The organism is Parabacteroides sp. AM58-2XD (assembly GCF_003463685.1).
Classification (GTDB): Bacteria; Bacteroidota; Bacteroidia; order Bacteroidales; family Tannerellaceae; genus Parabacteroides; species Parabacteroides segnis.
Window position 1 is genome coordinate 1 of record NZ_QSDP01000002.1, and the last position, 115343, is coordinate 115343.

72 protein-coding genes and 8 pseudogenes (1 of these 80 running past the window's edge) are annotated in these 115343 nt (G+C 43.0%); 35 read left to right on the forward strand and 45 right to left on the reverse strand.

What is annotated here, in order from left to right:
• Nucleotides 1-343: 343 nt before the first annotated feature.
• Entirely contained in the window at nt 344-853 is a 510-nt protein-coding gene (locus DXA15_RS00725) for an RNA polymerase sigma factor (protein WP_128132796.1), read from the forward strand.
• Nucleotides 854-983: 130 nt separating this feature from the next.
• Here DXA15_RS00725 and DXA15_RS00730 read toward each other — a convergent pair whose 3' ends face one another.
• The 27 genes and pseudogenes from DXA15_RS00730 to DXA15_RS00860 form a co-directional block, all read right to left on the reverse strand.
• Complete coding sequence (locus DXA15_RS00730) at nt 984-4610, reverse strand: cell envelope integrity protein TolA (RefSeq protein WP_128132797.1); 3627 nt, start codon at nt 4608-4610, stop codon at nt 984-986.
• 47 nt (nt 4611-4657) lie between these two features.
• Nucleotides 4658-5464 (reverse strand): metal ABC transporter permease, encoded by an 807-nt coding sequence (locus DXA15_RS00735; RefSeq protein ID WP_128132798.1) that lies wholly within the window; start codon nt 5462-5464, stop codon nt 4658-4660.
• 77 nt (nt 5465-5541) lie between these two features.
• The gene (locus DXA15_RS00740; RefSeq protein ID WP_009860091.1) at nt 5542-5961 is read right to left on the reverse strand and encodes a hypothetical protein; all 420 of its coding nucleotides are present in this window, start codon (nt 5959-5961) and stop codon (nt 5542-5544) included.
• A gap of 1 nt (nt 5962) precedes the next feature.
• Nucleotides 5963-7191, reverse strand: a pseudogene (locus tag DXA15_RS00745) (3-phosphoshikimate 1-carboxyvinyltransferase).
• A 199-nt stretch (nt 7192-7390) separates the two neighbouring features.
• Nucleotides 7391-7846, reverse strand: coding sequence for an HU family DNA-binding protein (locus DXA15_RS00750; RefSeq protein WP_128132799.1), 456 nt, complete (start codon nt 7844-7846; stop codon nt 7391-7393).
• A gap of 222 nt (nt 7847-8068) precedes the next feature.
• Nucleotides 8069-9547, reverse strand: coding sequence for a hypothetical protein (locus tag DXA15_RS00755; RefSeq protein WP_233566618.1), 1479 nt, complete (start codon nt 9545-9547; stop codon nt 8069-8071).
• On the reverse strand, nt 9534-11267 hold the full coding sequence (locus DXA15_RS00760; protein ID WP_369683034.1) for a DUF6057 family protein: 1734 nt from the start codon (nt 11265-11267) through the stop codon (nt 9534-9536). Before DXA15_RS00760 ends, DXA15_RS00755 begins: the two co-directional genes overlap by 14 nt.
• A 93-nt stretch (nt 11268-11360) precedes the next feature.
• On the reverse strand, nt 11361-12041 hold the full coding sequence (locus DXA15_RS00765) for a DUF4998 domain-containing protein (RefSeq protein WP_128132802.1): 681 nt from the start codon (nt 12039-12041) through the stop codon (nt 11361-11363).
• Between the two features lie 24 nt (nt 12042-12065).
• Complete coding sequence (locus DXA15_RS00770; RefSeq protein WP_128132803.1) at nt 12066-13241, reverse strand: DUF5000 domain-containing lipoprotein; 1176 nt, start codon at nt 13239-13241, stop codon at nt 12066-12068.
• 25 nt (nt 13242-13266) lie between these two features.
• Nucleotides 13267-15210 (reverse strand): RagB/SusD family nutrient uptake outer membrane protein, encoded by a 1944-nt coding sequence (locus tag DXA15_RS00775; protein WP_128132804.1) that lies wholly within the window; start codon nt 15208-15210, stop codon nt 13267-13269.
• Nucleotides 15211-15222: 12 nt separating this feature from the next.
• Nucleotides 15223-18444: a TonB-dependent receptor gene (locus DXA15_RS00780; protein ID WP_128132805.1), complete on the reverse strand. Its 3222-nt coding sequence runs from the start codon at nt 18442-18444 to the stop codon at nt 15223-15225.
• A gap of 734 nt (nt 18445-19178) precedes the next feature.
• Entirely contained in the window at nt 19179-20978 is a 1800-nt protein-coding gene (locus tag DXA15_RS00785) for an alpha-L-fucosidase (RefSeq protein ID WP_128132806.1), read from the reverse strand.
• A gap of 26 nt (nt 20979-21004) precedes the next feature.
• The gene (locus tag DXA15_RS00790; RefSeq protein WP_186958673.1) at nt 21005-22789 is read right to left on the reverse strand and encodes an alpha-L-fucosidase; all 1785 of its coding nucleotides are present in this window, start codon (nt 22787-22789) and stop codon (nt 21005-21007) included.
• 42 nt (nt 22790-22831) lie between these two features.
• Nucleotides 22832-24319 (reverse strand): alpha-L-fucosidase, encoded by a 1488-nt coding sequence (locus DXA15_RS00795; protein ID WP_128132807.1) that lies wholly within the window; start codon nt 24317-24319, stop codon nt 22832-22834.
• Nucleotides 24320-24362: 43 nt separating this feature from the next.
• The gene (locus DXA15_RS00800) at nt 24363-25610 is read right to left on the reverse strand and encodes a uroporphyrinogen decarboxylase family protein (protein ID WP_128132808.1); all 1248 of its coding nucleotides are present in this window, start codon (nt 25608-25610) and stop codon (nt 24363-24365) included.
• Nucleotides 25611-25646: 36 nt separating this feature from the next.
• Entirely contained in the window at nt 25647-26675 is a 1029-nt protein-coding gene (locus DXA15_RS00805; RefSeq protein WP_128132809.1) for an L-rhamnose/proton symporter RhaT, read from the reverse strand.
• 6 nt (nt 26676-26681) lie between these two features.
• Nucleotides 26682-27383, reverse strand: coding sequence for a vitamin B12 dependent-methionine synthase activation domain-containing protein (locus tag DXA15_RS00810; RefSeq protein ID WP_233566619.1), 702 nt, complete (start codon nt 27381-27383; stop codon nt 26682-26684).
• Entirely contained in the window at nt 27380-28378 is a 999-nt protein-coding gene (locus DXA15_RS00815) for a uroporphyrinogen decarboxylase family protein (RefSeq protein WP_128132810.1), read from the reverse strand. The genes DXA15_RS00810 and DXA15_RS00815 overlap by 4 nt, the downstream gene beginning before the upstream one ends.
• 6 nt (nt 28379-28384) lie before the next feature.
• Nucleotides 28385-29053 carry a B12-binding domain-containing protein gene (locus DXA15_RS00820; protein ID WP_128132811.1) on the reverse strand — a complete coding sequence of 223 codons (669 nt, stop codon included), beginning with the start codon at nt 29051-29053 and terminating at the stop codon, nt 28385-28387.
• Nucleotides 29054-29096: 43 nt separating this feature from the next.
• Nucleotides 29097-29420: an L-rhamnose mutarotase gene (locus DXA15_RS00825; RefSeq protein WP_128132812.1), complete on the reverse strand. Its 324-nt coding sequence runs from the start codon at nt 29418-29420 to the stop codon at nt 29097-29099.
• Between the two features lie 207 nt (nt 29421-29627).
• Nucleotides 29628-31886: a GH92 family glycosyl hydrolase gene (locus DXA15_RS00830; RefSeq protein WP_128132813.1), complete on the reverse strand. Its 2259-nt coding sequence runs from the start codon at nt 31884-31886 to the stop codon at nt 29628-29630.
• Nucleotides 31887-31894: 8 nt separating this feature from the next.
• Nucleotides 31895-33886: a hypothetical protein gene (locus tag DXA15_RS00835; RefSeq protein WP_128132814.1), complete on the reverse strand. Its 1992-nt coding sequence runs from the start codon at nt 33884-33886 to the stop codon at nt 31895-31897.
• A gap of 85 nt (nt 33887-33971) precedes the next feature.
• Nucleotides 33972-34859 carry a RagB/SusD family nutrient uptake outer membrane protein gene (locus tag DXA15_RS00840; RefSeq protein WP_158579625.1) on the reverse strand — a complete coding sequence of 296 codons (888 nt, stop codon included), beginning with the start codon at nt 34857-34859 and terminating at the stop codon, nt 33972-33974.
• 2 nt (nt 34860-34861) lie between these two features.
• Nucleotides 34862-35728, reverse strand: coding sequence for a RagB/SusD family nutrient uptake outer membrane protein (locus tag DXA15_RS00845; protein ID WP_128132816.1), 867 nt, complete (start codon nt 35726-35728; stop codon nt 34862-34864).
• Between the two features lie 31 nt (nt 35729-35759).
• Entirely contained in the window at nt 35760-38969 is a 3210-nt protein-coding gene (locus DXA15_RS00850; protein WP_158579626.1) for a TonB-dependent receptor, read from the reverse strand.
• Between the two features lie 347 nt (nt 38970-39316).
• Nucleotides 39317-40318, reverse strand: a complete 1002-nt coding sequence (locus DXA15_RS00855) for a FecR family protein (RefSeq protein ID WP_128132818.1) — start codon at nt 40316-40318, stop codon at nt 39317-39319.
• 72 nt (nt 40319-40390) lie between these two features.
• Complete coding sequence (locus tag DXA15_RS00860; RefSeq protein WP_128132819.1) at nt 40391-40987, reverse strand: RNA polymerase sigma factor; 597 nt, start codon at nt 40985-40987, stop codon at nt 40391-40393.
• 87 nt (nt 40988-41074) lie between these two features.
• Between DXA15_RS00860 and DXA15_RS00865 the strand changes: the two genes are divergently transcribed.
• The 6 genes from DXA15_RS00865 to DXA15_RS00890 all read left to right on the forward strand — a co-directional run bounded on the left by DXA15_RS00865 (nt 41075) and on the right by DXA15_RS00890 (nt 52228).
• On the forward strand, nt 41075-42052 hold the full coding sequence (locus DXA15_RS00865; protein WP_128132820.1) for a FecR family protein: 978 nt from the start codon (nt 41075-41077) through the stop codon (nt 42050-42052).
• 155 nt (nt 42053-42207) lie between these two features.
• Nucleotides 42208-45681 (forward strand): TonB-dependent receptor, encoded by a 3474-nt coding sequence (locus DXA15_RS00870; protein ID WP_128132821.1) that lies wholly within the window; start codon nt 42208-42210, stop codon nt 45679-45681.
• 31 nt (nt 45682-45712) lie between these two features.
• A complete protein-coding gene (locus tag DXA15_RS00875; RefSeq protein ID WP_128132822.1) occupies nt 45713-47185 on the forward strand; it encodes a RagB/SusD family nutrient uptake outer membrane protein in 1473 nt (490 codons plus the stop codon).
• Nucleotides 47186-47274: 89 nt separating this feature from the next.
• Nucleotides 47275-48447 carry a family 16 glycosylhydrolase gene (locus DXA15_RS00880; protein WP_128132823.1) on the forward strand — a complete coding sequence of 391 codons (1173 nt, stop codon included), beginning with the start codon at nt 47275-47277 and terminating at the stop codon, nt 48445-48447.
• A 10-nt stretch (nt 48448-48457) separates the two neighbouring features.
• Nucleotides 48458-50614 (forward strand): alpha-N-acetylglucosaminidase, encoded by a 2157-nt coding sequence (locus DXA15_RS00885; protein WP_128132824.1) that lies wholly within the window; start codon nt 48458-48460, stop codon nt 50612-50614.
• A 15-nt stretch (nt 50615-50629) separates the two neighbouring features.
• Nucleotides 50630-52228, forward strand: a complete 1599-nt coding sequence (locus tag DXA15_RS00890) for a glycoside hydrolase family 31 protein (protein ID WP_128132825.1) — start codon at nt 50630-50632, stop codon at nt 52226-52228.
• Between the two features lie 141 nt (nt 52229-52369).
• On the opposite strand, the gene DXA15_RS00895 is transcribed toward DXA15_RS00890, so the two are convergent.
• From DXA15_RS00895 to DXA15_RS00925, 9 genes and pseudogenes are all read right to left on the reverse strand, one after another.
• On the reverse strand, nt 52370-53854 hold the full coding sequence (locus DXA15_RS00895) for an alpha-L-fucosidase (RefSeq protein WP_233566621.1): 1485 nt from the start codon (nt 53852-53854) through the stop codon (nt 52370-52372).
• 16 nt (nt 53855-53870) lie between these two features.
• Nucleotides 53871-54596 carry a DNA-binding domain-containing protein gene (locus tag DXA15_RS00900; RefSeq protein ID WP_128132827.1) on the reverse strand — a complete coding sequence of 242 codons (726 nt, stop codon included), beginning with the start codon at nt 54594-54596 and terminating at the stop codon, nt 53871-53873.
• 52 nt (nt 54597-54648) lie between these two features.
• Nucleotides 54649-55014, reverse strand: coding sequence for a discoidin domain-containing protein (locus DXA15_RS25705; protein WP_233566642.1), 366 nt, complete (start codon nt 55012-55014; stop codon nt 54649-54651).
• Between the two features lie 66 nt (nt 55015-55080).
• Nucleotides 55081-56028 (reverse strand): annotated as a pseudogene (locus DXA15_RS25710) (alpha-L-fucosidase); the annotation flags it as partial.
• A gap of 107 nt (nt 56029-56135) precedes the next feature.
• The gene (locus DXA15_RS00910; RefSeq protein ID WP_128132828.1) at nt 56136-57680 is read right to left on the reverse strand and encodes a RagB/SusD family nutrient uptake outer membrane protein; all 1545 of its coding nucleotides are present in this window, start codon (nt 57678-57680) and stop codon (nt 56136-56138) included.
• A 15-nt stretch (nt 57681-57695) separates the two neighbouring features.
• On the reverse strand, nt 57696-60776 hold the full coding sequence (locus tag DXA15_RS00915) for a TonB-dependent receptor (protein ID WP_369683035.1): 3081 nt from the start codon (nt 60774-60776) through the stop codon (nt 57696-57698).
• 26 nt (nt 60777-60802) lie between these two features.
• Nucleotides 60803-60973 (reverse strand): hypothetical protein, encoded by a 171-nt coding sequence (locus DXA15_RS25220; protein WP_158579627.1) that lies wholly within the window; start codon nt 60971-60973, stop codon nt 60803-60805.
• 150 nt (nt 60974-61123) lie between these two features.
• Entirely contained in the window at nt 61124-62104 is a 981-nt protein-coding gene (locus DXA15_RS00920; RefSeq protein ID WP_128132829.1) for a FecR family protein, read from the reverse strand.
• Nucleotides 62105-62224: 120 nt separating this feature from the next.
• Nucleotides 62225-62770, reverse strand: coding sequence for an RNA polymerase sigma-70 factor (locus tag DXA15_RS00925; RefSeq protein WP_128132830.1), 546 nt, complete (start codon nt 62768-62770; stop codon nt 62225-62227).
• Nucleotides 62771-63118: 348 nt separating this feature from the next.
• On the opposite strand from DXA15_RS00925, the gene DXA15_RS25715 reads away from it, so the two are divergent.
• Entirely contained in the window at nt 63119-63436 is a 318-nt protein-coding gene (locus tag DXA15_RS25715) for a hypothetical protein (protein WP_233566622.1), read from the forward strand.
• Nucleotides 63403-65088, forward strand: a complete 1686-nt coding sequence (locus tag DXA15_RS00930) for a TlpA disulfide reductase family protein (protein WP_233566625.1) — start codon at nt 63403-63405, stop codon at nt 65086-65088. Before DXA15_RS25715 ends, DXA15_RS00930 begins: the two co-directional genes overlap by 34 nt.
• Before the next feature lie 222 nt (nt 65089-65310).
• On the opposite strand, the gene DXA15_RS00935 is transcribed toward DXA15_RS00930, so the two are convergent.
• Nucleotides 65311-68460, reverse strand: a complete 3150-nt coding sequence (locus tag DXA15_RS00935) for a hypothetical protein (protein WP_128132831.1) — start codon at nt 68458-68460, stop codon at nt 65311-65313.
• 103 nt (nt 68461-68563) lie between these two features.
• Between DXA15_RS00935 and ribF the strand changes: the two are divergent.
• The 3 genes and pseudogenes from ribF to DXA15_RS00950 all read left to right on the forward strand — a co-directional run bounded on the left by ribF (nt 68564) and on the right by DXA15_RS00950 (nt 71903).
• Nucleotides 68564-69525: pseudogene (ribF, locus tag DXA15_RS00940) on the forward strand (riboflavin biosynthesis protein RibF).
• A gap of 36 nt (nt 69526-69561) precedes the next feature.
• A pseudogene (locus DXA15_RS00945) lies at nt 69562-70615 on the forward strand (M20 family metallo-hydrolase).
• A 4-nt stretch (nt 70616-70619) separates the two neighbouring features.
• Nucleotides 70620-71903: a lipopolysaccharide biosynthesis protein gene (locus DXA15_RS00950; RefSeq protein WP_128132832.1), complete on the forward strand. Its 1284-nt coding sequence runs from the start codon at nt 70620-70622 to the stop codon at nt 71901-71903.
• A gap of 65 nt (nt 71904-71968) precedes the next feature.
• Here DXA15_RS00950 and DXA15_RS00955 read toward each other — a convergent pair whose 3' ends face one another.
• Nucleotides 71969-73636: a nucleoside kinase gene (locus DXA15_RS00955; protein ID WP_128132833.1), complete on the reverse strand. Its 1668-nt coding sequence runs from the start codon at nt 73634-73636 to the stop codon at nt 71969-71971.
• Between the two features lie 83 nt (nt 73637-73719).
• On the opposite strand from DXA15_RS00955, the gene DXA15_RS00960 reads away from it, so the two are divergent.
• Both DXA15_RS00960 and DXA15_RS00965 read left to right on the forward strand, forming a co-directional pair.
• Nucleotides 73720-75411 (forward strand): Na/Pi cotransporter family protein, encoded by a 1692-nt coding sequence (locus tag DXA15_RS00960; protein ID WP_128132834.1) that lies wholly within the window; start codon nt 73720-73722, stop codon nt 75409-75411.
• A gap of 51 nt (nt 75412-75462) precedes the next feature.
• On the forward strand, nt 75463-77268 hold the full coding sequence (locus DXA15_RS00965) for a Na/Pi cotransporter family protein (protein ID WP_009860126.1): 1806 nt from the start codon (nt 75463-75465) through the stop codon (nt 77266-77268).
• 511 nt (nt 77269-77779) lie between these two features.
• On the opposite strand, the gene DXA15_RS00975 is transcribed toward DXA15_RS00965, so the two are convergent.
• Together DXA15_RS00975 and DXA15_RS00980 are read right to left on the reverse strand one after the other, a co-directional pair.
• Nucleotides 77780-78739, reverse strand: a complete 960-nt coding sequence (locus tag DXA15_RS00975) for a hypothetical protein (RefSeq protein ID WP_128132835.1) — start codon at nt 78737-78739, stop codon at nt 77780-77782.
• 128 nt (nt 78740-78867) lie between these two features.
• Nucleotides 78868-81045: an ATP-binding protein gene (locus DXA15_RS00980; RefSeq protein WP_128132836.1), complete on the reverse strand. Its 2178-nt coding sequence runs from the start codon at nt 81043-81045 to the stop codon at nt 78868-78870.
• Between the two features lie 202 nt (nt 81046-81247).
• Here DXA15_RS00980 and rpoN point away from each other — a divergent pair, with 202 nt between their 5' ends.
• From rpoN to DXA15_RS01035, 11 genes and pseudogenes are all read left to right on the forward strand, one after another.
• Complete coding sequence (gene rpoN / locus DXA15_RS00985; RefSeq protein WP_128132837.1) at nt 81248-82702, forward strand: RNA polymerase factor sigma-54; 1455 nt, start codon at nt 81248-81250, stop codon at nt 82700-82702.
• A 12-nt stretch (nt 82703-82714) separates the two neighbouring features.
• Nucleotides 82715-83335: a phosphatase PAP2 family protein gene (locus DXA15_RS00990; RefSeq protein ID WP_128132838.1), complete on the forward strand. Its 621-nt coding sequence runs from the start codon at nt 82715-82717 to the stop codon at nt 83333-83335.
• Between the two features lie 16 nt (nt 83336-83351).
• Complete coding sequence (gene gcvH / locus DXA15_RS00995; protein WP_128132839.1) at nt 83352-83732, forward strand: glycine cleavage system protein GcvH; 381 nt, start codon at nt 83352-83354, stop codon at nt 83730-83732.
• A complete protein-coding gene (gene purE, locus DXA15_RS01000) occupies nt 83733-84239 on the forward strand; it encodes a 5-(carboxyamino)imidazole ribonucleotide mutase (RefSeq protein ID WP_128132840.1) in 507 nt (168 codons plus the stop codon). It begins immediately after the preceding gene.
• 186 nt (nt 84240-84425) lie between these two features.
• Nucleotides 84426-86264, forward strand: a complete 1839-nt coding sequence (locus DXA15_RS01005) for a 4-hydroxy-3-methylbut-2-en-1-yl diphosphate synthase (protein WP_128132841.1) — start codon at nt 84426-84428, stop codon at nt 86262-86264.
• A 39-nt stretch (nt 86265-86303) separates the two neighbouring features.
• Entirely contained in the window at nt 86304-86738 is a 435-nt protein-coding gene (gene dut, locus DXA15_RS01010; RefSeq protein ID WP_128132842.1) for a dUTP diphosphatase, read from the forward strand.
• A gap of 63 nt (nt 86739-86801) precedes the next feature.
• Nucleotides 86802-88561, forward strand: a pseudogene (locus DXA15_RS27835) (tetratricopeptide repeat protein).
• Nucleotides 88558-89436, forward strand: a complete 879-nt coding sequence (locus DXA15_RS01020; protein WP_128132843.1) for a DUF4292 domain-containing protein — start codon at nt 88558-88560, stop codon at nt 89434-89436. Before DXA15_RS27835 ends, DXA15_RS01020 begins: the two are co-directional and overlap by 4 nt.
• Nucleotides 89437-89438: 2 nt before the next feature.
• Entirely contained in the window at nt 89439-90767 is a 1329-nt protein-coding gene (locus DXA15_RS01025) for a murein hydrolase activator EnvC (protein ID WP_128132844.1), read from the forward strand.
• 174 nt (nt 90768-90941) lie between these two features.
• The gene (locus DXA15_RS01030; RefSeq protein WP_122326983.1) at nt 90942-91472 is read left to right on the forward strand and encodes a chromate transporter; all 531 of its coding nucleotides are present in this window, start codon (nt 90942-90944) and stop codon (nt 91470-91472) included.
• A 1-nt stretch (nt 91473) separates the two neighbouring features.
• Complete coding sequence (locus tag DXA15_RS01035) at nt 91474-92025, forward strand: chromate transporter (protein ID WP_009860140.1); 552 nt, start codon at nt 91474-91476, stop codon at nt 92023-92025.
• 744 nt (nt 92026-92769) lie between these two features.
• Here the strand turns inward: DXA15_RS01035 and DXA15_RS25730 are convergent.
• From DXA15_RS25730 to DXA15_RS01055, 5 genes and pseudogenes are all read right to left on the reverse strand, one after another.
• Nucleotides 92770-92994, reverse strand: a pseudogene (locus tag DXA15_RS25730) (DUF6383 domain-containing protein); the annotation flags it as partial.
• 1499 nt (nt 92995-94493) lie between these two features.
• Nucleotides 94494-95339 carry a hypothetical protein gene (locus DXA15_RS25735; protein WP_233566630.1) on the reverse strand — a complete coding sequence of 282 codons (846 nt, stop codon included), beginning with the start codon at nt 95337-95339 and terminating at the stop codon, nt 94494-94496.
• Complete coding sequence (locus DXA15_RS25740; RefSeq protein ID WP_233566631.1) at nt 95306-97012, reverse strand: hypothetical protein; 1707 nt, start codon at nt 97010-97012, stop codon at nt 95306-95308. Before DXA15_RS25740 ends, DXA15_RS25735 begins: the two co-directional genes overlap by 34 nt.
• A 338-nt stretch (nt 97013-97350) precedes the next feature.
• The gene (locus DXA15_RS01050; RefSeq protein WP_128132846.1) at nt 97351-99726 is read right to left on the reverse strand and encodes a DUF3987 domain-containing protein; all 2376 of its coding nucleotides are present in this window, start codon (nt 99724-99726) and stop codon (nt 97351-97353) included.
• Between the two features lie 70 nt (nt 99727-99796).
• Nucleotides 99797-100033 carry a DUF4248 domain-containing protein gene (locus DXA15_RS01055; RefSeq protein ID WP_122326986.1) on the reverse strand — a complete coding sequence of 79 codons (237 nt, stop codon included), beginning with the start codon at nt 100031-100033 and terminating at the stop codon, nt 99797-99799.
• A 185-nt stretch (nt 100034-100218) separates the two neighbouring features.
• Here DXA15_RS01055 and DXA15_RS01060 point away from each other — a divergent pair, with 185 nt between their 5' ends.
• From DXA15_RS01060 to DXA15_RS01105, 10 genes and pseudogenes are all read left to right on the forward strand, one after another.
• Entirely contained in the window at nt 100219-101316 is a 1098-nt protein-coding gene (locus tag DXA15_RS01060) for an efflux RND transporter periplasmic adaptor subunit (protein ID WP_128132847.1), read from the forward strand.
• A gap of 8 nt (nt 101317-101324) precedes the next feature.
• A pseudogene (locus DXA15_RS01065) lies at nt 101325-104353 on the forward strand (efflux RND transporter permease subunit).
• Nucleotides 104350-105689, forward strand: a pseudogene (locus DXA15_RS01070) (TolC family protein). Before DXA15_RS01065 ends, DXA15_RS01070 begins: the two co-directional pseudogenes overlap by 4 nt.
• A 12-nt stretch (nt 105690-105701) precedes the next feature.
• A complete protein-coding gene (locus tag DXA15_RS01075; protein ID WP_046145999.1) occupies nt 105702-106865 on the forward strand; it encodes a DNA-binding transcriptional regulator in 1164 nt (387 codons plus the stop codon).
• A 122-nt stretch (nt 106866-106987) separates the two neighbouring features.
• The gene (gene nagA, locus DXA15_RS01080) at nt 106988-108205 is read left to right on the forward strand and encodes an N-acetylglucosamine-6-phosphate deacetylase (protein WP_128132848.1); all 1218 of its coding nucleotides are present in this window, start codon (nt 106988-106990) and stop codon (nt 108203-108205) included.
• 93 nt (nt 108206-108298) lie between these two features.
• Nucleotides 108299-109639: a Gfo/Idh/MocA family protein gene (locus DXA15_RS01085; RefSeq protein ID WP_046145997.1), complete on the forward strand. Its 1341-nt coding sequence runs from the start codon at nt 108299-108301 to the stop codon at nt 109637-109639.
• A gap of 11 nt (nt 109640-109650) precedes the next feature.
• The gene (locus tag DXA15_RS01090) at nt 109651-110967 is read left to right on the forward strand and encodes a sugar MFS transporter (RefSeq protein ID WP_128132849.1); all 1317 of its coding nucleotides are present in this window, start codon (nt 109651-109653) and stop codon (nt 110965-110967) included.
• A 17-nt stretch (nt 110968-110984) separates the two neighbouring features.
• Nucleotides 110985-111776 (forward strand): 6-phosphogluconolactonase, encoded by a 792-nt coding sequence (locus DXA15_RS01095; RefSeq protein ID WP_046145995.1) that lies wholly within the window; start codon nt 110985-110987, stop codon nt 111774-111776.
• An 11-nt stretch (nt 111777-111787) separates the two neighbouring features.
• Nucleotides 111788-112783 (forward strand): Gfo/Idh/MocA family protein, encoded by a 996-nt coding sequence (locus DXA15_RS01100; RefSeq protein ID WP_046145994.1) that lies wholly within the window; start codon nt 111788-111790, stop codon nt 112781-112783.
• A gap of 30 nt (nt 112784-112813) precedes the next feature.
• On the forward strand, nt 112814-115343 hold the 5' portion of the coding sequence (locus DXA15_RS01105) for a SusC/RagA family TonB-linked outer membrane protein (protein WP_233566632.1). 641 nt of this gene lie beyond the right edge of the window; only the first 2530 of its 3171 coding nucleotides appear in the window; it begins with the start codon at nt 112814-112816; its stop codon lies beyond the right edge, outside the window.

Sequence of the window (115343 nt, forward strand, 5' to 3'; positions counted from 1 at the left end):
ATATAATTTTGTTTTCACAATGTGATATAGTCTTTAAATGAAATAGTTCTCCAAGAACTAATATCCGGAAAAACATTCTTTACCTTACCAATATCCACTCCAATAATAACTAGATAAGAACAAAAGGTAATTATTTCTATCTGATATTATCAATAAATCTATTCAGCATTCACCAAGAGACCATCTACTGTCTATCAAAAGTACGAAATCATCCGATAAATATGCTCTAACGGGTATGTAAAACAATTTCTGAGTCTTTCCGTACGAAATCGAACATGTCATAATGAACATAAAAAATAGATTTGCAGCAGATAAAAACGTATATTAATAAACAACAAACATTATGAACAGAATACAATTTCAACAAAGATTACTCGGATTACAAGATCACATGATGAATTTTGCTATCAAGCTAACAGCAAACAGAGATGACGCTCTGGATCTGTTGCAAGATACTACACTAAAAGTTTTGGACAATCAGGAAAAATTTGTAGACAATGTTAATTTTACAGGTTGGGTTATGACCGTAATGCGTAACCTTTTCATTAATAACTACCATAAAATTGTGCGTGTACAGACTGTGGTCGATCAAAATACTGATTTGTACAACCTGGATATTACCAATGACTCCATTTCGGGTTCTCCAGACAAAGTCTATCAAATTCAGGAAATCACAAAGGCTATTTCAGAATTGAATGATGAGATAAAAATTCCGTTTTCCTTATTTTTAAATGGCTACAAATATCATGAAATAGCAGAAAAACTGGATCTCCCTTTGGGGACAGTAAAAAGCCGTATTTTTTTCGCACGCAAAGAATTACAGCAAAAACTGGAAGATTTCCAATATACATAATAAGAACCCTGTTTTGTCATGGCGGACTCGATCCGCCATGACAAAACATTGAATCTGTGTAGGATGTGATCCCGGATTAACTCTGGGATCACAGGACTGTAAATTTTGACCACCTCTACCACTTTTATCATCACCTCTTACGTGCTGCCGCCTCTTTCGCTTTTTGTGCTTCGCGGCGGGCTTTCTCTTTTGCTTTCAGTTTTTCCTGATACTCTTTTTCCTTCTGCTTACGCTCTTTTTCCTTTTGTTTGAGCCTTTCCTTGTATTCGCGCTCTTTTTGTTTGCGAAGTTCTTCACGGGCTTTCAGCTTCGCTTTACGGTCGGCTTCAGCCTGTTTCAACTTGTTCTTACGATCCTGCTCAAGCTGCTTTTCACGGTCGGCTTTCGCTTTCAGAAGGGCTTTTTCTTCTTCTTCCCGCTTTTTCAGCAAGTCAGCACGTTCTTTGGCTTTCTGCTCCTGCAATTCTTTCTCGGCTTTTTGTTGTGCTTCGAATGCCTTGCGGTCGGCTTCCTTACGGGCTTCTTCGGCTGCGGCTTCACGTTTGCGGATTGCTTCTATCTCTTTTAATGTAAGCTCTTTCCGTTCTTCCGGTGCCTGCACGGCAGAGACAGTATCCTGAGGAGAAGCAACCGCAACAGTATCGGAAACAGCCGGCTGTACGGAAACCGTATCGACAGGAGCTTCAATTGCCGGAACATTGACAACAGTATCCGGGACAGATATCTCCGGAATGACAGTATCTTTCGGAGCAACCTGTTCTACTGGTTTTTCAGCTTCTTCTTTCTTTTCAGCCTCAGCTTCTTTTCTCCGTACCGACTTGATTTCTTTTGCCGGGGCTTCATCTTCCGGTTGAACAGTTTCGCTCGGTTGATCTTCGCCCGGAAGTTCTGCTTCAGTTTCAGCTTCTGCTTCGGCTTCTTTCACTTTTTCTTCTTCCACCAGCATACGATTATTCCAACGTGTTGCCAGTTCCGGGGCTTTATCGCCAAAGTTTTCTTCGAAGAAGTTGATATATTCTTCCAGTGTCTTACCTCGCATCAATGTCTCGTAATTGTCCTCAGAGATCGGAAGGATAGCTACATTTTTATCCAAAGCCTGGGCATAACCGTCTTTACCATAAATCATTTTATAGTATTGCAGGATTTCTTCTATACCTGTAAAGCCGCTGATGTTCAGCATTGACATCGGGCCGGCTTCTTCAAAGGCCAAATCAAACTCCTTCACCATAAAGTTGGCAAAGTTGTAAGCTGCCACAGCAAACAGCAACTGGTTTTTATCCACACTTCCGGTCGGATACATCAGGATCATACGGTAAGGAGTATTCGGCTCGGCAGTAAATGTACGTGCTGAGTCGGCTGCGGACAAAGAACCGTCTTCACCCAGACCAAAACGCAGGTTCCAAGTCATACCGGTCACGCTGCCCTGCATCAGGGTACGGCCGCGGAGGATACCTTTCAGCATCTCACCTGCCAGTTCCGTCACATCGGCTGTCGGATATTTCTCTACCAACGCTTTCAAGGCCGTTTTGAAACCTTCGGCATCACCAGCCTGTACATAAGTCAACGCATCCAGAAACATAAATTTCGGCATCAGGGTTGCCAACGGATATTTGACACTGACATCGCGGAAATTCCGACGCACGGTAACGGTATCACTTGCCAGATAACTATTATACGTCTGTTGATAGATCGAATCCTGTACGGAATCCATCATACGTATATTATATTCATAATTCGGGTCAGAGATGGCGATCGTATAATCCTCATTCGGGAAGGCATTGATCATCTTCGTCTTGTACTCGGCGGCCAAAGAGGTATTCCCCGTACGGAGCGCCATCAGATAGACCTGGTAATAACTCTCCAAGCGATGCGAATTATCCGGAAAACGACGTTCCAACTCTTCAAAAGCCTCGATCGACAAAGGCAGATCCTCTAATTTATCTTTATAGATCATCGCCATATTATACAATCCGTCCTCAATAATTATATTCGAGGCATCCACATCTTCCTGCGTGAAAGGTAACTGCTGCAAATAATATTCACGTGATTTCGGGTCATCGGCAGCAACCTCCGGCAAACCGGCCTCCAGAGAGTCGGCCGGCAAAGGCTGACCGTCCGGTCCGATGGCTCCGGCTGCTGTCTCCGCCATTTCACCCTCTTCCTGAGCATCTTCGTTGAAGGTCGACATTTCTTTTTTACGCCGACGCCAGTTATCCTCAAGTGTACGACGTCCCCACTTACGCTGGAACTGTGCCTTACCCTGCGATACGGTCGAAGGATTATAGAAGTAAAATGAAGTACCGCCCGATGCAGTCGGGAGAACGATACCGCCGGTTTCTGTCCCAGGACGGTTAATACCCGTTCCTTTGGCAGCCTGGTCAGCCAGATAAGCCTCTTTCTCAGCCAAAGCCTTGGCCTCTTCTTCTTCTTTCTTTACCTGTTCTATAATTTTGTCGATGACAGCCAAACGTTCCGTCTCCGGCATTTTTGCCAGAGTCTGCAAGCTATCCTGCAAATGGACGGCTTCCACATGTACGACCAGTTCGTCCAGAACTGCCGAAAGTTTCGACACACGCTTAAAGTCTTTGTATTCTTTCTGAATGCCGGACAATGCGCCACTGAAACAGGGCTGAGCCTTTACATAATCACGCATGGTAAAATAGATATCGCCCAGTTTGATCTGGCAGATAGCTTTCTCCAGTCCGTTCTGTGTGCTCTTTTCGATACCCAATTCATAATTCTTTATGGCATTTGCCGTATCCTCCCGGTTCAGGTAAACATTTCCGAGGGCATAATAAACCTGATCCAGGTAATCCTTATTCTTATCGCTCTTCGCCATACGCTGAAGCATCTTGACTACCTTTTGATAGTTAGCGCCTGAGAACACTTCCGTCTGACGGATACGGGCCGCAAATTCAAGTTCATAGGGAGGACTGGCTTTGGCTACTTCGTTGAACATTTTATAGGCGAGCCCGTCCTGATCCTGCGCGGCATAAATCTGTCCCAGCAGGTATTTCATACGGGTACGCTGAAGTTTGCTTTTCTCCGATTTGATTGCCGTCTTAAAATAAGGGATAGCTTCTTCATACTGTTTGCTCTTGACCAGATAATCGGCATAAACGGCGGCATACTGGTTCAGGTTCTTGCGGGGTATTCCATTGGTATTCAGTTTACCCAAAATATCTTCGGACTCATAGAACCAATCCATTTCCGAATAACAACGGGCCTGCCACAAACGGGCTTCGGCCACTACTTCCTCGTCATGGGAATAATGGCGGGCAATATAAGAAAAAGTGGCAGAGGCTTGCAGGAAATCAGCATTATAGAACTGTCCCTGCCCGATCAGCAGCCAACATTTTTTCAGGAAAGGATTATATTCTTCCTGTTCCTGCAAAGCACGTTGTTTGGGATCGTTACGCCAACCCGGTTTCTTTGCCGGCTTGGCTTTGATGGAATGAAGTTTTATAGCTTTATTGCCTTTCTCGATGGCGCGGTCGAAGGGGCCGCCGGTTTCCTTTTTATCTTTCGGCTGTGCACTGATCGGATACATGTGGATCATTTCGGAATAACTTTCTTTGTAGCCAGTCTCCATAGATTTCAGGGCTTCATCAAAAGAAGTCTTTCCGTTATAATAGATATTGTATCTCGATGTAAAGGAATGGTAGAACCGGCTTGCTTTGGTGTTTTTCTTCGTACTGCACGACCAAAGCAAGAGAACCACGAATATCGAAATTATATAGTAAAAACCTTTCTTCACGTATTATGTGCACTCTTTATCATATAATAAACTGAGAAGAACCTGTTTTATTGCCTCTTAGTAAAGAATAATACTCCTTTCAGGACCAAAAAGACCAGCACCAGCACCAGGATGATAAAAGCTCCCGACGGTACATTCAGGAAATAAGACAGAACCAGCCCCACCACACAACTCAGAAAGCCAAGGACAATACTCCCCCAGATGATCTTCTTAAAGTCGGAAGTGAACAGATTCACTGTAATTTGCGGCAAAGTCAGCAAACTCATCAGCAACATAATACCGACCAGCCGGATGGAAAGGACGATAGTCAGGGCAATAAAGAACATCATCATATATTCGATCCACTTTACATGGATATGCTGCGTCTTGGCAAAGTCGCTATCGAAAGCGACATAGACTATCTCCCGCAGATAGAGGGAAAAGACTGCGATCAATACCACCGCCAAAGCTGCTATCCAGATAATATCAGACAGGGAGATCGTCAGGATATTACCGAACAAATAGGCAGACAGATTGGGAGAATAGCCGGGAGTAAGAAATATGAAAATCACTCCGAGCGCCATTCCAAGTGCCCAAACACCGGCAATTGCCGAATCTTCACGCACATCCTGTGTCTTGCTCGCCCATTCCACCCCGAAAGCGGAAAGTACGGAAAAGACCATTGCCATCAAGATCGGGTTTGTACCCAGATAAAAGCCAAGCCCCAAACCACCGAAAGAGGCATGAGTTATACCGCCACTGATAAACACCAGTCGACGTGCGACAACGTATGTCCCGACAATACCACAGGTGATGGCTGTTAGCAAGCTGCCCAGCAAAGCATGTTGAAAAAAAGTATATTGTAATAGATCCATATTCATTCCTTATGATGGTTCGTCTTATTTGTGCAATCTTATCTTTATGCCGAACACTTGTAGACGTTCTCTACCGTTTAATGTATTCTTCTCTCGCCGACAATAAGGAATGCTTCATCCTTCAGTGCATCCGGTAGGTTCACGCCACGAAGTTGCAGGCTACGGAGCCATCCGGCCACCTCTTCCGATTGCAGGGTATAAAGTACCTCGCGGAACTCATCGACGGCATCCTCTTCATACTCATCTCCCTCCAGCCCCCGGAAACGATCCAGTTCCTCGTCATCATAATATTCAATCTTTTTGCTGACGGCAGCCAACAGACTGTCACGCTCACAAGTCTCATGCTGGCCGCAGCATTCTTCGGGAATTTCACGCGCTTCAGGTATCTCGCTGATCTCCCCACGTTCCAGCATCTGCTGTAATTTTTTATTCCTGAAATAACCGGCTATGGCAGCAATAACGCCAAGCACGATAATACCAATGATAATGTACCACATGTTAATTTTCAATTAAAGTAAATCCTGCTCTGCGCAAGTCTTCCCAATAGGCAGGATAACTCTTTGTCACCACTTCCGGATCAGCCACTTTAAGACCTTGCGACAATACCAGCGAAGCCGGGGCAAATGCCATTGCCATCCGATGGTCTTCATATGTGGCGATAATCGGATCAGCCTCCGGTTCACAACGTTCCCCATTCCATTCCAAAATACTGTCGTTGCTGTCGGTCAGTAGATAGCCGAGTTTACGAAGTTCCGTTTTCAAAGCTTCGATACGGTCGGTTTCTTTTATCTTCAGCGATTGCAATCCGGTGAAGCGGAAGGGGATATTTAGTAACACGCAGGTGACAACAAATGTTTGCGCCAAATCGGGTTCGTTGACAAAATTGTAGATCAACTTTTTTGTCACGTTACCGTTATATTTCAGCATGACGCCCTGGTCGGTAAAGGCCGTACCAACACCCAGTTGGGCAAACAGTTTTGCTCCGGCGGCATCTCCTTGCAGGCTGTTCTTAAAAAGACCCAACAATTCTATTTCGGCATTTTTCGACAAAGCATGATTGCATACCAGTAAGAAGCGGCACTCCAATCCGATTCCACGGTAAAACGGATCGGTTTATACTCCTGGGGAAGAATCTTGATGGTTTGGCCGTTCCAGGTAGCTTTCACCCCAAACTGTTCCATCAATTGTAACGTCAGATTGATATAGGGACGCGAAATGATATTTCCTTCCAGATGTAATGTCAAGCCATTTTCCATCAAAGGGGCGATCATCAATAAGGCTGAAATATATTGTGAACTGACACCTCCGGCCAGAGAAATCTCGCCTCCTTGCAACGCACTTCCAAAGATACGCAAAGGGGGATAGCCTTCCTTCTCGATATATTCGATACGAGCGCCCAACGAGTTCAATGCATCGACCAGCAGTTTGATCGGGCGATTTTTCATCCGCTCCGTTCCCGTAATCGTCCATTCACCGATAATCTTGGAAAGGAATGCCGTCAGGAAGCGCATCGCCGTCCCAGCAGCTTTTATATCGAAATCACAGCTGTTAGAATTTAATGCCTTAACCATCACTTCCGTATCATCGCAATCGGAAAGGTTCTGTATATCATACGGACTATAACTTAGTGCATTCAATATCAAAGCACGGTTACTAATGCTCTTGGAAGCAGGAAGTTGTACGGAAGCCCGAAGTCTTTCTTCCGGGGCCTTTATCAGATATTTCATTGCTTTTGTCTGTTCGTTTTAAACTGATGACAAAAGTACGGAAATTTCCGGATAGTTAGGTGGTATTTCTGCGAATAGGATTACTCACTTATTATACATTTAACTCCGATCAAAAAAAGAAAGTGTTACAAGCACTTCTTCCGTTCCAACGGACAAAGCAATTACTTTGCAACACTTTCTTCATACATTCAGAGAAAGATCACTCAATCTCCGGACGATCTTCACCGCCTCCTTCTTCAGGAGTTGTCTCGGGTGCGCCATTCAATTCCATCCAAAAGATGTTGTCGCTTACGAGCGTACGGTTCATCGACTTACTACCGCTCTTCTTCGTGGCTTCAGGGATGAAACGGACACGTACACCGGTGATCTGCGATGCATTCACCTTATCTGCCGAGTCAGCTCCATTGCCATTAGAGGTGCAGGTGTAGTAGAAAGTACCCAGACCATCGATCTTCACGCTGCGTCCCTGTGCCATATAATCGGCCAAAACGCCTGCCAGATCCATCAAGACAGCATAGACGTCAGCACGACTCACGGTAGAAATCTGCGACAGGCGATCGGCTACCTCTTTCGTCGTTACGGGTTTGCCCACGGTAACTGCCTGCGGATGCCACTTGCCACCCATTTTTTTAAGAACCTTTTTAAAGAATGCCATAATTGAACATTTTTAAAAGCCTCCCCCTACTCTCTGCACATACAACAAGCCTGAGGATCGGTATAGCGACCTATAAGAAGTCACCATGTCACCTATAAGAAGTCACGATGCCACCTAAGATTAGTGGCATTACCGCCCTACAGAGCTGTTCCAATACATCAAGTAACGGGATAAATCTGATTACCGGAGTTCCCACGCCATCTCCGACTTAGCGTGTCGTGTTTAAATTCTGTCATTTTGTATTTTGTATTTACTTTTTATTACAGGAGCTTCCATGACTGTTTTCCTAAGGTTATAAGGATCAATACTTACCTTTCCTTTTACCAATTCGGGAACATTATAAGAAGTCAGACAATAAATATAAAAATCTGGGTCCTCCTGAGGCAAAAGAAACGGTTTGGAAGCCTTCCCGGCATCATTGATTTGTGTAAACCAAGGGTACGTATAATATCCGTCATTCCGACGACTGCTAAATACCACCCATCCACCCACAGACGACCAGGAATGAAAACTATCCACATCCTCCGAGTTTATCTCGTCTAGCGTCCTATGTGTCTTATTTTTTAAATCATATAAAGCCAAATCAGATGATTTATGATAATTGGAAAACGAACCGTATTCCACCTCCGTATAAAGCAAAAAACGTCCGCAGGGAGAGACTCTCGGATGTAACATACTTTTATTAATCCGAGAAGCTGACACTAATGTATCCACCGTTTCCCCAAATTCCATTTTATCCGCATCAAAACGAATCGCACAAAGAGATAATTTTAAATCACTCTTATATTCAGGAACCTGAACTGCTTTACCCCCGCAATAAATCAAGGTTTCACCATCGGGCGTAAACACAGGATAGTTATTATGTAATGAATCTGCAAATAGTTCCGGAATTGTATAACTTTTCTTGTCTTTCAAATCATATACTATCACATCCGACCCCAAGTCAAAGACCTCTATGGGAGTCTTCCCTTCATAAAAAATTTGTCGCGTCTGACTAACAGAAAAAGCAATGTAGTTGCCCGACGGATGCCAAAAAGGATATCCGGCGGCCTGTGACATTTCTCCCGCCTGAGTATCCACTTTCTCTATTTCTCCATGTCGGATAAAATAAGTCCCCGGATTTTTCTGACGTGAATGAAACAGCATCTGATCCGGATCATTCTGACAAAAAGAATGGCAGTTTATACAGCCGGTTTCCGATTTCATATTATCGATTAAAACTTCATCATTAAAGTTTGTCAAATTCCGCTGGTTAATCGACATAGTATTAGTAGTTGTATACCCTGGTTCTATTTTTCGATAAACCAGTACCGGATCGATTGGAGCAATCGACACCTCCCAGTCAAACGGAGCGTATTGATATGTCTTTCCATCCCATTCGGCTTTCAATGTCACCGATATACGACCTCCTTTAGCCTTTTCAAGCCATTGTTTCCACTTCTTTTCCGGGAAAATAATCTTTTCTTCTCCTGTAAGTACCCAACTCTCGTCAGAAAACCGCAACACAGCCTCAACGCGCTCAGGGCGGCCAACCACTTTAAAGTTCAACGGGGCAATATTGTAGGGTATGACAATATCGGTATAATCGGGAAACAACCGGGGTTTCTGCGACAGTTCCTCAGTTATATCCTTGGATACGGATTGACACGAAATGCATACCCATACCAATAAACAGAAATAACAATACCTATTTATGAACATCGACAGATTCATAATAATAAAAGTAACTGGATTTATAATCATTATTCATTACCAAATAACCGGATATCGTATTTAGCGGACGTTTTCCCTGAGTACAATACTCTTTGAAACGCGCCAATACGCCTTCATCATAGTTTATCTTTAATTTCCGGTCTTCACTGATTTTATTCTCTCGCTCATAGATTAAAATTCCTTCCTGACACAGGATCGGGATTTCCGAGTTCGGAGAAAAATCCAATTTATAGCGGACCATCCTAGCCACCCAATCAACCTTTTTCTCCAGTAATGCCAAATTCCAAGCATATTCCAAAGCCAATGTTTCAAATGGTAATTGGATAGCTAGGTTTGTTATATTTTCTAATGGTCTGTTCATACCTATTTGGAAACCATATGAAGGAAGCATCTTCCGGAAACGAATGATCCAATCGACCTGTTCCAGATCTGGATCATGTTTCATCCGGTTCAACAAATCGACAGCCCAGCGATTATACATCACCGTTTTTTTCAATATACGCAGAAGTTTTATTGCCAAATCATTTTCCCGATAAATCAAATGGATCATCGCCAAGCGTTTAAGATGATAAGGGTTCACCCCCGTATCCAACATCGACATGGCTTCAGTCGAGAACACCTGACTAGCCCGAAAACAACCTAAGTTCCAATAGATATCGCTCAAACGAGTTTTCGAAACATACGATTGCTCACCCGCTGAAACCAATGACTTCGAATAAGGGAATCCATCCCGAAACAAGGCATTGCTCAATTGTCCGGTTTGTGCCAATGCCATATAATAATAATTCAAGGTTCTAGAGTTCAGTTTTTTGACATCACCTATACTACCCAGTAATTTATTCCATTCACTTTGTTGCATTAGGTAAAACAATTTTATCTCAAACTCCCTAATACGGTCGGTATTCACATAACAAGCATATATAACCAGCAGAAAATAACCGGAGGCAACAAAAAAATACCTCCGTGTGCAACGCAATAAAAAGATACAACCGACAAAAGAAATCATATAAATCAGATACCAAGGATACCAATCCAATTCCCATTCAGCAACAAACACTTCTTCCATCGGGAAACAATATTGGAGCAAAAAAGTCGTGAACAATGCTGAAAAGGCAAAAAGAGAACAAAGAGAGATCAGGTAAGAATAATTTCTCATTCCTTTCAAATACTCATAAACAAATATATACAAACAAGCTACAAACGCTGCTTCTTTACAAATATACCAAAGAATACAAGCAAGGCAATAACTGAACAAAACACGTATACGCTTATCGGATAGTCCGATATAAAGACGGCAACAGATAAAAGAAATCAATAAAGTTAGATCTTTCGACAAGGGATAATCGGAGAAACTATGTAGAGACCAAACAAATGTCGTCGAATATAAAAAAGATAAAAGAATGCGGTAACGAGATTCTGTAAAAGGTTTTAACAACATATTTATCAGAAGTCCCAAGAGAAAAGCCATACTTATCAAGACTCCGATTCCGAAATACCTAATCACATAAAATTGTACAAAAAAAGAGGCTAGATAATCTACAATTCCTTGTATCCGAAGAAGAAAAGAGGTGAAAAAATCAGTTGTTGCTAAAAAATAACCAACCTGTCCAGATAAAATAATCCGGTAAGATTGGGTATAAAAGAGATATGTTACCATACCTACGAATAGAAACAGGACAAATAATATGTCCGCAACCTTCCTGTTCATAATGAATTCACTTTAGAAGAAAGGAGGGTATGTTGTAACCCAACACACCTCTCCTTACATTCAACATGTTTATCTACAAGTTATAAAGAATACTCATTCAGGAAAATCCCTTGAATCTTCTTTCGTTTTAAAGCTATCCGGTGAATTAGCCGCCGGCTTATATACTGTATAATACGTAAATGAAGATCCGCTTTGGACATTCTGCACGATATCTTCCGATACAGTAGCCAACACCTCACGAACCTGTTGTTGACCGGTTGCATCGGTATAAGTTATCACACTCTTCACCGCACCGTCATTTGCTGCGCCCCAAGTTATCACCATATCGCCTTCTTCCGTCTTTGAAATGTTTTCAATATGACGGTTAGGTAAAGTGTTCCGATAATCTTCACCGCAAGCTCTACCAGTTGCTTCAAACGGAAGTGAGCGATTCCCGTATTTATCAAAGCTGACGATTTGGAACAAATATTCACGCTCCGGCAGATTTTCTATCATAAGAGAGAACTCACCGACTTGCCCACCGACATTGAAGTCGACAGAATCCGTATAAGCATTCCAGTAAATACGGAGCTTCTCAATACGTTGGGCATTGATGAACAATTCCATCTTAACACGACCGTTACCCGGACCGACGGATGCACTATCCACTTTCGCCGCATAAATAGTTTCGCCTTCTTCCAGGAAACCAATATGTAAAGCGTCCATATCATCACAAGACGTAGAAAATACCCCGACACAAAAAATCAGCAGGGGAATAACATATTTTACTATCATACTTCTATACATTTAATAATTACCTTACTTATCCTCACCAACCTGTCCATAGACCTCTATTTCAGACATATGGAAAAAGTCACCATTAGACCAAGTTTGCAAAGCATGCAAACGGAGATAACGAACCTTAGGTTTACTTGGATCACAAACGAACTCTTCACCAGCTCCGGCCCATTGCCTGTCTTCATCGGATATCTGTCCTAATGGTAATCCGGAAGGTTTAGTACTCTTACAATCCATCATCAAAGTCCAAACCGAAGGATCATTCAAATTTTCAGCATCTGAGGTTCCCCAAATTTCAAAATGTTCCAAGTTTCCATGTTTATAAATCCAATCACCCAAACGTTGCCATACTTTGATACGGCTGATCTTCCCGGTCACACCTAAGTCGAATGTAATCCATTGCGGCCAAACACCAGACCCATTAGCAGTGTGAAATCCGTTACCGTCACTTTTCGTCCCATCAAACAAGTTTGCGAGAACCCATCCCCAAGCTGAAGGCGTATCTCCTTCGATAGACATTCCTGTGATTTTCGTTCGATCAAATTGTTCTTCAAACAAAGGTGATATGGTCGTTTCCAAAGCTTCACTTACATTTCCCCAACGATCCTGTATATAAATCTTAAAATCTTTCGGATCGGTATCCATTCCACGAGTCGCGGCACTACCTTCTACTACTGTGCTATAATAAGCATCGATCCGATTGAACTCATTGTTATTGTCTTTTTGTTCCAGAACGACAGAAATCTCAGCTCTCCCAGGATTATCCCAGTAGGCATGTACCCCTCCAAAATCGGCAATCAACTTTAAAGTGCGTCCGATAGTGACCACCGGAGCCTCCAGTGGCTTCACGGTCACTTTCACCGGTGACGATTCATTCAAACTACGGTCTATGGCTACCAGTTCCACGGTGCGTTCATCTTCCGTACCGAATCCCTCGATTTTAAGAGTATCCACAAATAAGGAAGCCTTCACTTCACTCGGAACTCCTGATTTCAATTCATAATTCGCTTTTACACAAAGCAGATCTTCATCATCCGGCAAAGTGTATTTCAAAATGGCACCGCCTGGAATATTGGTAACTTCCACATTGCTAACAGGCTGCGGAGCGACAGAATCCGTTTTAACAAACGTACGTTCCTCTTCCGAACATGCGATCAGAAGTAAAACGGAAAGTATATATAATAAATTCTTTTTCATTATTCCATTTATTATGATTACTAATTTACCAATCAAAATTCTGAACCAAATTCGGATTAATCGAGATCTCTTTCTCATTGATCGGCCAGAAATAATCTCGTACAGAAAATTCAACAGGAGTTTGGGCAACTGAAGTCACCGTATAGAACAAATCTTGAGTATCTCCCAGAATGACATTCCATCCTTTCGGTTGTTCATTAAAATCTTGAATTTTCTTCCAACGTCTAAGATCCCAAAAATGTTGTCCTTCAAAGACCAATTCGATTTCACGTTCACGCTGTATAATATCTCGTAAACCTTCTTTGGTAGAAACTTTAGAAGGAGAAATAGAATATTTAGCCCAAGAAGTTTGAACACCTTCCAATCCTGCACGTTCACGAATCATATCTACATATTTATATACTTCACCGCTCGGGCCGCTATATTCGTTCAAAGCTTCAGCATACAACAAATATAGATCTGCCATACGCATAATCGGGAACGGATAATACTCTACACTATAATCGTTTGCCGTCATAGCATCTTTAAAGCTATGCATCTTCTTGGCTCCATACCCTGTAATAGAGAATGACTCAGAAGCTGAAGCTACTCCGGAATATTCTTTCGCACAAAATTCGCAATGTTTTACATTATCAGGAAACTTGTTATAACCGTTTCCAAAATAGATACCACGGTCAAAACCAAGGTCTGCATAGAAACGTGGTTCTCGGTTATAATGCAGATAAACCGTTTTCTCTCCTTCTTTTACATAGTACTTTTCAGCACCGGAAGAGGGTTCCGGACGAATTTCATAACGTTTACTGTACCAGTTGTTCTGTACCCAGTCTTTATCTTCACTGATAGGTACACCATGTGAAGAATAGAACTTTTCTGCAGTATTCAATGTAGGAGCCCATTCGGTACGAACTATTGTTCCCATTTCCGGACCAACACGTAGAATACGAGACTGGCAACGTTGAGCCAATGTGTACTGGGCATTATTCGTACTACCCCAGATCAGTTCGCAATTCCAACGGTCGCAAATAGCCTGACGTATAGTCGTTTGTAGTTTAAAGGTATCGTTTTGCGTAGTCAACAATGGATCTACATCCGTATAAAGCCGTTTGTTTTGTGCATGAGCCATCTCAATTGCATCCAAACAAGCGTCTGCGGCCCTTTTCCATTTTTCCGGATCATACGTTTGAGGAAATAGCTGAACCCCGCGATTATCGACCAAAGAAGCATAATCCGTATTTCCGTTGAACAACGGGCTTGCTGCGTAAGCCAATACCCTGGCTTTCATCGCCTTTGCTACCAAATTGTATACACGTCCAGCCTCAGTACCTTCCACCAGGTCGTCGTTAGAAGGAAGACCTGCTGCGGCTTCGTCCAATAGGTTTACAATATAATCGACCACATTGTCTACAGGTTCACGATAGACCTTCACCTCTTCCGGAGTTGCTGATACCGGCATATTGACATCCATAATAGGTATAGGGCCATACATACGGAACAGATAAAAATGATAATATGCTTTCAAGAATTTTACTTCCGCTATCCAACGATCACGTTCATACGACGGTAAATCCGTCACTTTATCAACATTTTCCAAAAAAATGTTACAATCACGAATTCCATCCCACAAAGCCGGAATGACCGGATCAGAACCCGCTTTTGCCCCGCTCCAGAAGTTCATATAAGGATTATTCACTTTCTGCATACCACGAGCAATATAACGCCCGGCAGTATTAATATAGGAATGGCACCAAACTTCGTCTGTAGCAGCAATTGCCGGATCCCACTGGAAATCACCATGTCTCGGACGATAGCTATAACAAGTATATAAATACTTTTCACATGCTGTACGATTACGGAATGCATAATCAATTGTCGCCATATTATCCGGAACAATATCCAAATAATTACAAGAGATACATTCCAGTAATACGATACAGAACAGTAAACTTTTTAATAATATATTTTTCATCATCTTATTTACATTTTAGAATGACAACTGAACTCCGGCATTAAATACTCTCTGAATAGGATATCCCAAACCATTTCCACCCATTTCCGGATCCCACAATTTAAATTTAGAGAAAGTCAGCAAGTTGGTTCCGCTTAAATAGAAACGCAAATCACTTATATGAGCCTTAGAAATAATATGCTTCGGAATACGATAACCAAATTCTAACGACTTCAACCGTAAAAACCCGCCATTCTGCATAAACCAAGTAGACTTCTGATTATTATTCTCAATAACAGTTGTAGACAGACGCGGCCACAACGCTTGTGTATTACGATCTGCTTCCGACCAATGGTTATCAGCATACGCTTGCAACAATGCTCTTTGGTTATTAATAAATGGAGACGTTTTTTCTACATCTATCCAAAAAGATTCCCTTGCTAATCCTTGGAAGAAACAAGAAAGGTCAAAATCTTTATATCCCGTAGAAAAACCAAAACCATACACAATTTCAGGACTGGTAGGATAACCTATGGCTGCTTGGTCCAATTCCGTGATTTTCCCGTCACCGTTCAAATCTTTATATTTAATATCTCCAGCCATATAATTGCCAAACTGAACCGGAGAGTTCCGGATATCTTCTTCATCAATGAATAAGCGTTCAGCAATATAACCATATCCTTGAGCCAACGAATGACCGATACGTGATTTCCAAGGCGTACTACTATAATCCGGTTCTTCGTATACTAAAAACTCACTGGTTGCATATGTGAAATTGGCACGTCCCGTAATCCATAAATCTTTATTAATTGAATGATTGTAATCAAGCGACATATCGAAACCACGGCTTTTGGCTTCTCCAACATTTGCCCTCAAACTACTTTGAAGTCCCATCGTCTCCGGTATAGCAGCACGATCCATCAAAATATTCCAACGCTTTTCTGTGAAATAATCTGCCTGGATTTCAATTTTGTCAAATAAGCCTAATTCAATACCATAATTGGCCTTACGTGCAATTTCCCAAGTGATGTCTTCATTCGGATAACGGCTAATGGAAATTCCGCTCAACCCACGGCCGCCTCTATTACCTAACGTACCGAAAGAGGAACCCAGATATGAATTATTCATATTTACATTAGACAGATAGAAGAAACGGTCTGATTCACTACCGATCGCATCATTACCAACCAAACCGTAAGTTGCTTTCAATTTCAATTTGGTTATGCTCTTTTTCAAAGCATCAGGGAAAAATGCTTCATTGGAAATATACCAACCTAAACCTCCGGAAGGGAAGAAACCAAAACGTTCTTTTTTTGCAAAACGCTCAGAACCGTTATAACCAAAGTTAAATTCAGCGAAATAACGCCCATCGAAAGCATAAGTATAACGTCCTGCCAAACTGATGTTGCGTGATGGCAATGACTTTTGCAGATCACTTTCATTTCCATTCTTCGATTCCCTCATCGTGAAAACCAACAAACCACCTACATTATGTTTATCTTGGAAAATACGATTCCAGTTCAATGCACTTTCAAAATAAAGGGCAGAATTAACCTTTTTATCTCCCGGCACATAATCCAAATATTCCGTTCCGCTCTGTTCATTCAATACGTTCAGTTTGTAGGTATCCGAGACCTTGTCATACATACCCGCCGAATAATAAAAAGGCTTATAAGCACGTTTTACTTCAAAGTATGAATAACGACTCGTATTAAACAATCCCCTCAAAGAAAGACCCTCGGTTATGAAATCCAGCTTTTGCTCCAATTCAAACTGGGCAAACATATTGGAAGTCGAATATTCCTTGTACCCCTTTACCATCTCCGCATACGGATTCATATATTGTGCCTTATCGGCATTACCAAACAAGACATGTTGGGTGTATTTATTCGCTTCATCCGGCAGATAATAGGGCGGAAACAATGCCGGATTGGCATTTATCACTTTATTATACAAGTTGTCTCCACCATCTAGCGGACCGCTATAATCATCGAAAGTACCTTGCAAACGGACCTTGGCTGTCGTGGTAGGCGTTACTTTGATATTTACATTGGAACGCAAAATATAGCGGTTCAGATTGACATTATTATTAAAGTTGCTTACGCCATCTACTTTCTGATTTCCTTTATCAGAGTTGTAAGTACCTGTAATATAATAACTGGCAACCTTGCCGCCACCACTTAAGTTGAAATTCAAACGACGGCTATGAGCCTGTTTTTTAAACATAATATCATACCAATCGTTGGCCGGGTAAACATACGGGTTGCCGCCGGCAATCGTGTTATCTATTTTCTGCTGCGAATACATAGTCGCCCCCAGCGGGTCACGTGTTTTGATGGCTTCATTATGCAACTTCATGTATGTTACCGCGTCTGACAAATCAACCAAGCTGGTAGGGGTCGTAATAGATTCTTCATAGCGGACATTCAGCCGGGCTTTCCCTTCAACACCTTCTTTGGTTGTAACCAAAATAACACCATTTGCACCACGCGAACCATACAGGGCCGTTGCTGCCGCATCTTTCATGATATTAAAACTAGCAATGTCATCCGGCTGTATTTTAGACAAATCAGAAGAAGATATTTCATTATTATCCAACAATACCAACGGGTCTTTTTTGTACCCGAACGTAGTTACACCGCGAACGAAAAATTCCGCATTGTCTTGCCCGGGTTCTCCACTTCTTTGATAGGCAATCAAGCCGGAGATACGACCGGCCAAAGATGTTGTCAAGTTACTGCTTGGCACTTTCAATTCTGCCGGTTTAACGGATGTAATAGAAGAAATAACCGATTCTTTTTTCTGTTTGGCAAAAGCAACGACAGTAACCTCTTCCAATTCATCAACCTTAGGTTTCAGTGTAACATCCAGTTTCTTTTTTCCTATGACAGGTATTGTTTGCGTTTCCATGCCTAAATAAGTAAAGACCAATTTGTCTGATTCTTTTACTTCTATGGAATAGGTCCCGTCAACATCGGTTGTTACCCCCCTCGGCGTCCCTGCAACCTGAATAGCAACTCCAGGCAAAGGTTCTCCTAAATCATCTGTCACTACTCCACTGATTTTTTTCTGTTGTTGCATTGGAGCAGGAATAAGAGCCATTCCTGCTTTTTTGACTTTATTATCTGTAATAGTAGATTTTTCATCAGCTCCAGTGGCAAAAGCCGATTCTGCCAAAACAAATAAAAATGTCGTAAAAACGAATATAGGAAGGGATCTTTTAGCTACCATCCCTATTTCAATTCTTTTTTTATTCATAATAATTACTTAGTTTAAGAGTTTTAACCAGTCTTACATTTGGTTTAATCTTACGTGAACCGAATAATTGTGTAAACATTATCCGTTTTTAGCATACTGTCCTTTTCTTTATATCATAGGCATTAATATTTAAGTTTATAATTCTTTTATATTCATCAATACTAACACCATATCTCTTCCACCTTCAATTCGTATTGAGATTAGAGATAAGGTCAAACAAAAGTTAATACAAAATCAAACGACTATTCATAAGTCTAAATCATAAAAATCATCACCTTTGCAATCTATTATTGCATACTTATAAAAAAGTCTCTGAACCATAGTCTTTGTAGAACTATGGTCCAGAGACTTAAATTATGACTGGAACAATCAGTAAATTACATTAAAAGCCCCCGGGAAAGGCTTAATATTTCACATCAACCGTTGTATTAAAGATTAAAACTTCATCTTTTGTCCTTGTTTTAATAATACAATATCGGATTTTGCAAAAAAAAGAACGGATTTTTTAAATGATTTTATTGAATATTTTTTCTATTTTTGCAAAATATACGTAGTTCTACAAAAACTATGGTCAATACAGGACTAATTTTAAAAGCTTACACACATTCCTCAGCATATTAAACTATCGAATAAACATGACCTCTAAGTATTCTTGCCATTCCTATCATACATTCGACACAATATGATTATGGAAAATGGATTTATTATGTTAACATTCTCTTTTACAAAAAAAATCAATTACCATAAACATGACAAATAACATTAGATGCCATGCCCGAAGCAAATTGTAATTTGATTTTCTGAGTAGCTATACCTTCCACTAGAATACCTGCGACATAAGTTGTTATCGGTATTTCTGTATTAGTACCAGTTAAAGCTAATGTCTGATAGAGTTTCCAAGTATTTCCCCCTTCGGAAAGCCAAATGGATACATTCCCTTTTTCAGTCGGTTCTTCTGAAACCAACTGTACTCCCTTTAGATTTCTTTTTCCGCCCAAATCTATCACAATATCTTTAGAAGTTGCTACTACCTGTGAACAGATTCGTTTTCCATATGTTTTTTCATCACCAAATAAACCTCCGGACTGTGGCTGACGTAGAATATCATCCGACGTTAAATTCCTGGATGCAGTCAATTCTATGATTAAAGGTGCTTTCTCTGTTAAAGCCAATTTACAATCCAACTCATAATGGTCTCCTCCATCCTTAAACTCCACAGTTTGTCCGGTAAGAACTTTACATTGTTCGATAGAGATAACCGGCAGTTTAGGTAATGAAATAATACCGATTTGCGATTGAAATACATGTACATATATTTTGTTATTCCGAAAAGTTGTACCACCCCAACTTTCCGGGAGCCACGGACCACCGTGCGTTTTATAGATACTTTCCCCGTATGCCTCAAGAAATTCTCCGGCATCAATCAGTGAGTTTTTTTGTTTCTCATCCCATTCCCCATTCCATTTCATTCCCCAACTCAACAACACATTGCCATTTCCAATTGCTGTAGATTGTATGTTACGAAAAACCTCCAACGGACCTTTTACACGGGTCGGAGAATATGCCCAAGTATCACACAGACACATGCAAGTCTCCCACATACGACGATCTTGAAACATACCTATACGTTGTTCGGGAGAATCATAATCTCCCGGCAAACTGGCTCGGTTGTTAATTATGATTCCGGGTTGTAGTTCTCGTATCATCCGTGTTAATTGTTCCGCATCCCACATGTCAGCCGTAAACATACCGTTCCAATAAGAAGCATCGAAGTTGAACATGTCGATTTTCCCATAATTGGTACAAAGTTCCCGTACAGTATTGAACATATATTCGATATATTTACGATGCTTCTTTCCTGGCTTAACAATTTTACCCTCTTTCGCTCTGAAATAAGGAGCAGAAGATATACGTTCTATTGTGGTTGTATCTATCGGTTCATAATCTGGATGATACCAATCCCTTTGCGAAAAATAAAAACCGACTTTCACATTTGCCATACGACACGCATCGACTACCTCTTTCACAAAATCTTTCCCGTAAGGAGTATTTGTAACCTTAAAATCTGAATACTGAGTATCGTAAAAATGAAAACCATCATGATGTTTAGCCACGACAACCACATATTTCATACCAGACTTGCGAATAATATCAGCTAATTCCTCTTTTGAAAATTTCTCCAGTTTCAGCCGATCAGGCCAGGAAGTCCATTCGCTACGCGGATAAGCACCTTCACTCTTGTCGGGAGCCACACCGTCAGCCATTCCCCAACTCAAATCCCGATTTTTATAAGCACCTAAACCAAAGTGAATATACATTCCGTAACGGGCCTCTTTATACCACTTCATATCAGCCTCGGATGCGAAGTTGCTGTTGTTCCATTCCGCATCCGGCATGATATGAACTAAATAAGGACTAGCTTTATATATTTGTTCCAATGGACTCCCCTTGAAATCACTCTCTTTCACAGTCCATTGGGCATTTAATGTTCCTGCCAATACAGACAGGAACATTAAACAATAGAATCGTTTCATACACTTGTTCCTTAAAATTTATATTCTTATTCAAAATTGATTGGAGTCATTGAAATAGATGCCAAATCAGCCTGTCCGCCTTCAGGCATGCAAACAGTCACCGTATGTATACCAGGCTTATCGAAACGAATCCAACCAATCGGTCTTTTCTGAAAAGCAGACGATACACTTTGTTGGTTTTGTGCAATATGCCCTTCATCTGTTTCTACCTTCCATACCGGACGTTCTTTACCTCTTACTTTCAGATCTACTTGATATACGCCAGGAGTTTTAACTTCAATATTCCAGGCAACATTACCTTTACGGTTGAGGTCGCTTATGCAATATACATGTTTCCATTCGCCAAATTTTTCCATCCAACTAGATTTATAAACATGACAATTAGCAGCTTTTGCAAACTTAACCGATAAGTCGTTTATTCCTGTTTCAGGATCCAAAGCCAAAGTATTATTTACTATAATCTCACTATCCTTCATTTCCAATTCGATGACAGTTATCATCCTGTCCGGCTTTTGGAAAGGTACTTGAAATACTGTCCAGTTATCTTCCTTTTCAAATTTAATTCGTTGTTTTTTCTTTTCACCAAGAATTCCGGCTGAGACTATTTCCGTTTGTAATCCGGGTAAATAAAGTTTACCAGACGTTGGCCATTCATATACGTTCAAATATAGTTTGTTACCTTGCTTCACGACGTCTCCCCACGGAAGTGCATGTTTCCACGGAGAAGGTTCCGCTCCATAAATAACTTGAGGGTAACGGGCAATCCATTTCCCGGAAGCACGCAAAGTCTGTGAAACGAATTCCGGAACATTTCCCATTCCATCAGGACCTATATTCAACATATAAGTACCTCCACGGGCAATAGTAGAGATCAGATATTGCAAAATTTGTTTCGGAGATTTCCAGTTTTGATCATACCAAGCATACCCCCATGCGTCATTTGTCACGTCAACACTCTCCCATAAGCCATCGATATTTTCTAATGGGACTTCCATATCTCCTAATGTTTGGTAGTCTCCTAAATTATAACCAATACGCCCGGAGACAAGCGCCCGAGGCTGATTCCGATGTACAACTTCAACTAATTTCTCTGCATATTTTTGGGGTATATCTCCCGGTGTATCGAACCAAATTAGCTCCATATCACCATAATTTTTAGTGATTTCTTCCACTTGCGGTAAACATTTCTCATGGAAATAATCATCAAACGTCCGGGGATTCCCATCTTTATCCACTCGGGGAGCACCGGAAGCTCCGGGATGAGTCCAATCTTGATTATGCGAATAATAGAATCCAAAGCCCAGTCCCAACTTTTTACAAGCATCAGCCAGTTCTTTCATCGGATCGCGGGCAAAGGGGGTTGCATCCACTATATTAAATTTGTCACATAAGGAATGATACATGGCAAAACCATCATGATGCTTACTTGTAATAATGATGTATTTCATTCCTGCATCTTTAGCCAACTGTACAATTTTCATCGCATCGAAATCTTTGGGATTGAACGAACGACTGACAGCTTTATATTCATCCCGATTTGCATTGGCCATGTTAACATCAATCATCCATTCTCCAATGCCGTAATATGTTTTACCATTCCATACATTTCCCAAATGGGAGAATAAGCCCCAATGAATGAACATGGCGTAGTTTCCCCATTCAAACAAATGACCGCGTTTCTCTTTCAGTTCCTTGTTCTTTGCTTGCTGATCCCCCCACATTTGATCCATTCGCTGTTGAGCCAAAATGGTCGTGACTGTTACTATCAGCATGAAACCTCCCAATATAATTTCCCTTAAAATTTTATTCATCTAACGTCATTTACAAATTTATTATTCCTTCTTAAACCTACCTCAATATTGAATCACATTAAACTCTTTAATAGACGGAGGAGCCAGAGCCTTTGTTATTTCCAACCGGATTTTAGAAGCACGATACGACTGTGGGAAACGAATTACTTTACAATCTCCCATAGACTCGTTATCCAAATATATGGTTCTCCATTCATTTTGGTGGAAAATAGCGATATTATATTCTTGTATACGATTGGAACGGTAACAAGAAAAACCATCCTGTGAATAATCCTCATCTTGGTATTCAAAGATAGAGATTTTATTAAACGGCTTACTTTCATCCAATTCAATTGTCAAAGTCGCCAATGTGTCTGCTGAGGCCCAACGTGTTTGCATTCCTCCGTCGACCGCCATCCGGGCACCATATTTCTCCACATCTTTTCCGTAAACGGATGTGGCCCGGGCAGGTGCATGCATGGAAATGAATGTCCCGTTGGTCGGAAGAGGTTTGTTGGGTTTCAATCCGAGCCTGCGTCCCAAATCAATGATCGTATTGGCTTCATGTTCCCTAATCCGACCGGTTTGATCGGGAGGAATATTCATTACCAATGTATTTTGGTTGTCTGTACACCAATAAAACAACTCTTCCAATTCATCTAAGCTACGTGTCGGAATGGGGTCTTTTTTCCCGAACCATGACCAGTTTTTACTAATGCAAATCGTATGTTCAAAAGGAACATAATAAGATTTACCGTCATGCAGGTATTGCTTCTTATCCCCTTTATGTGCAATCTTCGGATCCCACAAACGGAAATCACTCGGGAAATATTGGAAAAAGTATTTATTATCCGTGATCATAGAGTCAGGTAAAGCCGATTTACGCTCGTTCTCTTTATAGACAATCGTATGATTCACACCAATGGCACAATGGGGTTGCAACTTTTTTACCAAGTCATAAACACGTGGCATGTTCCAATCTTCCGGTTTCCTGTCCCATCCCCCATCAAACCAAAGTTCACAGATCGGGCCATAATTAGTGAACAACTCTGTCAACTGGTTACACATGTAATCCACATATTTTTCAGGATCTTCATCTTTATAAGAAGGAGCATTCCTGTCCCATAAGGAATAATAGACCGCAAACTTCAAACCATATTTTTTACATGCTTTAGATACCTCAGCAACCACATCTGTCTTTACAGGTGAAGAAGCGACATCATACTCCGTATATTTACTGTCCCAAAGACAAAAGCCTTCATGATGCTTAGTCGTGAGCAGTACATAACGGAATCCGGCGTCATGAGCAACCCGTACCCATTGGTCACAGTCCAGTTTTGTCGGATTGTATTTTTCAACAGGAATAGAGCCATCGGACCATTCCGTCTCACCAAAAGTGTTTATTCCGAAATGGATAAACATTCCATAGCCTCGCTCTACCATCTTCTGTTGAGTAGGATTAGGACGCTCAGACGGAACGATTTTCTGTCCGAAAGTTCCTGATGATCCAATCAATATCAATAAAAATATCAAATAATATAATCGTTTCATATCTCAGTTTTTAGTTCCTGTCTAAAAACAGAAGGTTTAAAGCCTATCGGTCATTAAATTCTTCAACTGCATCAAACATCGCAATAATATTAGCCGGCGGAACATCCGGCAGGATATTATGTACAGTATTAAAAACAAAACCGCCACCGTCCGACATGATCTCCAAACGTTGCAAAACCTGTTCGCGAACCTGCTCCGGTGTACCGTTATTCAGAGTGCCGACAGTTTCCACACCACCTCCCCAGAAAGTACAATCCTGTCCGAATTCTCTTTTTAGAAACTCAGGCTCCATATCCACAGCATTGGTCTGTACCGGGTTGAAGATCTCAATACCAGCCTCTATCAAGTCAGGCATTAAGGGAGAGATGGAACCGCAAGAATGGATAAAAGTATGCATCTGGCTATGCGACTTTACATAATCACACAACTGTTTATGACGGGGTTTAAAGAGCATTTTGTATGTATCAGGGTCCATAAACGGACCGGTCGTCATCCCCAGGTCATCGCCAAAACGGATAATATCCACGATGTCGCCAACAGAATCACAGACTTTTTCCAAAGTAGCCAGATGGCGTTTCAACAATTCGTCCAGTACACGTTCTACCTGGTCGGGGTCGCAAAGCAAGTCCATCAGGAAATTATCCATCCGCCGCAGGAAAGTTCCCCACTCGAAAAGATTACAACCGCAAACGATCATCAGTGCCTTATCTGTTGTTTCACGCAGGTGAAGGGCATTCTTACGCAGTTGTTCCCAAAAACCGGGGTCGGCAGCATGATCCCAGGGACTATGCACATAACGAGACCAAAGGACACGTCCCATTTCCGCATCCAACCCTTCGTAACTATCCGGATAACCATCTACATAAGGGAAATAAGACTGGTCAAAAAAGGTGGCACCTTTCGGCATCATAGCCAGTAGGCGCTTGCCGTCGGTATCGTAACAGTGATACGACCCGTTAGGCTGGACTACAGGATTGAACCAAGCAGGATACAACGCTTTGTCACCATTTGCCAGAATCGTGTCATGCCAATCAGACGGCTGTACATTAAAAGTACGACCAATGTCAAGGACATCAATACCGAACTGATCGATAATCGACATATCCGGCTGTGCCAGTTGCTGCACGACATCGTAAATTTGAACCGGGAGATCTGTACGTCCTAGGTGTTTTAATAAATTGGAATAGGCGATCGCAGAGATGCCTGAACTGGGAGTTGCCCCCATATCGACCGGCACACGGTCGGGCTCTTTATGAGCTATTGCAGCTAAAACGCGTTCTCTTGAAGTCATAATTTTCAATTCTTAATTCTTAATTTTCAATTTCCATTACTCTCCCCCGCTCATTCCTATAATAAACGAAGCAGCGATCAGAACTATCAGGCCGGCATACATCCAAGCTTTTGTTTTTGTATCAGTAGCTTTCCATTCTCCTCGATACAATCCCCAAAGGGTTGCAAAGACAATGGTCAGCGACATCAGTATTCCCCAGGCGGTAAACGAAAATTCTCCCATCCGACTCTTTCCCATGCCATAAAATATAAAGTTGACGAACCACAGGAAACCGGCCAGGCCGCAATACAGATAGTTACGGGAGATAGCGATATCCTTCGTTTCAACAAAAGCCTTCAGGTTATTATTCTTTTTCGACAGGAAGAGACACCAGATCGCGGTGATCAGAAAAGAGCCGCCAAAGAGCACAAAAAAGACAGGTAACGTCTGAAACAACGGATCGATACCAGATGTGACCAAAGCAGACGAAATACCATTCCCCTGCTCTATCCCCAATGCCTGTGAAGCCCCTGTTATGCCGACAAAGAAGACAAGTACCAATCCTTTCCCGAAGTTCAACTCCGGATTAGCTTCCGATCCCGCCCCCTTATCTTTCCGGTAACCGGCATATCCGCTCAGTGCTATACCGACGGCAGCAATCAAAAGGCCGGCAATCAGCATTGTTCCGCCGGATTGCTGCAACAGTATAGTTAACCGCCCATCGATAGCCGGCGGAATGATCGTGCCCAATATCATCATCAATCCGAGGGAAAGAGAGAAACCGAGCGAAAGTCCCAGATAACGGAGTGACAAACCAAATGTGAGATTACAGATTCCATAAATAATTCCCAAAAGGAATATCCATCCCAATGTTCGTGACGGGACACCGGACAATACATCCATAAATCCCGGACAAAAAATAAGACAGGCTACTACTGGTACTATTACATAGGCGAACAAACTATATATCAGCCAATAGTTCTCCCACGACCAGTTACGGGTCTTACCAAAAGGGATGGAGAAACTCCCGGACGAAAAAGCGCCGATAGCGATCAGTCCGATTCCAAATAATAATTCAAATGTCATATATTCTTATTGGTTTTTTCTTCTAATATTTCTATACACACAAGAGGAACTGTTGCAAATATCACAGCCATAAGACCGTTTCTTCACCTCATCCCCTATTCCTATAATTCCGCTGACCGATTTAATCGGTTGCATCAAACAAGAGTCATTGATCGTTATTCCAGTCGGATGATCGCCAATATAAGAGAACAGATCACGCTGACCAGACAAAGCCCATTCACAATAACCGGGACTATACCGATTCGTGATCTTCTTGCCCCGAGCCGTTATTTCTTCTTCCAAACAACACTGAACTTTATCCATGGCATTCTCTACGGTAGCCGAACCAATCGACTCGACAACAAAGGCTTCCAGAAAATCGCCGTTCTGCTGATAGGCATGGGACAGATCTGTAAATGTTTTTCCCGCTGTACAAAGAAATAATGCAATCTCTGTGGCACCGGTCATATAACCGCTGATCTTACGTCCGGTATGCAACGGACCTGGTGAACAAAAAACTGTACCTTCCCTTATATCCAGTCCTTTACAATCCAGTATCCTGTATCCTCCGATGATCTCCTTTGAATTCGCCAGTCCGGAAAAAGTCTTCTCTACAATCTCCGAGACAAGCGAATAACTTTCTGCATCCGGGATTTGCAGATACTCCATCAGAACAGACTTTTCCGGCCTGACCTCTTCAAATGAAAATGTATATGAGCGAAACATCATTTCACTCCATTAAAATCAGCAACAGCCTTATAGAACGCTTTGATATTAGCCTCCGGAACCAAAGGCGGCATATCACAGCCGGAGGAGATAACAAAGTTTTTATACCCTGCCGTCTTTGCCAACAAGTCAGAAGTGATCCGATATACATCCTCAGAAGATGCTTGTTTCAGGATACCTACCGGATCAATATTTCCCATTACAATAAGATCTGACGGACATTGCTCCAATGTTGCCACCATATCAACTGCATTCCCGAAATGTAGTGCTGCAGCTCCGGAATCAATCATTGCTTGGGTACACTGTCCTTTGTTACCGCAATTATGCAGAATAACAGTGAAATTTTCATCTTGTACCGCCTCTACAATCTGTTTGACATAAACGGTTGAATATTCCTGACAATCATCATTAGATAATAACCCGGCAGCAGGTTCAGCCATAATTACACCTGTGGCTCCGAGAGATTTCAATTCTTTGCAATAAGCGGTGATATAGGCTGTACATTTATCCAGCAAAGTCTTAATTACATCCGGTTCGATATAAATTCCGACCATAATCTCAGACATATCATACAGCCTTCCAGCCAACGAAAACGGGCCGATACAACCGGATAACACAGGCTTATCCTTTATATTCTCTATCGCCAGCCGGTTAGCCTTCAGATATTCCGGCATCCGCCCTACTGACAGGGAAGGGACTTGCAGACGGTTCACTGACTCTTCATCATAAACCAGACGTCCCGTAACACTGGGTACTTCATGTTCCGGCATACTGATCGTACACCCGAAAGCTTCCGCCTCAACTGTCAGATCCATAATGACAGTACAGGCAGCCGTGTTATAGGTTTCCGTTACGTTACGGATTGCCTGATAATGGACTTCGCCATTTGTCACAGCATCAAATACCTTTTTCCCTATCGCTTCAATGCCGGGATGAGTCATGATAGGGATAGCGATCCGTTTGTCGCTATCCAGTAATTGTTTGATAAACTTATTCATACACTATCAGGCTACGATTGAATCCAACCAGTTGATATTATCCTGCGGATCACGGGCATAGGCATCCGCTCCGATCTCTTGCGCAAAAGTAGCATTCAGAGGTGCACCGCCAACAACCACTTTGGTATCGGGGTGTTTTTCACGGATCATTGCGATCATGGGTTGCATATTGCTCATTGTCGTAGTCAGCAAAGCAGACATGCCGCAAATTGCCCCCGGATGTTCATCCAGTGCTTGGATATATTTTTCAGCCGGCACGTCTGTCCCCAAATCAATGACCTCCCAACCGGAACCTTCAACCATCATTCCTGTCAGATTTTTCCCGATGTCATGTAAATCTCCCATTACCGTACCAATAACGAATACGCCTTTACGCTTGATCTCCCCACTCTGGAAGAAGGGCTTCAGATGCGCCATGGCACTATTCATCGCTTTTGCGGACAGTAACATCTGAGGGACAAATATCTTTCCCTCTGTGAATTTGTTGCCTACACGGTTCATTGCCGGAATCAGTGCATCATTCAGAATAGACTGAGGAGACAGGCCATTCTCCAAAGCCTCACGAGTCAGTTCGTCAGCCCCCGATTGTCCTTTCATTGCCGGTGGATAAGGCGATGCCTGATTGATCTTGCCGAATTCCACGCATTCGCCAAGTTTAATAATAATGTCATTCATGTTCAATAATATTTAAAGCTAATTTATTTCGTTTTACAGGACATCAGTCCATATGGAACACCTCTTCCATAGCTGCCCACCATTCCCCGGGAGCACGGTTTTCTACTGGCTGCTGGCAGGGGTCAGTCAGCTTCCACCACTCCTGGGTGGTTGGATCAGCCGCCATCTTCTGCATATCTTTTTCGTAATTATCACCAATATATTCATAGTAGCTATACAGCATTCCGTCTTTATAATAAATCGAGTAGTTACGAATATTACATTCCTTTATCTTTGCCAATACCTCCGGCCAGACAGCAACATGTAATTTCTTATATTCTTCCAATTTTTCAGGCTTCACGCCAATTATACTTCCATAACGTTTCATATTTCCCTGTTTATTAGATTAGGTATGAGCAAAAATAACGGATATACCAGAGGTGAAGTTTTCAATATACGTGGTTCTTTTGACTGTTTCCGAGATTCAGATAATTTATCTTTCACTAGTACATAAAAAGAGTAGGTGCAAACCAATTCGGATATACCTTCAAATTCGTTTACACCTACTTCTATAAAAAGAATAAGAAACTTTCTGCTATTCCAACTTATCAGTCATTTTAAAACAAAGTGTTCCTCCATTCAATAGTTCTTCAAAAGTTATATAAGTCCGATCCAACAAATGGTCATTCAACCAAACCTCTTTTACATATATATTCTTATCAGACAAATTATCTGCCGTTACAATAAACTGTTTCCCGGACGGCAAATTGATCGAAGCCCGGTCAAACAATGGAGCTCCCAGTTGATATTTACCTGAAACCGGATCCATCGGATAAAATCCCAAAGAACTGAAGACATACCAGGCACTCATTTGTCCTGTATCTTCATTTCCACATATACCCTCCGGAGTATTATCATATAAAGTTGTCAACACTTCATTTACATATTTCTGTGTTTTATAAGGCTGTCCGATCTCATTATACATATAAATCGTATGATGTCCGGGTTCGTTTCCATGTGCATATTGTCCGATCAGTCCACTTATATCTCCGGAAACCGTTTCTCCTTCCAATGTTGAACTCATCGTAAACAAAGAATCTAACCGGGAGGCCAGAACATCTTTTCCTCCCATCAACTCGGCAAGACCATTCACATCATGCGGAACAAAGAAAGTCCATTGCCAGGCATTTCCTTCACAATAATCGTCAGCCCGATGTTCCGAACGTAAAGGATAAAATGGTTCCCGCCAATGCCCGGCTTTTGTCTTTCCCCTGGCCAACAATGTGCTCGTATCTATTACATTCTTATAATTCAGCGAACGGGTATAAAACTTATCGTAAATCTGAGAATGATTTGTTAAAGAAGCAAATTGCGAGATCGCCCAGTCATCAAAAGCATATTCTAAAGTACGGGCAACAGATTCCATCTCCAGATCACAAGGAACATAGCCATATTTCTTGTAATTCTCCAATCCAACAAAGTACCCCATAGAATATCCACAGGTATCTTTCATGGCCGATTCAACCATTGCCTCCATTGCGAGTTCAGTATCAAAACCTGTAATACCATTCATATAAGCATTGGTTATTAGTGGCATAGAATGAATACCAACCATCTGATAGGTCTCTACGCCGGCCAAAGTCCAGATAGGAAGCTGCCCAGCATACCTGAAATGCTCCAATGCAGTATTGATGTAGTCTTTCATAATATCCGGATGTAAAACAGCAAGTAACGGACAGGCTGCACGAAATGTATCCCACAAACCGATAACAGCACCATAATAAGCAAAACCGTTTGTCTGATGTACCTGACTGTCTGGCCCACGAAAACGGTTATCAACATCCGAATAGAGCATCGGATACATCATTACATTATGCAGGGAGGTATAAAACAGTTCCCTCTTTTCAGGATCTTTTGTTTCTATTTCAATCTGCCCTAAAATAGAAGTCCATTCGGAAGCGGCTTCCTTCCGTAGCTGGTCAAAATCTTTATCACTCATTTCCGCCAGTAGGTTATTACGGGCACCATCCATACCTACAGCAGAAATACCCGTCTTAATATCCAACTCTTTTCCCCCGTTCTCAAATGAAAGAACTGCTTTCACATTACGACCTTCTAACGCAGAAACACCTTCAACGCGCTCATTATCCAGAAACAACAGACAATCTTTGACAGGGGAAGAAAAAGTGGTATAAAAATACACATGTTGTTCCGGAGCCCATCCGTTTGTTAATCGATATCCACGAATGGTATAATCATCTACCTTTTCAATTGCCGCATCAAAGACTGTATCCACATTATGTTCACTTTGAATCGTGCAAGCTCCCTGCGAACCATATTCCAGATCTATAACAACAGGAACAGTTCCCGGAGAATTATACTTATACCGTTGGATGCCACATCGTGCAGAAGCTGTTAACTCAACTTTCAGATCACCATTATATAAATCTACCGAATAATATCCTGGGGCTGCATATTCCTTTTCGTGAGTAAAAGCCGCCTGATAATATTGGGAATAGAGGTTTGTAATACTATCTGTATTATAATTTAAAGGTAAAGGCATAAATAACAGATCCAGAAAGTCGCCACAACCTCCTCCGCTTTTATGTACATGACTAAAACCGACCAAATTCGTATGATCATAATGGTATCCCGAACTATTTGCATGTGTGTCAGGTCCAATCTGTACCATTCCGAACGGGACGGAAGCTACAGGGGCAACACAGCCATTCGAGCCGGTACCAATAAACTTATTTACATACTGATTGTTTGATTGTCTCTGTTCATTCTTACACGAAACCAACAACATCACCAATAAAAATAACAGATATGTAATTTTTCCTGTCTTATTCATACTCTACTTTATTTCACTATTTCTACTATATCATGAATTTTCAATTCTGGAATGACAATTGAAACCTTGTTCCCGGTAAAATCAAATTTCAGTAATTTACCTTCCGGTTGCAACAATACTTTCCGAGGTTTCTCACTTATATTCACTGATACTTTCAAATTTGTCAATACAGGTATTTCATCTATACCTTTGACATAACGGTTAGCATGATCGCCGGATGTATTGATCAACTGGATAAGCATCCGTCCTTCCTTTTCTGCCGGAACAACATGAACCCGATGAGATCCCTGTACAGAGACTAATGGATCCGGAAATAATTCATTTACTATTCCCGACAGAAAATCCCTGAATACAGGAGATGTAGAGGAAAGATAAGATTCTCCCATATTCATATATACTCCTGCGACCTTTCCTTTCCCGTAATCACTAATAGTAGCAGCAACTCCTGAAGGGAAGCGGAAATCATTCGTTTGGTATAACCGACCTAATTCCTTTACCTCCGGATTCAAGCGGATTTCCCGGAATGGTCCTTGTATATCGACAAAACGACTATCAAAACCTAGACAGGAAACAGTACTTTCCTTTACTCCTTCTACTCCCAGTATATCATCAAAAAGAACTGTCGCATCCGAACCTATAACCAGCAAATGACCTCCCTTTTGAACATATTCTTTCAACCGGACAATCATTTCCGGTTCTATTTCTTTCCATTCAGGTACAACTATCAACGGGTATTTTTCCATACTATTTACCATATGGTGAGTCATTAAAACCTCAACAGCCTGTTGTCCGTCTAAAAGAGCATTCATAACGCCTCTGATACCATTCACACCAAATGGTCTGTAAATATCATTTACTTCCCGTTTCCAACCTGCAGTAGAATAAAATAATGCGATTTGTGGAATAGGCCGTATACCCTTACAATACTCTTTTCTTGGTAATACAAAGTCTGCAACCTCCCGCATTATACCAAATGACGCAGGTTGAAAAGATAAATCCTGATTTTGCCTGAAATACATTTGGCACCCACCACCCAGACTGATAACAGCCGCTGCTTCCTGACAAAGTTGTAAAGCTGTCTTAGGGACAGAATGGCGAACAAAACTCCATGCCATCAGATCATAAGGCAATCCTTGTCCTGCCAGGCAACGAGCATTCCAGTTTGCTGTATTCAAAGCATCATCCGGATCATAATCACCGGATAAAAAGTCTAATTTCATATCTGCTGGAACCGGTTCCGGCATCAAAGCACTAAATGCCCAGTTTGAACATAGCTGAAACTGTGGGGCTACTTTCTTTAACTCTGTTGTATAGTGATTTATATATGAGATAAATTTCTTCCTGTTAAACTCAAGCAAGACTTTATAATTGGGGTCTTCCGGGACAACAGGTACATAAGTCAACCCACTCTCCTGCTTGAATTCTTTTACAGCAGCCGGATGATAATCCGGATAAACCGCCCAACTTTCTCCATCAATCCAGACACCATCAACTTTATATTTTAGTGCCAGCTCTTTCAGTTGTGGGATCAATAGTTGGTCTGCGTAATTTCCCCAAAGGCTGGTATTCTGCCCATCCGGCTTACCATCAGCACCTCGTCGTCCTTCCTCCGGGTGTAAACGAACATAATTGATGTCCATTACTCCCGAATGATGAACATACAATGCTACGTTTCTCTTTCGTGTTACCTCCCTGATCAAAGCTAACGGATCTTTATCATATCCGGCAGCCTGCTGCCCGACTTCCGTTGGATAAGAAGAGACACCCGGATGTCCTTTACTATCCACCTGAATATAATCAGGGCGCACAGCCGTCAGCATAGAATCGACCATACCTTCAGTCAAGGTTTTTCCTAAGTGATCGTCAGTCAATTGAGTATGACGATCAAAATGAACACCCCAGAATGATTCAGCCCGTGTTTTTATCCTATTCTGAGCATTGAGTGGCACAGCTAACAGTCCTATAAGCAATACATATATTATTCTTCGTTGATTTTCCATGTTATTTCATTTGAAAGGTTATAAGTCATAAAAATGTAACCGGAAGCAAATTGCTTCCGGTACACCCTCATACATTCAGTTAATTTTAATATCCCGGATTTTCCGGTGCCAAATTCGGATTATTAGAAATTCTATCCGGAGTAATCGGAAAATAGTAGTGTTCTTCCTTGAATACAGAAGGTACCCCTCCCATTGCATTATCATTCATTTCAATTTTAAACTTTCCTGATTTCACATCATAGAAAGTATAAATGCCTGTAAAGTTTCGTGTTATAGCATCTACTGCAATGCGCCAACGTTTCAAATCCCACCAACGTTGGTCCTCAAAAGCAAGTTCTACTTTTCTTTCATGCCTGATCGCATCACGAGTTATATTTGTCAATAATGCAATCCCAGCTCTCTCCCTTATCTGGTTTACAGCATTCAGAGCCTCGGTATTCATTCCCAACTCAAAGGCTGCTTCTGCATAATTCAACAAGATTTCACCATAACGGAAAACAATAAAATCAACTTTAGTTTTTCCTGCATCTACCGGTACTAAATCATCATCCAGATATTTCTTGACATTGAATCCGGTAATTGCACCTCCGGCATATCCAGCCGCAGAATACGAACGTCCCTGAGCCGGTTTTCCCTGATAAAAACCAGAAGTGACTTTAGATCCGTTTTCAGTAATAATACCACCCCAATTTTCTACAGCTTCTCCTTTCCAGATAGTTCCTTCGTAATAGATAGAGGCAAAAAAACGAGGATCTTTATTCTTAAAAAACTCTGTCAGATCCCATGGCTGACTCAGAGCCAAAGTTTTATCAAAAGTACCCGGAGTCCCGTCTACATTCTCAAAAGACTCTACCATCTCCAGGTAAACAGCAGTATTACTTCCACCCCAGCCCGGACAAAACTGGAACGGAGACATGAACAAATCATAATTACTACCGACCTGCTCACCCGTCAATTGTTTAGAGAATATCACCTCTACATTGTTCTCATCCAGGAACAATTTCCTGAAATTCTCAGCTTTATCATTTGGATTCTGATTATATAATGCAAAAGATTTAGAATCGATAATTTCTTTAGAAGCATCATAAGATGCTTTCCAGAAACGTTCTGCTTCATTTGCCGGAATTCGACCAAACCGTTAATTTGAACTTTTCCCCAGGTAGCTATACTGGCCGCATACATTGCCGCTCGACTTTTCAAAGCTAATGCAGCATATTTTGTAGGATACCCCACTTCATCACTACCATAACTTTCTGGTAAATCTTTTGCGATCTCATCCATCTCATCAATAATGAAATCGTAAACATCAATCTCCTTATCCCTTGAAACCAACAGTTCTTCCATTGGAGCATCTATCGACTGAGCCTTAGTTATTATAGGTATTCCACCATATCTCTTCACCATAAAGAAGTATGTGATTGCCCTGGCATAACGAATTTTCCCAGCCAAGACCTTCTTTTCTGACTCAGATACAGCTGCTGACGTTTCTATTTTCTCAAGAAACTCATTTGTTTTACGAATGGTGGAGTAACGCCATTGTTCAAGCAAACCGCCATCCTTATTCAGAAAACCGCCTTTCCAGGTAGAATACAAAGGATGCCAGTCACGTCCTTGCCGTCCTTCGTCTGATAATCCGGAAGTTGGGTCTACTTCTTCATAACCATAACCATCACGGATCAAGAAATCCAATTCGCTGTAGACTCCGTTGATATATGAATTTATTAATGCTTTATCGTTCCATACAGCTTCCTCCGATATAATATCCAAAGGTGCCTTATCCATTATATCACAAGAGAAACTACCACAAAAAAGTAATAAGTATATAAAATATTTTGTTTTCATAACCGTACTATTTAAAAACTAACATTCAATCCTAAAGATACAGACTTGGTAACCGGATACGACCAACCTCTGGTTGCATCAGGGTTTCCGGATCTAATCCATATTTACGTAATGGATTTATTGCAAACAAATTCGTACCAACCACAAATAAACGCAAATTCTCCATTCTCAGCTTCTGAACCAGGCTTTTATTAAAAGTATATCCCAGAGTTACATTTTTCAAACGTAAATAGGATGCATTTTTATACCAATAGTCAGAATTCCAATTATTAGTTGTTTGACCGATTTTTTGTCTTGGAATAATAGCATCACGATCATTGTTCTCCGGAGTCCAACGTTCATTCCAAATAACCTTAAAAGGAGTTCTTACACCATCAATATTAATGTTTCCGGATTGTAGCTGCACATAATAATCCGCTGCTCCTTGTGCAAACACACTCAGATCAAATCCTTTATATTTCATATTGAGGTTTATACCATAAATAATATGAGGAGTTCCACCACTTCCAATATTACGTGCATCCCGCCAGTCAACTTCTCCATCATTATTTATATCGACAATCTTTATATCACCAGGACGAAGAGATGTATTTCCCATACCATCCATATCATACCCCAGATTATCAATTTCCTCCTGGCTGGTGAATAATCCGTCTGATTTATATGCATTATAAACATCAATCCATTGACCGGATTTTTTCTTTAAACGTATATCATCAGGGTCTGTATAATCGGGTTCATCATAATGAATCCATTTTGATCGCGACCAGGAAACATTACCACTGATATCATAAGAGAAATCGCTGAAATTACCTCTATGCCCAATAAGCACTTCAAAACCTCTTGTGCTTTGGCTGTTTATATTTTCACTAGGAAGAGTTGCTCCGAATGTATTGGGTAACGATACGACGCGGGTACCCAGCATATCATCCCGCTTTCTGTAAAAGACATCAATCTCCGAATACAGTTTACTGTTCAATACAGATAAATCTAATCCTACATTATATAATGTCATCGTTTCCCAGGAAATATTTGTATTGGCAATACCTGTAGTAGTTAATCCGGGAACTTCTTTTCCGCCAAGTACGTTATAACCCTCAAACTTATATCCGGTAAGATATTGAAATGCACCGACAGAGTCAAATCCAGTCTGGCTCACACCTGCACGCAGTTTCAGATTGTCGATCCAGGTTAAATTATTTTTTATAAATGTTTCCTCAGACATTCGCCAGCCAGCAGATATGCTTGGGAAAAATCCCCATCTTTTATTCTTTGGGAAATTCGGTGAACCATCATAACGGGCTGTGGCTTCCAATAAATATTTTCCTCGATAAGCATAATTTGCACGAGCAACCAAACTAGCTCTTCCGGAGACAGAAGCACTCCCATTGGCTTGCTGGTTTATAGTTCCACCAGCAAAAAGCTGATCAATGGCACTTGTTACATAATTCTCCCTATAAGCGGAGAAGTTTCCGTTATTATAATCTATTATTTCCACCAAAGCCAATCCGTTTATTGAATGATCTTTATTGAATACTCTATCATAATTCAAAGAAAATTGCCCTGTTATAGTTTGATTTTTATGAAACTCCTGTTTCAATGATGTAGGCATCGACTTACCATACAATGTATAGGTATCCGTCGCATAATCGTAATCCCAGATATCATTTTGTTTTGTCCAGTTCTTCCGGTCATAAGACACCTGTTGATAGTTCAGTTTCAATTTTGCACTTAATCCGGGAACAGGACGAACTTTATAATTAACAGAAAATGCACCATTCAATGTATTTTTGTATGTTTTATCATACCCTCCCAAATCCTCATGTGTATTTATGATTGCATTAAACGGACCCGGACCTATATGAGGAACCTTTGTCGGATCTGGAAACGAAGCATGTGATGTTGGCGTACTATCAAAGAAATCCATCCAGAACCATTCCTCAGATGCTGGTCGGTTAGATTGACGTACATCATCCTTTATCGCAGACAGGTCGAGAGAAAATGTTAAATCCGAAGTCAGATTTACATCCAGATTTGAACGGACATTAAATCTCCTATAACCTGTATTATCCCCCTTAAACATTCCATCCTGACTGAGATACCCCAGGAATGTATAATACTTAACAACATCCGTACCTCCTCTGATCGTCAGGTTATACTGTTGCTGTAGTGCAGATTTTTTCATTATCTCATCATACCAGTTCGTACTTGGATATTGAGGATCATTCCCTGCAAAATATTTCGCTATATCTTCTTCTGAGAATTTTGTTTGATTTTCAGGAACGCCCGAATTAATCTGAGCTTCTCTGAAAAGAGTTGCATATTGTCCGGCATCAACAGGCTCAGGGAAATTTGTATAACTCTGGCTGGTCAATGTTCCGTTAAATAAAATATTCGGTTTACCGGACTGTCCACGTTTTGTTGTAACCAATATAACCCCGTTTCCGGCTCTGGCACCATAAATAGCAGCAGATGCATCTTTCAATATAGAAACAGACTCAATTTCGTTCGCATCTATATTATTAAAAGATTGTTCCACGCCATCGACAATAACAAGAGCACTTCCAAAAGAACGGATATTAATATCTGCTGCATCAAAACCGGGTTGCCCGCTTTTTTGTTTGGCTATCAGTCCTGGTAACCGCCCAACTAAAGCATTTGTAGTACTAGCTACCGGAGTTTTTACTAACTCTTCATTTTTCAAAGTAGCTACAGCTCCTGTCAGATTTAATTTTTTCTGGGTTCCATAACCGACAACAACAACTTCATCCAATGATTGTGAATCTTCAGTCATCCTGATCGTAAATAATTTCTGCCCATTCACTTGAATTTCCTGTGTATTAAAACCTATATAAGAGACCTGTAGTATAGACTTTCCGGAAACTTCCAAATAGAACTTTCCATCCAGATCGGTGATAGTTCCATTTGTCGTTCCCTTTTCCATCACATTTGCACCAATAACTCCTTCCCCCTGTTCGTCAATAACTTTTCCTGCTATTTTTACGACATCCTTCTGTTGGTCTATTGAAGCTAATGATAACACAACCTGACGATTTGCCTTCAAAACATATGAAACCGCAGCCTGTTGGGTAATCTGTTTCATTATATCTTTTATATCGCCATTCTTTATCTCAATAGAGATAACTTTATTCAAATCCGATAAATCATCATTGTAGAAAAAGCGATAATCGCTCACCTTTTCTATCTCTTTAATCACCTCACGTACCGGTTTATTCTTCATGATGAGAGTGATTTGGCTCATTGCTGTGAAGCTTGAAAAGACAAGCATCATACTACACAAAAAAGCCTGTATTAAAAACTGCTTGATGTTACTCATTTTTAAGTGTTTTTTTAATAGTAAATGGATTATAAATAGTAACTTTACAAGCTAAAATCGGGTATAAAACATTTCTACGCGGTCAACCCGCCAGTCGACTGTGTTATAAATATGATTTGTAAACTCCGATTTAAGCTAAAAAACTGTGTACAAGGGGCGACTTCCACCAGAAGTTGTCCCTTTCTTTTTTTTCTACTTCTCTATCTCATATGCAAATTCATTTAAAGTTAACAATACTCTATTAATTCACTCTATTGCCTTTCACTCAGAACGATTGTGTCTCCAAGTGATTCATACATTATCGGCGACGTCAGACTGATAATTTCAAATACATTATCCAGACTATTATTCTTGATTACGCCTGAAAAACGAAACTGTTTGATTTTCTCAGACTTAAACTCTATATGTACATTATAAAGCCTGTTTAATCGTATAGCAATATCATTCAACGTTTCACCTTTAAATGCCAACTCATTATCTCTCCACATGGAAGCATAAACCACATTCTCCGGACTATCGACCTTTAAATCATCCTCTATCCGGTTGAAACAAACCTGCTGATCAGGAGATAATATCACAGAATGACTACCGGCTGTGGCCCGGATACTACCTGTAAATAATGTAGCAATCACATCCCTATCTTCCTTATATGCTTTTACATTAAAACTCGTACCTAATGCTTCAACTTCCATTTCACCTGTTTTTACGATAAAACGATGATCTTTATCTTTGGCAACCTCAAAATAAGCCTCACCAACCAAAGCCACAATGCGATCTTTCATTCCATAATTACTATTGTATGAAATCTGAGTGTGAGAATTCAACCAAACTTTCGTTCCATCCGGCAACATCACACTGGCACGCTGACCTTTCTCTGCCTCCACCTGGTATTCTTTCGCAACTGGTACAGATTGACGGGTATACAAATGAGAAGTAATACCAACTACCACACATAAAATTATAGCTGCTGCATACTGCCCCCAACGAATGAACCATCGTTTTTCGAATTTCCGCGTCTTCTTGATTGCAATAGATTCTGATCTTATCTTTGTTTTTAATTGATGAAACATACGAAGCTGCACGTCCTCCGATAATTCTTTATCAGAAGCTTCATGCCAATGCTGACGATAAAAAGTCAAAATATCCTCCTGCGCATCGACATCCCGAAACCACAACAACAATTGTTGTTCTTCTTCAGGTGAAGTTTCTCCCCGCATAAAACGGTCTAATAATAATATATTTGTGTTATCCATTGCCTCTCTTTTATTATTGTATATCCTAAAATTTGTCAGATCCCTTACAGGCAAAATAAAAAAAGGATGGTTTTAACATCCTTTAATCATCACTAGTATTAGTACCGCAAGATTACTTTCTTCTGAAAGTTTTTGTTTTATAAAGCGTAAAGCACGATAAATCTGGGTCTCAACCGTTTTTTCCGAAACTGATAAACGGTCTGCTATTTCCTTATTAGATAGATGTTGGCGCCGGCTCAGCAGAAAGATCTGTTTTCTGGACAGAGGTAACTGCTCAATCAAAGCATCAATATATTCCCGAAGAGATTCCGCGTCAATATTCTCTTCTGTCAATGAATCTGTTTCTCTTGCCCGTCCCTCAAATGTGAAAGTTAATTGTTCAGACTCCAAACGTTTTTCAGTTTCTTTGTATACCAAATTCCTGGCTATTGCAAAAAGATAAGCATCGAATCCCAGTTCTGGATCTATAGTTGCACGTTTTTCCCATATCTTCAAAAAAACGTTCTGAGTCAAGTCCTCAGCCAGAGATTTATCATATAGCAGGGAGTATATAAAATTAAATACCCAAGGGTTATATTTCCAATAAACAGCATCAAAGGCACTTTCATCCCCCTGCTTCAACCGAAATAAAACCTCTATATCTATAGCCGTTATTGCGTGTTTTTTCATTCCCCCTCCTATTGACTCTGACAAAGGTAATATTTTATCCGTAGTTCATAAAGGACTAAGTCACCTTTTGTCTAATTGAAAAATTATATGAAAGACGAACAATCAGAATTGATCATAAAATATCTGCAAGGACAGCTGGATACACAGGGCATGAATGATTTTTATGCCTGGGTGAATGAGAATGCCGAAAATAAAAAGGTATTCTTTGAAATCAAGGCTATCTATGATGCCTGTTACTTCAATGGGATGCAGAATGATCCGAAAGAAAGCTGGGATCGTCTTCAGAAAAAAAGAAAGGTACTTTATCCACGTAAGAAAAGCAGATGGCTGCAATTAGGTAACTATGCAGCAGTTTCTTTTATTACGGTATGCCTTACCTCTTTATTTCTGACTCTTAATAAGGACGAAGACAAAATAGCGACACGATATATCGGTGGAGACGGGTTAGATGCAGATGTTGTTGAATTACCGGACGGGACACATGTTTGTTTGGGATCGAAAACAGTCTTTCATTATGAAAATGATTACGGCAGAAAACAGAGAACCGTTTATCTGGAAGGGGAAGCTTATTTTGAAGTCGCAAAAGATAAAGACAAGCCTTTTATTGTAAAGACTAGAGAACAGGATATAGAAGCCCTTGGAACGAAATTTAATGTTACGGCCTACGCTTCCGATTCACTACTCATCACAACTTTACTGGATGGAGCAGTTCGTTTGAAGACAGAGAACATTCTGCATCAAACCATACTGAAACCCAATCAGCAGTTTATTTACAACCGGAATACACATGCTATCGATGTAAGAAATGTGGATGCCAAACAATTCACTTCCTGGACAACCGGCTATTATTATTTTCCGGAACAAAGCCTGGAAGCCATACTTTACCGGCTAAGTCATGTTTACGGAGTTCGATTTACCGTCAAGTCCGAAGCACTGAACAAACGAACTTTTACCGGAACTTTTTACCGGGGACAAAGTATAAAAGATATCATGGAAATTGTCAATCTTTCTATTCCAATCAAATACAAGATTGACGACCGTCATATAACCGTTTCTGAAATATAAATAATAGCTAATCTTAAAAATGTATTAATATGAGCGAGTAAAGAGGTAAAAAGAAAAGAAGAGAAAATCTTGCCGGATTCTCTCTTCTAAAACGTGTGATTCAATTAAACTCCCATTGCCGTGGGATTATGTTTAATCTTAAAACATTCAAAAGTATGAATAATCAACGTATAGTTGTTTCTGTAAATCTGAAAAGAACTATAAAAATTATGAAATTAACCGTCTTAATGCTAACCGTTTGCTTGTCGCAAATGGTCGCCGCAACTTATGCGCAAACAACAAAACTAAATGTTTCCGCCAAAGAGGAGACATTAGAAAATGTGTTGAAACAAATAGAAAAACAATCAGAGTTCTTGTTTTTCTATAATCTGGAAGAGGTCAATAAAAACGAAAAGATCTCGATCAGAAAAAAGAATGCCAATATCCAGGACGTTTTGGATGCCATTGCCACCAAAACAGGCTTGAGATATACGATCAAAGACCGTCACATTGTGCTGACTACAGAACATGTTTCAAATGCTGCCATTTCACAACAATCACAGAAGGTAACAGGTGTTGTCAGTGATCTTATGGGACCGGTTGCCGGAGCCAACGTGATTCAAAAAGGAACAACAAATGGTACGACTACCGATCTTGACGGTCAATTCTCTATCGAGGTGCCTGCCAATGCAACATTGCTGATTTCTTTTATTGGCTATATTCCACAGGATATTGCCGTAAAAGGACAGAGTGTTATTAATGTAACATTGAAAGAAGATTCACAGGCGCTGGAAGAAGTTGTCGTTGTCGGTTACGGTACGATGAAGAAAAAAGACCTGACAGGCGCTGTTGCTTCTGTTAAAATGGACGATGCCCCCGTCGGTACGGTTTCAACCATCAGTCATGCGCTGGCTGGTAAGGCTGCCGGTTTGCAGGTAAGTACGATCAGTGCACAGCCGGGAGGTCAGTCTACTTTCCGTATCCGCGGTGCTGCCTCTTCAGACAAGGCAGGGAATGATCCGCTGATCATTATCGATGGTTTTCCAGTGAGCGATCCGGGATCGTTGGACAGCGGAAACCAATATAAGGATGGAAATAAGGATAATATCCTGTCTTCAATTAACCCGAACGATATAGAATCTATCGAAGTACTGAAGGATGCAAGTTCTACTGCTATCTATGGTGCACGTGCCGGTAACGGTGTGATTATCGTAACGACGAAACGAGGTAAAAGCGGTGCGGCAAAAGTACAGTATTCCGGTTCTGCATCTGTTCAAGATATTTCAAAGTCTTATGAAATGTTGGATGCTCCAGGCTTTATGCAAGCGACAAACGATTACAGAAAAGAGCTTTGGCTGCGTACGAATGGTGTGGGCATTTATGGTGGTAAATCCGAATCAGAAGTGTCTTCACCTTTTGTTCCGGATTATACTGCTGAACAAATTGCCAATCCTGCACATAACACAAATTGGTTTGACGAAATCTCCCGATTGGGATTCCAAACTTCACATAATTTATCCATTACCGGCGGTAATGAGAATACGAAGTATCTGGTTTCCGGTAACTATTTCAAACAAGACGGTGTAATTAAAAATAATGCCATGGAGCGTTATTCTGCACGTGTAAATCTGGATCAGAAACTGAGTAAATATGTAAAGATGGGAGTAAACCTGAATGTATCCCGTAACCAATATGATAATATTCCTCTGGGAAATGGGCAGAATGAAAATGCAGGTATCCTGGTTTCGGCCGCTCAGTTTAATCCAACATTGCCTGTACGCGATGAAAACGGTGAATACTCAATGAATCAGGACGCCTCTTTCCTTCCCAACCCAGTTTCTTTATTGGATATTACAGATAAGACAACTAAAGAAAGATTACTAGGTACGGTCTTCTTTGAAGTTCGTCCGATTCAGGATTTATTGTTGAAAGCTAATTTCGGTATCGACCGTAACTATCAGAAACGTAAACAATACATGCCTACTACAACGTTGTACGGAGCAAGAGAAAATGGTTCAGGTTATATAGCACAGGCTGACAACTCAGACTATCTGATGGAATTAACAGCTAACTATACTAAACAATTTGGTGATCATAATTTAAATGCATTGGTTGGTCATTCTTATCAGTTGTTTGATTATGAATTTCTGTCAGGAAAGAGCAATGACTTCATTACAGATGGTTTCTTATATAATAACCTGGGAGCAGGCAATGCAAAACGTCCGACTGTAGGTTCAAGTGCAACAAAATCACGCATGGCCTCATTTTTTGGTCGCGTGAACTATTCATTCAAAGATCGTTATTTATTGACTGCCACTCTTCGTGCCGATGGTTCCTCTAACTTTGCAGACGGAAACCGCTGGGGGTATTTTCCTTCTGTTGCTGCCGGATGGAGATTCACGGAAGAAGAATTCCTGAAGCCTTTGACAAATATCTTATCAAACGGTAAATTACGTTTGAGCTATGGTGAAACAGGTAATGCCAATGTGGGTGACAAAGCATATAGCTACTATAAAGTGGGTAATAATAACTTCTTTGGCGGTAGTGCAGTCAATGGTGTTTACCTGGATCAGATGGGTAACAATGAACTTACCTGGGAAACGACACGTGAATGGAACCTTGGTCTGGATTTAGGTTTTCTGAACGGTCGTATTAATGTAACAGCTGAATATTTCCACAAAGTAATATCAGACCTGTTAAACGAACGGACTCTGTTATCTTACAACGAAGTGAATAAAATTATAGCTAACGTAGGTAAAACTCAAAGCCAGGGTTTTGAATTCACACTCAATACAACCAATATCAGGAACAAAAATTTTGAATGGACTTCCGATCTGACATTCTCTTTATACCGGGACAAATGGAAAGAACGCGATCCGAACTGGAAGCCGAGTGCATACAGCGAATACAACGGTTATATCCGTTCTTATGCCGGTTATCTGTCAGATGGTCTGGTACAACCGGGTGAAAAGATCGACCATATGCCAGGAGCTCTTCCCGGACAGGTAAAAATTAAAGATATCAACGGATATGTTTACAATGAAGACGGTTCGATTAAAGTTGATGAACACGGTATTCCAATGAAGACCGGTAAACCTGACGGCAAACTGGATGATGCTGATAAAGTGATTTATGGTTCTGCCGACCCTGGGTATCTGTTTGGTTTTAACAATACATTCCGTTATAAAAACTTTGACCTGAATGTCTATTTCTACGGACAATTTGATAAATTATCAGCCGGTAGCTATAAGAAAACCTGGATTAGTAATAACGTCAATGACTTACGCCGTGGTTACAACCAACCGGTTTCAGTAGGTGATATCTGGAGTTCAACGAATCCTAACGGCACATTGCCTGGTTATTTCCAAACTGAAAGCGCTTACGGAACGGGTGATTATTATTACGAAAAGACCTGGTTTATCCGTTGTCGCAATATTACGTTAGGCTATAATATACCGATCAAGACCAGCAAGCACATCTTGTCTAATGTTCGCGTATATTTTGATGTGAACAACCCGTTTGTTATCACACCGTATACAGGACTTGACCCGGAAACCGACATTTCAAGTTCAGAAAGTACTCCTTCAAGTCTGCAATGGGCTTATCCGAATGTCCGTACTTACAGCTTTGGTTTGGATATTACATTCTAATTTATTAATCAATAAAAGAAGATATAAGATCATGAAGAAATTATTATATACATTAATGTGCTGCTGTACATTAATCTCATGTACTGATCTGGAGCCGGAAAGATATGATGCCATCAACCCCGGATTTTTCCCGAAAACAGAGAATGATGCGGAAGCATTGATCACAGGCGGAGTTTACGCTCCTTTTCGTTGCGATAACTATAGTGGTATCTTTAACGTGGCAAACGGTGTACAGATTATCGGAGATATGTCCACCGATCTGGCCGTTTGCTGTTGGGTAAATGATTCATGGATTCCTTTGACTAGTCACAACTGGACACCCAATCACCAGTATTCGACAATAAACTACACCAATTATGCCAAATATCTGGGGACAATGACATTGACGCTTGAACGCATTTCCGGTGTGGAAATGGCAGACGATGTGAAAGCACGCATGAATGCTGAAATCCATATGGGACGTGGTTGGCTAGCCTTCCTCTTATACGATTTCTATGGTCCCATGCCAATACCTACACTTGAACAGCTGAATAACCCGTTGGCAGAAGAGATCATTCCCCGGGCAAGCCAGGAAGAAATGACAACATTTATCGAAACAGAATTAAAATCAGCACTGGAAGGCCTTCCTACCCGCGCTTCTGCATTCGGACGTTTTGATAAAGGTCTGGCATATACAGTCCTGATGAAATTCTACATGCACGAAAAGAACTGGGCAAAAGCTGTTGAATGTGGCCGTGAGTTGATGAAAGCCGACTACGGATACGGATTAATGGATTCCTACCTGTCTATTTTCACCCTGGAAAACGAACAGAATAAAGAAATCATCTTTGCCTGCACCGAAGAAAGAGGTACTCAACTGGAGTTATGGCACGACCATTGCCTGCCGGGTAACTATCCCTGTAAGAACAATTCTATCCAGCGTTGGGACGGCTTCAAAGTTCCCTGGCCCTTCTATCACACATTTGACAAGAACGATGATCGTCTTTCCGTATTGGTCGGCGAATATATAGGCAATGACGGCGTGTTGTTCAATGAAGAATCTGATATTATAAAACATGGTAATACCTATTCAGGCGCAGTTCCTGTGAAATATGGCGAAGATCCGGAATCAACAGGTGACGGCAGCCAGATCGATTGGATCGTTTATCGCTACGCAGATGTGCTGACTTTGCTTTCAGAAGCAATCGTCCGCCAGGGAAATTCGGTAACACAAGAAGCTGTCGATTTGTTAAATCAGATACGTGTACGTGCTAAATTGTCTCCATATGCTATGGGAGACATAAAAGGCGTCGACGATTTCCTGGATAAGATGCTTCAGGAACGCGGCCACGAATTTTGGTGGGAAGGGAATCGCCGTGCAGACCTGATTCGACATGGTAAATTCATCCAGAACGCGATCGACCGTGGTTCAACAACGACGAAACCCGAATTTGTTCTCTTCCCGTTGCCACAGGCTGTCATCAACGAAGGGAAAGGAATTATTATCCAGAACCCCGGATATTAATTCGTTCCCCCAAAGAAAGAAACTATATTTGCATTTTAAGAAAAGGCCGCTTTAAACTGCGGCCTTTTTCTCTGATAAAACTGAATATCATGAAACACTTGTTTTACACATTTATTTCCGGTTTACTTCTAATAGGTAATATACAGTCTTCCAATGCTCAGGATTATCCGCCTAACCCATTGGAAAAAGAAGGATACCGCTTAATTTTCCATGATGAATTTGATGGTGAAGAAATTAATACGGATAAATGGATTCCGGAGTATCTGCCGTCATGGCCCAAAGACAGATCTGTTTGTGCCCCGACTTATGAAATGAAAAATGGCATTATCAGACTTATCATTGACAAGAACTCAAAAAATGAATTTGATAAAGGGATGCATATATCAGGTTTCATGAGTGCCAGTCGTACTGGCCTGCATCACTATGACCCAAAGAAAAAAGCACTTCACCAGATAAAAACGGAAGCGACTCAAGTCAATCAGTACGGATATTACGAAATGCGTGCAAAGATGCAGGATGGCGGAGGTGTTCATTGTGCCTGGTGGCTAATCGGTTTCGAGGACGACCCGAATCAAAGTTGTGAGATTGATATATTTGAAATACTGGGAACAGATATCAATCGTATATGGTCTACCGTACATAGCTGGAAAGATTCTACCATCCAGTATCACACCGAACATCCGTGGTTTGCCAATAAAAAACTAGCCGAAGAGTTTCATATATATGGCTTCGACTGGACACCGGAAGGTGTCACCGTTTATGTCGACGGAATACAAGTAATGAAACACAAAGCAGCGATTACCTATCCGCTCATCCAAATCATTTCTTTCTATGATAACCGGAATGCCAAAGATGGCTGGACAGGCACTTATGATCCAACCATTCCCTATCCTAAAAGTTTTGATATCGACTACATTCGTATGTACAAAAAAATACCGGAAGGATACAAGAGCATTCCGGAGAATGATTTGCGCATTACCTCTATCGAACCAGCTTGTTTACAAGTTGCCGAAGGGAAAGCGACTTTACGGAATATTGACGGACACATTACCCGCGAATTGTTATATACACCTTCGTTTGTCAATGTACATTATAATGACGGTACTACAACTCAACAGTTTGTAGAATGGGAACCTTTAAATGAGGAAGCCTTTGAAAAAGTCCAAAAAGAAGGAACTGTTATTGTCGACGGCCAGATCAAAGGATTACCGGAGTCATTATTGAAAGGGCAAAAAGCTACGTTAATCATCACTATCAAATAAGATTAATTCTATGAAAATTATTCATCTCTTATGTTTACTATTCATCGCGGTGATAGCCAAAGCTGCATCACCCGTCGAAGCTTTGTTGGAACGCATTGACAAAGGAGCTTCCGATAAATTCATTATCGAACAGATCAAATCTCCGGTCAACTTTTTCGAACTGGATCAGAAAGGAAACAAAGTCGTCATCCGTGGAAATAACCCAGTAAATATAGCGGCAGGATTAAACTGGTATCTGAAATATCATGCCGGAATCCATCTTTCCTGGAATGGCATGCAGGCTAAGCTTCCGAAAGTATTACCGGCCGTCACCCAAAAAGTACGTCATGAAACAGACATGAAATATCGCTACGATTTCAATTATTGCACCTATTCGTATACTATGGCTTTCTGGGATTGGGAACGTTGGGAAAAGGAAATTGACTGGATGGCTCTGCATGGAATCAATCTGCCGCTTGCCATGGTCGGGACGGACGGCGTCTGGTATAATGTACTTAAAAAGTTAGGATACAATAAAGACGAGATCAACGAGTTTATTGCCGGTCCCGGTTTTCAAGCCTGGTGGCTGATGAATAATCTGGAAGGCTGGGGTGGGCCGAATCCCGACAGCTGGTACAAACAGCAGATAACCCTGCAACAGCGTATTGTAAAACGGATGCGCGAATACGGCATTGAACCCGTCTTCCCCGGTTATTCGGGAATGGTTCCTCACAATGCAAAAGAAAAACTGGGACTGAATGTTTCCGACCCCGGACTATGGTGTGGTTACCACCGCCCTGCATTCCTGCAACCGACAGATCCCCGCTTCCAGGAAATAGCCTCCCTGTATTACAAAGAACTGAACAAACTCTACGGCAAAGCTAACTTCTACAGCATGGATCCCTTCCATGAAGGCGGAAGCGTAGCCGGAGTAGACCTGAATGCCGCGGGAAAAGCGATTATGCAGGCCATGAAGAAAAATAATCCGAAAGCCGTATGGGTGGCACAAGCCTGGCAGGCAAATCCACGCTCTCAAATGATTGAGAATCTGAAATCCGGTGATATGATCGTCCTGGACCTGTTTTCCGAAAGCCGCCCGCAGTGGGGTGATCCCGAATCTACCTGGCATCGCAAAGACGGTTTCGGCCAGCACGACTGGATTTATTGCATGTTGCTGAACTACGGTGGCAATGTAGGTCTGCACGGTAAAATAGCGCACGTGATCGACGAATACTATAAAGCCAAAGAAAGCTCTTTCGGCAAAACATTGCGTGGCGTAGGAATGACAATGGAAGGAAGCGAGAATAATCCGGTCATGTTCGAATTGTTGACGGAACTCCCCTGGCGCCCGGTACATTTCGATAAAAATGAATGGCTTAAAAACTATACGATAGCCCGTTACGGAAAAGCGAATCCAACCGTGCAGGAGGCATGGATTCTCCTGAGCAATTCCATTTATAATTGTCCGCCGGAAAATACGCAACAGGGCACTCACGAATCTATTTTCTGTGCCCGCCCTTCCGATCACCCTTATCTGGTATCGAGTTGGTCTGAAATGAGTGACTATTACAATCCGAATGACGTTATTCGTGCCGCAGCCATGATGGTTTCCGTAGCTGACCAGTTTACAGGTAATAATAATTTCGAATACGATCTGGTAGACATCGTCCGCCAGGCCATTGCTGAAAAAGGTCGTTTGGTCGAAAAAGTAGTGGAAGCCTCCTTTGCCTCCGGTGATAAACAGCTTTACAATACAGCCACCAACCGTTTTCTGCAACTTCTTCTGTTACAGGATGAGTTACTGGGAACCCGTCCGGAATTTAAAGTCGGAAACTGGATCGCCCGGGCCCGTTCTCTCGGAAATACCCCGGAAGAAAAAGACCTGTATGAATGGAATGCCCGTGTACAGATCACGACCTGGGGGAACCGCAACGCTGCCGATAAAGGCGGTTTGCGTGATTATGCCCATAAAGAATGGAACGGTATCCTGAAAGACTTCTATTACATGAGATGGAAAACATGGTTCGACTATCAGAACGAATTACTGGATGGCAAAAAGCCAGCAGCAATCGATTTCTACACATTGGAAGAGCCCTGGACAAAATTGACGGATTCTTATTCATCCGAACCGGAAGGCGATTGTATTTCGACTGTAAAACGTATATTTGTAGAAGTATTTGAACAATAACTTGAAGATAACACTATGAATCTCAAAAAAATCTGTCTTTTCTTGCTTCTCCTGGTAATAACTTCCCCTTGTTGGGCCGGAAGTAAATATGAATCTAAAATCAGTTCTCTAGAAGGAGAGAAATGGTGGGGAGGTATGGTTGGATTAGGCTCTCAAATGCCGTTCAAGAACAATATGCGGTTGTTCGACCTGTCTGCCGAGAATCTGAACAATCAGAATGTACCTCTTCTTCTTTCTTCGGAAGGCCGCTACATCTGGAGTGACAAACCTTTCTCTTTCAAGATAGAGGGCGGAAACCTACATTTGTTCTCAGACTATGAAAGCCTGGAACCTGTGTTGGCAGGGAATACGTTGAAAGACGCTTATATGGCAGCCTCTACCAAATATTTTCCTCCTTCCGGGCAGTTACCGGATTCTTTGTTCTTTTCAATGCCGCAATATAATACTTGGATTGAACTGATGTACAATCAGAATCAGGATGATATATTGAAATATGCAGATAACATAATGAAGAATAACTTCCCGGTGGGTGTTTTCATGGTGGACGATAACTGGCAGAAGCATTACGGTAATTTTGATTTCAAACCGGAGCGTTTCCCCGATCCGAAAGGTATGATCGACCAATTGCATAAAGACGGATTCCGCATTATGTTATGGATTTGCCCGTTTGTCAGTCCGGATAGTCCTGAATTCCGTGAATTGCAACAGAAAGGCTATCTGATCAAAAAGAAAGGAACTAAACAGGCTGCAATCATCCCCTGGTGGAACGGGTATAGCGCTTGTTATGATTTAAGTAACCCTGCCGCAGCCGAACACTTGAAAAAACAATTGCGCAATATGCAGGAGCAATACGGAGTAGACGGTTTCAAATTTGACGCCGGTGATATCAGTCATTACAACGATCCGACTCTGGAGTTCTATGACAAAGCTGCCACCTCAGTGGATATGTGCGAATACTGGGCTAAGATCGGATTGGATTTCCCATTTAATGAATACCGTGCCGGTTGGAAAATGGGCGGTCAGGCTTTAGTACAACGTCTGGGAGATAAGGATTATTCCTGGAATGCAGTAGGACTCCTGATTCCTGATATGATTGCTGCCGGGTTATTAGGATATGCTTATGCCTGTCCCGACATGATCGGCGGAGGCCAGTTCGGTTCTTTCCTGGGAGTAGACCAGACAAAGCTGGACCAGGAGTTGATCGTTCGTTCCTGCCAGGTTCACACATTAATGCCTATGATGCAGTTTTCTGTAGCTCCCTGGCGTATTCTCGATGAAAAACATCTGGCTATTTGCCGTGAATATGCCCACTTACATGAGAAAATGGGTAGTTATATCCTGGAACAAGCCCGCAGGTCCGCACAAACAGGTGAGCCTATTCTCCGCCATATGGAATATGCGTTCCCCCATCAGGGATTCGTGGATTGTAAAGACCAGTTTATGCTGGGAGATAAATATTTGGTAGCTCCAATCCTGACCAAAGAACATACTCGTAAAGTAATGTTACCCAAAGGGCAATGGAGGGACGATACAGGCAAGAAATTTCGTGGACCGAAAACAATAGAGGTGGAGGCTCCGCTGGAGAGATTGCCTTGGTTTGAGAAGATCAAATAAAAGGTCTCGAAAACAATTACTATCCACAATGTCTCGCAGATCAAATTGATTAATAAAGTAAATAAGTTTGATCTGCGAGACATTGTATGTTGTATGTATATCATCCGTATTTCCTTATCCCGAATTTCAATCTTTCCAGAGTTATTTAAAATCTATTACATTAAACTCTTTAATAGATGGCGGAGCAATAGCTTTCGTAATTTCCAACCGGATTTTAGCAGCATGATACGATTGCGGGAAACGTATCACCTTACAATCTCCCATCGATTCATTATCTGTATATATCATTTTCCACTCGCCATCCTGCAAAATCGATATATTATACTCTTGTATCCGGTTCGTACGAATATTGGAGAAACCATCACTTGCATATTGTTCATCTTGATACTCAAAAATCGATATTTTATTAAACGACTTTTTCTCATCCAATTCTATAGTCAGAGTTGCTAACGTATCAGCAGCAGCCCAACGAGTTTGCATTCCTCCGTCAACAGCCATGGATGCTCCATATTTATCTTCGTCATTTTCATAAACGGAAGTTACATAAGCCGAGGCATTCATGGAAATGAATCGTCCATTGGTCGGAAGGGGTTTATTCAGACTCAAACCTAATCTGTGTCCCAAATTAATAATCGCATTGGCTTCATGTTCTCTTATACGTCCTGTTTGGTCAGGAGGTATATTCATTACTAACGTATTTCCATTATCCGTGCACCAATAAAATAACTCTTCCAACTCATCCAAGTCTCGTGTAGGTTGTGGAACCTTTTTCCCAAACCAAGACCAATACTTACTAATACAAATAGTATGTTCAAACGGAACATAATAAGATTTGCCTTTATGCAAATATTGTTTCTTGTCACTTTTATGTGCAACCTTCGGATCCCACAGACGGAAATCACTCGGAAAATATTGGAAGAAGTATTTATTATCAACAATCATGGAATCAGGTAATGCAAATTTCCGTTCATTCACTTTGAGAACAATAGTATGATTGACTCCAACAGCACAATGCGGCTGCAATTTTTTCACTAAGTCATAAACACGCGGTAGATTCCAGTCTTTTTCTTTCCGATCCCATCCTCCGTCAAACCACAGTTCGCAGACCGGACCGTAATTGGTAAGCAGTTCTGTCAGTTGATTACACATGTAATCAACATATTTTTCAGGGTCTTTCTCTTTATAAGAAGGATCCTTCCTGTCCCACAAAGAGTAATAGATGGCAAACTCCAAACCATATTTTTTACAAGCTTTGGAAACTTCAGCTACTACATCTGTTTTTACTGGTGAAGAAGCGACATCATAGTCCGTATATTTACTATCCCAAAGACAAAACCCTTCGTGATGTTTGGTTGTAAGCAGCACATACCGGAAACCGGCATCATGGGCGACACGCACCCATTGATCACAGTCCAGCTTTGTCGGATTGTATTTTTCGACAGGAATGGAACCATCCGACCACTCTGTTTCACCAAACGTATTTATTCCAAAATGGATAAACATACCGTATCCTCGTTCTACCATTTTTTGTTGAGTCTGATTGGGCTGATTAGAGGGCACGATTTTCTGACCATAGCCACATCGAGCGATGAACAAGAAAGTGATAAAAAGAAGTATTGATTTCATTGATTTCATTTACAATTTAAATTGAATGAAGAAATATTGTACTGGTAGGTGCATTCAACCGAACAGGCGTACGTCTGTCGATCGAACAGGAAGGCTCCTGCCGACCTGACAGGTCGGCGGGTACGCGGGCTATAACTGTTTTAGGGTCGTTTTGTGTCAAACGGCGAGTGACCGGAGCGGCAGCGCTTTTGCCATCCGTATTAACAAAAAAGATACCAACCCCATCTGCATCACCTACAACACGGATTTTCTCACCATTGATCAAGATATCATCGCCCGGAGTAATCGAGCCATCAGTCAGACCTGTAGCCGTATCCGTTACCAAACCGATACGTCCTGTCGACTCCTTCACACCCAATACTTCCACGCCTACCACCGAAAGCGCCTGGCGTAGTTCTGCCGAAGGGATTATGCTGACTGTAGTTTTATGTTTCTCCGGATCAAATTTTTCGGTCGAACTATTCCACACACCGGTCACGCTCGGCGTGTACTGGCAAACCCCGGTCAATACACTGCTGCCTTCCTGTAACATTTCACGGATAATACGGTCATGTTGGTTGAAAACTGACAACAATGTATCGTATTTGATTTCAGAGCCTTCCCCGATAATACGTTTCGCAATATCTTCGTTGTGGGATGTTTTTCCTACGATAGATACCTCTGCCGTGTAATCATTTTCTACGTCTTTGGTAAGCAGGTTCAAATTCAACCATACTTTCCAGAATTTTGTGAATGCACTCATGATATTTTAATTTAAGACACGACGACATACCGTGTCGGTTAGATTGTATTTTTTAGTATTTCACAAAAGTAATCTCCGATAACAATGGGCTATTGTCATACTCAATAACAGTCAGTCTATACTTCTGAGCCTTCACATCCGGAAAGGAGGCATGAAAATTTACGCCCATTTTTCCACCTTTGACTATTTCAGTCCACTTACCCTTTACAAAAGCTTCGATTTTGAACTTCCTTATATCTTGGTAAAATTCTCCACAAATAACTTTGTTAAAAGTTTCCGGTCTACTAAAGTCCAGTTCAATCCATTTCTCCGGATCATTTTTATCAAACTTCCATTGCGTATGCAAATTAGCATCAACCACGTTGGATGCACCATATTTCGAACTTTCTTCGCTTGATGCCACAACTGTCACATTCATTTGTACTTTCCGCAGTTCTGGCAATTCTTCGAGATCTTTATCCGGCAAATGAACCAACTTTCCTATTTCAGCCAATTGCTTGATTACATTTTCATCAAGCAATCCTTTGTCATTAGGCGCGACGTTCAATAAGTAATTCGAATAATGGCTATTAGCAAAATTCAGTTCCTTAATTACTACATCAACCGGTTTCAAAGGATCTTTTTCAAATCCAGGTTCCCAAAACCAAGCTTGTTGCAGAGTGGGACCCTGTTGAGAAGGTATCACATTGTCGTAAGGGCAATGCTGCCCATGCGTTGCTTCATAGTGTACGACTTCAGTTTGCGAAAGGGATGTATTACAACTATGATTAATAACCAAACATTTGGGTTGAATAGAATGAATATGGTCCGCCAAAGTATCGAACGGTAATTCTTCAAACGTCGGTCCTCCCCATTTTGAACCCCAGCCATCAATAACTATACAAATAATCTCGCCATAATTCGTTAATAGCTCGGTCAACTACTTTTTCATAAAAGCAATATTTTCAGTATTAATATTCCCTTTGTTAATATCCTGATGCCAATCCATTACTGAAAAATACAAACCTATCTTTATATTTTCAGCTCGGAATGCATCCACATATTGGCGAACAATATCTGTTTTATAGTCAGAGCTGGCGATATCATAAGCAGAAGTCGTCGTATTCCACAAGCAAAAGCCATCATGATGTTTAGCAGTTAATACAGCATATTTCATTCCTGCCGATTTTGCAGCTTTTGCCCATTGCTTACAATCAAGATGAGTCGGCTTGAATGACTTCGGATCATGAAACGGATATGCCCATTGCTCTTGATGATACGTTCCCATATTATAATGAATGAACATCCCATATCGCAAATTCAAAAAATCAATAATTGCTTGTTTATCAGACAGGGCATTATTTCCCCACGCATTTAAAGGGTTCATGCATCCCCATAAAAACAATGCACCTAATGTAATCCAAAACTTCACTTTGTCCATATTTATTGACATATTAAAAGATCAGGGAGATTAAACTCTGAAAACATCTCCATAGTTTATATCCCTGATCTCTATCATGAATTTAGTTATAATACTGTTTTACGTTATTAAAATTCCCATCAATTATATCCGGGATTCTGCTTCAATGAACCTTTCGATAAATCTATTTCTGTAAGAGGAATAGCCCATAAATAATTTTTGTTCGGATCAAAATCACGTGTATCAACCAGCACTTCTTCTCCACTGCTGGTCATTCCATAAACAGGCTTTTTGACGCACTGTTCAGTCGTTCTCCAACTACGTGTATCAAACATATGCAATCCTTCAAAAGCAAATTCTACTCTCTTCTCATGACGAATCGCTTCCCGCATTTGATCTTTACTTAGCCCAACAAGCAAAGGAGGCATATTCACTCGTTCACGTATACGGTTGACAGCCTCGTAAACGCTTGCGTCCGGACCATTAAGTTCATTTTGGGCATCGGCATAGATCGCCAATATTTCAGCATAACGGAACAAGATAAAATTCAATCTTCCCGGGAACGCATTCCCTTTGTTACTAGCATCAATATATTTACGTAACGAATATCCGGTTCTCGTAGCATTCCCATTACCCAAAACTCCTTCCGTACTGTAAATTTGCCCTCCTAATTCAGCTCCATGCCACAAAATCGAGTGAGCCAAACGCGGATCTCTGTTTTCAAACGGTTTTTCTGGATTGTATAGTTCCGACTCTTCTATGGGTTTACCATCGACACATTCATACTCGTCAACCAAATCTTGCGACGGAGACAGACCTTCCCATCCTCCCATCATTCCTGGAGAAAAATACAAATCAATATTACTACCAACAACATAGTCTTTAGCCTCGTCCATGAACTGAATGTCAAGAATAACCTCCGAATTATTTTCGTGCTCAGGAGCAAACAATCCTGCATAATCATCAAACAGGTCGTATACGCCAAGTTCCATCACCTCTTTTGATGCCGAAACAGCATTGTCATATTTTTTCATAAAGTAACTAAGGTGTGCTTTTAAAGCGATAGCTGCACCTTTATTCACTCGCCCGACTTCTGTATTTTTCGAACGAGTCAACGGTAATTTTTCACTCGCTTTATTACATTCATCCATCACAAAATTATATACTTCTTCTTCTGTGTTACGGGCAGGAATAGGTTCATTCAACTCTAGAGCATGAGTCAATATAGGTACCCCTCCATAATATTTTAACAATGTTGCATGGAAATAAGCTCTTAGAAATTCTACTTCACCAATCAAAACCTGCTTTTTGTCTTTATTCATTTCCACACCATCGATATTATCCAGAAAAATATTACAACGGCGTATACCCCGATAAAGCTGTTGCCACAACTGTTTAAAATGACCGGTTGAAGCTGTAGCCGTACCAGATGATATATTTCCCTGGTCTGCAAACACATGCACAGGGATAGCATTATCCGTATACCCGTCAGTCATAATAATAAAATTCGCTGGTTCCGGGAAATAACGGTAAATAGACGTCGTGTATTTTACAGCATCATCTTCTATTTTCCAAAAAGACTCATCCGACAATTGATCTTGAGGAATTCTTTCAAGAAAATCATCATTACAAGACATTAAGAATAACGACAATATAAGTGTTAATGATAAATATTTCAGTTTCATAATATACTCTTTTTATTAAAATGACAGATTAACTCCAAATGAATAATTACGTGTTAATGGATAATAATAATTATTTCCAGCTTCAGGGTCAATTCCGTCAAATCCGGTAATCGTGAATAAATTATCGGCACTAAAATAAACCCTCAACCGACTGATACCCGAACCAGAAATCAATTGTTTAGGAATCGAATAACCCAATTGCATGTTTCTCATTTTCAAATAAGAGGCATTTTGTACCCAAAATGTCGATGTTTCCCAGTTTTTCTTGGAGTCTTTCATCGATAAACGTGGGTAAGAAGCATCCAAATTATCCGGTGTCCAGCGATCCAAATGATATTCCGTAACCTTACCACCATTATAGAAAGCCTTATTGACTTCATTTGCCACCATATCTTTAACCATACCTGCCCCTTGCATCAAAGCTGAAAAGTCGAAGTTCTTATACTCAAAACCCAAACGAAGTCCAAAATTAATTTTAGGGAAATAAGTTCCTAAAGACTTACGGTCTTCTTCATTAACCACATTGTCATTATTCAAATCCCTATAAATCAAATCACCCGGTTTGGCATCCCAAATTTGTTTCGGATGAGCATCTATCTCTTCTTGGCTATTGAAAATACCGTCACAAACATATCCATATATATTATTGATCGGATCCCCTACTGAACGCCCAGGAGTATCGCCTCCACTCAAATCAGTAATCTCATTGTGTACGTAGCTGAAATTAAACGTCGCAAAATACCTGAAATCATTAACCTGGTTATTATGGCCTAGCTGCAATTCCAAACCGGTATTACGAACTTTTCCTGCATTCTGTGTCGGTGGAGTCACCCCAACAATATCAGGTATCGGTAACGCCAATAATATATCATGTGTGTTTTTAATGAAGAAATCCCCAGTAAAATTCAATTTTCCATTAAATGCATCCAAATCAACTCCTACATCCACCTGATTCGTCTTTTCCCAAGTGATAATCGAGTTGGCCATCTTTGAATTAATAGAAATACCAGGTGTCAACAGATTACCGAATGTGTAATTTTGTCCAAAAACGTACGTATTATAAAAAGCATAATCACCGATTTCCTGATTACCTAACTGCCCCCAAGAAGCTCTAAGCTTCAGGTTATCAATCCAAGGAACATTAAAAAAGCCCTCTTCAGAAATACGCCAACCGGCAGAAAAAGAAGGGAACGCCCCAAATCTGTTATCCTTCGGGAAACGTGAAGTTCCATCATAACGTAGATTGGCTTCAAGAAGGTATTTATTATCAAACGTATAGTTTATACGACCAAAAACAGATCTCAAAGCGTATTCTACTTGATTACCTTCTGTCTTTTGAGTATTTTCATCTCCTGCATTGATTTCCCCCAAACTATTGTTATTAGGCAAATCTTTTCGGGATGCACCCAGAATGCGATATTGATTATACAATTGAGAATAACCTAACAAACCCTTCAAATTATGTTTACCAAACGTTTTGTCGTAATCCAAATAGGCTTGTAAATTTATTTCAAGCATCTTATTGTCTTTATTACTCACTTCACTACGGAATGTTCTGAAAGGTTCCGTTTCATCTACCCGGTAAAAGTTCATACTTTTAGTAAAACTATGTTCATCTTTCAAATTGAATGTAGCTGCCCCGTTTCCTCTCAACGTCAACCCTTCTATAATTTTATACGCAAAAGATGCACTTCCCTGAAAGTTATTATTATATGTACGGGCAAGTCCACTATTTCTAGCAAATGCCACAGAATTATGTTCATTCAAAAACAAACCATAATTTCCATTTTGGAATTGAATCGGAGTGACCGGAGATTCACGATACGCATTAGCCATTATCCCCCCAATACCACGGGCGGGAGCTGCCATCCGATCCCGATAAGCAGAAAGATTTAATGTAAAATTCAAACGCTCATTCACTTTCATATCCAAATTCGAACGGACATTGAATTTATTATAATCTGTATTAGGAATCAAACCTTCTTTTTCGTGATACCCTAAAGAGACTGAATATTTTACAGCTTCACTTCCTCCATTAATACTCAAATGATGATTATGAAACAGTCCATTTTCAGAAAGCAGGGTACCCAACCAATCACTATTTGCATAATGATCCGGATCGGAACCATCTTTCATTTTTTGTAACTCCTCATCCGAATAAAATGCCTTTTGACCATCATTCGCATAAGCTTCATTTAACAATAGTCCATAATTATAAGAATCCAGATATTTAGGCATTCGAGTTGCTGACTGCCAGCCAACATATCCATCATAAGTAATAACGGGTTTACCGACTGTTCCTCTTTTTGTCGTAATCAATATAACCCCATTTGCCGCACGTACACCGTAAATAGAAGCAGCTGCTGCATCTTTTAATACAGAGATATTCTCTATATCATTAGGGCTTACATTGCTCATTGACGATTCAACTCCATCCACAATGACCATAGCTTCCGAATTTCCCAGTGTACCGATCCCACGAACACGCAAAGTTCCAGTATCTGCTCCTGGTTGTCCTGAATTTTGTGTAATAGTAACACCGGCAATGTTGCCAGTCAACATATTTACAGTATTAGACGTTGTACGGTTTTCCAACAAATCTGATTTTACATTACTAACAGCTCCCGTTAAATTTACTTTTTTCTGAGTACCGTAACCTACAACCACAACTTCTTCCAAGGCTTGAGTATCTTCCTTTAATAAAACCTTGATAACGTTTTTACCTTTTATCGCAATGTCCTGTTGGATATATCCGATAAAAGATACCTGAAGAATAGCACCATCCGAAACTTCAATAGAGAAATTACCCTCCATATCAGTCGTTGTCCCATTTGTAGTACCTTTCTCTACAATATTGGCTCCGGTAATAGGGCCGAATGCATCAGAAACGGTTCCTGTAATCTTCCGTACCTGTTGAGTGACCAAAGCGGGAGCAGGATTGTTTTGAACAGTCAATACAATATGCCGGTCTTTAATCGTATACTTAAGACCTGTTTTTTCAGTAATTACGTCCAATATTTCCTGAATACTGGAGTTTTTCTTTGTGATAGAGATTTTTTCATTCTTATTTACCTCTTCCAAATTATAGAAAAACAAGAACTCTGATTGCTTTTCTATTTGTTTTAATACATTTCCAGTGTTTCCTCTTTTACAGAAACACTTAGTTTGGTTGTTTGTGCATATGTCGCCGCAACAACCTGTGACAGGCAGACGACAAGCATCAACACGGTTAGTTTCATGATATTAATAGTTCTTTTTAGATTTGCAGAAACAACTATACGTTGATTATTCATACTTTAATTGTATTAAGATTAAACACTTCTTCCACGGCAATGGAAGTTTAATTGAATCACACATTTTTCAGAAGGCAACATCCGGCAAGATGTTATCTTCTTTTTTATTACTTTATCCGCTCATATACATTAAATTTAAGAGTTAGAATTTTATTTTTCAGAAATCGTCACATGGTGGTCATCGATCTTATACCTGATCGGGATAGACAGATTTATAATATCCATAATATCCTTTATACTTTGCCCACGGTAAAAAGTACCTGTAAATGTCCGTTTGTTCAATGCTTCGGAATTGACCGTAAACTGAATACCGTAAACATGGCTCAACCGGTCCAAAATTGCTTGTAAACTCTGTTGCGGGAAATAATAATAACCGCTCGTCCAAGAAGAATACTGTTGAGCATCTACATCTTGCAAATAGGACTTTTTCGTATTCCGGTTATAAATAAGCTGTTGGTCCGGTTTCAGAATCGTAGGGTGAGCCATATTTAAAGAAGTCAGACGAACAGAACCTTCGGATAAAGTAGTGACTACTAACGAATCCAACGGGTAAGCCATCACATTGAATTTTGTTCCCAATGCTTCTATATCCTGTTCTTTGGTCTTTACGATGAAAGGTTTGTCTTTTTGTTTGGCAACATCAAAATAGGCCTCTCCTTCCAGATATACGATACGTTTGTCTTTGCCATAATCTTTGTCATAATGGAAAGTTGTTTTAGAGCCCAAACTGATATGTGTTCCGTCCGGCAGTTCAACAACATCGGCTTCCAGTCCGTCTCCTCCGATATATTTGGAATATAAGCTATTATCTTCTTCATGAAAGAACAAGAAATACATAGAACTGATCGCCACAGCCAAAAGGGCTACGGCAGCATAAGTACTGATTTGATACCAAAGATTGAAGCGGCGGGATTGTGAATTTTTCTTTTTATTTAGTAAACGCTCCCAGCTTTCGCTTGTTTCCCAAGGGGTGCTTAAAGGCAAACCAGCATCATACATTGCCTTAATTTCGAAAAATAACTCCTTATTAGAAGCACTCTCGTTCACCCAATTGTAAAAACAGTCTGTTTCTTCCTGGGTAAGATTATTCTGCAAATAACCTATAATTAACTCTGTATGTTCGTTTTCCATGATATTTTCTTTGAATTGTTACCTTTCGGTGACTTAGTCCTTTATGAACTTATAACGAATGGGACATGAAAAGTACTCACACGAAAACAAACTTTTTTTAAAATAAACTAACTAGAAGTTCTAAATCAAGGTGAACAGATAAAAAAATAAATGAGAGCAGTGCTTACGGAGATAAAGCAAGGAACGATATAACTGATTTTCGACCGTACGTACAGACAACCCTAGTTGTTCCGCGATTTCCGCGGCTTTCATACCTTCCAGATAAGAAAGACGAAATATTTCCTGACCACGTTCAGGTAATTCCTCAATTTTTTTCATCAGAAGCTCCAGAAGATCCTTTCGCATGAATAGCTCGTCAGACGATTCAAAATAATCCAGTTCATCCAATTTTAGCTGTATAGCACGGCGGTCGAGTATCTCCTGTTCCATGTTTGAACGACGAAGATGGTCAATACATGCATTACGTACGGCTATATACAAAATTCGCTTCAAGTCATCATCAGGAAGAAGGAAAACCTGCTTATCCCATAATTTCAGGAAAACATCATGCACAATATCCTCTGCAAAGAATCCGGAGACAAACTTGCCCGCAAACCGAAGCAACATTGGCGCATATTCCATATATATGCGCTGATAACAATTTGTCGTCTGATCTTTTACTTCCATATTGCAAACTTATTAAAAATCTCGGAAAACGACCTGTCCCAACTCTATTTTAACGCTATGCTCTTTATAAAACACCTATATACACCTGCTGAAAAAATTATTAAATCCTCCAATCCATACACTAATTAGGGCAATAGCAACAATCCATCAATATATTCAACTACAAAAATTAAAACTCAAAGGCAGTAAGCCACTAAAAGATAAAATATCTGTTAAAGCACCCCATAGTAAACAATAAAATAGGATAAAAGCAGAATAATACCATACCCAAACAAGCTGTTTATAACTACTAAAACCTATCTTTAGCCTTATAAATTAACGAAAGGATAACATTTAAAACATTCTGATATGAAAAAACAAACAGTCATCCTATTCTTACTCCTGGGCCTCAGCCATACAGCATTCGCCCAGCGCGTCATTGAAAACCCTGCTTATGAATTTAAAAGCACAGGTATCAATACGATCACTCAGATAGAGCGAAACAAAGAAGACACACGGGTACAATACATTGCGAATTTATCCCCCACTGGTGGATTTCTTTCGACAGTACTTCTTACATCAAAGATGCGGATACCGGGAAGAAATATTTTCCGACCGGAATCGAAGGAACCGAGTTCGGTAAAAAAACATTTATGCCTGATTCAGGCGACTCGACATTTGTCCTGATCTTTCCTCCTTTCGATAAAAAGATGAAGAAATTCGATTATATCGAATCAGATACTGGAGAAGGTTCAATCTTCGGAATCTCACTGAAAAAAACAAAAGATCAGAAGAAGAAACCGGTGGAAGAAAGCATATACGGGACATGGGAAGATATGGAAAAGCAACTGGCAGCAGAAGCTGCTCCGTCAACCGATTACGGAACCGACTTCTTCCGAAAAGACACAGCCCACCTGCGTGGTTTCCTGAAAGGATACGATCCCAGAGCCGGTTTCAGTACCGGCATGATTTATACCGGTAACGAACTAACTCGCGAAGACTATCCGACTGTCATACAAATCTATCCTGACGGACGTTTCGAAGCTGACTTTCTTTTAAATCATCCCTGGGAAGGTTATATCTCTTTCAAAAGGACTTCCATTCCATTTTATATCGAACCGGGAGAAACCTTATTTATTTCTCTCGACTGGGAAGACTTCCTGATGGCAGACCGATATCGCGATCGCCGGTATGAGTTTAAAAACATAGATTTCAAAGGAGCCTCAGCCGGAATAAACAAAGAACTTAACAGATTTAAAGTAAATACTTTCAATTACCGAAATTTCGAAAAGCAACTAAAAACTCTTGCTCCAGCGGAATTTAAACAACAGCAATTGAACGCTTTGAAAGAGGCTGATAACTCACTGGCAGAAAAACTGAAACAAAATACTGTTTCAATCAAAGGTCAGCAATTACTGAAAAATAAAATACTTCTATCATTTTACGGAGCTTTGTTTGATTATGTTATGACACGGAGGTATTACACCTCTCAGGACTCTACCAATGAAATCCTGAAACAACCGATTCCGGATGATTATTATAACTTCCTTCCGAAGATAAATAGTAACGACAAAAGTTTACTTGTCTCGAATATGTTCAGTTCTTTCATCAACCGTTATGAATATATGGGACCTTTCAACAACGCAGATATGACATTCACCCCCGAGAATAAGCTTGAAATGTTTAGTAAGGGATGGTTACGCAAAGATTCTGTTTTGCGGAATGAATTGCAAGTCACGCCCGGTCTGCTGTTTGAGATTGCAAAGACCCGTTCGCTGAATTATTCACTAGAAATGCTTACACCCAAAGAAGGACATTTGCTGGCTGAAGAAATAAACAACAGCATCTCAGAGCCTTTCCTGAAAGAAGAAACGATGCGTATGTATGCCAAGAAATTTCCGGAAGGCGAAAAACAAGCCTATAAACTTCCGGAAGGGAAGGCTACGGATATTTTCCGTAAAATGACAGACCCACACAAAGGAAAATTTGTTTTAGTCGACTTTTGGGCTACTACCTGCGGACCTTGTATTCACGGCATTAAACAGATGCAGCCGCTAAGAGACAAATATAAAGGAAGTCCGGATCTCGCCTTTGTATATATTACAGATACAGGTGGTTCTCCTGAAGCCTCTTACAATAAATTTATTTCAGAAAATGATATGGGTGACAACCTGTTCCGTTTACCGGAAGATGAATACAACTATCTGCGTCAACTATTCAAATTCAATGGCATACCTCGTTATGTAATGCTGGATCGGGATGGGAATGTGGTCGACGATAATTTCCCCGGACACAATGCAGAGTATGAAATACAACAACTATTCCCAGATAAAAAGTAACCATCTCAAAAGAGTTCATCCTCTTTAAATATACCTGTTAAGAGGGCTTATCAGAGGTACTATTTATCTGATAAGATTTGCCCTTTCCCCACAAGCATGGGGAATATGCCCCACCAGTATGGGGGAAATTCCCCACGCTAATAAAAACGTGGGGAACTTCTTACAGGAAAAATAGAGGAGAATATTCTATTTTAAATCAACTTGACAGAAATGCCTTATTTTTCAATATCCAACCGTAATCACATGGACAGAAGGGTTATCCAGCACAACAGTGGTTGTCGTTCCTGTTTCTGCATTAAAACAACGGATTGTATCTTTCTCCGTATTCTGTACAGTTACTTTCCAACTGTTACCTTTTTTATTTATGCTTAAAATATCCGTCGTATTACTACCGGGATTAATCGCTAAACCATTAGTACAATGAACGGTTTCGATATGATAACGTCTGACATCAACAGGGAATTTCTTTCCGTTATAGACGAAGGTTGCCGTATGTTGCTGTTCATCACTTTGCCAGTCGGTGTTCAACAGATAAATTGTGCGATGGTCTTTGTTATCCCAAACAGTGAAACCTACAGACGGAGCAGATTCGATCCAACCGGAGGAAAGTTCCTTGTTCACGGTTTCCGTAGCTAACTCACACATTGTTTCTTCATACTGGCTTCTCAGAGACGATTCTGCCGGATAAGCAGCCTGCGGGAAGTAGATGATCTTTCCTGATCCGAACGGGATAACGGTCTTTCCATTTAAAGACTTATAATTATCGCCCAACATTTCACGGATAACCGCATCGTTAGTCGGGAACTTTGCCGGCTGGTCAGGTTGAAGTTCGGCATTCAGGTGGGCAGCCGTCAGGACAAGCGTTCCGCCCTCAAATACATAGTTGCGGATGCGGAGGAAGTCGCTTTCATCGAAACTGTTCCAGCCGAGGAATACCATTGCCTTATATTTATTCATCACGTCTTGCGGAGCCTCGATAGGCAGAATATCAATTGTCCCGTAAGGCGTAGAGGTAAACCAGCCGTTAGGGCCACAACCATCAACGATATTATTGGGATAGAAAACTTTCAGGAGATCAAAACTTTCTGTTGCCTTATTAAATTGCCACTTGTCGCCCTTCTGTGACCATAAGCTGCCGCGACCGAACGATTTCCAGGCGTCATTCCTTCCCTGGATAACAGCAACGTTACTTTTCAATTCGCCGCGACGGGTATGTGTTTCTATAAAGTCCAGCACACGATGCTGTGCATATAAATGCTCTTTGCCCGACTTGGAATAACGGTCGTTGGCATATTCGTCCAGCCACAAGGCTTCTTCCGTATTCATATGGGAAGAACCATGCATATAGGCTACGGCAAGCGACATATATAAACGTAAAGAATGTTTCGGGTCGGTAAAAGGCCCCGAACCCCATTGCATGGCATGCAACGTTCCGTAATCCCGTTTGCTGTAAGCACGTGAAGCACCGCGCAACGAAGACAGGATAATTTCTTCAGGACCGTACATCTGCTCGGCTCCCAGCCAGTTATAGCCTGCCTGATATAAATAACGGAACAACGTGGAAGGACCTGTATGGCGGCTGCTCTCTCCTTTTGAGTAACGGAAATTCTCAACCAGCTTGCGGGCACCGTCAGCCATATCCTTGACACCATACGGATCATAATGGATAAAGGTTCCGTGGTCAGTATAAATCGGACGATGTTTAGCAAAGATACCACCGTAGGGACGGTTACGGGCAGCCATATCCGAGAAGACTCCCTGATACAGGAAATGTTGCCAGTAATAATAACCGCCGTCATTTTCATGCGCCTGCTTTCCGCGGAACATCGGAGAAGCCAATGTTTCCAAATCCGGATTGATACGTTTACCGGCCAATGTACGGCCTTCTACCTGCCAGGCATAAGGAACCTGGAGCTTATTCAACAAACCGGTATAATGACGGATAACTTCGGGACGGGCAACGCGGAAACCGCTCCACTGATAGGAAGGACGGAACTGATACCAATTTCCGACCCGCTGGGAGATATACCATTTAAAGAAATAATCATAAGGCGCATACTCCTTATCTATATAAATCTCATCCCCGGAAGAAATGTAAACCTCATCCGGTTCCTTTTCTATTATCTGACGAATTGTTACTTCCGCTTTACGGCTTCCGTCGTCAAAAATCATCGGGACAGCGGAAGCATAATCGCCGGCACGAAACTCAATCACATGCAAACCGGTTTCTTTTAATACCACTTCCTGAGACGCCGGGATAACAGAAGACGGAGCCTGTACCTTCAAACGGACATCCGGCTTATTCGTTTCTACCAGTACACCGAAAGCCGTTCCGGCAGAAACATATTCAGGCACGGAAACAACTTCAAAATCACGGGCACTCTCTTCGATAATCTCCAGCGAACGGAGTTCATAAGAATACGCTGCACGGTTATCCTCTTTGAGCAAAGTCAGTTTCAAATCGCCGTTACCCTGCACAGATGCAGGCAGAAGGATATAAAAGTCCGCTATATCAGAGGCTCTGTCGAAAATATTTCCTTCGTAAACAGTCGTACCGTTAAAATCCAGCTTCCAACGCGGCCAACTGCGGGTAGAAAGGTTACAACCGGTCCAGTAGTTATAATCGTCTGTCTTATCGGCAAACTTTGCAAAAGGTATGGAGCAGACCTGTTTCTTGTTCTGCACCAATCTGGGTGCCTCCACCCAGCACTCACCGCTGAAATGAGTTCCCCCGATACGTAAAAAGGCACATGCGACGTTATCAGGAAGCACGAATGTTTGCGTTACTTGTTGATATTTGCCGGAGCCTGCGGGTACCGGGAAGTAAAGCAACGAATCCGGGCGGTCGTAAATATCGTCTTTATAGCGTCCGGGCTTTTTATAAAACAATTCTATCTGTACGCCAAAGTCACCACCCGCAGAAACGGACAGGTCCTGACGTTTCACTACCGGCAAGGTCACCGTCAGTTCACCGGATTTCAGCAAGTCACCCGAAATACGGTAATAGGCATGCCGCTCGAAGTTATTGTCTTCTCCTTTAAAATATAAGGAATACTTATCTTTCTTTACATGGACGGAATCCAGATTGTCGTCAATATAAAATTCCGACCGCCTGAACATCTCCTCTCCTCTTTTTTCAAAAGGAGCCGGCATTTTTACTCCGCCGACAACACGAAGGAATCTACGCACAGGATAGGCTTCCTGTTTAAACGAAACTGTTTCGGAAACACTGCTTCCGGGAGTTAACAAATGAACCTTTTCACCACCGGAAGGTGTGAAAATCACCGTTCTGTTCTCAGTCTGCACACCATCGGCAAAGAGATAGAAGACGGATAAAAACTGGCAAATCAGAAGATAAAAGATTTTTTTCATAACTAATACTCAGAGATGTCTGTTAATAAATCAGGTCAAATGTACGACTAATTTCCATTGGTTTTATGTACTTTTGCCTTTTCATTGAATGAATAGAAAGAAAATGATCGTTATCAGAGATACGGATTTATTAAAAGGGAAAAGACTGGTTGCTACCATCGGTTTCTTCGACGGAGTTCATCTGGGACATCGGTTCCTGATCAATGAACTGAAGGAAGTTGCGAAGACGAAAGGCCTGCCTTCGGCCGTTATTACCTTTCCGGAGCATCCGCGTGCCGTATTGCATTCGGATTATCAGCCAAATTACTTAATTCATTTGAGGAAAAACTGGAACAACTGGCTACCACCGGCATAGATTACTGCATCGTTCTCGACTTCACGGTGGAGCTATCCCGCCTGACGGCACAGGAATTTATCAGTTCCATACTGGCGGAGAAATTACATGTAGCCGCTCTACTGATCGGTTATGACCATCGTTTCGGCCATGACCGGAAAGACGGTTTTGAGCAATATGTTGTTTATGGTGCAGCCTGTGGGATGGAGGTAATCAAAGCATCGCCTTACGATGAAGGACGTACGACTGTAAGTTCTTCCGAGATCAGGAAATTATTGACAGACGGTAATGTGGAAGATGCCGGCCGGTTACTCACCTACCCTTATCAGCTACGGGGAACGATTGTAAACGGCTACAAAGTCGGACGCAAACTGGGATTCCCTACAGCCAATATACAGGTGGACGAACCTTTTAAAATTGTACCGGGGATCGGGGTTTATGCAGTCTGGGTCTATCTGAAAGGAGAGAAATATAAAGGAATGCTCTACATCGGCGACCGTCCTACACTTCAGAATGGCGACAATATTACACTGGAAGTGAATATACTGGACTTCTCCGGAGATATCTATAATAATGAAATAACTGTTGCGTTTATATATTATGTACGGGGGGATGTCAAATTTAATTCCCTGGAAGAACTGATAGAACAGCTCGGACATGACAGGAAGACGGTGGACAGGCTATTGACGGAATGTAACACACCCCCTGCCCCCTCTCAAGAGGGGAATTGAGATACAACCGGTAACTAAATTCAATAATCTGAATAGATGGAACTTTACTACGAAGCAATAGATACTTTGAAAGGGATGATCAGCCGTCCCTCTTTCAGCCGGGATGAAGCGGCTGTAGCCGACTTTTTACAACAGACATGGCAAGCTGCAGGGCATACGGTACACCGTAAAGGGAATAATCTGTGGATCGTTTCTCCCGGTTTCGACCTGAATAAACCGACGCTGTTGCTGAACTCACATATCGACACCGTAAAACCGGCCTCCGGCTGGACGAAAGACCCTTTCAATCCCGAAGAGGGCGAAGAGGAAAAGTTATACGGTCTGGGCAGCAATGACGCCGGGGCAAGCGTAGTCTCCCTGTATTCGGCTTTCACACTACTGACCGGTAAAGAACAGGCTTATAATCTGATTTTCCTGGCATCCTGCGAGGAGGAAGTATCAGGAAAGAACGGATTGGAAAGTGCACTGGCAGACCTTCCGCCCATTGCTTTTGCCATCGTCGGAGAACCGACCGGCATGCAGCCAGCCGTTGCCGAAAAAGGTTGATGGTCCTTGATTGCGTAGCAACCGGAAAAGCTGGTCATGCTGCCCGTAATGAAGGAATCAATGCTATCACATTGGCTATAAAAGATATTGAATGGTTCAACACCTACCAGTTTCCGGAGAAGAGTGATTTCCTCGGACCGGTAAAAATGAGCGTTACAATTATCCATGCCGGCACACAACACAACGTTGTTCCTGACCGCTGCGAATTCACGGTCGATATACGTACAAATGAATTTTACCCCAATGAAAAACTGTTCGAGCTGATCAAAGAGCAAGTGAATTGTGAAGTAAAAGCACGCAGTTTCCGTTTGAACTCAACCCGTACGGAACTGGATCACCCATTTGTACAAAGAGCCATCATGATGGGAAAAGAACCGTTCGGTTCGCCTACGCTCAGCGACCAGGCACTCATGCCGTTCCCTTCCGTCAAGATAGGCCCGGGAAACTCCGCCCGTTCGCATGCGGCAGACGAGTATATCGGCTGATGGAGATCAGGGAGGCGATAGATACGTATGTCCGTTTACTGGATGGATTGAAATTATAATCGTATGCTGAAAAAAATACTGGGGACAATTGGAACACGCTATCTGATTGCCTTTCTTAATCTAATGCTCATTTTCATTAATGCCAAAGCATTGGGTGTGGAAGGGGTTGGCTTGGTGGGTATCATCCTGGCCTCAGTAAATATAGCCGTTGTATTCAATGGGGTACTTTCAGGCAATACGATCGTATATTTTATGAACCGTTATTCCATACATACTATTTTGTTCCCGGCTTATGCATGGCCTCTGATAGGATCCGGATTAGCGTGTGCCTCCATGTTACTATTCGGACTATTTCCAAAAGAGTACCTGACAGATATATATGTGCTGTCATTGATCTCCTCTTTTATTACAACCAACGCCCGCTTTCTGCTGGGCAAAGACAGGATTACAGGATTTAATCTGACTTACATGCTGCAAGGCGGATTATTGTTCTTCATCCTTTTATACTTTTATTATATAGCAGGAAAACAAGAAGTTTCATCCTATATTTACGGATTATACATCACTTACGGCATTGCTTTCATCGGCAGTCTGATATTACTTTTTCCCTTTCTGACCAAAAGAGAAAATAAGCCTACAAACAAACCGTTTATCGCAATCCTAAAAGAAATGTTTACCTATGGACTTTGGGGTAGTGCCGACAATATAGCCGAAGTACTGACCACCCGGCTAAACTATTTCTTGATCCAGCGGTTTGCCGGACTGGGTAGTGTCGGATTACTCGATGCCGGGACAAAAATATCGGAAAGCGTCTGGCATATCAGTCGGAGTGTCAGTTTCATCGAATACAGCAGCGTAGCACAAACGACCAATGCAGGAGAACAAAAAAGGACTACATTAAAACTATTCAAACTTACCTTCTGTGCAATTACATCTGCAACCATCTGTATTCTGTTTATACCGGAATGGGTTTACACCGATTACCTGTTCAGCCCCGAATTTACCGGCATGCGAAAAATTATATTCGGCTTGTCCATCGGAATTATTGCATTAGGGTGCAACAGCATACTCAGCCATTACTTCATTGGAAGCGGGAAAATACGTTATAGTGCAGTCAGTTCATGCGTCGGACTTACAACTTTATTCATAGCAGGTCACATACTGATACCTGTTTACGGTGTCGTCGGCTCAGCCATCAGTACCAGTATTGCGTTCTGTGCCATGTTGATATTCTCAGTTACAGTATTCTGCCGCCAAAACCAAACCAGGCTAAGCGAATTCATTCCCGATAAAGAAGATTTTCGGGAACTGATAAAACGGATACGGGAAAAACTCGAAACAAAATAAAAAGGGCGGCATACAGATACTCTCTGCATACCACCCGCATTTCTATTATAATTCAATCTGTTTTCTTAATACCGGAAACTTCCTCCCCCCAGGAACTCGCGTAAAAGCGAAGTGCCGGGCAGGCCGACGTCCGGAATATAATTAAAGTAACGGAGGAAACGCAACAGGCGGTAGGCTTCTGCGTTTTCTTCATCACTCTCACGTACTTCGGCCAGGATCGGTTCGGCAAACTTGCGCAAAGCCGCCAACTCATACAGCATGGCGCTGTTGAACATGGCGTCCGCATTTTCCTGGTAAGGGAAAATCCATTTATCCTCTCCCCGCCGCACACTCGGCCAGCGGGCAATCGTATCTTTGGCCGAATAACCGCGGAAACGGTAATCACGGATGATACGACGCAACAGACGGTTATCGGTAGTCGGTATCCAGTTATGGTTATCCAAAGAGATGGATGTCAGGACGGAAACATACACCCGGTATTTATATTTATCCTCTATCATAGATGTCAGTTCCGGATTCAACGCATGGATACCTTCAATCACCAGGACTGAATTTTCACGCATCTTCAGTTTCTTACCTTTATAGATACGTTTACCCGAACCAAAATCAAAAGTAGGCACTTCTATTTCTTTCCCCGCCAACAAATCCTTCATCTCGCTGTTAAAATAAGGCAGATCGAGGGCATAAAGCGATTCGAAATCATAATCGCCCGTCTCGTCTTTCGGCGTATCTTCCCGGTTGAGGAAATAATCATCGAGCGAAATAGCCACAGGATGGATCAGATTCGTTATCAACTGGACTTCCAAACGCTTGCAGAAAGTTGTCTTTCCGGAAGACGAAGGTCCCGAGATCAGAACAATACGGACACCATCTTCATATCTCTTCGCAATCTCTTCCGCTATCTTAGCAACCTGTTTTTCCTGCATTGCTTCCGAAACCATTATAATTTCGGAAGTATGCCCCTTCTCGATAGCCCGGTTCAGGTCGCCCACATTATTCAAATCCAGTGTGCGCTGCAAAGTCAGATGCTCTTTATAAGCCTCGAACATCTTATCCTGCGTGATAGCCGGCTCCAGTTCCAGCGGATTACTTCTCTTCGGTATCTGAAGCAACACCCCGTCGAAATACGGAACGATATCGAACAACTGGATATAACCGGTGGAAGGCGTCAGACAGCCATAAAAGAAATTGATATAGCCATCCAGTTCATAATACGAAGTGTAAGGCATCCCGGCAGTCTCGATCAGACGCGCCTTGTCATTCATTCCCCGTTCACGGAAAAGGACAGCCGCATCCACCATCCGGACTGTTTTATGCAGGAAAGGCATATCGGCATCGATAATTTCACGCATACGCTTCTTGATCTTGTCGATTGTTTCAAGATCGATCTTTTTGCCATTATGGATTACACAGTAGTAACCTTTCGATATCGGATGTTCCAAATTTAATGTTGCGGAAGGCAACACATCATTGACCGCCTTTGAGAAAATATGACAAAGGGAACGGACATACGTACGCAACCCGGAAAGCTGAGTATAATCCACAAACTCAACATCTTTCGGATGCCAGCAATGGAAATTCAGGCCTTCCACCTTGTTATTCACTTTTGCATTCATCGGGCGGTAACGCAGAGGCGCCCCCATCATCGTATAAATATCCAATAAAGAGGAACCGATTGGTACCTCTTTATAAGTATTGTTATTTTTGCAATAAATTGTGATTGTTTCAGACATATTATATCAGTTATTATTTGTAGTTTTGCTGCCTAAAGTTAGGAATATTAATCGGATATACTTCCAGGTATAACTATTTTTTGATGGATAATACAATTTTTACCGTACTTAAACTGCTCGGCTCTTTGGCCCTCTTGATGTACGGAATGAAAGTTATGAGTGAAGGTCTCCAGAAGTTAACAGGAGACCGTCTGCGTAATATCCTTGGCGCCATGACTACAAACCGGTTTACCGGATTGCTCACGGGAGCATTCGTTACAGCCGCTGTCCAGTCATCCACCGCTACCACCGTTATGACCGTTAGTTTCGTAAACGCCGGTCTCCTTACCTTGACACAAGCTATATCCGTTATTATGGGAGCCAACATAGGGACGACAGTCACTGCGTGGATTATGTCTGTCTTCGGTTTCCAGTTTAATATGTCCAATGTCATTTATCCCCTGTTTGCATTATCTCTCCCCTTAATATTCTCTAAAAAAAGCGGACGCAAGTCATTCGGTGAATTCGTGTTCGGGTTCGCTTTTATGTTTTTAGGACTAACGACTTTGAGGGAGAATGCGATGCACATGGACCTGGAACACAACCAGGTACTCCTGTCTTTTATCGCATCCTGCAAAGAATGGGGAATGTTCTCCGTACTGTTGTTCCTGCTGATCGGAGGCATTATAACAATGGCAGTACAGTCATCGGCGGCCGTTATGGCTATTACATTAATATTATGTTCAAGCGGCGTATTAGACCTGTATCTGGGTATTGCGCTGGTGATGGGAGAGAACATCGGAACGACGGTAACCTCCAATATCGCAGCTCTCACCGGTAATGCACAGGCACGAAGGGCGGCATTTGCCCATTTCATATTCAATTTTTTCGGAGTTATTTGGGTGCTTTGTGTCTTCCATCCGTTTATTGACGCCGTAACACGTATCGTCGATGACCTTGCACCCAATACACCCAAAGACATTGCGATCACCTATATGTTGTCGGCATTCCATACTGCGTTTAACATTTGCAATGTATTGATATTAATATGGTTCATTAAACCGATTGAACGATTGGTTTGTTTAGTGATCAAATCAAAGCCGGAAGACGAAGAGTATCGCCTGCGTTACATCACAGGCGGTTTGCTTTCGACAGGCGAATTGTCTATTCTGCAAGCGAATAAGGAGATATCCCTTTTTGCCGAACGAACAACACGCATGTTCAGCATGGTAAAAGATGTGTTTTACGAAAAGGACGAGGACACCTTCATGAAAACGTATAACCGGATTGAAAAATACGAGAACATCAGCGACCACATGGAGATAGAGATAGCCAACTATCTTACCCTCGTTGCAGAAGGCCGCCTGAGTTCGGAAAGTAAGGAAGAAATCCGTATCATGCTACGTGCCGTATCGGAAATAGAAAGTATTGCCGACTCCTGTAATAACCTGGCACGTACCATCAAACACAGGAATGAAGGGAAGTCTGTCTTTACCGACAAACAGAACCATAACATAGACAAGATTTTCGAACTGGTGACGAAATCGTTGTATCAAATGAACTCGATACTGAAAAAGCCGGAGTTGACGCACGACGACATCAACCCGTCTTACAATATCGAAAACGAAATAAACAATTATCGCAACCTGTTGAAACAACATAATGTAGAAGATATCAATAATAAGGAATACCAGTATCAGGACGGGGTATATTATATGGATATCGTCAGCGAAGCTGAAAAGCTGGGAGATTATGTCCTGAATGTTGTACAGGCTGTTATAGAGAAGAAAATATAAGTATGCATACATTCATTTTAATCGGATATTTATCCACTTAAATTTATATAAATGGACTATTCTTTTTTTGATTTTCTTACGCTTGTAGGAGCATTAGGTATGTTCCTATACGGAATGAAAGTAATGAGTGAAGGTCTGCAAAAAGTCGCAGGAGACAAGTTACGCAGCATTCTCTCGGTAATGACGACTAACCGGTTTACAGGTGTTCTGACCGGGATTCTGATTACAGCACTCATCCAGTCATCCAGTGCCACTACCGTGATGGTTGTCAGTTTCGTTAATGCGGGACTTCTGACGCTAACCCAATCAATCAGTGTCATCATGGGAGCCAACGTCGGTACGACGGTTACGGCATGGATCATCTCTCTCTTCGGATTTAAAGTCGACATCAGTGTCTTCTCGCTGCCGCTCATCGGATTATGTATTCCGCTGATATTTTCCGGCAAGAGTAAACGAAAATCATGGGGTGAATTTTTAATGGGTTTTGCCTTCCTCTTCATGGGGCTATCCTATCTGAAATCTTCAGTACCCGACCTGCAAAGCAATCCTCAAATCCTTTCTTTCTTACAAGATTATACCTCTTTGGGATATCCTTCCCTCCTTATATTTCTCCTTTTAGGAACCATTCTTACAGTTATCGTTCAATCATCCAGTGCTACCGTTGCCATCACATTGATTATGTGTACGCAGGGATGGATTCCTTTCGAGATGGCGGCAGCAATGGTACTGGGAGAAAATATCGGAACAACCATTACAGCGAATATTGCGGCTATTTCGGCGAACGTTTCGGCCCGGCGTGCTGCAATCGCCCACCTGATGTTTAACGTATTCGGGGTATGTTGGGTTATGGCACTGTTCTATCCGTTCACCAGCATGATCACCTGGATCGTTACAAACTATGGCCCGGGCGACCCGAATGAGATGACGCAGTTCCTGAGTACACTCGATCCGAAGACGATCTCCCTGATCACTTCCAGCGCGCAGATCACAGATCCGCACCTGCTCGCTTTGCAAAAGCAATTACTCACATTACAGGTATCCGTTTCCTACGGTCTTTCCCTGTTCCATACCGTATTCAATATAACAAACGTTTGTATCATGATCTGGTTCGTGAAGTTCTACGTATATGTTTGTTCAGCCCTGATCAAACCGAAGAACGTAAGCGACGAAGAAGAGTTCCAGTTGAAATACATTCCTTCCGGTATGCTCTCTACTTCCGAGTTATCATTGATGCAGGCTAAGAAAGAGATTGCCGTATTCGGAGAACGTACACAACGTATGTTCGGTATGGTTAAAGACCTGTTCTATGAGAAGAACGAAGACAACTTCCTGAAGATATACAGTCGCATCGAAAAGTACGAGAACATCAGTGACCGTATGGAAATCGAGATTGCCAACTATCTGACATTCGTTGCTGAAGGACGCCTGAGTTCTGAAGGTAAGGAAGAAATCCGTATCATGTTGCGTACCGTGACGGAAATAGAAAGTATCGCCGACTCCTGCAACAATCTGGCACGTGGCATCAGACGCCGCAACGAAGGCAAATCCGAGTTTACCGATGAGCAGAACCACAACATCGACCAGATGTTCGCCCTGCTTGAAAAGGCCCTGACCCGGATGAATGAAATCCTCCACATGCAGGAAGTCGTTCACGACGATATCAACCAGTCTTACAACATTGAAAACGAGATCAACAATTATCGCAACCAGTTGAAGATACACAATATGGAAGATGTCAACAATAAGAAATACCAGTATCAGGACGGTGTTTATTATATGGACCTTGTCGGTGAATCCGAAAAACTGGGTGACTATGTATTAAATGTAGTACAGGCCGTTATCGAAAAGAAAATATAACCATAAACTTTTATGGTTACCAAGTAAAAGCTCTTTCCGTTTATCCGGGAAGGGCTTTTTCATTATCCGATAGTCCCGGAGAGAAAACTACCTTATTCATCATAGTATCATATATTATGATACAACATTCTCATAATATATGCGATTATAATATCATAATATATGATACTTCAATTTCCTTATAGAGTAATCCCATACAAGTCAGGAGAGAAATAAACAGGGAGAGTGGCAAAGAGAAGGAAAGGTCTATAAACAATTAAAGCCTGTCTCACGACAAGCCCTAACCAATTTTGTTAACCTTAAATCTAATACTATTATGAAAAAACCACAATGCAAAGATAAGGCTGTAGCAAGCCTTTGTCAAGTCTTTTACAGACAATATATGTTAAGCTATCCGAGCATTGTAGCTAAAAATTGTTTTAGAACACAAAACTTTATACAATACAGACAAAAACTGCTAATTTTAACAGTTGAAAGGAGCGTTCTCCACCCTTTTAGCCCCTTGCAAAACTTATAGCATATCTACTATCCGCCGCTGCTCTTCAAAAAAGACGATACGGTCTTTCTCTCCGCTTCGGGAGATCAGGGTAGAAGTACGGATCAGGGATTGCATCCACTGCTTCATCCGTTGGAATATAGCTTCGTCAGGAGATGTCGCGTCGTTCAGTGTGAAAGATTTAAGCATCGTCAGATGGCAATGTTGCGTTTCCACATAACTGTAACTGGTTTCAAAATTAACACAGCTGACAAAAAAGTGGATATTCTTACCTTCCTTCCAGAAACCTCTGGCAGCCAAAGTCTCCAGATCATCAATAAAAATCATCAGTTCCTTCTTCAGGACATTTATTTCCTCCCGGGTAATCAAGTAAATGCTGGCAAAATATTTAATATCATTCACCAGGTACAGGAATGTCATGCTATCCATTATATGGTACGCATTGGCTGCCTGGCAAACCTCCGTTACAATCTCGCTGTTTATCAGTTGCAGCCGGTCCGGCGGTTCAATCTGGCTGTACCGGGCAGGCATAACACTTCCACATTGATAAATCCATTTGAACAGGTAAAACTGATAAATATGCCTGTAACCTAACACCAACGACTGAGGAAGAATATTCAACGCCCCGCCCACTTCTGAATTCGGATCATCCTTGAGACACCTCAACTCATTCACAAAGTTTTCGAGCATCTCATAATCCTCTTCGCTCGGATTCAGGAAGTTTACCATTTTCATCTGGAACGGCCTGCTCTTACCCGAAAAACAGCCAATGATATGATCCAACGAAATATCCAGCTTGGCAGCAATGGTAGCAATTTCGAAGATGGTAAAAGGGACATCGCCTCTCAACCGACGATAAACGGCTTCCTTTTCCAGCATTAGAAGATCGGCCAACTTATTTGTCAGCACACCTCGGCCCGGAAACTTGTCTTTAATAGCCGTTACAAGATTTTCATATAACAGGTCATTTTTCATACATAATCGTTTTTCAAATTTGGTCTTCAGTTCCCGGCGTCTGTCCTAAAAAATACGTTCTGTTTCCGACAAATATATTAAAAAACTTTTGATTATGTAGCTCTTATTCCTGTTTCCTTTCTCTATTTTTATTCACAAGGCAATGTAAACCAGAACCTTGAACCCACACCAGGCGTTGAATCCACACCGATCTCACCGCGTAAGGCATAGACGATCGTTTTACAAATAGACAAGCCTAAGCCTGTTCCCTGCTTAAAGGAGTCGACTTTGGTAAACCGTTCGAAAATCGTTTCGATATTCCTGGCTGAAATACCGATACCGGTGTCGCTGACTTCAAACAAGACATGATCCTCTTCCACACGATAGGAAAGAGTGATAGCTCCTTGTTCGGTAAACTTGATTGCATTCGACAGTAAGTTGGAGACCACTTGCGTAACTCGCTTGGGGTCGGTATGGAGTATTTTGTCCGGCAAAGCATTCAGATCGCACAGCATGGAGACGCCTTCCTGAACTTTCAGGGAGTGTACCTTATATTGTTCCGCACATATTTCCTTTATATTGACATCCGTCAGTGAATAATCCATCATTCCCGATTCGATCTTTGAGAAATCGAGGATATCGGTGACCAGACGAAGAAGCAGATCGCAATTTGTATTGATAATCTTCACATATTCATCCTTTTCCTCTTCGTCTTCCATTTCAGCAATGATACCGGAGAAACCGACAATGGCATTCAAAGGCGTGCGGATCTCATGGCTCATATTGGCAAGAAACGTAGATTTCAGCATATCTGCCTCACGGGCCTTTTGCATTTCCAGTTCATTCTTACGCGATTCGTCGCGGGCCTGCTGCAAACTCTCTTCCAGCTGTTTCTCTCCCGTTATGTCTGTTATATAGCAAACGACTTTGCTGGGATGCCCGTCTTTATTGATTTTGTGCGCCTGGGCATTTATACGAATCCATGTGGGAACCGTCCGGACAAACATTTTACATACAAAACTACAATTATCAGTCTCCCCGCGGATAACCTGCAAAAGAGGTCTCATATCATTCCCGGGGATAGAACTGAATTGCCCCAAATCCCACAATTCCTGAATAGACAGATAATTATGTGTCTTCAGATAATTGAACAAAGGATTTGAACTGGAATGGTCATTCAACACAGGGTCTATATACAGTTCATCCTCCTCCACGCTATACTCACCGACTATTGAACGACCGGACAACAAAACGGCTTTCAAAATAGCCAGGTTGTTACGGGTCTGTTCCGCTTTAAGTTGCACATCCGTGTTATCGGAGATGATAAGCAGGTATCCGACCCGCCCGAACTCCGGATCATTCAGTCCTATCCCCTTTATCTGAAGATATTTGATCTGGTCTACGAAAGCCGACGGATAATAACTGGTATTTTGTATGATACTAAAATCATAGACGAATGGAAAACTAAACGCCCGCCCACTCTTTATCCCCTTCAGTATTTTCTCCGGAATAGCCGGGTTCCTGAAAAGATTAATGCCTAAAAGATCTTTGCGAGCAGAGCCGAAAATACGAGCATCAGCCTCATTGAGATCGATCAGGTAACCTTCGGAGTCATACAGTTCCACCCCGATAGGCAAATTATTGAAGAACTGTTTAAATTTGATGCTGAGCTCCGCCAAATGTTTCCGCGATTCTTCCAGGCTGGCTTGTGTCTCCCGGCGTTCGATGATCAGGGAAAAGATGCTTGCTATAATATGTAAGTCTTCGATTTCCGTAGCAGTCCAGGCTCGTTGTACCCGAACAGAATCAAAACCGATAAATCCCTGTATTTTATTATGGAAGGAAAGCGGAATAATAAGCATGGATTCCAGGTGCTGCAACTCAAACAGCTTTTTATCCGTTTCCGCTTCCGGAGGCAAGTCGCTCATGCTGCACATGACGATATCGCGTCCGTCCTTCACTGTTTCCATGATCCAGGGGATAGTCTCGTCCGTCAGTTCCGAATGGTTCTCTTTGGGGACTTCCACCCATTCGCTCATCACTTCGTAAGGGAAATAGGCTGTCCGCCCGTCTTTTTCAAAAATAGCTACATATCCCCAGTCTGCATTGAAAAAGTTCAGGAGCAAACTCATGGCCTTCTCTATCGGCTGACGTTCTTCATTAAACAGCAATACAAGTACCTCGGAAATAATACGCTTGATATTTGAAGCTTCAGCAAAAGAACTGCCGGTATCGGCCTTCTGTTCATTATCGCGTGCTTCTAATAATAGTATCAGCTCCTCTTTGGATAATCGGTTATATTTGTTCTTTGTTAGCGTTGACATCATATGATGATTCTTTATAAACGCAAAAATATTGAATAGTTTTGATTTTTAAGGTATTTCAAGGAACTAATTCACGTCGAGACATGTTAATATTCACCGGAAATCGCCCGGCAAGCCGTTTCTTTAGAACAATTATGCTTTTAATCATAAGCGTGTTCAGCGTAAAAAGTTATATTTGCATGTTCTAATGTAGACGATTTTAAATATGTTGAAGCAACAGTTACAACAAAAGTTACAGCAAAAGCTATCTCCGCAGCAGATCCAGTTAATACGGCTTCTGGAACTTCCCGCTATCGAGCTGGAAGAACGAATCAAGCACGAACTGGAGGATAATCCTGCCCTGGAGGAAGGAAAAGATATTGCGGACGACTTTGAACGGACTGACGACGAGGGTGTTGATGATATAACTACAAACGAAACAGATACAGACCTCTCACTCGGAGACTATATGAGTGAAGACGATATCCCGGACTACAAACTCCGCGAGATAAGCGAGAAAACCGACCGTAAGGAAGATATTCCTTTTTCCGTAAGCCAGTCATTGAACGAATATCTGCTGCAACAGCTCGGATTGCGTGACCTGCCGGAAAAGGAAATGAAGATTGCCGAATATATTATCGGAAATATAGATGACGACGGTTACCTGCGCCGCGAACTCTCCGCCATTGCCGACGACCTGGTTTTCCAGGCCGGACAAGACGTTAACGAGAAGGAAATAGAAGAGGTTCTCACCATCATACAGGATTTCGACCCCGCCGGAGTCGGAGCCCGCAACCTACAGGAATGTTTATTGCTCCAACTCGACCGTAAAGAGTTGACGCCCGGAGTAAAGATGGCGATCCATATCCTCACGGAATATTTCGAGGAATTTACCCGCAAGCACTACGACAAGATCATGCGCGGCCTCAACATCAGCGAAGGCACGCTGAAAAAGGCTATTCACGAAATAATTGCCCTCGATCCTAAACCTTGCAGCAGTTGGGGTGGTTCTATGGAAGCAGCCATGAGCCAGGTCATTCCGGATTTCCTGGTCGAGGCGGTGAACGGCGAATTGATCCTGAGCATGAATAACCGGGATATTCCGGATCTGAAGATCAGCCGTGAATATGCGGAAATGTTTCAAGACTATGCCGGCAATAAAGCCAACCAGACTTCCAAAATGCGTGAAGCAGTGCAGTTCGTAAAACAAAAGCTGGATTCCGCACAATGGTTTATCGACGCTATCAAACAGCGTCAGGAAACATTACAGCGTACGATGGAAGCCATCATCCTCCTGCAACGGGACTTTTTCCTGACGGGAGACGATGCGACCCTGCGCCCGATGATACTGAAAGACGTGGCCGAACGTGCGGGATACGACATATCGACCATTTCGAGGGTTAGCAACAGTAAATACGTGCAAACCAATTTTGGCATCTACCCTCTGAAGTTCTTCTTCTCCGAATCGATGCAAACCGACAGCGGCGAGGAAATATCCACCCGTGAGGTGAAGAAGATAATGAAAGAACACATAGACAGCGAGGATAAACGCAAACCGCTCACAGACGAGGAACTCACCACGATCCTGAAAGAGAAAGGTTATGTGATCGCCCGCCGCACAGTAGCCAAATACCGGGAACAATTGGATATTCCGGTTGCAAGGCTCAGAAAAGAAATATAAATTTGAAGCGTTATGAGATTGTTTTCAAATATAATATCCGGCATGTTCCACCCGTTACTGATGGTAACGTATGGAGTCATTCTGGCATTGTCATTCACATACCTGGCGATCTACCCGCCCACCATGAAGATGTTCCTGGTTGGCGGAGCCTTCCTGTCGACAGCCGTCGTTCCGGGAATTTTCATCTTTCTGATGGTTAAGAACGGGGCCGCCGGCGACCTGGAACTGACAGACCGCAAAGAACGGGTAGTTCCCTACCTGATCATCATCACCTCCATCATGGTCTGTATATTTTATATGTACAAGATGATGATCCCGTTCTGGTTCCTCTCGTTGCTGATGGGGGCCTGCGTAGCATTGCTCTTTTCCCTGTGCATTAACTTCTTCTGGAAGATCAGTGCCCATGCGCTGGGCATCGGAGGACTTCTCGGAGGAATCATGGGTGTTGCGCGCATCCACCTGATAAATCCTTACTGGGGATTCATTATCATACTGCTGGCAGCCGGGCTGGTCGGTACTTCACGTATCTTTTTAAAACGGCATACTCCTATGCAGGTATATGCCGGCTTTTGTCTCGGTTTTATATGTACCTTTGTAGCCTCATTATTGAGTTATATCTATTTATTCATCTAATAAAAACACTAAAGTTATGAACTTTCCTGCTGATTTAAAGTACACAAAAGATCACGAATGGATTCGTGTAGACGGCGAAGTTGCCTATATCGGTATCACTGACTATGCTCAGAGCGAATTAGGCGAAATCGTTTTTGTAGACATCACCACTGAAGGCGAAGTCGTTGCCAAAGAAGAAGTTTTCGGTACAATCGAAGCTGTAAAAACTGTTTCCGACCTGTTCATGCCGGTTAGCGGAGAAGTGATCCAGGCAAACTCCGACCTGGAAGACAAACCTGAACTGGTAAACGAAGATGTTTACGGAAACGGATGGTTGATCAAGATTTCCATGTCTGACCCTTCTGAACTGGACGACCTGCTGTCGGCTGCCGAATACGAACAACTGATCGCAAAATAAATGACACCGGTAGTAAGTATTATCATGGGCAGCACTTCCGACCTGCCCGTAATGGAAAAAGCAGCCAAGTTGCTGGACGAAATGGAGATTCCTTTCGAAATGCACGCCTTGTCTGCCCACCGTACTCCGGCTGAAGTGGAAGCCTTTGCCAAAGGAGCCAAAGACCGTGGTATTAAAGTTATTATCGCCGCAGCCGGTATGGCTGCACACCTGTGTGGCGTGATTGCATCCATGACTACCGTTCCGGTAATCGGTGTGCCTATCAACTCTACACTCGACGGTATGGACGCCCTGCTGGCTATCGTACAGATGCCTCCGGGAATTCCTGTTGCCACTGTCGGTATCAACGGAGCATTAAACGCCGGAATCCTGGCAGTCCAGATGCTTGCCGTAGGAGACGAACAACTCCAGGGCAAGCTGGTCGATTACAAGGAAAATCTGAAGAAAAAGATCGTAAAAGCCAACGAAGAGTTAGCTCAGGTATCTTTTAAATACAAAACTAATTAATCAGATTGTTGGAACATAGCCTGTTTTTAGCGACTGAAAGGTAACTTTTCCCCTCTTGAGAGCGGGCAGGGGGTGTGTTAAAGCCAGTAAATAAGGCGAAAAGATAACACACCCCTTATCTCCTCTCAAGAGGGGAAACAGATACCACCGGACGCTCCGGCCATGTTCCCCAAAACAAACTAGTAAATGGATTATTTTAATTACAGTCGCCGTAAATCATCTGTTGTCAATATAGGAAACACCCCGTTGGGGGGCGAGAACCCGATACGTATCCAATCCATGGCCAATGTATCCACCATGGACACCGAAGCCTCTGTCCGCCAGGCCATCCGCATGATCGAAGCCGGAGCCGAATATGTGCGTTTCACCGCACAGGGAGAACGCGAAGCCCGCAACCTGGGAGAGATCCGGAAAGAACTGAATGCCCAGGGATATACCACCCCGCTCGTTGCCGACATACATTTCAACCCCAGAGCTGCCGATGCCGCCGCCGAAGTGGTGGAGAAAGTACGTATCAACCCCGGTAACTATGTTGACAAAGTAAAAACATTTGACCTTCTGGAATACACCGACGAAGAATATGCAGCCGAATTACAGAAGATACGCGACCGTTTTGTCCCTTTCCTCGACATTTGTAAAAAACACGGAACCGCCATCCGCATTGGCGTAAATCATGGTTCACTGTCCGACCGTATCATGAGCCGGTATGGTGATACCCCCGAAGGAATGGTTGCCTCTTGCATGGAATTTCTGCGCATCTGCCGGGACGAGAATTTCCCGGACGTGGTAATCTCCATCAAAGCATCCAACACGGTTGTCATGGTCCGCACCGTACGTCTGCTCGTCCGCACCATGGAAGCAGAAGACATGCACTACCCGCTCCACCTGGGAGTGACCGAAGCCGGTGACGGTGAAGACGGCCGCATCAAAAGTGCTGTCGGTATCGGTGCCCTGCTGACCGACGGAATAGGCGATACCATCCGCGTATCCCTCAGCGAAGACCCGGAAGCAGAAATACCGGTTGCCCGCAAACTGGTTGACTACATACTGGAACGCCGGGAACACAGGCCGATTGTCGCCCAGGCAGTTCCCGGATACGACCCGGTAACAGCCACACGCCGCATCAGCCGGGTAACGGAAGGCATCGGAGGCAACTTCCCTCCCGTCGTCATCTCCGACCGCAGCACCGGCGACTTCGAATTCGATTATTCTTCCCTGCCCGATTACATATACATCGGCAAAGAAGACCCGGACAATCTTCCCGACAACTTCCGCATGCTGGTAGATGCCCATTTCTGGAAAGAACGTCCGAATGCCTACCCTTACTTCATCGCTTCCGAAATAGAGGAGATGAAAGAATACAACTCTCCGCTGAAGTTCATCCGCCTGACATACAATGACCTGACGGATAAGACGCTGGAGATACTGAAACAGGATAAAACAGCCGTGGCAGTCCTGAGCACCCACCACCGCAACGGTGTCGGATCGCAACGTGCAGCCATGCACAAACTACTGGCAGCCGGCTGCGATATCCCCGTCATCCTTCACCGCGACTATCACGAGCCCGACAAAGAAGCCCTGCAACTCAAAGCAGCAGCCGACTTCGGAACCTTGCTGCTCGATGGTTTCGGCGACGGCATCATGCTGCACAATAATGATGAATGCGAAGCCCTGGTCACCGACAGTTACATGTTCGGCATCCTCCAGGCAACCCGTTCGCGCATCAGCAAAACAGAATATATCTCCTGCCCGAGTTGCGGGCGTACGCTCTATGACCTGCAAACGACGATTGCCCGTATCAAAGAGGCGACTTCACACCTGAAAGGACTGAAGATCGGCATCATGGGCTGTATCGTAAACGGTCCCGGCGAAATGGCCGACGCCGACTACGGTTATGTAGGTGCGGGACGCGGGCAGATCAGCCTCTACAAAGGCAAAGAATGCGTGCTGAAAAACATCCCCGAAGAAGATGCAGTAGAACGTTTAGTTCAGTTAATAAAAGAGAACGGAGACTGGCAGAACTGATATTTGTACTATCTTCGTCCCTCAAAATCAAGATATAATATGGAAGTAAAGATAATTAATAAATCACATCACCCACTGCCTGCCTATGCAACAGAATTGTCGGCAGGTATGGATATCCGTGCAAACCTGACAGAGCCCGTAGTGCTGAAACCATTGGAACGCAAGCTGATCCCGACCGGATTATACATTGCCCTGCCCGAAGGTTACGAAGCACAGATGCGCCCCCGCAGCGGCCTGGCATTGAAACACGGCATCACCCTGCTGAACACGCCGGGAACGATCGATGCGGATTACCGGGGTGAGATCGGAATCATTCTGGTCAACCTTTCTTCCGAGCCGTTCACCGTGAACGACGGAGAGCGTATCTGCCAGATGGTTATCGCCACCCACAGCCAAATAAGCTGGAAACCGGTAGAAGTCCTCGACGATACGGAACGGGGTGCCGGAGGTTTCGGACACACGGGAAAAAAATAACGACAGTCCGACACCCGGACCTTACCGGAACAACACTGATTAATAAAGCATAGATACAAACATATGTTGAAACAACTAATATACGGAATACTCTTTTCACTTCTCCTGCTGACAGGAACCAACCCCTTGCATGCAGAAGAGACCCGGAAAGACACTCCCACCAAGGCAAAAGAATTAAGTGAAGCCGAACAACGGAAATTCGACTATTTCTTCTTCGAAGGGCTGAACCTGAAAACAGCCGGGAAGTTCGATGCCGCTTTCGACGCTTTCAACCATTGCATGGCCATCGACTCGACGGCATCTCCTGTACTGTACGAACTTTCATCGTTCTATGTGCAGATGAACCGGCCGGAAAAGGCGGTCGAGATGTTACAGCGCGCCGTAGCCAACAGCACGGACAACTTCACCTACCGGATGGCACTGGCTACTATCAGCCGCAACCTGGGCATGTACGGAGAAGCAGCCGAGGAATATGAGAAACTGGTAAAAGCCTTTCCCGGAAAACCGGAACTGAACTATTACCTGGCAGAAGCACTGACACAGGAAGGCGAAACCGGCAAGGCTATCGACGCCTACAACGCCCTCGAATCGTCCATCGGCATGAACGAGGCGCTCTCCATGCAGAAATACAAGCTCTACAACCAGCTGGAACAATCGGATGCCGCTTTCAACGAAATAGAAAAGCTGGCTATCAAATATCCGATGGAAGCCCGCTACCAAATCATCCTGGGTGACCTTCACCTGGAAAAGAACGACACGATAAAGGCTCGCGCCTACTACCAGAAAGCCCATGAGATCGACCCGGGTAACCCTTACTACATCGTCTCTATGGCCAACTACTACGAAGCGACCGGCAACAAGGATGCTGCCGAAACGCAGATACGCAATGCCTGATCAATGAAAAACTGGACGTAGACACCAAAGTCGCCATCCTCTCCCGTTATATCCTGAAGTTGCAACAGACGAAGAAAGGGACGGACAGCGCCAACGCCTTATTCCAGACATTGCTTGAACAACATCCGGAAGACACCGACCTGAAACAGATGTACGGTAGCCTGCTGATCGCCCAGGGGAAAACAGACGAAGCCCGTTTCCAGTTCCAACTTATCACAGAGATGGAGCCCGAAAACGCCGCCGCCTGGCAACAACTGCTGAATATGTCGCTGAAAGCCGAAGATATTCCCGAAGTGATCCGTATCTGTACTAAATGCCAGGAACTATTCCCGGATGCACCCGAATATTATTTCTATCTGGGTATCGCTTATTATCAGCAGGAAAAATACCAGGAAGCCCTGAACACCTACTATGCAGGTATCAACATCATCCCGACGGATAATCCCCGGCTTAAATCCGATTTCTACGGACAGATCGGCGACATCTACTATCAGATGAAACAAATGGACCAGACATACAAGGCTTACGACGAAGCACTGAAATACAACGACAACAACATCGTTGTCCTCAACAACTACGCGTATTTCCTTTCGCTGGATAAAAAAGACCTGAAAAAGGCGGAACGCATGAGCGCCCAGTGCATCAAGCTCGAACCGGACAATGCGACCTATCTGGATACATACGCATGGATATTCTTCGTACAGGGCAACTACACCCTGGCCAAGATTTACATCGAAAGCGCCCTGGAGAAAGACACGACGAAAAGTTCGGAACTGGTAGACCATTACGGTGACATCCTGTATATGATAGGAGACAAGGACAAAGCCATAGAACAATGGAAAAAAGCCCGCGAAATGGGTAAAGAAAGCGAAATACTCGACCGCAAGATCATTGAAGGCAAATATATCGAAGAGGAGGAAGCAAAATGAGCAGGATAACAACTCTTGTCCCCGCGATCCCGCGTCAGGCACGGGAACGGGTAAGTTTAGCTTTTATCTTATTGATCATCCTGTTCTTGTCCGGCTGTAAAACATCAAAGAAAGTCGGGACGGTAGCCTCCGGCAGTGCCAAGGCACACGACGAGTTTTTTGAAGCCATGGAAGAACATTCTTTTCAGTTCAATACGATGACGGCACGCCTGAATGCAGAACTGAAAACGGCCAAGAACAACATGAGTTCGCGTGTCGACCTGAAGATGGTCAGGGACAGCGCCTTCCAGCTATCCGTACAGCCATTCCTGGGGATCGAAGTTTTCCGCGCCGAATTTACCGTCGACAGCATAAAGGTAGTAGACCGCATGAACAAACGGTATGTCGCCGAACGTTATGCCGACCTGAAAGGCCAGACACCGATCGAATTTAACTTTTATAACCTCCAGGCACTGTTCACCAACCATATCTTCCTGCCCGGCAAACAGGAGATAGACTCCAAACAGTACAAACGTTTCAAACTGAACCAGGAAGGCTCGACTGCCGAGATCAAGGTCAAAGACACGATGGGACTGCTTTACACCTTCTTTGCCGACGGCGAAGAGAAGTTGCTTTCCACCTACATCACCGACCCGTCCGAGCAATATGCCCTGCAATGGGACTATTCCGATTTCCGCGTGGCGGAAGGACAGCCTTTCCCGATGCTGATGGACGTACAGGTCCTGGCAAACGGTTCGTCGCAGGGAGGCATCGCTTTCCGTTTCTCCCGCATCCAGACAAATGTTCCGGTTAATCTGGACTTCTCCATTCCGGCTAAGTATAAACGTATTACCTTTGCACAAATCATAAAATCAATCAGTAACAGCCAGCAATAAAAATGAAGTACATTTGGTTTGTCATATTCATGTTATCTGCCCTGACCGCCTTCGGACAGAAGTCCGCCCGGGTGAGACAGCTTGAAGAACAGCGAAAGAAAGCGCTGGCCGAAGTCGAAATGACAAACCAGTTACTGCAAGAGACGACGCAAACAGCCCAGAACACCCTCAACCGGCTAAATCTGCTCTCACAACAGATCCTTTCCCGTAAAAAGGTGATCAGCCTGCTCAACCAGGAACTAGGCGAACTGGATAACCAGATAGCCGCTTCCCGCCGTGAGATCAGCAAGCTGGAAAAAGAACTAGGCAGTAAACGTGAGAACTACGGCAAGTCCGCACAAAGCCTGTACAAACGCCGCAGTTCGCAGGATAAACTGCTCTTTATCCTCTCCGCCGATAATTTCGCACAATCCATGCGCCGTATGCGTTACCTGCGTGAATATGCCGACTGGCAGAAGCACCAGGCCACCGAGATCATCGACAAACAAACCGAGATCACCCTCAAACAGAAAGAACTGGAAAAGACACGTTCCGAAAAGAACGCATTGCTGGGAACCCGCGAACAGGAGAGCCAAAAGCTCCAGACCGAGGAAAGCAGCCAGAAAGCCGAAGTACAGCAACTCAACAAAAAACAAAAGCAGCTGAAAGAAGAACTCCGGAAGAAGCAACAGCAAGCCAATGCCCTGAACCGTCAGATCGAAAAGCAGATTGCCGAAGAGATAGCCCGTGCCGAAGCCGAAGCTAAGGCCACCCGCGAACGTGAACGCCGTGCCCGCGAAAAGGCCAAAGCAGAAGGAAAAGAGCCGGTCAAAGAACCCGTACAGGAAGAACGCGTAGCCGATACCAAAGGCGGTTATGCCATGACACGCGCCGAAAAGAAACTGTCCGACGACTTCGCCGGCAACCGTGGCCGCCTGCCCTTCCCCGTAGCCGGACGTTATACGATCGTCGGAACCTTCGGCGAACAACAGCATCAGGAACTGAAATACGTACGCACCAACAACAGCGGTATCGACATTCAGACAAATCCCGGAGCCGAAGCCCGTGCCGTCTTCAATGGCGAGGTAACCCGTGTATTCGTAGTGCCCGGCTACAATAACTCCGTCATCATACGTCATGGTAATTACCTGACCGTCTACAGCAACCTGAGCCAGGTATATGTAAAGGCAGGCGATAAAGTCAGCACCCGTCAGACTATCGGAAAGATATTCACCGATACGGAGAGTGGCAATGCCACCATCCTTCATTTCCAGCTTTGGAAAGAAAAGACCAAGCTGAACCCGGCACCGTGCTGGATTGATCCGTTAACATATTTTAGGCGCACCGACTAACCAACGGCAGCTAGCTAGTCTAACTCTCTCCAGATAGACAGCCTAACTGCCGTTGGTTAGTCGATCTAACTCCCTAAGGTTAGCCGATCTCATCCTCCTGGGCAAAGAGTAGCTCTGTATTTTCCTTTTTTCAATCCAATTAAGTACCTTTGCCTCCTACTTAAAAGTTTTATTATGTATTTGACACTCTTTCTTACTTTCCTGAAAATTGGTGTGGGGACGATAGGCGGTGGCTATGCAATGCTGCCATTGATACAACGGGAGGTAGTAGACCGCGGCTGGCTGTCGAAAGAAGATTTCATCGACCTTTTCTCCGTTGCCCAGTCGTTACCGGGTATCTTCGCTGTAAACATCTCCATCTTTGTCGGTTACAAGTTGAAAAAAAGTATGGGGAGTGTAGTTTGCGCACTCGGAACAATCCTACCGTCTTTCCTGATTATCCTGCTGATCGCCACGTTTTTCACCCGCGTGCAGGATAATGAATGGGTTGAAAAGATATTCAAAGGCTTACGTCCCGCCGTCGTGGCGCTGATCGCCGTGCCTTGTATCACTACGGCACGTTCCATCAAACTGAGTTATCTCACGATGCTTATCCCTGTTGCAGCCGCGTTGCTGATCTGGATAGGAGGCGTTTCGCCGGTATGGATCATCCTGGTTGCCATTGCAGGCGGGTTGGTATATGGTTTAAAGATAAAGAAGAATTGATATGATCTGGTTACAGTTACTTTACGTTTACCTGAAGATCGGGATCTTCGGTTTCGGTGGCGGATATGCCATGCTCTCACTGATACAGGCAGATGTAGTAGACCGCTATAAATGGATATCTCTGCAAGAGTTCACGGACATTGTCGCAATCTCTCAGATGACACCCGGTCCGATCGGGATCAATAGTGCGACTTATATCGGCTATACGGCCATACATAATGCCGGATATTCTCCTTTTATGGCAGTCCTCGGTTCCTGTCTGACCACATTTGCCGTATGTTTGCCGTCGTTCATACTGGTACTGGTCATCTCCTACTTTTTTGCCAAGTTCAAGAACAACAAATATGTCGTTGCCGCCTTTACGGGCTTACGTCCGGCCACAGTCGGACTGATCGCCGCCGCTGCACTCATGTTGATGAACAAAGAGAACTTCATCGACTACAAAAGTTTCCTGATCTTCGGTGCCGCCTTCATCCTTACCTGGAAGTTCAAGGTCCATCCGATACTGATGATTGCATTGGCTGGGGTTGCGGGGTTGATATTGTATTGGTAATTATAAATAGCTTTCAGATATCTCAGACCAGGGCAACCACACCCAAATAACTTGTTTCAGATCTTGTCAAATATGAGTGTTTGTTTATAGCAACTGGTTGTACCTGGCTCCCCTCTGGAGAGGGGGAAGGGGGTGTGTCATATCCCCGCCATACAACCATCCTAATCAGAGTCACTAGACTATTACAGGTTCATTTGCCGTCTGCTTCAGCTGACGGTTTACAAGTTGTTTCTCTCTTTTGGCTTCAGCCACATGTCTCTTAGATAGAAACCTGTAAGAAATGGGACTAAAGTCCAATGAGATAGACCCCTGACTAATCCGTCAGCTGAAGCAGACGGCAAATAAACCTGTAACAAGGCTTGTTTTATTGACTGGCTTTAACACACCCCCTACCCCCTCTCAAGAGGGGAGACAGGTACAACCAGTCACTTAAATAGATAGCTCAAATATTTCTACCTTGGAACATCCTTTTGGTACGGTTGCCCTGATTACAATTGTATATCACGAGTACTTTAGAACTTTTCTTCAGTGATCCGGTTTTGTTTCCTATTTCATACGAAAGCCCCGACAGGAAATTCTGCCGGGGCTTTGTTTTTGTCTGTTTTCACTCTTCACAGAGGTAGAACAGAAGAACTTTATTTCATTACTTTAGTATTAATATGACACTTGTTCGCCTGTCGCAGGTTAATTAATTCCATACGGAATCACGCAGTCAACTCTAATTTATTGATTATAAATAATTTCTTATTTTACGATAGCTTTAACTGTTGTTTCTCCTTCAACAGCTACTACAACTATACCTGCAGGAGCTTTGATAACAGCGTCATCAGAAGTGATAACAGTATTAGCAATTGTCTGACCCAGCAGATTGTTGATAGCTACTCTCTTGCCTGCTGCACCAACAATTGTGATCTGACCTTCGCCAGCAACAACCTTCACAGCAGAAGCATTGATTTCATCGTTAGCTGTAACAGTACCTTCCTTGCCAACTTCGATTTCGATTTCACCTACATTGTCTCCAACGAACTGAGAAGTAGGAATGAATTCTTGTGCTAACAAAGTTTTACCATCAGCAAACAGACAAGGATGATAAGCTGTAACTGTTACATCATACAAGCTATTCGGCTTCATGTTCTTAACATTTACAGTTAAGTATTTGCCATCCTTCGTATAGTTAGCTTCGTTACCAGCATGAATTTTTACAGATTCCGCACCATCAACCAAGTTGAACTCTACGTTTTCAGGACCTTCCCACCAATAAGAAGCAATACCGTTGCCATCAACTAAAGAAGTATTGATAGTTTCCCAGTCAGTGATGTTGAATTCACCCTGGTTTTCAGGCATACCGTTATAAGCCTTACGTGCTAAGTGAGCACCAGCTTCACCGAATGTGAAGACGTCGATCTGATTTTCACCTTCCATCAGATATACATTATAACGATACTGATCGCTAATTGTGATGTTTACAAGGTTACCTGCGTTTTCATCTGTACCCTTCTTATCGCGGAATTCACTGATGATCACAGCACTGTTTGTCCAACCGCCTTGCAGATTGAATGTATTGATAGTTGTATTCTTGAAGTGACCATAATATACTTCTTCGTCACCAGCTTTATCTGTACGAACTACTTTCAGATAATAGTTAACAATCATTTTAGGATTGATTACTTTACCTGTACCGTTGAACAACTCTACAGACAAAATATCGCTATTCTGGTTAGAACCTTTACTCTTAGCCAATACTTCAGACATGAAGACATTCTTAGATGTATTCTTCGGAGCCAAGTGACCTACCTGTACTACATAATAGTCAGCACCCGGAATACCTTCCCATTTCAAGACAGCTGTTGCACCGTCGATATCACCGTGTACCATCGGTTGCAATACAGGAAGTTCATCTCCAACAGTCGGTTCTCCAGCAATTGCCAAATCATTCGTTAAGCAGTTAGCCTCTACGATCACTACATTTTCTTTTGCACATGCTGTAGCAGCAGTCGGAGCATAGTGAACAGTAGCAGTAGTAGTGAAAGAACCGTTCACATCAACCTTTACATTTGCCGGAGCTGTCAAAGTAAATGGATTATCATAATTTACTGTACCCAAAGAAACCTTAATAGCTTCTGTTGCAGTCAGCGGGTTGAATTCTTTACCTTCGATAACAACCTTCACATCAGCTTTTGAATCTACATTAGCTGTGATATCTGTAGCAGGAGTAATTGTAATTTCCGGTTTGTAAATGAAACCATATACTTCACCTTCGTTTACATAATGCATATAATTAAACTGTTCTAACGGATTCAATTCACCGTCTGTCCAAGTCATTACATTTTCGTTAGACTTAACAGTGAACAAATCTTCAGCTCTATGCATAGCTCCGTTTTTAGTAGCTTGATTGAATGTTACAACCACTAAACCTAACACTTCACCATATTGGTTCGGAGTCAGTTTATCAACAGCTGCACCACCATTCAACATATCCTTGATACATAAGTAAATGCATTCGGATATGCGCTTACATTCGCTTTACGAGTTACATTAACTACTTTTTCCAAGTTGTAACCAGCTACGTAGAATGAGTCTACTGCCAATGGGTTTACGTAATCACATTCATCCTGATATACCTTACCAAAATATTTCTGGAATTCAGGATATACTAAGTTCGGTAAATTTGTACCAAATGAAGGACGATAAGAATTGTGCATTTCGTCGATAAGGTTCAAGTTATTGATATTACTCCACAGATTAGCACGAGTATCACCATATAAACCTGCAACTACACCAACACCACATAACGGGCAATTGCTTTCAGACTCAACACCTACAGCCCAAACTTGCAATTCATATGTATCAGGATTCCATTCTTTTACATTTGCTTTTTCAGGATCCAAGAAGCCATCCTTATTCGGAACGAACTGTACGTAAATAGGAAGACCTTCTTCACGGAACTGCTTCATCTTAGCATCGTCCAATGTATTGATGCTGATTTCCAATGTATCCGTATTGTTATTTACCCAAGCACCATCTTCACTCAATTTGAAACGGAATTCCTGGTTATCTGTATCATTCTGGTTTGCATTTGCAATATTCTGTAAAGTTACACGAACTTTAGCGATACCGTCATTTCCTGTAGGTTTCAATTCGCTACCATGCAACACCAATTTCTTAACACGTGAAGCATAACGAGAGTTATCCAATGCATCTTTCTTATTATAAGGAGCGAAGAATACATTGTCGGCTGTATAACGACCTACTGTACCGTCAAAGTTTTCGCCTTCATAAGTCAACCACAATGCACCAACTCTAGCTGCAGCCAATGTCCAGCCGATTTTCCATAAGCATCAAAACCTAACGGTTTGTAGTCTGCATTCACTGCGATTTTCCATGCTTCTTCACGAGTGATGTCGTTAGTCCATTCTCTCAACGCTAAAGTCAATTTAGAACCTTCTTCTATTACACCACATGAAGAATATTTAATACCGTCAGTTATTTTCACTTTACCATATGAAGTCCACTGATCAGAAGTCATCTTTTCATATGCCAAGAAATCCATCGGATATGTTTTCTGATCAGGAATATTCTTACCCACAACTTCTACTTCTTGTGTCTGGCAATTTTCATTAAAAAAGATATGATCTTTAGCGAAAGCTAATTCAGGAACAGAGTTTGCAGAAATTAATCCTGTTTCAGCAGACAAACGGATAGGATTCAATACATCTGTTTCTGGTAACTTAGCAGCATATTTTCCAGAGAAAGTAGCGATTGATTTCGGTTGGAAATCATATGTTACTTCATCTTCCAACTTAGCGTCAACTGATTCTTTTTCAAATTCAGCACGAACAACATCGTTGTTATTTGTTACGTTTGTCCATACAAAAGCATCTTCAGCAGTTGTTTTAGCAGGCAACTTAACATTTTCTGCGCTCAACGCCAAAGTACCAGATGTACAGCTCTTTAAACCTAAACCTGCTTCAAAAGATGTTACATCGGCAGTCAAAGCCAAAGTCGGTTCGTCGAAATTCATCTGGAAACCGCTAACAACCAATGCCGGAGCGAAATGGCTCTTAGAACCAGTTTCTTCTACATCCTTAATGGCAACAAAATCAGACCACAAGGTCACCTGGATCAACTTATTATCCAAAGAACCTTCAATAAACATTCTTGCATCAGTAATCGGATCTGTTACAACATCGAACAAATTGATTACTTTATCTTCTACATCAGCTGCACCTGTTTTAAAGATTGCACCGTCAGATTTAAATTCAGCATTAGCAGAAGCAGAACCATTTTTCAATATTTCACTTCTCTTTACTGGATTACCTTCCAAATCAAATACAGCAATTTTAATATGCCAATCAGCAGAAGAAGTTGCAGCCAAACCGAAGTTCTCAGCACTTAACTTAACTTTCAGTTCACGTACATTTGTCATATATTTAGTTGACAAATCGAACATCAACTCACCACTCTGACTGTCACCCAAGAAGATTCCTAAAGAGTCAGTACCACTTTGCCATACCGTAGTAGTGGTATAATTGTTTGTCGGCTTTTCGGTAATATTGGGATAATATACATTAGCTGTAGTAGCAGTTCCATTAAAAGCACGGAAATAAACACCATTACCCCAAACTTTCTTGCCATCTACATTTACAGCCTTACCAGGGAAACCCGGCAGTACGTCATTACCTTCAGCTTCATACAAAATAGGTTTTTGAGCAGCAGTCAAACCTGCGTATTTGGCAGCATCCCATGCAGGAGCATTTTCAACCTGTCCAAATACCGATGCTGAGCCCAAAACCAACATAGCGCTAAGAGTTAGCACTTTTGTTTTAGTAAAGTTTCGCATACGAAAAAATTTAAAATTAATACTATATTTATATGTCTCAAATTTGATTGATTCTATAACAATGACTAGAGAAAACGTTCCTTTTTTCTCGCCATTGTTTTTCGCTTCTTTTATCTTTGTGTTCAAAAGAGCGATTTTCGTACTCACTTTGCTATTCTGTTGATAAGAAAGGATATAGGAAAGAAAAAAATATTTTGAAAATGATTGGAGGATTAAAAGAATGTGGTACCTTTGCTGACGAGAAAAAAGGAACGTTTTTTTTAGTCATTCAATTTTCCACCTATACTTTATATTTCAAATCATATACAAATTTCATCTTTCAGGAATATCCTATCCGGTGCCTACCCGTCAAAAATGGCTGCCTACCCGTCAGAACCCCGATGCCTACTCGTTTTCAGGCCAGTTACTACCCATTGGGGGAAAAGGTGGTTTTGGGAAAGCGATTGTTAACTACAGTTAATTGCGTCAAAAGCCTCAAAAATTTCCTAGGGTATTATCGGCACGGAAATCTCCCTGCCTATGGTTGTTTTATGAAAATAACCAGCTCCTAATGAAACGATTAAGCCGTTTTTCTCAGCCGAAGTCAATAAACGGTCGACCGAAGATTTGCTTAGAAGGAGGACATGTCCCGCGTCACGAATCTCCGCACGCTTGAATTTTACCGGCATCTCGGCGAAGATTTTCTGCGAAATGAAAGGCATTTTATAACGCAACTCCTTTTTATTCCTCTTTAGGGAAGTGCTCACCACATAGGTGTGTTGCAAACAGATCGTACCGATATGGAAAGCCACTTCGAAATCATCGTCACGGATCACCCAATCTTTTTCCTCACTCAGTGTCTCCCCTTTGCGAATCGCCGTGAGCACCATCCCAATACGAAAGATAGCCAACCGGTAACGCAACACAGCGGAAGCCACATCTTCATGCCCGAACACACGTACATTATTATATTCTTGTTTGAAATAACGGTTCAGCCGTTTACGCTGCGTATCACTGAAATGCACCCAGGTAGGATGTTTGTCCAGGTGTACGCCGATATCCAGCACCCGCTCCGCCAGGCTATCGAAATAATGGGCCGCCGCCGGAGTGTCATCTTCCGAAGTAAGCGGACGGTATTCACCATGCCCGGCAATCTTATAGACCATCAAACGGCTGAACAAACCACTTTCCGCCGAAGGGACCAGGCGACGGAACATCTCCGGCGTACCCGTCAGCAACATACTCAGCAACGGATAAGAAGCCAGCAGGGAACCGTTCGTCTTGGTGGAATTGCCGATCCGTTCGTGATGAGCCGCCTGGTTCAGCAGATAACCATAGTTGCCATAATCCTGAAACAGTGTGTTGGTCACCGCCTCCATCTCGGTTTCAAACAGGCAGGAAGCATAATGGCTGTTCGTTTCCAGTTGCTCGATCATCCGCGCCAACGAGGTATAACCGGAGATATTCAGATTCATCTGTTTTACCGGTTCCGGATTTTCGGGAGCCAGTCCGGTTGGTTTCTTTCCTCCCGAACGCAGCAGTAATTTCTGATACAATTCATACTCTTCCTTTTTCTTCAGATATTCTTTCACCTCGCAACGTGAATTGTCGTACACATAGCGTTGCCACGAAGCGATCAGCTTAAAAAGGGAGGCGACACAACCCTTCCCGCTTCCGGATTCGCCGATCACTACTCCGTAAAAAGGTGCCTGATACTCTTTCCTCGCAAAGGAACCCTGCACATGGGGCGTTACGCTGCTCAACATGGCCAGCGACGACAACAAAAGGACGCTCCGCTCGGTATCATCGCGGGCATACGCCAGAATGTCTCGGATAAGGGATGGCAACGACTGGAAAAACTCTTCCCGAAAAGGAGGAAGAAGGGTTTCATCCGGTTCTATATCAACGCCTTCCTCTTCAAATTCGTCCGCTTCTTCGCTATCGGGACGATCAGGTAAACTTTTGAGGCTTTTGAGTTTTTGATGCGGTTTCCGGTGCTCGGGAGGGCAATAAGGGTTGCTTCCGTGGGACGAACGATAACGGGTATAGATATCCGAAACGATACCGGCAATCTCTTTTTCCGTAAAACCCGGTTCGGCGTAGCGGCTCAGGCATTCTCTTTTCACTTCGGTCTCTTCGAATCCGGCAGCGTTCAAGGCCCCCGAAAGTTTCATGACAAACGTATGGCGATTGCCGGAAGAAAAAGAATTGTCGGTCTCAAACTTATTCATGTAATTACCCAGCGCTCCGTCGGAAGACGGGATGGCTGAAGCCGGAGCATGTTTCTGTGGTGCCGGCGGAGCTTCCACCTTGACAGGAACGACTTCGGACTTTTCCTTATAAAAAGCAGTAGGGTCATAGCTGACAAAGCATCCCCTGTTAGGATCTTTCCCGCAGTAATCGATCACGATACCGGGCAGGTCGTTTTCCAACTTGCGGCAGACGGTTTCGAAAGCCGGCAGATGAAGGTCGAGGTCGCTGTCCACCAGTATGAAAAGTTTATCGCCTTTGCCCGAAGCACTGATATGCCCGGCTTTGACATAAGGCAACCCCTCTGCCCGGCGGAGAACATCTTCCGCCGAAGTCGGCACACCGTCGATATCGACAATGATGCAACGGCTGTAACGCACCAGGTGTTCGCGTTTTCGTCCCCCTTTCATGATTCCTCCGGCAACAAGCAGCGGAAGTTTCTTTTTACGCTTATCCCCTTCTTCCGTATGTCCGGCAAGATATTCGGCACGGAGGCGGGTGATAGCGGAGGCATACTTTTTACTTCTGATCTGGTCGATGTACTGGTCTAAAGTTATTGTTTGCAGATCGTTGACGTTGAACGCAGAAGCAAAGAAAGTACATTCAACGGTTTGGTTTAATTCCATGTTCATGGTACTAAGTGTTTAGGGCGGACAGGATGCCGCGATGATTATTGGCAACAGATCGTAAAAGGTCTGTGCATTAAGGTTCTCCCAGATGGTCGATCAATACCGCCACCTGCTTAGGTGTGTAAAGTTTCTGGAATTTCACCCATCCGGCAGCTTCCAGTTTCGCTTTCAGCCCGCGCGAAGTGCGTATCCATTCCCACATACGTTGATAGGCAACCATCGGTGTACGACCCGGGAAATACAATTGGGCGAATTCGGTCACTCCATACGCTCTTTTGTAATTTGTTTTTTCGTATTTCATTTCTTCCATAAGTCTTAAATTTTAAGCGTTATTCAATGGTATAAATATAGTGAATAATACAATAAGATGCAAGAAAAAAGAGATATTTATCGCCACCGATTAAACCTTTTTTTATTCCGTTTGTCTATATCTCGATTGAGTTGTGTATATTTACATGCCTATTGATAAGTTTTAAAGTAGATACCATTGAAAATATGACGAAGAGAGTGAAGTGGGGCGTTACCGCCGCAATCTTCCTGATGATTGCAGGAATGATTATTTATCCACAGATAAAGAACCAGTTGACAGCATCAGGCAAGGATTCCGTTGTAGCTCCCGCACCGGGAGCAGGCGCACGGAAGCAAGTGCTGAACATTAACGCCGAAGTGTTGAAATTCCAATCGCTGACCGACAAAGTAATCAGTACAGGCAGTATCATTCCCGACGAAGAAGTAGACTTATCCTTCGAATCGTCCGGGAAAGTGGTGAATATCTATTTCAGTGAAGGAACGCATGTGAAAGCCGGCGACCTGCTGGCCAAGATCAACGAAAAACCTTTACAGGCACAGCTCAGGAAGCTGGAAGCCCAGATCCCGTTGGCAAAAGACAGGGTATACCGCCAGCGCACCTTGCTGGAAAAAGATGCGGTCAGCCAGGAGGCCTACGAACAGGTAACGACTGAGTATGAAAAGCTGATGGCCGACATCGACCTGGTAAAAGCCAATATCCTGCAAACCGAACTGCGCGCTCCCTTCGACGGGATCATCGGTCTGCGCTCGGTCAGCGAAGGGGCCTATGTCTCTCCGACAACCGTCATTACCAAGCTGACTAAAATATCTCCGTTAAAAATCGAATTTTCCATTCCCGAAAGATATGCAAACGATGTGAAGAACGGAACGATGATCGTCTTCCGCCTGGAAGATTCGAACGGTATCATGCGCGATTATAATGCGAAAGTATATGCCGTCGAAAGTAAAATGGATATGACGACCCGTACCCTGAAGGTGCGTGCCACGTATCCCAATACGAATGAAAGCATTTTCCCCGGCCGTTACACTTCCGTAGAGATCACCAAGCGTGAGATCAAGGATGCGCTGGCTATCCCGAGCGAAGCGCTGATTCCGGAAATGGGCAAGAACGTTGTTTACCTGTATAAAAACGGAGTAGCTGAACCCGCTGAAATAGAGATCGGCCTGCGTACGGAAAGCCATGTACAGGTACTTAATGGCGTACAACCCGGTGATACACTAATCACTACCGGTGTGATGCAGCTGCGTACCGGCATGCAAGTAACAATTGATAATCTGTATTAAATTCCCCTATGGCAAATATATCGGAAACCAGTATAAACAGGCCGGTACTTTCGACGGTAATGATGCTTGTCATCCTGCTGTTCGGTATGATCGGCTACAAGTTCCTGGGGGTTCGCGAGTTCCCCAGTGTGGACCAGCCTATTATCTCGGTCAACGTATCCTATCCGGGAGCGAATGCCGAGGTTATCATGAACCAGATCACGGAGCCGTTGGAGCAGAATATCAACGGTATACCGGGTATCCGTTCGTTGAGCAGTGTCAGTAGCCAGGGCAGCAGCCGTATCACCGTCGAATTCGAACTGTCGGTGGATATGGAAACGGCTGCCAACGACGTGCGCGACAAGGTGTCGCGTGCACAACGCTATCTGCCGCGCGACTGCGACCCTCCCACCGTATCGAGGCCGACGCCGATGCTACCCCTATCATGCAGATCGGCGTACAGAGCAACAGGCGTTCGCTGATGGAACTGAGTGAAATCGCCGAACTGACGGTGAAAGAACGTTTGCAGACGATCTCCAATGTGAGCGGTGTGGATATCTGGGGACAAAAACGTTACTCCATGCGCCTGTGGCTCGACCCGATCAAGATGGCGGGTTACGGGGTTACTCCTTTGGACGTGAAAAACGCGGTTGATGCGGAAAACGTGGAGTTGCCTTCCGGCAGTATCGAGGGGAATACGATCGACCTGTCTATCCGTACACTGGGACTGATGCATACGGCAAAAGAGTTTGACGACCTGATTGTCAAAGAAGACGGAAACAATATCGTCCGCTTTAAAGATGTCGGGCGGGCGGAACTGGCCCCGGAAGACTTGCGCAGTATCCTGCGTAAAAACGGTGAGCCGATGGTTATCTGCGTAATCGTTCCCCAGCCGGGAGCGAATCATATCGAGATTGCCGACGAGGCCTACAACCGTATCGAACAGTTAAAGAAAGACCTTCCCGAAGATGTGTCGATAGAAATGATCTACGACAATACTCGTTTTATCCGTGCCTCCATCTACGAGGTGGAAGAGACGATTTATGTGGCGCTGGCGCTGGTTGTGTTGATCATCTTCCTGTTCCTGCGCGACTGGCGTGTTACGCTGGTGCCTTGCGTGGTGATCCCGGTATCCTTGGTCGGCGCCTTCTTCGTGATGTATATCTCCGGTTTCTCCATCAACGTATTGACCATGTTGGCAGTCGTGCTCTCGGTCGGCCTGGTGGTAGACGACGCTATCGTGGTGGCCGAAAATATATATGTCCGCATCGAACAAGGGATGAATCCGAAAGAGGCGGGTATCGAAGGTTCGAAGGAAATCTTTTTTGCGGTAATCTCAACGACCGTTACGCTGGTATCCGTATTCCTTCCGATCGTATTTATGGAGGGGATGACCGGACGGTTGTTCAAGGAGTTCAGTATTGTGATCGCCGGTTCTGTGACGATCTCTTCGTTTGTCGCCCTGACCTTCACGCCGATGCTTGCCACCAAATTACTGCGCAAGCGGGAAAAGAAGAACTGGCTGTATGTAAAGACCGAACCTTTCTTTGAAGGATTGAATACTATTTACTCCCGGTCGCTCAATTATTTCCTGAGCCATAAATGGTGGGCTATTCCGATCGTGGTTGTCATGTTCGGTTCGATCGGATATTTCTGGAAAACGATCCGTTCCGAATTGTCACCGCTGGAAGACCGCTCTTCCATCTCCATCAATATGCGTGCCCAGGAGGGTGCCACCTTCGAATTCATCCGCGATTATTCCGACCGGATAGCCGAACTGGCCGATTCCATTGCCCCCGAACGCAAATTCCTGACGAACCGTGCTTCCAGCAGCAATGCCAACATCAGTGTGATTCTGCCGGACATAAAAGAACGCGAACGCTCACAGATGGAAATAGCCGAAAAACTATCGGCTGCCATGAGAAAAGAGACTCAGGCACGTGCATTCGTTCAGCAGCAGTCCACCTTCGGGGGACGCCGCGGAGGTATGCCGGTACAGTATGTACTACAAGCTCCCAGCCTGGAAAAACTGGCGGAACACTTGCCTACCTTCATGCAAAAGGTCAACGAAAGCCCTATATTCCAGATGGCGGACGTGAACCTGAAATTCACCAAGCCGGAAACGCGCATCGAGATCGACCGCGACAAGGCTTCTTCGCTGGGCGTCAGTACCCGCAACATCGCCCAAACATTGCAATATGCACTGAGCGGGCAGCGTATGGGGTATTTCTATATGAACGGTAAACAATATCAGATATTAGGCGAAATCAACCGCCAGCAGCGTAACACGCCGCTCGACCTGAAGTCGATTTACGTACGCAGCGACAACGGTTCGATGATCCAGCTGGACAATATGGTGTCATTGCTTGAAGACGTGGCACCGCCCCAGCTATACCGTTATAATCGTTTCGTTTCGGCGACGGTATCCAGCGGACTGAACAAAGGCTATACCATCGGCGACGGCCTGGACGAAATGGACCGTATTGCGGCTGAGACGCTCGACGGCAGTTTCCGTACCGCCCTTTCCGGCGAATCGAAGGAATTCCGTGAGAGTTCTTCCAGTCTGATGTTCGCCATGATCCTGGCGCTGCTGATGATCTATCTGGTACTCGCCGCCCAGTTCGAGAGTTTCAAAGACCCGCTGGTGGTGATGTTCACCGTGCCGCTGGCTATTGCAGGGGCCTTGATGTTTATGAGTTATTCGGGTATCACGATGAATATATTCAGCCAGATCGGTATCATCATGCTGATCGGTCTGGTGGCGAAGAACGGTATCCTGATCGTGGAGTTTGCCAACCAGCGCCAGGAGGCGGGGTTGAGTATGGCCGAAGCGATCCGTTCGGCATCCACACAACGTCTGCGTCCGATCCTGATGACCAGTGTGTCTACGATCCTCGGATTGGTTCCACTGGTATATGCCAGTGGCGAAGGGGCACAGGGACGTATTGCGATGGGTGTTGCCGTTGTCGGCGGTATGTTGGTTTCGACCTTCCTGACCTTGTTCATCGTCCCCGCCATGTATAGTTTTATATCAACAGACAGAGCAAAAAAGATATGAGAAGAATCCTGATAACGATACTGGCTGTTTCTACGGCTTTAGGTGCAAAAGCGCAGGAGGTATACAGCCTGAAACAATGCATCGAAACCGGATTGGAACGGAATTATTCCATCCGCATCATACGTAACGAGCAACTGATCAGCAATAATAACGCAACACCCGGCAACGCCGGTTATCTGCCGACAGTGGACATGAGCGGCGGATTCAGTGGTACGGTTAACAATAACCGTAACAAACTATCTGACGGTACGACCGAAAAGGAAAACGGAGTGAACAGTGAAACGGGGAATATCGGATTGAACGTAAACTGGACGGTATTCGACGGTTTCGGCATCCAGGCCGAATACGCCCGCCTGAAAGAACTGAAAAAAATGGGTGAACTGGATACCCGCCTGACGATAGAAGATTTTGTCGCTACGCTTTCCGGCGAATATTATAATATGATCCGCCAGTATATCCGTCTGCGCAACCTGCGTTCTTCCCTGGACCTTTCCCGTGAACGTGTCCGTATCGCAGAAGAGCGCTATCATATCGGTTCAGGTTCGCGAATGGACCTGCAACAGGCGCAGGTCGACTTCAATGCCGACAGTTCAAACGTGCTGAACCAGTTGGAGGTCGTCCACACTTCCCGTATCCGGCTGAACGAGCTGATGGCATTGGATAATATCGACGAACAGATCGCTTTAAAAGATTCGGTGATACGCCCGAACATATTCCTGGACGAAATAGATCTCTGGCAAAGCACGCTGCTTCGAACGCCTCCCTGCTGATCGCCCAGAAGAATCAGACACTCTCCGAGCTGGATTACAAGAAAGTAAAAAGCCGCGATTACCCGTATGTGAAGCTGAATGCCGGCTATGGCTACACAGCCAACTGGTACGAAGTGGGAGCAACCGACCTGCAACAGCGTTTAGGATTAAATTACGGATTGACTGTCGGATTAAACCTGTTCGACGGACTGAACCGCCGCCGCGAACGCCGCAACGCCCGCATCCAGATAGAAAACAGCCAGCTGAAAAAGCAGGAACTGGAACTGGGCCTCCGTGCCGACATGAGTAATCTGTGGATGGCTTACCGGAACAACCTCGACCTATGGAGTCTGGAAAAGGAAAACGTAATTGTCGCCCTCGAAAACCATCGCATCGCAATAGACCGTTACAAACTGGGTGAATTATCCGGCATCGAATTGCGTGAAGCCCAGATCAGCTTGCTGGAAGCCGAAGAACGGCAATCCATCGCCGAATATTCAACCAAACTCTGCGAAATCTCCCTCCTCCAACTGAGCGGCCAGATATTAACGTATGTGGCACCGGAGCCGGAGAAAGCTAGTTTTTAAAAACACCACAATATGATAAAAATACTTCTGTTAACCGATTTTTCCAGTGGCTACAGCCGGTCGCTTCTGGAAAATGTCGTTAGATATGCAAGGGAAGTCGGTCCATGGGCCTTTTACCGAATGCCCTTGTATTTCCGGGAACTTTATGGCGACGAAGGAGTTGTGGAATGGGCGAAAAAATGGGGAGCGGACGCAATCATCGCCCAGTTCTCGGATATAGACCTATCTGTTTTAAACCAGTTAAATATACCGATCATCGTTCAAAATTACAAAGAACGAAGCTCCGGTATTTCCAATCTGACGGGTGACTATTTCGGGACAGGTGTCATCGCTGCTAATTTTTTCCTGCATAAAGGCTATAAATCATTTGCTTACTATGGTCTGACAGATACAGTGTGGGGACGTGAACGTGGCGAAGGCTTCAAAAAGATCGTCAGCAACAAGGGGTATGAGGTTTATGAATTTAATAACCGGAAACGGGTACCCAGTGAAAAATGGTGTTTTGATGTCGAACAAGTAAGCAGATGGTTACTAAGCCTACCTAAGCCGATAGCCCTTTTTGCCTGTGACGACTATTATGCCTTACAAATCACCGAAGTCTGCAAGATGTATGATATCAGCATTCCCGAAGAAATCGCAGTGTTGGGTGTAGACAATGATAAATTATTATGTAATATCTCCGATCCTCAACTATCGTCCATTGAACTGGATATAGAAAATGGCGGTTATGAAGCAGGAAAACTACTTCATCAGTTTATAGAAAAGAAGATCATTGCACCAGTCGATATTATAATAAAACCTGTACGGATCGTCCCCCGTGCCTCTACGGAACGTTTTGCCGTATCCGACAGACATATAGAACAACTACTGCAATACATCGACAATAATTATCAAAATCCTTTATCAGTCGATGAACTGACTCAAATAGTACCTTTCTCAAGACGAGTGTTGGAAAAGAAATTTAAACGAGAAACCGGAACGTCCGTATACCAATACCTTCTGGATCTCCGCATAGAGAAATTCGCCGACCTGCTGATCACTACCGACCTGCCGCTGATCGAGGCTGCAACCCGGTCAGGCTTCACTGACTACAAAAATATTTCCCGTATCTTTACCAAAGCAAAAGAAATGACTCCTCTCCAATATCGGAAACGATTCACCCCTAAAAACAAATAAAACAAAGTCGACCCTTTATGAAGAGGTGTTCGTTTTTTGAGGTTTTTATTTCGCAACCGGTACCATGTGAGCTTATTTTTTATGCTTACTTTGTGTTGTTTGAACATTAAAACAGCACTATTATGAATGCAATATCATCATCAAACAGTAGAAAAGAGGTTAAGACAATCATCACTAACGGGAAATTGATCCTTTCGAGCGGAATCCTCGATAATGGTTATATCATTATCGGAAACGGTAAAATAACCGATATAGGGCAAGGTCAACCTCCATATAACGAGGCTAGTGAAGTCATCGATGCCAAACAACAGTATGTTTCCCCCGGTTTTATCGATCTGCACACCCACGGAGCCGGAGGCGCTGACTTTATGGACGGAACAGTAGAAGCTTATCTGACTGTGGCTAACACACATGCACGTTACGGTACAACCGCTTTATTACCCACTACACTGACTTGCCCCGATGAAGAACTTTTTCATACATTTGAAGTCTTCCGTAAAGCAAAGAAACAGAATAAAACCGGAGCAAAGTTCCTGGGTCTCCATCTGGAAGGACCTTATTTTTCTTATAACCAGCGGGGAGCACAAGATCCGGCAAACCTAAAAACTCCAACACCGGAACATTATACCAAGATATTGAATGCCACAGACGACATTGTACGCTGGAGCATAGCTCCGGAACTGGACGGTGCTATGGAATTAGGTCAATTACTCTGTGAAAAACAAATAATTCCTTCCATCGGGCATACAGACGCAATCTGTGAGGAAGTGATGGAAGCTCATAAATCCGGGTATTCCCTGATGACCCATCTTTATTCAGGAATGCAAACCGTTACTCGTCGTAACGCCCTCCGCTATGCAGGAGCCGTAGAAGCCGCATTCCTGATAGACGACATGGATGTCGAGATCATTGCAGACGGTATCCACCTTCCTAAAAGCCTGCTTCAACTCATTTACAAATTCAAAGGAACCGACAGGATCGCCCTGATAACTGATTCCATGCGCGGAGCAGGAATGCCAGAAGGTCAATACAAGCTGGGAAGCCTGAAAGAAGGACAAACCGTAATAGTAGAAGACGGCGTTGCCAAACTGCTTGACAGAAGTGCTTTTGCGGGTAGTGTAGCAACAGCCGACCGCCTTATCCGGACGATGGTGCAGCTTGCCGGAATCCCCTTAACGGATGCTGTAAAAATGATGACAGCCACACCCGCCCGTATCCTGCATATGGATGACAGAATGGGTTCCCTTGAGACAGGAAAAGAGGCAGATATCCTGTTGTTCGACGATCAGATAAAGATAACACGCACTCTCATAAACGGAAATACAGTTTATCAAATTTGACGTATTTTGAGGATTCTGTTTCGACAAGTGGGTAAAAATGAATAATTCATCTCCCTAAATTTGTCATATTGAGATTTACTAAAATTAAGTAATATGATAACAAGACGCAATTTCATAAAAAGAGCAGTAGCCGGAACAGCTATGCTATCATTCGGTGGCGTGTTACCGGAATTCAGTGCGAAAAGCTATGCGAACATAGTAGGAGCGAACGACCGGATTCAGATAGGATGTATAGGAGTGAATTCCCGTGGAGCCGCTTTGGCAAGGAATTTTGCCAAACAGGAGAACTGCATCATAAAACACATTTGCGATGTCGACTCCAGAGCTTTAAACAAATGTATTGCAGAAGTTTCCAAAATCAGCAATACGACTCCGAAAGGATATAAGGATTTACGTCTGTTGCTTGAAAAGAAAGATCTGGATGCAGTAGTGATAGCCACTCCCGATCACTGGCATGCTCCGGCAGCCTTACTGGCGATGAAGGCAGACAAGCACGTTTATCTTGAAAAACCATGTAGCCATTCACCGGAAGAAGGCGAAATACTGGTTCGTGCAGCACAAAAATACAATAAGGTAGTCCAGATGGGAAACCAGCGCCGTTCATGGCCTAATGTTGTGGAAGCTATCAATGAGATTAAAGCAGGAACCATAGGAAATGTCTTTTTCGGAAAATCATGGTACACTAACAACCGGGCACCCATCGGAACCGGGGAAAAAGCCCCCGTCCCTGACTGGCTTGACTGGGAGCTATGGCAAGGACCTGCTCCACGTACCGCTTACAGAGATAATATCATCCATTATAACTGGCACTGGTTTTGGCAATGGGGGACCGGAGAAGCCCTGAATAACGGCACACACATGATCGATCTGTTACGGTGGGGCATGGAACTCGATTATCCGACTAACGTACAATCGACCGGAGGACGTTACTATTACCAGGATGACTGGGAAGCACCCGATACACAGGTTATCAACCTGGACTTTGGCGGAAAGAAATCAATGATATGGGAGGGGCATTCCTGTAATTCTTTCAAAATAGAGGGGAACTCAGTCGGTGCACTTTTCTACGGGGAAAAAGCCAATCTATTGATAGGAGGCGGAAACCATTATAAAATCATGGATCATAAAAACCAGGTTCTCCGCGAAGTAGAAAGTAAAATACAGACTGACCCGCGTAACCGAATGGATCCGGCACAGCAACTGGATGCCATCCATATCCAGAACTTTTTTAATGCGATCAAAAAAGGAGAGCAACTTAATGCCGGGATAGAATCCGGACATATAAGCACGCTTCTCGTACAACTGGGAAACATCGCCCAACGCTCAGGAGAAAGACTGGAAACCGATCCTGAAAACGGGCATATCAAAAACAAGCTGATAGCAGATAAATACTGGTCGAGAAACTATCAGGAAGGCTGGGAAATGAAATTATAAATACAGTTTATATGTCAGAGAACAATCACACAACAGAAAAGCGAAATGTCATAATCGGAATCGCCATCATCGGTGTCGTATTCTTTATTATCGGCTTTGTATCATGGGTCAATTCTATATTGATTCCTTATTTCAGGATAGCTTGTGAATTAACGAACTACCAATCGTATTTTGTTACGTTCGCCTTCTATATAGCCTATCTGGTCATGTCGGTCCCAGTAGCCTATTTACTGAAAAAAACCGGTTATAAAAAAGGAATGATGTACGGATTCTTCTGCCTGGCAGCAGGCGCATTGCTTTTTATTCCGGCAGCATTGAACAGGACTTACTGGATTTTTCTAACCGGTCTGTTTACTATGGGAACCGGATTGTCGGTCCTTCAGGCGGCAGCCAATCCTTATATCACTATTATAGGTCCCATTGAAACAGCTGCCCGTCGTATCAGCATAATGGGGGTATGTAACAAATTCGCCGGTATAGTCTCTCCTGTCATATTTGCAGCAGTCGTACTAGGCAAAAGCCAGGATATCCTGGAATCCGTAGAATCAGGACTGTTGAGCGGGATAGCCAAGGAGGCAGCCCTCAATGAACTGATACGTGGAGTCATACTTCCCTACAGCATACTCAGTCTCTTACTCCTGTTTATCGGTCTATTCATCTATAAATCGAAACTACCCGATATCAACCCGGAAGAAGAGAATGAAGAGTTGGCGACCGCCAACTGCAATAAGACCTCTGTTTTCCAGTTTCCTTATCTAATACTTGGAGTATTGGCATTATTCCTACATGTCGGAACACAAGTCGTAGCCATAGATACGATCATCAGCTATGCAGGTTCCATGGGAGTCGGCCTGCTGGATGCCAAGTTCTTCCCATCCTACACACTCGGAGCAACTATACTGGGTTACCTGTTGGGAATAGTATTGATCCCCAGATATATTTCACAAAAAAATGCATTGATAGTCTGCACTGTATTGGGATTGATCCTCTCTTTCGGAGTCATTTTCGCTCATACGAACATTTCCTTGTTAGGTCATAATGCCGGTCTATCCATTTGGTTCCTGGCTTCCCTTGGACTCCCCAACTCACTGATTTATGCAGGTATATGGCCTCATGCTATACGTAATCTGGGACGTTTCACCAAAATTGGTTCATCCATGCTGGTCATGGCCCTCTGCGGGAATGCGATCCTTCCGCTTGTCTATGGCAAACTGGCAGATATAACATCCCTGCAAACCGGCTACTGGGTATTAATACCTTGCTATATATATCTGATCTGGTACGCCGTCTTCGGATACCGCATTATGAACTGGTCATTAAAGAAATAAATAAAAACAAAAGTAAAATGATACACTTTAAAAACAACAAGCTTACTGTACAGGTATTCACTGACAGGCAATCTATGGGAACGAACGCTGCATCGGATGTCGCACAAACGATTCGTGAGTTATTACGAAACAAAGACGAAATCAATATGATCTTTGCAGCCGCTCCTTCCCAAAATGATTTCCTGGCAGAACTTATTGCCGACAGCACGATCGAATGGAACCGGATCAATGCCTTTCATATGGATGAATATATCGGCCTGGAGCCGGATGCCCCGCAAGGATTCGGAAATTTCCTGGGAGAACATATATTCAGAAAAGTTGACTTCAAACAGGTCTACTACATACAAATGACAAAAGACCATTTCGAACAGGAATGCGAGCGCTATACCCGGTTACTTTCCGAAAGAACAATCGATATTATCTGCATGGGAATAGGCGAGAACGGACATATCGCTTTCAACGATCCCCATGTAGCCGATTTCAACGACAAAGCCTGGATGAAAGTGGTCGACCTTGCTCCTCAATGCAGGCTACAACAAGTGCACGACGGCTGTTTTCCATCACTTAACGAAGTTCCTCATCAGGCATTCACGCTCACCATCCCTGTCCTGATGTCGGCTACATATACTTTTTGCATAGTCCCGGCTACAACAAAGGCACAGGCTATCTACAACACACTGTACGCTCCGGTAAGTGAAAAATATCCATCTACGATTCTACGCAATAAAGAAAATGCCCGGCTATATCTGGATATGGACAGCGCATCCCTTTTACCAGAGAAATACAGGATAATAAATAATAACTCCTAAAAGATAATCCTATGAAACGAAATGTATTATTACTACTTGTTTTCCAATTACTCACAGCTTTCGGACTCCAGGCACAGGAGACTATCAGGCTGGGCATTATCGGGTTAGACACCTCCCACTCCGAGGCTTTTATTAAGTTGATCAACGGAGAGAACCAGGCACCCGATTACGTCGGTTTTAAGATAGTAGCCGCTTATCCCTACGGATCGCAAACGATCGAATCCAGCTACAACCGCATACCTAAATATACGGAGACAGCTAAAAGTCATGGAATACAAATAACCTCATCCATAGCAGAACTACTAAAACAGGTAGACTGTGTCTTACTGGAAACAAACGACGGGACCTTACATCCCGAACAGGCAACAGAAGTCATAAAAAGCGGTAAATCGTTGTTCATAGACAAGCCTGTAGCCGCCCGTCTTTCCGATGTTCTGGCAATCTACAAACTGGCGGAAGAGAAACAAGTGCCCATATTCTCCTCTTCGGCACTACGTTTCTCTCCACGAAATTCAGAACTGAGAAACGGAAACGGCCCGGAAGGAAAGGTTGTCGGAGCAGACTGCTATTCACCCTGTACAAACGAACCTTCACATGCGGGATTCTTTTGGTACGGGATCCATGGAGTAGAAATATTATACACCCTGATGGGAGCAGGATGTCAATCCGTCACATGTACTTCCAATGAAGGTTCCGATGTCGCTGTAGGTGTTTGGGAAGATGGTCGCATAGGGACTTTTCGAGGACTAAGGAACAGTTCTCATTCCTATGGCGGTACGGTCATTTGTGAAAAGAAAGTTGTTCCTGCCGGAGGATACGAAGGGTATGAAGGACTATTAAAATCGATCCTCACATTCTTCCGGACAGGCAAAGCCCCCGTCAGCCCGTCAGAAACGATAGAGATATACACATTCATGGAAACAGCCAATGAAAGTATACGGCAAGGCGGCAAACCGGTAAATACAAAAGATATTTATAATAAAGCATTATCCCTGGTGAAAAATTAGGAAGTTTATTAATCTTAAAAGTACGATGGTATGAAAAAAATCAACAATGGAGAAAGACTGGCATTCGATCTATTACTTATGGCCTTCCTGCTTATGACCATAGTACCAGTTTTTGCAGCAGAGACAAATAACATTCCTTCTGCCACTCAACAAAAACAAGCAGTCACAGGTATCGTCACCGACAACAAAGGAGAAGTGATACCCGGTGTAAATGTAATGGAAAAAGGGACTACCAACGGAGTTATAACGGACGTTAACGGTCATTACACCATAACCGTTACAAATGAAAATGCAGTATTGGCATTCTCCTTTATCGGGTACGTAACGAAGGAAGTCCCTGTAAAAAGGCAAAAGACACTCAACATCAGCCTGGCAGAAGAGATCCTGAATCTGGAAGAGGTTGTCGTGGTTGGATACGGTGTACAAAAGAAAAGAGACCTGACAGGTGCCGTGACCCAGGTAAAAGCGACTTCACTGGAAAAAGAACGTCCCGCTACCGTTCAGGATATCCTTAGGGCAAACGTTGCCGGCTTGAATATCGGACTCGATAACTCAGCGAAAGGCGGCGGTAGCATGGAGATTCGCGGAAAACGTTCGATCAAAGCCAGCAACGAACCCTTATTGGTGGTAGACGGTATTATTTACTACGGAAGCCTCGATGAAATCAATCCGAACGATATCGCCCAGATCGACGTATTGAAAGATGCCAGCTCGGCAGCCGTTTATGGTGCCAAATCTGCAGCCGGAGTCGTGCTGATCACAACGAAAAAAGGATCGGCTGAAAAACCTACCGTCCAATTCAATGCCAGCGTCGGCATCTCCACCCTGGCGAATAAGATGGATGTTTACAACCCACAGGAATACCTTGCATGGCGCGAAGATGTGCAGGAAAGTATCTTCGAAGATCATAAACCGGGAGAATTTTCAGACCCCAACAACCTTCCGGCAGGTGTAACCCTGGAAGACTGGATCTCTTATCGTCCCACTACCGGCAACTACACCTATGACTGGCTCGTCCGCCTGGGACTGTTCGAACCGGAGCTTGACAACTATTTTGCCGGAAGAACATTCGACTGGTATGATGAAACATATCAGAAAGCATTCCGACAAGATTATAATGTCAACATTTCAGGAAAGAAAGATAAAGTCAGTTATTACTGGTCATTGGGTTACCTGAACAATGAAGGTATTGTTATCGGTGATAAATACAAATCTTATAGAAGCCGACTGAAACTGGACTTCGATGTAACCTCTTGGCTGTCAGCCGGTGTCAATGTACAATATTCTTATCGCGACCAGGGAGCTATCCCACGCAGTGTGAACCAGATATGGGCAAATACTCCCTATTCCACTCCGACAGATCTGGACGGTAACCCGATGCTGTATCCGACAGGTATAGACAATGCCAGTTCCATTAACTCGGCTTATAACGATTCATTCATAGACCGTTCGGCGATACGCAATTCCTTCACCGGAAGCATGTATGCCAAAATAAAACTGCCGTTCGGTATTTCTTATCAGGTAAATTTCTCTCCCCGCCTGTTGCTGTACAACTACAGGAACCACCGCTCTTCACAACATCCTGTATGGAAATCATTCGGCGGAGATGCGGAGCGAAGAAGTGAAATGTCCTACAACTGGCAGGTGGATAACCTGATCCGTTGGGAACATACATTTGCCCAAAAACACCAGGTAGAAGTGACCTTGTTACAGAATGCTGAAGAAAACCAATCCTGGCAGGAAATACAGACTACTCAGCAATTTGCCCCCAGCGACATACTGGGTTATCACAGAATGCAGGCAGGTACGGTTCCGGCAATCTCCAGCAACGACACCAGAAATACCGGCGATGCTCTGATGGGACGCTTGTTCTACTCATTCGACAAAAAAATATTGCTTACAGCATCCGTCAGACGGGACGGTTATTCGGCATTCGGCGTATCCAATCCGCATGCGACTTTTCCTTCTGTTGCTCTCGGATGGGTATTTTCAGAAGAACCGTTCTTCAAATTCCCCGCAATGGACTTCGGTAAACTGCGTGTATCCTGGGGACAAAATGGAAACAGGGATATCGGTATGTACGCAGCTTTAGCTGAAATGAAAACGGACCAGTACATTTATCAGACCCTGAATGGTAATATAGACCTCTCCAACTCCGTATACGTAAGCACAATGGCAAACAAAGACCTGAAATGGGAAACAACCAGTTCCTTTAACTTCGGTCTTGATTTCGGATTCCTCGACAGCCGCATTTCCGGTAATATCGACGTGTACAAAATGGTTACTTCCGACCTGTTGATCAACCGCAGCCTCACGGAAACAATCGGTTTCGGTGAAGTTATGGCCAACCTGGGTGAAGTTCAGAATACAGGTTTTGAACTTTCCCTGAGGACCTTGAATATCGATGCAAAGAACTTCCAGTGGAATACCACATTTAATTTCTCTTTAAACCGTAACAAAGTAAACCATCTATACGGCGATTATGAAAATGTACTGGACGACAACGGAAATGTCATCGGACGGAAAGAGATGGACGATATCAAGAACGAATGGTTCATCG

Bases quoted from the DNA above. Each gene is read 5' to 3' on its own strand.
- DXA15_RS00725 (WP_128132796.1), top strand. From the start codon at position 344: ATGAACAGAATACAATTTCAACAAAGATTACTCGGATTACAAGATCAC.
- DXA15_RS00735 (WP_128132798.1), bottom strand. From the start codon at position 5,464: ATGGATCTATTACAATATACTTTTTTTCAACATGCTTTGCTGGGCAGC.
- DXA15_RS00740 (WP_009860091.1), bottom strand. From the start codon at position 5,961: ATGTGGTACATTATCATTGGTATTATCGTGCTTGGCGTTATTGCTGCC.
- DXA15_RS00750 (WP_128132799.1), bottom strand. From the start codon at position 7,846: ATGGCATTCTTTAAAAAGGTTCTTAAAAAAATGGGTGGCAAGTGGCAT.
- DXA15_RS00755 (WP_233566618.1), bottom strand. From the start codon at position 9,547: ATGTTCATAAATAGGTATTGTTATTTCTGTTTATTGGTATGGGTATGC.
- DXA15_RS00760 (WP_369683034.1), bottom strand. From the start codon at position 11,267: ATGAACAGGAAGGTTGCGGACATATTATTTGTCCTGTTTCTATTCGTA.
- DXA15_RS00765 (WP_128132802.1), bottom strand. From the start codon at position 12,041: ATGATAGTAAAATATGTTATTCCCCTGCTGATTTTTTGTGTCGGGGTA.
- DXA15_RS00770 (WP_128132803.1), bottom strand. From the start codon at position 13,241: ATGAAAAAGAATTTATTATATATACTTTCCGTTTTACTTCTGATCGCA.
- DXA15_RS00775 (WP_128132804.1), bottom strand. From the start codon at position 15,210: ATGATGAAAAATATATTATTAAAAAGTTTACTGTTCTGTATCGTATTA.
- DXA15_RS00780 (WP_128132805.1), bottom strand. From the start codon at position 18,444: ATGAATAAAAAAAGAATTGAAATAGGGATGGTAGCTAAAAGATCCCTT.
- DXA15_RS00785 (WP_128132806.1), bottom strand. From the start codon at position 20,978: ATGAAACGATTCTATTGTTTAATGTTCCTGTCTGTATTGGCAGGAACA.
- DXA15_RS00790 (WP_186958673.1), bottom strand. From the start codon at position 22,789: ATGAATAAAATTTTAAGGGAAATTATATTGGGAGGTTTCATGCTGATA.
- DXA15_RS00795 (WP_128132807.1), bottom strand. From the start codon at position 24,319: ATGAAACGATTATATTATTTGATATTTTTATTGATATTGATTGGATCA.
- DXA15_RS00800 (WP_128132808.1), bottom strand. From the start codon at position 25,610: ATGACTTCAAGAGAACGCGTTTTAGCTGCAATAGCTCATAAAGAGCCC.
- DXA15_RS00805 (WP_128132809.1), bottom strand. From the start codon at position 26,675: ATGACATTTGAATTATTATTTGGAATCGGACTGATCGCTATCGGCGCT.
- DXA15_RS00810 (WP_233566619.1), bottom strand. From the start codon at position 27,383: ATGATGTTTCGCTCATATACATTTTCATTTGAAGAGGTCAGGCCGGAA.
- DXA15_RS00815 (WP_128132810.1), bottom strand. From the start codon at position 28,378: ATGAATAAGTTTATCAAACAATTACTGGATAGCGACAAACGGATCGCT.
- DXA15_RS00820 (WP_128132811.1), bottom strand. From the start codon at position 29,053: ATGAATGACATTATTATTAAACTTGGCGAATGCGTGGAATTCGGCAAG.
- DXA15_RS00825 (WP_128132812.1), bottom strand. From the start codon at position 29,420: ATGAAACGTTATGGAAGTATAATTGGCGTGAAGCCTGAAAAATTGGAA.
- DXA15_RS00830 (WP_128132813.1), bottom strand. From the start codon at position 31,886: ATGAATAAGACAGGAAAAATTACATATCTGTTATTTTTATTGGTGATG.
- DXA15_RS00835 (WP_128132814.1), bottom strand. From the start codon at position 33,886: ATGGAAAATCAACGAAGAATAATATATGTATTGCTTATAGGACTGTTA.
- DXA15_RS00845 (WP_128132816.1), bottom strand. From the start codon at position 35,728: ATGAAAACAAAATATTTTATATACTTATTACTTTTTTGTGGTAGTTTC.
- DXA15_RS00850 (WP_158579626.1), bottom strand. From the start codon at position 38,969: ATGAAGAATAAACCGGTACGTGAGGTGATTAAAGAGATAGAAAAGGTG.
- DXA15_RS00855 (WP_128132818.1), bottom strand. From the start codon at position 40,318: ATGGATAACACAAATATATTATTATTAGACCGTTTTATGCGGGGAGAA.
- DXA15_RS00860 (WP_128132819.1), bottom strand. From the start codon at position 40,987: ATGAAAAAACACGCAATAACGGCTATAGATATAGAGGTTTTATTTCGG.
- DXA15_RS00865 (WP_128132820.1), top strand. From the start codon at position 41,075: ATGAAAGACGAACAATCAGAATTGATCATAAAATATCTGCAAGGACAG.
- DXA15_RS00870 (WP_128132821.1), top strand. From the start codon at position 42,208: ATGAATAATCAACGTATAGTTGTTTCTGTAAATCTGAAAAGAACTATA.
- DXA15_RS00875 (WP_128132822.1), top strand. From the start codon at position 45,713: ATGAAGAAATTATTATATACATTAATGTGCTGCTGTACATTAATCTCA.
- DXA15_RS00880 (WP_128132823.1), top strand. From the start codon at position 47,275: ATGAAACACTTGTTTTACACATTTATTTCCGGTTTACTTCTAATAGGT.
- DXA15_RS00885 (WP_128132824.1), top strand. From the start codon at position 48,458: ATGAAAATTATTCATCTCTTATGTTTACTATTCATCGCGGTGATAGCC.
- DXA15_RS00890 (WP_128132825.1), top strand. From the start codon at position 50,630: ATGAATCTCAAAAAAATCTGTCTTTTCTTGCTTCTCCTGGTAATAACT.
- DXA15_RS00895 (WP_233566621.1), bottom strand. From the start codon at position 53,854: ATGAAATCAATACTTCTTTTTATCACTTTCTTGTTCATCGCTCGATGT.
- DXA15_RS00900 (WP_128132827.1), bottom strand. From the start codon at position 54,596: ATGAGTGCATTCACAAAATTCTGGAAAGTATGGTTGAATTTGAACCTG.
- DXA15_RS25705 (WP_233566642.1), bottom strand. From the start codon at position 55,014: ATGAATGTGACAGTTGTGGCATCAAGCGAAGAAAGTTCGAAATATGGT.
- DXA15_RS00910 (WP_128132828.1), bottom strand. From the start codon at position 57,680: ATGAAACTGAAATATTTATCATTAACACTTATATTGTCGTTATTCTTA.
- DXA15_RS25220 (WP_158579627.1), bottom strand. From the start codon at position 60,973: ATGAATAATCAACGTATAGTTGTTTCTGCAAATCTAAAAAGAACTATT.
- DXA15_RS00920 (WP_128132829.1), bottom strand. From the start codon at position 62,104: ATGGAAAACGAACATACAGAGTTAATTATAGGTTATTTGCAGAATAAT.
- DXA15_RS00925 (WP_128132830.1), bottom strand. From the start codon at position 62,770: ATGGAAGTAAAAGATCAGACGACAAATTGTTATCAGCGCATATATATG.
- DXA15_RS25715 (WP_233566622.1), top strand. From the start codon at position 63,119: ATGAAAAAACAAACAGTCATCCTATTCTTACTCCTGGGCCTCAGCCAT.
- DXA15_RS00930 (WP_233566625.1), top strand. From the start codon at position 63,403: ATGCCTGATTCAGGCGACTCGACATTTGTCCTGATCTTTCCTCCTTTC.
- DXA15_RS00935 (WP_128132831.1), bottom strand. From the start codon at position 68,460: ATGAAAAAAATCTTTTATCTTCTGATTTGCCAGTTTTTATCCGTCTTC.
- DXA15_RS00950 (WP_128132832.1), top strand. From the start codon at position 70,620: ATGCTGAAAAAAATACTGGGGACAATTGGAACACGCTATCTGATTGCC.
- DXA15_RS00955 (WP_128132833.1), bottom strand. From the start codon at position 73,636: ATGTCTGAAACAATCACAATTTATTGCAAAAATAACAATACTTATAAA.
- DXA15_RS00960 (WP_128132834.1), top strand. From the start codon at position 73,720: ATGGATAATACAATTTTTACCGTACTTAAACTGCTCGGCTCTTTGGCC.
- DXA15_RS00965 (WP_009860126.1), top strand. From the start codon at position 75,463: ATGGACTATTCTTTTTTTGATTTTCTTACGCTTGTAGGAGCATTAGGT.
- DXA15_RS00975 (WP_128132835.1), bottom strand. From the start codon at position 78,739: ATGAAAAATGACCTGTTATATGAAAATCTTGTAACGGCTATTAAAGAC.
- DXA15_RS00980 (WP_128132836.1), bottom strand. From the start codon at position 81,045: ATGATGTCAACGCTAACAAAGAACAAATATAACCGATTATCCAAAGAG.
- rpoN (WP_128132837.1), top strand. From the start codon at position 81,248: ATGTTGAAGCAACAGTTACAACAAAAGTTACAGCAAAAGCTATCTCCG.
- DXA15_RS00990 (WP_128132838.1), top strand. From the start codon at position 82,715: ATGAGATTGTTTTCAAATATAATATCCGGCATGTTCCACCCGTTACTG.
- gcvH (WP_128132839.1), top strand. From the start codon at position 83,352: ATGAACTTTCCTGCTGATTTAAAGTACACAAAAGATCACGAATGGATT.
- purE (WP_128132840.1), top strand. From the start codon at position 83,733: ATGACACCGGTAGTAAGTATTATCATGGGCAGCACTTCCGACCTGCCC.
- DXA15_RS01005 (WP_128132841.1), top strand. From the start codon at position 84,426: ATGGATTATTTTAATTACAGTCGCCGTAAATCATCTGTTGTCAATATA.
- dut (WP_128132842.1), top strand. From the start codon at position 86,304: ATGGAAGTAAAGATAATTAATAAATCACATCACCCACTGCCTGCCTAT.
- DXA15_RS01020 (WP_128132843.1), top strand. From the start codon at position 88,558: ATGAGCAGGATAACAACTCTTGTCCCCGCGATCCCGCGTCAGGCACGG.
- DXA15_RS01025 (WP_128132844.1), top strand. From the start codon at position 89,439: ATGAAGTACATTTGGTTTGTCATATTCATGTTATCTGCCCTGACCGCC.
- DXA15_RS01030 (WP_122326983.1), top strand. From the start codon at position 90,942: ATGTATTTGACACTCTTTCTTACTTTCCTGAAAATTGGTGTGGGGACG.
- DXA15_RS01035 (WP_009860140.1), top strand. From the start codon at position 91,474: ATGATCTGGTTACAGTTACTTTACGTTTACCTGAAGATCGGGATCTTC.
- DXA15_RS01050 (WP_128132846.1), bottom strand. From the start codon at position 99,726: ATGAACATGGAATTAAACCAAACCGTTGAATGTACTTTCTTTGCTTCT.
- DXA15_RS01055 (WP_122326986.1), bottom strand. From the start codon at position 100,033: ATGGAAGAAATGAAATACGAAAAAACAAATTACAAAAGAGCGTATGGA.
- DXA15_RS01060 (WP_128132847.1), top strand. From the start codon at position 100,219: ATGACGAAGAGAGTGAAGTGGGGCGTTACCGCCGCAATCTTCCTGATG.
- DXA15_RS01075 (WP_046145999.1), top strand. From the start codon at position 105,702: ATGATAAAAATACTTCTGTTAACCGATTTTTCCAGTGGCTACAGCCGG.
- nagA (WP_128132848.1), top strand. From the start codon at position 106,988: ATGAATGCAATATCATCATCAAACAGTAGAAAAGAGGTTAAGACAATC.
- DXA15_RS01085 (WP_046145997.1), top strand. From the start codon at position 108,299: ATGATAACAAGACGCAATTTCATAAAAAGAGCAGTAGCCGGAACAGCT.
- DXA15_RS01090 (WP_128132849.1), top strand. From the start codon at position 109,651: ATGTCAGAGAACAATCACACAACAGAAAAGCGAAATGTCATAATCGGA.
- DXA15_RS01095 (WP_046145995.1), top strand. From the start codon at position 110,985: ATGATACACTTTAAAAACAACAAGCTTACTGTACAGGTATTCACTGAC.
- DXA15_RS01100 (WP_046145994.1), top strand. From the start codon at position 111,788: ATGAAACGAAATGTATTATTACTACTTGTTTTCCAATTACTCACAGCT.